A 115,343-nucleotide genomic window follows, 5' to 3' on the forward strand; every position below is an offset into this window, starting at 1 on the left:
CGCTGGCTTCGGTGTAGTCGTCGGAGTTATCGGGGAATTCTTGCTGGTCGCTCATGGGGCACCTGCGCAATTGGGTATGGGTGTTAGATGGGGCAGGGCTTGAGTGGTTTCAATGGGGGTGGGTGTTTCTGGTTGTGTTCAGGGTTTTGACAGGGGTCACGCTTTGGACTTGGCGGCCTTTGGGCCGACCATGTTCTTGGGGTTTTGGGGGTATATCCGTTTTTGCGGTGCCGCTGCTGGCGGTTTCGCTTTTACAGCGAGTCACTTTTGCAGACGCCCAAAAGTAACCAAAACGCTGGGCCCCGGCGTTCGGCCCGCTCGCTGGGGCTCGGGGTTCCTTCGCTCCGGAATTGATCCGGGGGCATCGCTTCCGGTTTGCTTCGCTGCACCTCCTTTCGATGTATTCGACTTCGTCGAACGGCGCTACGCGCCCACCCCCCGGATCAATCCCTCCACTCAGCCTGCCGAAGGGGCCAGGTAGATCAAGAGCTGCAGCCGAGCTAACGCTCATCCTGTTGAGTGGTGAGGGGCGTGCGGTTGGCTTTTGTTTTGTGGTGGTTTTTCCCCTCGCCGGAACGCCGCACCAGCCCTCTCCCGAGGGAGAGGGAGCCGTTTTTTGGGCTTTTCAGGATTTGAGTTCGACTCGGTATTTTACGTCGGTGTAATGCTTTCAGGCCGCTCGGTCAGTTCCCTCTCCGGGGGGAGAAGGAGCCGTTTTTTGGGCTTTTCAGACTTTGAGTTCAGCTCGGTATTTCACGTCGGCGTATCTCGCCCAGACACCTCGGTCAGTCCCCTCTCCCTCTGGGAGAGGGTTAGGGTGAGGCTGCTTCAGAGGCTGTTTGAGTTTGAAGAGCAACCCTCAACTTTTTTTCCATCAAACTCAGCTGTGTGGCGCCGGTTGTGGGATTTCGAGGTTATCCAGCACCCGATTCACCGCCAATTCGGCCAGCATGATGATTTGCTGGATCGCCAGGATCGTGCGCCGCTGGGGCAGGTCGATGTAGGCGGCGATGTCGCTGCTCATGAGGCTGGCTTGTGCCAGGGATTCGCAGGCGTGAACCAGCAGGCTTTCGCTGTCCTGGTCTGGCGCGACCTGGAACATGGTGCTGGGTTTGTGGAAGCGCAAGGTGAGTGCGTTGGGTTTGAGGTAGTGGTCGAGCGCGCGTTCGGCGGCTTCGTGGAATTTCTTCGAATCGGGGGATTGGTAGGGCGAGGTGTCGTTGGTTTCTGGTGGGTTGGGTGTGGGCTTTTTCATGGTGAATACTCAGTTGGTGAAAGTGGAGCTGCCTTCGATTGCCGCGACGCAATCTGAGGTGGCAGCTGTACGCGGGTTCGCGGACCGATAACTGAGAAATCGGCATACCTCCAAGGACGGTATCCCGCGCACAGCCGCCATGACACAAACAACGGGCACCGAGGTGCCGTCAGGTTGGCGATTATGCATCAGTTATCGGGCCGCGACGCCCCATCGCTGAATTTGCAGCGACCCACCGAGCCTATCCAGCCGGTTTCCGACGCACAACCGACGCGACTTGTCGGAAAACTCCGCGCAATCTCCAGCATCTGTAGGACAAGCACAATTCCTACAACCCCACACATTCCAACCTGTAGGAGCTGCCGAAGGCTGCGATCTTTTGACGTTGATTGTCAGAAACAAGATCAAAAGATCGCAGCCTTCGGCAGCTCCTACAGGGGGAATTGTTGGTAACAAAAAAGGCGATGCCCCTTTCGGGACATCGCCTTCATTACTACCGGTTAAATCTTATTCCGGCAGTTTGTACGCAATCACATAGTCACCCATCTTGGTGCCCAGCGAGCCGTGGCCGCCGACAACAAGCAGGACGTATTGCTTGCCGTCCTTGCCGGTGTAGGTCATCGGGGTCGCTTGACCACCTGCTGGCAGACGCGCTTTCCACAACTCTTTACCGGAGTTGACGTCGTAGGCGCGCAGGTACTGGTCGAGGGTGCCGCTGAGGAAGCCAACGCCACCGGCCGTCACGATCGAGCCGCCCATGCTAGGCACGCCCAGGTTGAAGCCGATCGGGATTGGCGAGCTGTCGCGGCTGGTGCCGTTTTTGCGTTTCCACACGACTTTGCCGGTGGTCAGGTCGATACCGGCCACGTAGCCCCAGGCCGGGGCCTGGCACGGTACGCCGAAGGGCGACATGAACGGGTGCATGATCACCGCGTAAGGCGCGCCCGTGTTTGGTTGCACGCCAGAGGTTTCGCTTTCGCGTTTGCTGCCGGCGGCGACTTGCTCGCGTGGCACCATTTTCGAAACGAAGGCCATGTAGTTCGGGCTGGTGAACAGCATCTGGCGAACCGGATCGACCGACACGCCGCCCCAGTTGAACACGCCGACGTTGCCCGGGTAGATCAGGCTGCCCTGTTCCGAAGGAGGGGTGTACTGGCCTTCATAACGCAGTTCCTTGAACTGGATGCGGCACAGCATCTGGTCGAACGGGCTCGCGCCCCACATGGCTTTTTCGGTCAGTTCCGGGGCCAGCAGGTTGAGGTCCGAACGGGCCTGGGTCGGTGCGGTGAAGTCGCCTTTGACGGCGCCTTGCGGTACCGGGATTTCCTTGATCGGGATGATCGGCGTGCCGTCGCGACGGTCGAGGACGTACAGGCTGCCCTGTTTGGTCGGGGCGATCAGCGCAGGTTTCACGCCATCGGCGGTTTTCATGTCGAGCAGGGTTGGCTGGCTGCCAACGTCCATGTCCCACAGGTCGTGGTGGGTGAACTGGTAGTTCCAGCGCACTTTACCGGTGGCCAGGTCCAGAGCGACGATGCCGGCGCTGAATTTCTCGGCGCCCGGGGTGCGGTCGGCGCCCCATTGGTCAGGCGTCTGGTTGCCCAGTGGCAGGTAGACCATGCCGAGTTTTTCGTCGACGCTGGCCAGCGACCACATGTTGGCCGAGTTACGGCTGTAGGTTTCGCCCGGTGCCAATGGTTCGGTGGCGTCCGGCTTGTCGCTGTCCCAGTTCCAGACCAGGTGGCCGTCGTGCACGTCGAAGGCGCGGATCACGCCCGATGGCTCGTTGGTCGACTCGTTGTCGGTGACGTGACCGCCCATGATCACCAGATCACGGGTAATCGCGGCAGGCGAGGTGGAGTAGTAGCCACCAGCCGTGAACGGGCCGATGCCTTGGGTCAGGTCAACCACGCCCTGGTTGCCGAAGCCTTCGCAGATCTTGCCGGTGTCGGCATTCAGTGCGATCAGGCGAGCATCAGCGGTTGGCAGGTACAGACGACGCGGGCAGGCCTGAGCTACGGCTTTGCCAGCTTCGGAGATGACTGCAGAGGCAGCGTTTTCAGACTTGGCGTAATTGGCTTCGTCGTAGTACGACACGCCACGGCAGGTCATGTGGGCGAAGCCTTTGAAGCCGACAGGGCTCTTGATCTGCGGGTCGAAGCGCCACAGTTCTTTACCCGTGTCCGGGTCCAGTGCCAGCACTTTGCTGTGCGCGGTGCAGGCGTAGAGCATGCCGTTGGCTTTGAGCGGGGTGTTTTCGTTGGTCAGCTCAACCGGGTCATCAGCGCTCGGCAGGTCGCCGGTCTGGATGCGCCAGGCTTCTTGCAGCTTGCCGACGTTGGCCGGGGTGATCTGCTTGAGCGGCGAGTAACGGTCACCGAACTCGCTGCGGCCATAGGCCTGCCAGTCGCCATCAGGCATGGCTGGTGCGGTGTTGGTCATGTCCGCGGTGTCGCGGCCCAGTTCGCCGAACGTTTCGCCCGGGTGGGTGAACAGGCTGGCCACAGCGGTAACGCCGGCCAAAACCACGGCCACGGTCAAACCGCCAGTCCCCATGCGGGCAGGGCCGTTGATCAGCAGTGGACGACGGAACCACGGCAGCAGCATCACGAAACCGAGGGCAAACCACAGTGCCAGACGCGGCACCAGTTGCCACCAGTCCAGACCGACTTCCCACAGCGCCCAAACGGTGCTGGCAAACAGCACGATGGCGTACAGGCTCAGCGCCGCGCGACGACGCAGCAGCAACAGAATACCGGTCAGCGCGATGCCGATACCGGCCAGCAGGTAGTACAGCGAGCCGCCGAGCATGCTCAGCTTGACGCCTCCGGCCAACATGGCCAGGCCCATCAGTAGAAGCAGAATGCCGAGCAGGCTTGGTAGCAGACGGCCCCGACTCGAAGCACTTTCGGTGCTCATAGTGTGATTCTCCGTGACGTTTATGTAGTCCCGCGCTGTAGTCACTTTAGATGACGATTTGGCGTGGGCATGGTTCAGATAAAAACTTGTCTAGCTAACGAATTTTTCCCGATCCCTGTGGGAGCTGGCTTGCCAGCGATGGCGGTCTATCTGCCGGCACATCTGCGGTCTGACCCACCGCTATCGCTGGCAAGCCAGCTCCCACAGGTTTTTTCGGTGTTGGTTAGAACGAGGACTGGATCTTGATTCCGCCGATCAGTGCGTCATCAACCTTGTCCACACCGCCCGGATGGCGGATGTATTGCAGGTTCGGGCGCACGGTCAGCCAGTTCGTTACATGCACGCCGTAATACAGTTCGGCGCTGTATTCGGTGTCTTGCGGCGGCAGGAACGATGGATCGTCGTAGTCGTAGACAGCGCGCGCCTGATTGCTCTTCTCGGCGTTTTTGCGATAGGCCGGGTTGACGTGGACGCGGGCCATGGCGAAACCGATGTCGTCTTTGGCGCGACTGGCGAGCAGGCCTTTGTAGACGAGGCCGGCCTGCACATAGTTGTCGATGGCGTTGGTTTTCTTGTCGTGCATCGTGCCGTTGGCGAACACGCTCAGGCCCCGCGAGTTGTCGCTGGCCATGCTGGTGATTTGCTGCTGCACGCCGAGCCACACACCGTGTTTGCTGGAGGCGCTGCGGTAGGCTTCGCCGCTCAGGGCGGCGGGTTGACCGTTGTTGTCCTTATAGACATCGCTGGCCTTGGCGTTGCTGTAGTAATAACCAGCGCGGTACTCGCCCGGCAGGCCGTTGAATTTCGGCGTCCACACCAGTTCAACCGGCAGGATCGCGCCTTGGGTGCCGCTGCCGCTCAACTTGAAGCCGTTGCCGCGATCGAGGTTCGACGGGTTTTGCTCGTAAGCGCCGACCTGCGCGTACAACTCAGGCGTCAGGTGATATTTGACGCGCATCGCCCACTGGCTGACGGGCCAGTTGTACCAGATGCCGCCCACCCAGTTGCCGACCTGCGAGCCGCAGAACGCCAGATTCTGGAAGTCGCACGGGAAGCTGTTGAAGTCTTCGCCTTCACCGAAACGGCCGACCTTGATGTCGAGTTTCTGATCGAAGAATTTTTGCTGGTACCACATCTGTGTCAGACGCGTGGTCTGGCCACGGCCCCAGACTTCCTGGGCCGACGTGAAGCCACCGACGCGCGGATCGTTGATGCGGTCGTTGCTGATGTTGTTGCCGCTGCGCTTGGTGATGGTCAGTTGAAACTCGGCGTCGTCCCAGCCAAGGATCTTCTGCAGGTCCAGGTGCGTGCCGAGGCCGAACTGGTCGCTGTAGCGCGCCGTGCGATTGTGGTCGTAACCGCCGTGCAGGTTGCTGCCCATTTCGCCGGTGTAGTCGAGCTTGAAGTCGTAGCCTTTTTCCGAGAGTTCTGTACGCGTGCCGTTCCAGTCACCGAGCATGTACGGCGATTCACTGTCGAACGCGGGAGCGGCTTGGGCGCAGGTGGCGAGGCCGACGGCGGTGCAGCCGCCAATCAGGCGTAGGGTTGAGATAGCGCTATCTCGAAACAACGGAAAATCGGGCATAAATGGGTCTTTCTGGGTCTTTTTCTGGGGATAAGCTGGCCGCTACGATTTGTCGCAGGCAGTGAAGCGATTCAGCGGAAGGGCGGCAGGATAATGATCTGTAACAAAAAGACAAAGTGCTTTTGTCGACATGCAGCGTTTCGTATTCGGTAACAGTGCGGCAAACGGGCGCATTGTCGGGCGTCTGCGAGGCTGCGATCTTCGCGGGTTGACCTACATTTGAAGGAAGCACTTCCACCCGGTCTGCCCCTCGGCTAAGGTGCGCGGCTTCTGCATTTTCACTTCGCCCAAAGGCCAGGCATGAACGAACAAACCCCCGATCCGCTGCACGGCGTAACCCTCGAACAGATCCTCACCGCGCTGGTGGCCCACTACGAATGGTCGGGGCTGGCGGAGCGTATCGACATTCGTTGCTTCAAGAGCGATCCGAGCATCAAGTCGAGCCTGACGTTCTTGCGTAAAACCCCGTGGGCGCGGGAGAAAGTCGAGCGTCTGTACGTGAAGTTGATGCGCACCAAGCGACCGCTCTGAGATGGACGCCGTGTGGCGCCATCGCTTGATCACCCTCGCAGCCACCCTTGGCTGGGCCGGGTTGGGCATTCAGCTGTACCTGATTTTTATCGCGCGTTTGAGCGTCGAGGCCAGTCTGCTGGGCGGGTTGGTGAGTTTCTTCAGCTATTTCACGGTGTTGACCAATACCTTGGTGGCCACCGTGCTGACCTGCGCCGTGACCCCACGCGAATCCGCCGCACGGCGCTGGTTTTTGCAACCATGGGTCAGTAGCGGTGTGACAGTGAGCATCGTTGTGGTCGGCCTCGCCTACAGTCTTTTGCTGCGGCATTTGTGGCATCCCGAGGGTTGGCAATTCATCGCCGACGAATTGCTTCACGACGTGATGCCGCTGGTGTTTCTGGGCTACTGGTGGTTTTGCGTACCGAAAGGCACGTTGCGCCTGTGGCATCTGCCGGTGTGGCTGATTTATCCGCTGGTGTATTTCGCTTACGCATTGCTGCGCGGGAATTTGCTCGGGGCGTATGCGTATCCGTTCATTGATGTGGCGGTGTTGGGTTATCCACAGGTGTTCATCAATGCTGGCGGGATATTGGCGGGGTTTGTGGGGATTGGCCTGGCGATGATTGGCCTTGACCATTGGCGCTCCCGCACGAAGTTAAAGTACCTGTAGGAGTTGCTGCAGGCTGCGATCTTTTGACTTTGGCTTAAAAAAACAAGATCAAAAGATCGCCGCCTGCGGCAGCTCCTACAGGGGGTATCACTCTTCCTCAGAGCCCTCGGCACGCCAGTAGCCGACGGCTTTGACCAACTTGTCATCCAGCCCGTGCTCATCCAGCAGCACCCGGCGAATCTGCCGCGAGACTTTGGTTTCGGTCGCCACCCACGCATACAGATTGCCCTTGGGCACCTGCAGTTGCTTGACGGTGGTCAGCAGGTTTTCCGTGCCGCCCTCGCGCAGTACCCAGATCACATTGACCTGCGCGGCGCTTTCCAGCGTTTGCTGCTCGGCACCGTTTTCCACTTCGATCACCACCAGCGCCTTGCGATTGGCCGCCATACCTTCGAGGCGGCGGGCGATGGCGGGCAGGGCGGTTTCGTCGCCGATCAGCAGATAGCTGTCGAATATATCCGGCACGATCATCGAACCGCGCGGCCCGCCGATGTGCAGGAATTGGCCGGGTGTGGCCTGTTCGGCCCAGGTCGAGGCAGGGCCGTCGCCGTGCAGGACGAAATCGATGTCCAGCTTAAGCGTGTCGAGGTCATAGCGACGCGGGGTGTAGTCGCGCATCTCGGGCATCGGGCCTTCGTTTTTGCCGCCGAGCACCATTGTCTCGAGTGCGGCAGTTTGTTCGGCGTTCTGCGGGAACAGCAGTTTGACGTGATCGTCAGTGCCCAAGCTGATAAAACCGGCCAATTCGGGCCCGCCCAGGGTGATGCGGCGCATACGCGGGGTCAGGTCGACCACACGCAGCACTTGCAGGCGACGGCGTTTGATTTCGTGCATCACGCGGTGAATGGTTTGGGTATCGACTGCAGTCATTCGGCTTTCTCCGGGGCAGGTTGAACGGCGGGGCCGTCGACAATCGCTTTGGCGGTGTTATTGAGCAGATCCCGTACGCGCAGGATTTCTTCCGGGCTCCAGCGCCCGTGGTGCAACTGCAAAGCGTGGCGCAGGTTGTGCACCGCTTCATGGATTTCCGGCGGCCGGTCATGGCCGCGCAGCGAGCGCTTGCTGACGTCGATGCGCATGCGCACACCATCGAGGGCCACTATTTGCTCGCTCAGGGACAGGCGCCCGGCGTCGGTCACGCTGTAGCGTTTCTTGCCACCCTCGGCGTCACCGCTGATCAGTTCGCTTTCTTCCAGAAAGGTCAGGGTCGGGTAGATCACGCCGGGGCTCGGGCTGTAGGCGCCGTCGAACATGCCTTCGATCTGGCGGATCAGGTCGTACCCGTGGCAGGGCTGTTCGGCGACCAGTGCCAGCAGCAGCAATTTCAGGTCGCCCGGGGCAAACACTCGCGGGCCGCGCCCACCGCGTTCACGGCCGGGGCGTTTCTCGAAGCCGTCGCGGCCGTCACCGTGCTCGCGGTGGGGGGAATGATGGTCTCTCATTTCTGTCTTCTCTCGTCGTGTTTAGATACAACTTAAGATATATCTTATGGCCGGCGCAAGACATTCGGATCAGTGGTCGACGCGACGCTTCAACGAAAATGACGCCGTCGTCGATGCGGGATAAGTTTTGTATTTTTTTAGAGTAATTGTGCTAATTACAGCACTGTGAAATCGAATGTCAGTTTCGTTATTAGTGCGTAAGCCCGCAATAACAAGTGTTCTGGATAGTTTTAGATCTGTATGTTTTTTTGCTGAAAACTGTATGTAGTATAGTTCTGAGAGTCACTGTTATGTTAATTGCTGAAAGCGGTTTTTTTCCTCTTTTACATGGGTATCGGTAACTACGGGTAGTGGTGAAATTTCCTACTTACTTTGTGGTTGAATTACTTGATCATGCCTCCGCGTTGAAAGTTAAGTCGGCAACCGACAACAGTTTTCACGCGCCAATCCTTATCAAAAGCAGGTACTGATCATGTTCAAGAAGTTTGCAATTTCCGCCCCGATGGCCATCTTGGCACTGAGTTCTTCCGTGGCGTTTGCCGCAGACCCGATTAGCCAGACGATCAATATCAAGGCATTCGTGCCAACTTCGCTGTTCAATGTGGCCCCTCAGACGCCGGGCTTCGGTGTTGATGAAACCATGAACCAGCTGGGCAGCGGTGAACTGAGCCCCATCACTGAAATCTTCAACATGAAGCACACCGATAACAAGGGCGCGATCAATGCCGTGCTCGACGGCACTGCTGCGCTGTACAACGGCCGCGACAGCATCCCGCTAACCGTCAAGGTCGGTGGCGTGGAACTGACCAGCGTCTCCACCGAAATCGTTAACGAAACTGATTCCGTACCTGGCGTGCAGCGGGAAATGGTCATCAAGGCTGCCACGCCAACGGCTACTCAATCGGGTAACTACTCGGGTAGCTTCGCTGTGGTATTCGAGCCTGTGTTGAAGCCGTGAAACAACTTTTTGAATAACAAAATGCTTATTCAATAGTCTTGGCCCACTGGTCATCTTTGATGATCAGTGGACGCCAGCTCATCAAGTAACTCGAGTATTAAAGACCATGTTCCCGATGACGCCCATCGCGGCAGCGCTCGCACTTTTTTTATGTGCCAGTGCCTTGGCCGCGCCCACTAATAACGCTAACACGCCGCGCAGTCTGCTCGCTCAGGCCAAAGGGTTGCCGGCGGAATTCGAAGAACACTTCTTCGATGTGCCATTAGCTGTTCGGGTTGAGCGTGATCAACAATTTCTCGGTGAGGCGATGGTCGTGTTAAGCAAGGATGATCGTGTCACTCTGCTGGAATTTACCGACACCGGCGACAGCCAGATCCCTGCCAGTGAACGGGATGTATTGGGTAGTTTTTTGAAGCAGGGGGTAAGCCTGGGCGCCTGTCAGGGCAGCTGCCCCGACCAGGTACTGGCGGTGCATTACAACCTGCAGAATTCGCTGGTTTCGATCGCTACCGAAAATGCTGAGCGCGGCAGTGACGCTCTACGCTATTACGCTCTCCCCGAAAAGGGCAGCACCGGGTTGATCCTGCGTAATCAACTGAACCTCAACGGCGGTCAGGAGCAAGACCTCGGCGGTCGCTATGGCCTCGAGGCGAGCAGCAGCCTCGGCAACTGGACGCAACGCGTCAACCTGCAAGTGGCGCGCCTGGGCGGACCTGACGACAAGCTCTATCACGCGATGCACGAGCTGTACGGCCAGCGTGAGTTGCAGGGCAATTTTCTGCGCCTGGGTTATTTCACCCCCAGCTCCGAAGGCCTGACGCGGCAGTTGCGTTCATTTGGCGCCAGCCCCGATACGGCGGCGGGCGTGATGTTTGGCAGCTCCGACAGTCTGGCGGTGAACAATCCTACGCCCAGCGTTTACCCGATTTACGTCACGGCCAACCGCCAGGCATCGGTGGAAATCTATCGCAATGGTCTGTTGATCAACACCCAAGCGGTCAGTGCCGGCCTGCAAACCCTCGACACCCGGACGCTGCCTGGGGGCATTTACGAAGTCGAAGTGCGGCTGATCGAAGACGGCCAGATCACCTCAACCACGCAGGATCTGGTGTACAAACCCAGCAACTGGCGCAATCACGATGAGCGTTGGCGCTACAGCGTGTTCGCCGGCCAGGAAAGCAAATTGTTGAGTAACTGGGACGAACAGTCTCGTGGGGACATGACGGCCGGTGCAGCGCTGAATTATCTGCTGCACCCGCGGGTGATCGTCGGCCTCTCGGCGCGGCAACTGCAAGGCAAGCAGCAAGTGGCTTCGTCGATTGACTGGACGTTGGCCAATAACACCAGCCTGTATGCCAACGTTTACCAGACCGAAGACCACGGCACCGGGATGGATCTGCAAGGCATCTACAACTATGGCTCGGGCAACCTGTTCGCCACGCACAACCGCAGCTGGCTGGACACGACCAATCTTTATGAGACCTTGCCGGACGGTACGCGGGTTCGCCAACGCAACGTGTATATCGGCCAGACCGCCAACACGTCGCTGGCGATCAACCATCGACTCAACAGCAAGCAATCGCTCAATGGCCGGGTTTCCCATAGCGAGGGCAATGTCGAAGGCGTCGGTATCGATCTGGGCTGGACGCAACGCAGCCTGTTGTTTGGCAGCGATGCCAGTTGGCGTTTCTCGGTGTTCGATCGCCCCGCCAGTTTCAGCAGCGGGCAGGCGCGCAATCGCGGAGTCGATTTGAGCGTCAGCCTGGCCCTCGGCGCAAAGGGCGAACAGTGGTCGGGCAGCATTGGTACGCGCACGGCTCGGGAGGGTGGCCGCGACAACAACGCGTCGCTGACCTACAACAAGACTCTGGAAAACCACGTACTGCAAAACGTCTCGGTCACGGCGCTCGCTGACACCTATGGCGTCGGCGTGTCGGGCCTCGGCAGTTTTAGCACCGAGGCATTCAATGGCGATGCGTTCATTCAGCGCTCTTCCTATAACGGCAATTACACCGGCGGTCTCAACCTCGACAGCACCGTGGCCGTGGGCGCAGACAAGATCGTCATGACCAGCCAGCACGCCAGTGGCGGTGCCGGGATGATCATCGACGTCGAAACCGATCTCGACGACATCGCCCTGCGCGCCGACGACCTCAGTGGCGGCAGCACAACCCTGCGTCCGGGGCGCAATTACGTGTCACTGACCGCCTATAAAAACAGCTCGGTGAGCTTCGATTTCGAAGGCAACCACGTGCCGTCCGCCAGCATTCAACCGCAGCGCGCCCGCTATCACATGAACAAAGGCGGGGTGGGGTATCGCAAGATCACCGTGAGCAGAACCCTGACCGTGCTCGGGCGTTTGCTCGATCCGCAAGGCAAGCCGCTCAAGGGCCACCACATCATCAACCACGCCAGTCGCGGTGTCAGCGAGGTGGACGGCTTCTTCTCGATGGAAATGAACGCCGGTTCACCGACCCTCGAAGTGCGCTCCGGTGAACAGTTGCTGTGCCAGTTCCGCCTCGACACGGCCAATGCGCGCAGTGAAAACGATGTGCTGATGATCGGGGATCTGCGTTGCACGCCGGATACGTTGGCAGACACCACGCCTGCCCCGACGACGGCAGGTTGAACCCTTTCAGGAAGCGACTGATGCACATGAAAAATCAATCGAGCAGAGTGATGGGCGGGCTCTTTTCAGCCGCCGTATCGCTATGGCTTGTCGCACTACCCGCTGCTGCGGCTACGCAGGAAATCACGGCCGTGTTCAAGCCTGATCCGAATAATCCGCTGGTGAACAAATTTGTTAATACCACCCCGCAAAGCGGCGTCTGTCCGGGGCATATGCCGGCGCGCTGCGAAGCGCTGGGAATTTTCAGCATTCGAACGTGGGATATCAACTTTCGCTCAAATGGCCCTATGCCGGTGCTGCCGGTCCCGGATATACGCAAAGGCGCGATGTTCAAAGTGCCTTCGCAGTGGCGAAGCTTTGAGGTGATTTCAGACAAGGGCGAGCCCGCAACCGTCGAAATGCGCATTTCAGGGATCGGTAACCGCTTTGATATTCCCGATCCCCCAAGTGTTAATGCGTGGGGCCCCAGTGCGCCTAACTGGACGTTTCCACCTGCGCCTTGCGTGCACACCGGAATGTATGCGGCGGGTTCAACGCTTCGCCTGTGGTTCTGGATCGTGCCTGAAGGGGCGGGGGTCTGCGCCTTGACCGCACCGGTTGAGATCCCCAGCCTTTACTATGCGAACTTCGAGTACGCCTATGAACTGAGAACCCCCAACCCCTTGCGCATGGCTACAGGGCAATACACCGGATCGCTCAGCTACACGTTAGGGCCGGGTCAGGACTTCGACTTTGGCGACATCATGATTCCCAACGATAACCTGTTGACCTTTAACTTCAATCTGGATGTGCAACACGCCCTTAAAGTCGAAGTTCCGCCAGGTGGCAATCGTGTGGAACTGTTGCCGCAGGGCGGCTGGCAGGCCTGGCTGCAGCGCAATCGCCGCCCTGAACGTCTGTTCCGCGACCAGACATTCAGTATCTCGAGTTCCAGCCGTTTCAAGATGCAGCTCGAATGCCAGTACGGCGACGGGAGCAATACGTGCCTGATCCGCGAACCGGTTTCCGGAGATGCCGTGCCGCTGAACATTGCCGTCACCCTGCCGGCCGGAATGATCGATGTCGGCGGGCAGCCAGTCAATCGACGTCCATTATTGCGCGACGGTACGGGCACCGAGCTTTTTGAGCCGGCCTATTACGTTGATCGCAAACCGGCAACGCTGCATTTCGAAGTCGGCCGTGAAGCGGTCGAGCAAATGCTTACCGGTGAGGGGAAAACCTACACCGGCGATGTCACCGTGATCTGGGATTCGCAAGTCTGAGCACCCTGTGTGCGTGTTTCGTCCACCGCTCCACATCCAGAGGCTGAAACCATGAATTATCGACTGGCGCTGCTACTCGCGGGCTGGCTACCGCTTATCTCCCACGCCGGGCCCGCGATCAATGTCGGCGTGGTCTACGACTACCTCGACGGTGATAAGAGCACCTACCTGAAGCGGGTTTTCAACAGCGGCGACGCCACGGCGTTCGTCAAGATCAACATCCTCGAAATTGTTTACGACGCCGACGGCACCGCGCGGGAAATTCCGCTGGTCAATCAGACCGAAGCCAATGCCCGTGATGGCTTGATGGCCAGCCCCGCGCGACTGATCGTCCCCGCCAATGGCATGCAGGGCAGTCGTCTGGTGTTCATGGGCGAACGGGAACAGGAACGTTATTTCCGCGTGCGATTCGTTCCGGTGGTGCCGGAAAAAGAAGATGAATTTGCGGTGGCTGAAGAGGAGCGCGATGAATACAAAAAAGGCCTGTCGGCAGGCGTCAACGTGTTGGCCGGCTACGGCACGGTGTTCTTCGTGAGGCCCAGGGAGACTCGGTTCAACAGCGTGATCAGCAACGAAGCGACCCGTTATGAAGTGCACAACAGTGGCAACAGTACGGTGGTGGTCGACGAGTTCAGAAACTGTTCGGCCAAAAATGAACGCGACTGCCAACCGACCACGAAACATCACGTATTGCCAGGCCGGTCCTTCAAGTTTGATAAACAAAGCGGCCGTGAATACAACTTCATGTTGATCGAGGGCAAGTCGAGCAAACCGATCGAGGTCAAGGGCTGATGCCCGGACGTAAAAGGTGATGAAGATGTCAAACCCCACACGCGCAGCCCTTTCACTGGGGCTGCTGTTACCCATGAGCGGCATTGTGAATGCAATCACCGAACGTGAAACGTTCGAAGTCTCGGTGAGTATCCCCAGCGCGGAGTTTTATGTAATCCCCTCCGAGCCCGACTGGATTCATCAGGAGCAGGCGCTGCCGTTCAATCCGGTATCGGGGAAGTTCACCCCGCTGCGCAAGAACTTCGATGTGAAAAACGTCAATGGCGGCATTACGGCGCGCATGAGTACCGAGCCCTATCTGAGTAATGGCAGGGACACGGACAACATCCCGTTGACCGTCACGTTCAACCGCAAACGCCTGAGCCTCGTTGCCGAGCCCGTAATCACTGAACTCGATGGCCAGGCAGGCCAGCGGGTGGGTCTGGAAATAGCCGCGGCGTTACCGGTGGATGCTTACCGGCCAGGCAGTTACTACGGCAGCGTGCACATGATTTTTGAAGCGCTGGCGCCTTGAACGTTCAACCGGGAAGGCATCACTGCGCTGGCCGAAATCCGGGCCGTTGGTTGGGTAATTGTCAGCTGTGCGGGCGTCGTTCGGCTCAGGTCTCGCCACAAGGATCGTCAAAATGAAAAGCAGTCGCCGATTCAACGATGCTCTAAAGCGTCTGGTTGCGGGCATTACGTTATCTGCGTCACTGAGCCTGCCGGCACAGGCGCTTACGCAAAATATCGACGCGTCGTTTCGACCCGATGCGGCAAACCCGCAAATGAACAAGTTTCGCAACGACACACCCATATCCGGGGTGTGCGAGGGACATATTCCGGCGCAATGCAAGGCGCTTAACATCTTCACGATTCGTGATACGGCTTTTCGCGCTACATCGATCGGGCCCATTCTGCCCGGCGCCGATCTGAGAAACGCTGCGATGTTCAAGGTTCCGTCTCAATGGCGGCCGTTAGCTGTTACCCACCAAATAACCGGCGAGGTGGAAACCGTCGAGGTGCGTATTGCCGGCATTGGCCACCGGTGGGATTTGCCCCGTCCGCCGGGGGTTTCTGCGTGGACCTTGCCAGGACCTCCACAAATTGCCTGGAATCGGCGGTGGCTTGACGGCGTTGCTCCTTGTGTTGGGACCAGGTACATCGCCGCGAGCAGTTCTATGGTCCTGTTCTTCTGGCTCGTTCCTGAAAATGCCGGCGCGTGTGGGTTGGCACCTGGCACTGAGATTCCCAAATTTTGGTATAGCCACCTGGAATACGCATACGAGCTCAGAACGCCCAATCCGTTAACCATGTCCACCGGCAACTACACCGGCTCCATCACCTATACCATGGGTCCGGGACAAGATTTCGACTTCGGTGATGTCATGATTCCTGCCGACAACCTGTACACCTTCAACTTCAATTTGTCGGTGCAACACACCCTCAAGGTTGAAGTCCCGCCCGGCGGGCAACGGGTCGAGTTGCTGCCCCAGGGTGGCTGGCAGGCCTGGCTGAATCAGGGGCGCAAACCCACGCGATTGTTCCGCGATCAAACCTTCAACCTGTCGGCTTCTTCGCGCTTCAAGATGAACCTGGAATGCCAGTATCCCAGCGGTAACAACTGCGCACTCTGGGAGCCAAATGCCGGTCATGTCGTGCCGCTCGAAGTCAGCGTCACGCTGCCGAGCGGATTGACCGACGCGTCGAACCAGCCGGTCAATCGTCGTCCATTGCTTCGCGATGGTGTCGGTACCGAGCTGTTCCAGCCCGGTATTTACGTAGACCGCAAACCGGGCACGCTGCATTTCGAAGTGCCGCGTGATCACGTTGAGGAGATGATCAAGCAGGGGACCGCGCGCCACTACTCAGGCAATGTCACCGTCATCTGGGATTCACAAGTCTGAGCCTTGCCGTGGGGCGAGCCGCGAGTATGACGACAATCGTCGCCATACCCGAAGAGCGGCTGCGATGCTGTTTCAGATCCCGGCGTTGGCCATCGCTGTGCGGGTCAATCGTCTGCCCAGCTCCTGCTCCTCATTGCCGATGTCGGTGTACAGCCGTTCGTACACCGCGTCGGTCATGGCTTCACCGGTAAACACCGTAGAGTCGGGCACCGATAGCTGTCGGGCCAGATTTCGCAATGCTTCCCTCAGCGCTGCTTGTTGCGCTTCGGGCAAATCTTCGCCATCGGCCCAGGCTTGTTGCGCTGAACGCAACGCGTCCAGTTGCTCGGCTTTGCTTTCGTAGATCCGTGCGTTGTTTGCGAATTGGCCCGGGTAAGTGTCGCGCAAGTATTCCATCCAGAAAATCTGCTCGAGCATGTTGTTCACCAGACCGTCGCCCTCTTCCAGCGCAACAACCGTGTCATACGCTTGATCAATGGCCTTCTGATCGACGCCGGCGACCTCTGACCAACGCCTGCCCTGAGACTGCCAAGGCAGCTCCAGGCGCTCGGCCAGGCCGGTTTCATAGGCTAAATGCACCTCCACTTCATCCGGTCGGCCTGCGCGGCTGGCCATGTCGGCACGGGCGACTTCGTTGACTTGCTCAAGGCGCGCCGCGCCTCTTGCCAGTGTCACCAGCTTGCCTTCCAGTTCTGCCTGAGATGTCGAATACGAATACGCCTCTGAGGCCAGTACCTTGATCCCCATGTTGTTGAACATCTGCGCGCCGGCATTGGCGCAGGTCGTCGGCGCCGTAGATTCGGTGAACAGTTCATTGCGTGTTTTGGGATCCAGATAAGCGGCGTCGATCATGCGCCAGACGCGATCGGTAAGTTGCGTGCGAGCGTCACCACCGTTTCGGTAGTCGGCAGAATCCAGCTGTTTTTCGATGACCTGAAAGAACCCCAGGGAATCGGGCTCTGTCGCCAGGTCGTGCCAGGCTTCGAGCCTGAAGGTCCCGCGCCCGGACTCGCTCGTGCCCCAGAATGTCATGCCAGACAGACGCCAGAGCGCCAGATCCTGCTCGGCCAGATTGCTGTAGTAGTGCTGGGGATCGATGCCGACCGATCTTCGATACTCGTGATAAGCCAGCCGATTGGCTTCAGACAGATCCTCGGCATCAAGGCGTGTACGGGCAATGAGCAGCGCGTGATCGGAACCTGCGGTCACCTCCGGGATTCGACTGATGGGGTTTCTCTGCATGTCCAGAAAGAAACCTCTGGGCCGGCGCTTTTTGAAAATCCCCTCCGGCCAGCCATCGATGCCGGTGTTGTTCAGGCTCAATACTTTCAAGCGTGGCATGCGCTCGACATTTACCGCGCGACCCAACGGATTACCGTCGAGCCGCAAGCTTTCCAGGCGCGTCAGGTTGCGCAGACGCTCGACGTCGGCGACGGTCAGTTCAATCAGGTTGTCACTCAGGCGCAGTGTCTCGAGCATATGCATATCGCCAATTCCCTCTGGCAATCGAGTCAACTGACATTTTCTGGCACTCAGATGGCGCAACTGCTTAAAGTCTTTCAGCAGGCCTTGGGTGTCGACGTTGAAGCGGGAGTTATCAATATTCAGCGCGGTGATCTGTTCAAGGTACTTGCCCAGTTCGGGCAGTTTTTTCCACCACCGTACAAGATCGCTCGGGAACAAGTCGGTCGCCAGGTCCAGCGTATATCCCTCGTCCAGGTGGGCACTGCGCTTGTCGAGGAACTTTGCTTTGCGTTTGAAACAATCGATCAGTTGGTCAGCGATATGTTGCCCGCCACCGCCGACGAAATTGCGTGGGTCTGATATCGGGTAATCCGGTTGGTCCCATTGCCACCTGCGAAGGAGTACACGCAGGTCGTCGAGCTCTGTTTCCAACTGTATGAGTGTGGCAATCGGGTCGCCCCGGGTACTCAGCGACTGGACAAACTGCCTGACCTCTCGCTGGTTGAAATGGGGATACAGATCCTCTACTCGCGAAGTGAGGTTCGTGTCATTTTTGGACTGTTTGGGCCCTCGGAGCAACAGTAAGTCCTCCCGTGGGCATTCAGGCACGCGCCCTCGATCATCAAGGATGACCCGCCGTTCGGCTGGCGTTGTGGTCTGCGTGATGACCCAATGTTTGAACAGGTTCCCTTCGCTGCGGCGCAACCCCAGCGTTTTCAATTGCTCGTCAGGCAGCGCCTGCAAAACGCTTTGATACAGATCAGTCGGCCCATACAACGGCGTGCCTTGGGCGTCGTGAACTTCATAAAGGCCGTTGCTGCCCTTGACCAGAATCCGCACGGTGGCGGCATCCTCCGGGCCCACCTGGCAAGTCAGCTCGCCATCGAAACGGGCGTTACGCAGCTCGATGCGCACGCCTTCCAGTGTATTGCTGTAAAGGCGCAGCGCATTGAGCGTCAGGCGTTCGGTATCGACGCTGGTCAGCGATTTTCTGTAAAAACCTTCATACGCCCGTGCGGTTCGCGTTTCCAGTTGCAGCTCGCGGGCGATGCGTTTGAGGCGCAGGGGGAGGCGACTCTCGGCGACCATGATCGCCCGTTCGGCGCGGGTGGCGGTGGCCAGGAGATTGTCGATGCCTTGGGCCGGAATGTCGGGAAATGCAGCGCGGATCAGTGGCGCCAGTTCTTTATTCTCGAATACTTCACGACTGGCGTAATCCTCGTTGAACAATTTACCGCGGCCGTTCTCAGTCACGGCGACGATGCGTTTGCGCAAAGCGCGAACGCGCGCGTCCAGCGATGCCGGAAGGATATCTGCCGGGACATCGAGAATGATCGACGTACCGTTTTCATCCAGTGTCTGCATCACGATCTTCAACAGTTCGCCATTGAACAATTGCCGGTCCTGGAGTTGAACAATCAGCTTTTGACCTGCCGAAGCCTCTTTGCCTGTGTGCTCCCAGATCGTTTTGTGGGTAACGTCAATAATCCGCATCGAGGCTTTTTCGGGCCACATGCCATGAGCGGTGAGTATCTGAAGTTGCGTCACGGGGTCCGCTTTTCCATAAACCAGCGGGTCGTCGCTGCGCAGGTAGTCGATGAACGACCGGATGTCCGAATCAATATCAAGGCGCTTTATCGTATCGGTCAGCAGCGTGGGAGGGCGCAGGTTCTCGACATACATGCCGCGCAATTCAGCGGGGTCGGTGCCGCTGATCCTGCGCGCGGTTTCGAGCTGGGCATCGCTCAGATCCGCCACGGCAGGGCCAATGCGACGCAATAACGTGGCGTCGTCCCAGGTTCGCGGTTGCTCGCCTTCGAGCACGTAGGCACCGGCGCCATTGAGCGTGACTTGCGGTTGATAGGCTTCAGTGCGATCAGGGTGTTTCAAGCGAATCGTGCCGCTTTGTGCGTCGCGCGCGAGTTCGTAGTGTTTGTCCTGAGTGCGCAGAATCTCCCTGCCTTCGTACGCGTGCACGCCTGTTGCGTCGGGCTTGGCGTCCTTCGGCAGATCGATTGTTCGCTGTTCATAGGGGGCGTGGTCCGGGTGCCAGAGGGTGTCACGGCCATCGGGTAGCTTTACGGGCTTCATGCCCTCGATCAGTGGCGATAGCTTGAACTTGAACGCGCCCGCAATCTCGGCCCCGGCTGCAAATGCCACCAGTTGAATGACATCCGTCACCACGCTGACTACGTGCTCGGCCGCCTCAAGGCCCAGGCCTTCAGCAAGATCGACAATGCCTTCGATCACGTCATAGGTCAGTTGATAAACCGTGTAAGCCATCATCAATTCGCCCAGGCCCGGCACGAAGGGTGTCGCTATCAGCAAGGCTACGTTGAAAATGTCCGATACGATTTTCTTGAAGTTGTCCCACCAGGCCCAGCGCGCCCTGGTGTCCGTGTCGGCGGTGGACACAGCGATGACCTTGGCGTCGTTGAGAATCTTGTTGAGTTTTTGCTGATAGGCATGTGTCCAGTAATCGCGGGGCAGTGGCAGGTGCTCGAACCTCAGGTGCGCATTGGGCTCGTCTTCTGTACGCCATACCGGGTGCGAGTCTGTCGGATCAACCTTTTCGTGCCAGACCACGTGGCTGAGGCGTTGTTCGAGGTCGGCGAAGAAGTGCCCGCGCTGTTGATGGTCTACAAACTGGCTGAAGAACTGGCGATAACTGAGCTGCGAGGCAGCGCCGGTTTTGTTTTCACGCAGTTGCCGCGTCAGCTCAGTCATGAAGGCATTGGGTGATGTGTACTCCTTCAGCGGATGCTCCGGATCATGGGGGACATAGCCAATAAGCTGGCGGATGCCTCGGCTGTCTCTCACGGCAGGAATCAGCAGCAGAACACCGGTCAGGCGTGTCTCCATTATGGAAAGATCACGGCACTGCATGCGCTGGCCATTGAGCAGCGGCAGAGGGGCGCCTTTTGCCAGCGCGTTGATCAGCCTGTAGGCGTCGAGCTGGATGTCGCCGGTGGTCAATGCCAATTCGGCGGCGGCGCTTAATGCATCCTTCAGACTTTGCGTCACCTTGTACTTCATGGCGCCGACGGCCACCGGTTCGCTGGGCAGCAGGTAGCTTTGCAGGTGTTGGTTGTAGAGTTTGCCGATGTCCAGTTCCCTGCACAGCGTCTGGAACTGGCTGATGGTCATCTTTGCCTTGATCGGCAATATATCGAAGTGCCCGCGCTCGTCGGGCTGGCTGATGTATTGCGAATCGGCAAGCACCGTTTCGTTGGCGGCGAAGTTGTGCAACGCGGCGTCCAGCAGGGATACGATTCGAGTCGTGACACCGCCCAGGGTATCGATCGTGTACCAAGGTCCTTCCTTGGGGATGTACAGGTGCAGGAAGGTTGTCCTGACGTCGTGGGTGACTGCGTATTGTTCCTGGAGCTTCGCCTGAAGCAGAGGCGCCGCGAATGTCCGCACGTCCTGAAGTTTTTCGAACAGCTGGTCGACCTTGTTCTGAGAGCCCCAGGCCTTGAGGTTGGCGGTTTTCAATTGGGCGTGTCGGGCGGTGGGCGCGGTGTTGTACCAGGGCTCGATTTTCAGTGCAGTGCTCGCCAGTGCCTTGCCCCGGCCGAGGCTCGCGGTTTTGATATTTTCGTGCAGGGTAGAGCGTATGAAATCGTAGTGCCGACCTTTGTTCTGGTCAGGTTTGGAAGTATCAGGCATGGCAATCATCCTTGATTGTTTGAGGATGACCAGCCTATCCGTTGGAGGGCAAAACAATAGTCTAAAAGTTGCCGCTTCAGCGGCTGTTTTACCCGTTTATCCGTTGAGTATTTGAATCTGAAAAATAACTGGCTACCACCTGCCAGCGCGCCAATTAGTGTTGCTCCAGGCGTGCAACGCTTGAACTTTCAACCGGGCGACACTGAGAGTCGCTGCCCGGTTGCAGATACGCCGTGAGAATCGGCGCCATGCCCTTGAGCACTTGCGTCGGCAAGGCCGAGGTGAATTTGAAGTTCTCCGCCGAACGCCCCGGAACGAATGCGGTGAGGGTGCCGAAATGGTGATCGCCGATGTAGAACACGAAGGTCGCGGTGCGGTTGATCGACTTCGAACTGAGGATGCGTCCACCCGAGCCGATGGCTTCGATACGGTTGTCACCGGTGCCGGTCTTGCCACCCATGGCCAGTGGGGTGCCGTCCGCGAGTTTGAAACTGCCGGAAACACGTTTGGCTGTACCGGCGTCGACCACTTGCGAAAGTGCTTCGCGCATCGCTGTGGCGACTTGTGATGGCATCACGCGTTTGCCAACGTGCGGATCGTTGACCAGTCGCGTTTCGTAAGGGGTGCCGGCGGCAAAATGCAGGCTGTCGATCCGCAGGGTCGGCATGCGCACGCCGTCATTGAGGATGGTGCCGATCAGTTCGGCCAGCGCTGCCGGACGGTCGCCAGAGCTGCCGATGGCGGTGGCCAGCGACGGCACCAGGTGATCGAACGGGTAGCCGACTTGTTGCCAGCGTTGATGAATCTCAAGAAACGCCTCGATCTCGAGCATGGTGCGGATGCGGCTGTCGCGCGCGCCCTTGTGCTTGCTCTTGAACAGCCAGCTGTAAACTTCCTGACGTTCAAATTGACTGGCCTTGACGATCTGGGTGAAGGTCGCGTCCGGATGATTCAGCAGATAGCCGATCAGCCACAGATCAAGCGGATGGACCTTGGCGATGAAGCCTTGATCGGGCAAATCGTAGCTGCCCGGGCCGTAGGCGTCATAGAGGCGGATGAGGCGGTCGTCGGTCAGTTTCTCGTTGAGCTTGGCGCCTTTGAGGTGTGAGCGCACGAACGTGTTGAAGTCTTCCTGGCTGGCGTTCGGCAACAGATAACGGTGCACGGCGGCCATGCGAATCGGGGTCGGGCGCATGCTGTCGAGGAAGGTTTCGAGCCGCGCCTGGGTGTCTTTGTTACGGTATTTCTTCCAGAACTTGAGCAGGAACGAAGTGCCTTCGCGATCGGCGAAACTCGCCAGGTATTCCTGGCGCCGTGGGTCACTATCATTCTTGAGCAACTCGGCGCTGCTGTTGGGACCGGAATAGGTGGTGTAACGCACGATATCGCGCATCAGCCGAATGAACGGCAGGTTGATCGACTCGCGCAGGGAATCGCGCAGGGTCGGCAGGCGACCGTTATCCTCTTTGCGAAAGTTGTTAAACGTGTGCAGACCTCCGCCGGTAAAAAACGCCTCACCGGGACTGGCCGAGTATTTGCGATCCAGTGCTGCACTGAGCAGCTTCGACAGATCGTGATCCTTGTTCTGGATCAGGTAATCGACAACCCAGCGGCTCAGGCGATCCTGCTCCGGCACCTCGACCTTTTTCAGTTCCGGCACGCCCATGGCGCCGTACTTGTCGTGCAACTCGGCGATGATTTGCAGGTAGGTGGTAAGGACGCGCATCTTCGCCGTCGAGCCCAATTCGAGTTTGCTGCCTTCGTTGATGTCGAACGGCTGGTCGGTGCTGTCGGTCTGCACCCGTACGCGTGAACCGTCCGGGGTCAGCTCGAACAGGGTGAAGCTGTAGCGCACCTGAGTGGTGCTGGTCGGCGTCAGCAAGCGTTCGCCGAGCAAACCGACTTCGGCAGCGTAGGCCGGGTCGGCGAGTTTCTTCAGGTAGGCGGTGGCCTGGGCTTGCAGCTCGCCTTGCAAGGTGCTGGTGGCCGACAGGTCGAGGCGGTCGAGGTCGTACAGGGGCCGGTTGAGCATGCTTGCCAGACGACTGCGGGCAGCGCTGATGCCTTTGTTGGTTTCGATTGGCTGAATCGTCGGTTGGGTCTGCCAGTCGCGATAGCTGACGGTGCTGGCCAGTGCAGCATCGGCCAACGCGCTGTCGATCACGCCGCTCTGCTTGAGCAGGCGCAAATGGCTGTCGGTGAGGTTGGCGAGGTCTTCACGGCCCCTGGTCAGATAATACGAAGGGCGACGCTGGGCGATCATCAACGAGAGCATTTCGCGCAGGGCCAGGCCTTTGTCGGCCATGGTTTTCGGATCGGTCTGCGGGCTGTTGAGCTGCTCGTTGGCCTTGGCGAAATCAGTGCCGTACCAGACCCGCAGACCTTCAGCCATGCCGTGCACTTCACCGTGGCCCGGTACGGCGGACAACGGCACGCTATTCAGATAATCGCGAATGATGTTTTGCCGTGCACCCAGGGTTTGCGGACCGTCCTGATACGCACGCACGCTGGCGGAAATCATCTGACGGATCTTCTCGGCGCCGGACGCCGTCAGGCCTTCAGGAGAGTGCCGATATTTTTCCAGTTGCGTCGCCAGCGTACTGCCACCCGCCGATTGCCCGGGCAGGTGAAGCACCTTGGCCACTTGCGACCAGGCGGCCATGCCGAAGCGTGGCCAATCCACTGCCGGGTTGGCCAACGGTTGTTTGGGGTCGAGCAGAAAGCGGTTTTCGATAAACAGCAGGCTGCTGACCACTACCGGCGGAATCGCTGCAAAATTCGAATACAGTTGTTGCGGATAGTTGTACTTGTACAGCGGCGCGGCGCGGCAATCGGTGATCGACAACCCGGCCTGGATCTTCTCGGAAAAAGGCACAAACAGGCCTTTGTCGGTGTAGCTGAGCAGGGCGGGTGAAAAACGTGTCTGTTCGGTGATCACGTAATTGCGCTTGATCAGGCGCGGCAGGAATTCATCCAGTGAGCTGTAACCCAGGCGCAAATCGAACGGGCCATTGCCCGGATAGCGAATCGCTTCACTGGGGCCAGGTTCCAGTTTGTAGGTCAGCGAGGCGGCATATTGGCTGAGTTCACGGGATTGAAAGCGCGAGGTGCGCATCTCTTTGGACGCACCCAGCCCTACCACCACCGCAATAATCAGCAGCAACAACCAGAAAGCCTTCCACCCGTGCCGGCTACGGCGGGGTTTTTCAGGGACAGGCGCTTGATCATCCACACGTTCAGTCGGAACCACGGCTTTACTCGAATCGGTTTGCCACAAAGCGCCCATAGTCGATTGATCCATTCACGCAGATTGATCGGACTTGTCTGAAGCTTAGACGGTGGTTGGCGCTGGTGAAAAAATTGTGAGGTTCACAACAGTCGCGAACGAGCCTCAGTCTCATCGCCGACAGTGACGCGCCTGTGATGATCCGATACGCAGGTGTCGAAAGTTATTGCAGGTGTAACTTTTTAAGTTGTTTCTTGTTTTTTGGTTGGTTCTGGTTACATACGCGTGCTATGTGATTGGAAAGTTTCGTTGTTCACTCGCTACTCAATTCGATGAACAAGGAAAGTTGTATGTTTGTAACTCGCTATTCTCCGGTATCGGCTGTTGGTGTTACCAAAAGTGGTCACGTATCTGCGCTCGCTGAAAACTATGAAGTTGTTAGTTCGGTCACGCCTTTATCGATACAGCAAATGTCGAAAGATAATCTGCGCATGTTGAAAAAGGTCCCGGTAGAACCGCCTGACTGGTTAGCCAGCCTGACGGCCAGACAGCGCACTGATGCGCAACAGCTCATCGACAATGCTGTTATCGCGCATACCGCATTCAACGAGCGCATGGACGCCGTCAACGCGGCGCATGAGTTTGCTGCGCCTCTGCTGAGGAAGGCTATCAGGGACAAAGTGGGGCTGGACGTCGATGTAAATAAAGTTCGAGTAAATCTGTCTGTCAGCCAACTGGGGGATAACAGAAACCTGTCGAGTGTCACACTGTTGGAAGCGGCGTTACATAATTTTCCGAAAGCCGATATGTGGGTGCATTTCCTTTTTCCCAACTGCTTTACCGTCGACTTAGACGGCAAGGTAATGGATATTAAACTGGATGTTAATGTATTCGTTGGTATATGCCGTCAGCTCGATTTGGGTAAAAAATACCAGGCACATATAAGGGCGGCATTGAAATGGGATGAGCCCCATGGGCGAGAAAGCCTGAATGATCGGTTCGTGGTTTATCAGAAATCGGCTTTGAAGGCCGCGAGTTACGTTGCTCTGTGCAAAAAGGATATCGAGCAGAAGCACCATGACGCGCTGGTGGCGATCGTCGAAGGTGACAAAAACGTAAGGATCGATGGAAAACCTGTCTGGTATCGGAGCCTTGATTTCACGGGCATGCCTGTCCACAGCTGCATCATGTTCGAAATCGCCGACCCTGATGACGAAGGGGTCTGGGACGCTTTGTTACCAACGGTAGACGGCTATGCCAAAAACGATTTCATTGCCTACATCCCTGATGATCCCGATCATCCGGTCAAGCATTACAAAACGCTAACGCAGCTCAAGACCCGGTTGATCGAGCAGTTTTTACGACGCGCCGAAAGTGATCCCGCCAAGGCGCCGTCGGCTTATCAGCAATTCTTCAGTCGGTTCATGCGCCATAAGGATCGAGCGAAGTTTTACTACAGTTTTACCGAAGATGTTCCAACTCCGAGTGGCGCCGTGCCGCTTTACGGTCACCGTACTCGCCAGCAAAAAAAGGAGGTCGACTTCCTGTTGCAGTTCAGGGTACTGGACCCTTCCGGAGATGAATGGGCGCAACACTACGACCTGTGGACAACACTGCGCAGGGAGTTCGACAAGCGGATTTTTCAGGATGCCGCCGACGCGATCGTGTCCACTGAAGATGCCGATGGGCGCGATGCTCACTCGCTGCTCGAAACACTTCTGGACGTTGGCCTGGTCGCACTGAATTTGTTGTCCTTCGCCGTACCGCCGCTGGGTGTGGTGATGTTGAGTATCTCGGCCGTTCAATTGATGTACGAATTGCTCGAGGGTTTCGAGGCGTTGAGCAAGGGCGATAAGGAGGCAGGGTGGGAGCACATCACCGACCTGCTGGAAAACATCGGAGTCAGCGTGGCGACGCTGCCTTTGTTTGTCGGCCTGCATACGGAGTTCACGGCGATTGAAGCCGCCGCGGGGCAAAAGCGGTTGTGGAAGCCAGACCTTGCACCTTACCGCAGCCATGTGTCGCTGGAAGGTTTGCAGCCTGATGCGCTGGGGCAATATCGGGTTGATGGCAGGCATTACATTCGGCTGGATGATGCTGTTTTCGAGAAAGTCGTCGAGCCGCTCAGCGGGCAGTCACGGATCGCTCATCCGAGCAATCCAGAGGCCTACCAGCCGTTCCTTGAGCAGGATGAGGCGGGTCAATGGCACCATTCGCTTACCCGCTCGCCGAAACCGGACGCAGCGAAGTCCATGGGCTTTGCCAATGACGAATTTCGTCGGTATGCCATCAAACCGTCCGACATTGGCGATCTGACCCCGAGCGCCAAAGGCATCAGTAGAAGTGCCGACGGGCGCTTTTTCATTCGCAATGTCGACGTCAGAGGCAAGGTGGCTGTGTACGGGGTCAGGTCCGACTTCCTGATCAACAGCGACATCGTCGACGTAGTGATCGTCGATCCCCATACCAATCGGGCTCAGGGAGCGCGGCTCATACAAGTCGCTGCGGACCAATGGCAGCCACTGTCTCTGCGCGGCGGCAGTCACCCGGAGGCTGACGTTGAGGGCGAGGTAATCGGCGACACCGTGAGCGGGGATTTTGTCGATGAGATTGTTGACGAAATACTGGCGACGGCCAGCCCGTCATTGAACCGTGAACGACTGCCGAACGGTCTTTGGGAGCCGGTTATCGCGACCGGTGTACAGCGTGGCGCGGAAGGTATCCCACTTGATTGGGGTCCCCGTCATGACGTGCCATTCATTGCCGAACGTACTCAGATCAACAGTGCGTTGTCGGTCTCGGAGTTTTCACGATTACCGATCAATACGGATTTGTTTTCTCCTGTAAGAGTTCGCTACTCGAGCAACGTCGGCGCTCAGTTGGCAAATCGGCAGGGAGGCGCCAGCTTTGTCTTCGAGATGCAGCGTGTCAAATACTCCGCAGCGGTGAAAGGCGAGTTCAACGCGATCAAAATTGTCGACATCGGTGCCGGTGAAATACCTGACCAATCCAATGCGGTGTCAGGTTTCTGGGCACCTCAGGGAGGGTATGTCGACATACCGGCCAATCCAGGGTGGGGTGAACCCGATCACGTATTTACCCCAGGCTTCGGGGGTTGCTCACTGGTGGTTGATCAACTTGAGGAAAATCTGCTGCGCGTCAGGCATGTTGAAGGCGGCAAGGAAGATGCGCAGTACAACAAGCTTGCGGCCCGCGAGCATGGCTGGGGCCAAAGTGCAGCCATGGAGTATCGGGATTACGGGATCGTTGCGGATCAAAACAGTAACCTCGACACCCTGTTGGGTGGTTTTGCCTTTATGAAATATGACCGCAAGAGCGGCGTATGGAATATCCACTATCAGGCCATTTTGGGCACGCCGACTATCTCCCGCTACTCCACTGCCAGGCCGGGCCTGTTCGGGCAGTCGGCATCCCGCGCCACGGTGTTCGAGCGAGTAATGGTCCGAAAATCCATGACCAAACAAGTGGTCACGGCGCTGTCTCCTGGACGCCTCACTTCCACAAAAGCGTAACCGTCTCGCCGTTGTTTCATGACGGGTGTGGCAATGACGCTGCACCATTGTTGTGCAATACTCGCCGCCGTTTTGGCGGCGAGCTTTCCATCAGGTCTCAGGTGATGTTTGTCATCATCTGCTGTTAATGCGAGACCTTGCGCTGAATCTTGTGATTTATAGAGTGAAAAGCCCTGCCATAAGCTTTTTATACTGCACGCCCCGCTGATCTCGCAGGTTGTCCTGCGAGACGCGTCCGCCCACGAAGCCGGCGCGGTTTCATTCAAGCCAAGGCCTATCGGCCGAGGCTTCGACTCTCGGTGGTCATATCCAATAACAAGACGAGGTTGTATCCCTATGCCAGTTGGCAATCACCTGCCTCACGGCGAAACCGCTAACGGCGGTCCGCTCAAACGCGAACTCGGCGAACGGCATATTCGCCTGATGGCGCTCGGTGCCTGTATCGGCGTCGGTCTGTTCCTCGGTTCGGCCAAAGCCATCGAAATGGCCGGCCCTGCGATCATGATTTCCTACATTCTTGGCGGTCTGGCGATCCTGGTCATCATGCGCGCCCTCGGCGAGATGGCCGTGCACAACCCGGTGGCCGGGTCGTTCAGTCGCTATGCGCAAGATTATCTCGGCCCGTTGGCGGGTTTTCTCACTGGCTGGAACTACTGGTTCCTGTGGCTGGTGACCTGCGTCGCGGAAATCACCGCCGTCGCGGTGTACATGGGCATCTGGTTCCCCGATGTCCCGCGCTGGATCTGGGCCCTCGCGGCGCTGGTCAGCATGGGCTCGATCAACCTGATCGCGGTGAAGGCTTTCGGTGAATTCGAATTCTGGTTCGCCCTGATCAAGATCGTCACGATCATTGCCATGGTGATCGGCGGCATCGGCATCATCGCTTTCGGTTTCGGCAATGACGGCGTGGCACTGGGGATTTCCAACCTGTGGGCCCACGGCGGCTTCATGCCCAACGGCGTGACCGGTGTGCTGATGTCCCTGCAAATGGTCATGTTCGCCTACCTTGGCGTCGAAATGATCGGCCTGACCGCCGGTGAAGCGAAGAACCCACAGAAGACCATCCCCAGCGCCATCGGCTCGGTGTTCTGGCGGATTCTGTTGTTCTACGTCGGCGCCTTGTTCGTGATTCTGTCGATCTATCCGTGGAACGAGATCGGCACCCAGGGCAGTCCGTTCGTGATGACTTTCGAGCGTCTTGGCATCAAGACTGCCGCCGGCATCATCAACTTCGTGGTGATTACCGCTGCGCTGTCGTCGTGCAACGGCGGCATCTTCAGCACCGGGCGCATGCTCTACAGCCTGGCGCAGAATGGCCAGGCGCCGGCCGGTTTCGCCAAAACCGCAAGCAATGGCGTGCCGCGTCGTGCACTGTTGCTGTCGATCGGTGCATTGTTGCTGGGCGTGCTGCTCAACTATCTGGTGCCGGAAAAAGTCTTCGTCTGGGTAACCTCGATTGCGACATTCGGCGCGATCTGGACCTGGGTGATGATCCTGCTGGCGCAGCTGAAATTCCGCAAAGGCCTGAGCGCCAGCGAACGCGCCGCACTTAAATACAAAATGTGGCTGTACCCGATCAGTTCGTACTTTGCGCTGGCCTTCCTGGTGCTGGTGGTCGGTCTGATGGCGTACTTCCCGGACACACGAGTAGCGCTGTATGTGGGCCCGGCGTTTTTGTTGCTACTGACCGTGTTGTTCTACGTGTTCAAGCTACAACCGACCAATGTGTCGCAAGGTGCGGTGCGTTCGGCTTCGTAAGTTGTAAGCGCTGAAACACAAAAGCCCCGGTCGAGAGATCGGGGCTTTTTTGTGGATCAAACAATTGGGACAAATGCGCCGGCCGGTGCGTCAGGCTGGCGCTTTCTGTATTCAGGCCACTGCCACTTCCTGCGGCTCAAAACTATCCGCCCGTGCCATCTGCCACATCCGCGAATAGAACTCGCCGTTCACTTCCCCGCTGAGCAATTCCCCCGGTTTCAGGAATACATGCAACTGCGAGAACAGCTTGATCTCGGTCGCCGACATGCGTCGTACCAGGTGCTTGGCCGACAGTTGCGAGGGGTGATCGAGGCCGGCGGCGGCGAGCATTTCTGCTAGCGCCTTGAGCGTGTTGCGATGGAAGTTGTAGACCCGCTGCGCCTTGTCGGGCACGACCAGCGCACGTTGGCGCAGAGCGTCCTGGGTGGCGACGCCAGTCGGGCATTTGTTGGTGTGGCAACTCTGCGACTGGATGCAGCCGATGGCGAACATGAAGCCGCGCGCCGAGTTGGCCCAATCGGCGCCGATGGCCAGCACGCTGGCGATGTCAAAGGCGCTGACGATTTTGCCGCTGGCGCCGAGTTTGATCTTGTCGCGCAGATTTAAACCGACCAGCGTGTTGTGGACGAACAGCAGCCCTTCGCGCATTGGCACGCCGATGTGGTCGGTGAATTCCACCGGTGCGGCGCCGGTGCCGCCTTCCTTGCCGTCGACGACGATGAAGTCGGGAAGGATGCCGGTTTCCAGCATGGCTTTGGCGATGCCCATGAACTCCCACGGATGGCCGAGGCAGAATTTGAAACCCACCGGTTTGCCGCCGGACAGTTCACGCAGTTGCTGGATGAAATGCATCATCTCCAGCGGCGTGGAAAACGCGCTGTGGCGTGACGGCGACACACAGTCTTCGCCCATCATGATGCCGCGGGTTTCAGCAATTTCCTTGGTCACTTTGTGCTTGGGCAGAATGCCGCCGTGGCCCGGTTTGGCGCCCTGGCTCATCTTGATTTCGATCATGCGTACTTGTGGGTTCTGCGCCTGGGTGGCGAAGCGCTCCGGGTCGAATCGACCGTCGCTGGTGCGGCAACCGAAATAGCCGCTGCCCAGCTCCCAAGTCAGGTCGCCGCCGTGTTCACGATGATACGGGCTGATGCTGCCTTCGCCGGTGTCGTGGGCAAAGTTGCCAAGCTTCGCTCCCTGGTTCAACGCGCGGATGGCGTTGGCGCTGAGTGAGCCGAAGCTCATCGCCGAGATGTTGAACACCGACGCCGAATAAGGCTGCGTGCACTGCGGACCACCGACGGTGACGCGGAAACTGCTCGGGTCGCTCAACGGCGCCGGACGCATCGAATGGCCGATGAATTCGAAACCGGATTGGTACACATCGATCAGCGTGCCGAATGGTTTGTCGGCGCTTTCATTTTTTGCCCGCGAGTAGACCAGTGAACGCTGGGCGCGGGAGAAGGGCAGGGCGTCGCTGTCGGACTCCAGCAAATACTGGCGAATCTCCGGGCGGATGCCTTCGACCAGATAACGGATGTTGCCCAAAATCGGGTAGTTGCGGCGTACCGCGTGTGGGCTTTGCAATAGATCGAACAGACCGAGCAGGCTTAGCACGCCAGTGACGGCGGTGATCGGCCACAGCCAGTCATGTTCGAGAAAAGGCAGGCTGGCGAGGGTGAAAATCACGCAGACGGCAAAGAAGGCGTAGCGGCTCAGAAGGGACAGGCTCATACGGTTTCCTTGGTTCGGACTTTGTAGGGCAGGCAGGGATTCTGCGCCAACGTAGAAACCGTGAACAGGGAGACTTTCTGACTATTTCGGCGTCAGGCAACAGACTGACGCAGCGGCAACAGCACACGGAACGTAGTGCCAGCCCCGAGTTCGCTGCGTACCGAAATATCCCCGCCGTGTTTTTTCACGATGCCATAGGACAGGGACAAACCCAGTCCTGTCCCTTGGCCCACCGGTTTGGTAGTGAAGAACGGGTCGAAGATTTTCTGCAAGGTTTCGGGCGCAATGCCTGACCCGGTATCGGCCACTTCGATCCACGCGGCTTCCCCTTGCAGCCCCGTGCGCAGAGTGATGACGCCGCGTTCAGGTCCCATGGCCTGCGCCGCATTGACCACCAGATTCATGATGACCTGATTGATCTGTGACGGCAGGCATTCGATGTCCGGCAGTTTCTGATATTCCCTGACCACATCGGCCTTGTATTTGAGTTCGCTGGCGACAATGTTCAGGGTCGATTCGATGCCTTGTTGCAGATTGGCCCACTGCCATTGCTGCTGGGTGTCGACCCGGGAGAAATCCTTCAGGTCCTTGACGATCTGGCTGACGCGACCGATGCCCTCCTTGGATTCTCGGATCAGTACGGGAATATCCTCAAGCAGGAAATCCAGTTCGAGGTCTTCGCGCATTTTTTGCAGTTGCGCGGCGGACTCGGGTGGCAGCGTTTGTCCGGCGGCCTGATAGGCGTCGAGCATGCTCAGCAACTGCTGGAAGTAACCGTCCAGCGAACCGAGGTTGGAGGAAATGAAGCCGATCGGGTTGTTGATTTCATGGGCAACCCCGGCCGCCAGTTGTCCGAGCGAGGCGAGCTTTTCTGACTGCACCAACTGACCTTCCAGTTGTTTGCGCTCGTCGATTTCGCGCTGCAAGGCTACGCTGGCCTTCTTGAACTGGGCGGTGCGCTGATCCACCAGATGCTCCAGATGATGCATTTGCAATGATGCGCGTTCGGTCATCTGCCACTTGGTCAACAGAGTGTTGGCCATTTGCTGGACTTCAATGTTGTCGAAGGGTTTTTTCAGAATCAGCAGACGGTCGTGAGCCTTCAGGCGATCGAGCAACTCGTCCCAGGAATAGTCGGAATACGCCGTGCAGACGACCACCTGCAATTGCGGGTCCTGCTGCCAAAGGTGTTCGATGGTTTTCGCGCCGTCCCAGCCGTCGGGCATGCGCATGTCGACAAACGCCACGGCATAGGGACATTGCTCCTGCAGGGCGAGGTTGAGTTTGGCCAGTCCTTCCTCGCCACCATAAGCGGAGTCGAGCACGAAATTCGGTCGTTGCGGGCGGACTTGAGCACCGAACAGCACTGTTTCCATTTCATCCAGTTCTGCCGAGTGCGCCAGGGGCGGGGTGAGAATCTTGCGAAAGTCTTCGTGAATCGACGGCATGTCGTCGATCAGCAAAATGCGACGGTTCGACAGTTCGCTCATGCGTTCTCCGTTACGGTGATCAGCGGAAGCTGCAAGATGAATAAGGCACCCAGCCCAGGCCCGTCGCTGTGCGCAGTGAGGTGGCCGTTCATTTCGATCGCCGCCAGCGCGCAACTGTGCAGGCCAAAACCGTGGCCTTCTTTGCGCGTGGTAAAACCGTGAGCAAAGATCCGTGTCATGTTTTCCGGGGCGATGCCTTCACCATCGTCCCGGACGCTGATTTGCAGAAAGGTCTCGTCAACGATTTCCACCCCAAGCGTCATTGTCCGAGTGCGGTTGCTGAGGTCGGTCATGGCGTATTTGGCGTTGCTGATGAGGTTGATCAGAATCAGCAGCAGGCGGTGTTTGTCACCCATCACCTGAGGCACTTCACTGTATTGCCTGACCACGGTGACGTGATGGCGAGTCAGCGCGCCGGCATTCATGCGCAGGGCGTCTTCCAGCAGTTCGTCGATGTACAGCGGTTCGGTCATGCTGTTGGCCCCGGCATAGGATTGCTGGGTGGCGACGATGTCCTTGATGTGGTCGACGCTCTTGTTCATCTGGCCCAGCTCATCGGCCATTTCCTGCTGTTCCTTGGCAATTGCGCTGACCAGTTGGTTGAGATAGTCGGGCAGCAATTTGCCCTTGTCGTCTTCACTGAGGAAATGCCCGAGGTCGTTGGGGTGTGCGTTGATCAACTGCATGGCCTTGCCAAGCCCAATTGCCTTGCTGCTGCGCAGTTTTCGCCCGATCAGCTCGCAGGAGATATTCACGCTGTTGAGTACGTTGCCGACGTTGTGCAACACGTTGGTCGCGATTTCAGCCATGCCCGCCTGCCGCGCAGCATCCAGCAGTTCGCTCTGGGCGTTGTTGAGCTCCCGGGTGCGTTCTTCGACCCGTTGCTCCAGCGCATCGTTGGCGTTTTGCAGGGCGTTGTTGACCCGATGGATCTCGGCGAAGCTGCGGATCAACCGGACGGCCAGCCACAGCAGTGACAGCATCAGCAGTACAGAGAACAGCAGCATGTAGAAGTGGTACTCGCGATCGATTTTTTCGACCCGTTGCTGATCCAGGTTGAGCATGTGGGTAATGTCGTCCAGACGTTCGGCCACGGGAACGACTGCGATGTTTTCCAGCAGTTCGTTGACGACTGGCTGCTCGCGCAAGATCAGCGCGACGTGACTGCTGAGAACTTTCACCGGGGCATGAAACTCTTGCGGCAAGCGTTGCGCGTTAACCGCCAGTTTGTTCAGGCCCACTTCGATGTCCGCGGCCTTGTCGGCAGAGGTGACCTGGGCGAATTCCAGGGCACTGAGCAGCAAGTCGTAGGTGTCGGTGGCGATGTTTTGTACCTGCAGCTTGTCGAGGTCGGACAAGTCCGCCAATTGCGCCTGGATATCATCTTCGGCAGTCGGCAGGAAGGCCAGGGAGTTACGCAACAAGGCGTTGTGTGACTTGAACTGCTCCACCAGGCGAGTCTTTTCCTGCATCGCTTTTAAAAAGCCTTCGTGAGCATCGTTCCATTGCCTGGAGTCCTTGCGCCCATGCCCCGATTCCATTGTGGTGAAACGCTCCCACAGCTGATGCATCTCGATCACCGGAGACACGAGCGGGTCGTAGTTGTGGGAAATCGCCACGCGGGCCTTGAGTATTTCGTTCTCCCACAGGGCGTCCTGTTGGGTGATCTGGCGGATCAGGTCGCGCGATTCGGTGTACGTGACGGTCTGTTCGGAACTGGACTTGAGATAGAGAAACAACAGCGTCGAGGCCAGCAGAATGGCTAGCAGCGTGACCAACAGCAGACTGGTTCTGCGTGACATCTTCTTCATCGCTTGCCCTCCCATTGCCCGGACAGGGTCTTGAGAAACAGGATGATCAGCGCTTTGTCTTCTGCGCTCGGCATGCGCCCCAGCTGATACTGGAACATGACGTCCACGGCCCGTTCGAGGTCGGGGGCCGAACCGTCGTGGAAGTACGGCGCGGTCAGGGCGACATTGCGCAGACTCGGCACCTTGAAGACCGCGCGATCAGCTTCGTCGCCGGTGACATTGAATCGTCCCAGGTCAGCTACCGTCGGGTTGCCACGATCGGCGATGTAATCACCGAATACGCCGAACTTCTGAAACATGTTGCCGCCGATGTTCACGCCCTGATGGCAGGCGATGCAGCCATAGTCCTTGAAGCGTTGATAACCGTACTTTTCTTCAAGGGTGAGGATGTCGGTATTGCCCAAGAGGTATTGATCGAAACGCGACCCGGGAGATAGCAGGGTTCGTTCGTAGGAGGCGAGTGCATTCTGGATATTGGCTTGGGTCACGGCATCCGGATAGGCGCCGTCGAAGGCCTTGCGGTAGTCGGGATCGTCGGTGATGCGTTGCACGACGGTTTTCCAGTCACCGCCCATTTCGTGGGGGCTGGTGATGACATTGTCGGCTTGCTCCTCCAGAGTCCCGACCCGTCCGTCCCAGAATTGCCGGAAATTGAGGCTGGCGTTGAGCACGGTGGGCGTGTTGAACGCCACCGGTTTTCCATCGAACCCCAGAGACCGGGCACGGGTGTCGGCTCCCCCCTTGTCCAGTTGGTGGCAACTGGCGCAGGACAGCGTGTTGTTCGCCGATAGCCGCGGATCATTGAACAATTGGCGACCCAGCGCGACGCGTTCGCGATTGACGGGAGCCATCTCGGGCAAGGGCTTGAGTGGCTGGTTCAACGGCTCGCTGGCAGCGTTGACACAAACCCCGCTAAACATGAAGACCAGCGCATAACGGAAAAGAGTCACTGGAGATTGTCCCCCGTGCTGCTCGCCGGACTGTCGCTGGAGCTCGATGGATCGGCCCAGGGCGCCGCAAGCCCTGCGCTCAAAAGCCGGGCAAACGCCGGCGCCGGCAAGGCTTCGCTGAAGTAGAAACCTTGAGCTTCTTCGCAATGGTGATCCTTGAGATATTTCAGTTGCGCTGCCGTTTCCACGCCTTCGGCGATGACGTTCAGGCTCAGGCTTTTACCAAGGCTGATGATCGCGCCGACCAGCGCGGCATCGCTGCTGTCAGTGCACAGACCACGAATGAATGACTGATCGATTTTCAGTACATCGATGGGAAAGCGACGCAGGTAGCTGAGGCTTGAATACCCGGTGCCGAAGTCATCGATGGCCAGCTTGATCCCCAGTGCTTTCAACCGTTGCAACGAGCTCATGGTCGCGTCGACGTTTTGCATCAGCACACTCTCGGTGATTTCCAGCTCCAGCAGGCACGGGGCCAGCCCTGTGTCTGCAAGGACCTGTTCGACGCTCTCGACAAAGTGGCGCTGGCGAAAGTCGATGGCCGAGGTGTTGACCGACATGCGGATCGGCGGCAATCCTGCGGCTTGCCATTGCCGCGCCTGGCGGCAGGCTTCGGCCAACACCCACTTGCTCAGCGGGACAATTAGCCCGCTGTCTTCGGCCACTGGAATAAAGTCTGACGGGTAGACCCAGCCATGCCCCGGTTTTTGCCAGCGAACCAGCGCTTCCGCACCGACAATCCGACCACTCTGCAGGGCGATTTTTGGCTGGTAGTGCAAGACAAACTCGTTTCGCTGCAACGCCTGGCGAATACCTGATTCGATACTCTGCTGTTCCCGTGCGCGCGCATTCATCGCCTCGATGAAAAAACCGAAATTGTCCGGACTGCTGTCCTTGACGTTACGCATGGCCGTTTCAGCTTTTTTGATCAGGTCGATGGCCTCGATCCCGTCGTCCGGGTAAACGCTCAAACCCATGCTGGCGGTGACGCTGACGTCATGCCCCGCGATCATCTGTGGAGTGCGAATGACGCCCAGCAGTTTTTCGGCGATGCTGCGGGTCTGCTGAGGGTGGTTGATATCGGTGAGGATCACCACGAACTCGTCAGAACCGTAGCGAAAAACCGAGTCCGATCCGCGCACGTTTTTGAGCAACTGCTGACCCACCCGTTTGAGCATTTCGTCGCCGGCCGGATGCCCCAGCGCATTGTTGATGCGTTTGAAGCGATCCAGACCGAGGAACAGCACCACCAGTTTTTTGTCATGGCGTCGGCAGGCAGCAAGGTGCTGAGTCAGGCGGTCACCGAGCAGGGTGCTGTTGGGCAGACCTGTGAGGCTGTCGTAATGCAACAGATGCGACACCTTGAGTAATTCGTGGACCCGGGCCTCGATCGTCTGTTCGAGGTTGAACATTTTCAGTGCGGCGTCCTGAGCCAGTTGCCATTTCCAGGTCAGGGCGTTGGCCATCTGACGAATTTCCAGGGCATCGAAGGGTTTTTTCAGGATCAATAACTGATCGCCGAACTCCAGCCGTTCGGCCATGGCCTCCCAGCTGTAGTCGGTGTAGGCGGTGCATAACGCGATTTGCAGGTTCGGATCGGCTTGCCACAGTCTTTCGATGGTCTCCAGGCCATCCCAACCGGGCGGCATGCGCATGTCAATGAAAGCGAGCGCGTAAGGCTTTCCTTGTTCCAGTGCCAGTTGAACCAGTTTCAGCGCTTCCTGCCCCTGATAGGCGGAGTCGAGCTGGAAGGTCAGGTGCGATGCCTGTCGGCTGCCGAACAGCGTCTGTTCCAGGCTGTTCAGATCGGCTTCGCCGCTCGTGTCGGGGGTGAGTATCTTGCGAAAGTCAGCATGAATCGCCGCGGTATCGTCGACGATGAGTATGCGGCGGTTGATCGGCCCGGCTTGCGCACTCACGGCGCTACGCCAGATCCAGACTCGCTCTTGCTCGGGAGCATCCTTTTTCCCTCCTCGCATGCCCGTACGCAGGCCGTTTGTGTCGATCGACCTCTTGAGCATAGTTGGCCGCCGGGCACTTCGCTTGCAGGTGTGTAACCGATGTATTGCGTGAGCCCCGCGAAAATCATCTAGCCTTGCCCTCAAGCGCAGGCAAGTCAGGATGTCTGTCGGCGCGCCTGTCAGGTTCACTGTTTCGCTTGAGGCCACCCCATGGACGAACAATCTGCGCCGATTTCACCGTACCGGCCGAAGGTGTTGCTGGTCGATGACGAGGAGTCGATCCTCAACAGCCTGCGGCGCCTGCTGCGCAGTCAGCCTTACGACGTGCTGCTGGCCACCAGCGGTGCACAGGCGCTCGAAATACTGACCCAACAGCCCGTCGATCTGGTGATGAGCGACGCCCGCATGCCCAATATGGACGGCGCTACATTGCTGGCTCACGTCCATGAACTCTATCCGGCGACCACGCGGATCATGCTTACCGGCTATGCCGATCCTGCGGCGATCATCAAAGCCATCAACGAAGGGCGGATCAATCGCTACATCAGCAAACCCTGGAACGACGATGAAATGCTCGTGACCTTGCGTCAGGCGCTGGAGCATCAGCATTCCGAGCGTGAACGTCAGCGTCTGGAGCAGTTGGCCCAGGTGCAGAACGATCAGCTCAAATTGCTCAACAGCACCCTGGAAAAACACGTCGCCGCGCGTACTGCCGAGTTGCAGCAGACCGCCGACATGCTTGATCTGGCCTACGAGGAACTCAAACACAGTTACGTGACTGGCACCGAAGTGTTCTCGTTGCTGGCCAACCTGCGTTTGCCGCCGGCCAAGCAGACCAATCGGCAGATCATCGAACTGGTGCGCGTCTACTGCAAAATGCACGGGATCGATGAAGCCAGCAGTCGTGACCTGACCATGGCCGCTGCGTTGTACAACATTGGCAAACTGAGCTGGACCGACAACATGATGGTCACCCCCTCGGATTTGCTTCGCCATACCGAGCGCGATCGTTATCGCGGATATCCGAAACAGAGCGAATCGCTGCTGATGACCCTCGACCCGATGAAGGATGCGGCCCGGTTGATCCTGCATCATCAGGAACGCTGGGACGGCAGCGGCTTTCCGGATCGGCTCAAGGGCGAGTCGATCCCGTTGGGTTCGCGACTGCTGAAGCTGGCGGTGGATTTCGTCGAATTGCAGCGCGGGCTGATTCTCGAGCGGCAAATGAACAGCGACGAAGCATTGTTATACCTGCGTCAGTACGCCGGCAAACTCTACGATCCCGAGCTGGTCGAGGACTTCATCCAGGTGTGCGCGGCGTTCCTCAGCGATGTGGTGCTGGCCGACCCGGACGTCAAGGTGCTGGGCACACGGGAGCTGGCGGCGGGAATGATTCTGGCGCGCAATCTGAATGCCGACAACGGCATGTTGCTGCTCAATGCCGGCAAGGTTTTGAGCGAACTGCTGGTGGACAAGCTGATCAGCTTCGAGGCCATGGAGGGGGCCAAATACAAAGTGTTCGTGAAGGTGCCGGAGGAAGTAGAAGGGGCGCTCCAGGAACAAGGGTGATGGCATGTGAGGTGACGTTGGCGGGGCAGGCATGGGATCCTTGCGGTTTTTCTCCAGGACCGTGGCTGACCCATGACGTGTGCATCCGCCGTTTCACCTCGCATCATCCACATCGCCGCCGCGCTGTTACTCAACGCCGACGGCCAGACCTTGCTGGTGCGCAAACGCGCCACCACGGCATTCATGCAACCGGGCGGCAAGATCGAAGCCGATGAGTTGCCGGTGCAGGCACTGGCCCGTGAGCTGGAAGAAGAGTTGGGATTAGTCATCGATCCCACGCAGGCAACGTTCCTTGGCCAGTTTTCAGCTCCCGCCGCCAATGAACCGGGATTTGTCGTACAGGCAGAAATCTTTCAACTGACCATCGATGCCGAAGTTTCCCCGGCGGCTGAAATCGAAGAGGTCATCTGGGTCGATCCGGCTATTGATCCGGTGCTCGAACTGGCGCCATTGACACGCGACCTGATCCTGCCGTTTTATCGAGCCTCGCTGACCAGAATCGCCTGATCATTAACGCAAGGGACGCCCACCATGATCCCGCTTCAAGACCTGCTGATTTTCTCTGCTGCCGCGTTGCTGATGGTCCTCACGCCGGGGCCGAACATGATCTATCTGATCTCGCGTTCGATCTGTCAGGGGCGCAAGGCGGGCGTCACGTCGTTGCTGGGTGTGGTCGCGGGTTTCTTTGTGCATATGTTTGCCGCTGCTGCCGGTCTTACCGCTGTGTTTCTCGCAGTGCCAATGGCTTATGAAGTGTTGAAGTGGGCCGGTGCGCTGTACCTGCTGTGGCTGGCCTGGCAGGCGCTGAAACCCGGCGCGCGTTCGCCGTTCGAAGCCCGGCAGTTGCCGCCGGATTCGTCGCGCAAACTGATCACCATGGGCTTTCTCACCAGTGCCCTGAACCCGAAAATTGCGGTGTTCTATCTCTCGGTGTTTCCGCAATTCATCAGCCCTGAACACGGCTCGGTGTTCGTCCAAAGCCTCATCCTCGGCCTGACCCAGATCAGCGTCAGTTTCTGCGTCAATCTGCTGATTGCGCTGTTCGCGGCGGGCATTGCTTCGTGGTTCGTGCGCAACCCGACGTGGCTCGCGGTGCAGCGTTATTTCATGGGCCTGGTGCTGGGCGGTCTGGCCATTCGCTTGATGCTTGAGCAACGGCGAGCCGCCTGAGATGTGGATCGAAAAGCTGGACGCCAGCCATGCCCTGGCCTATCGGGAACTGATGCTCGAAGCCTACGACCGTCATCCGCAGGCATTCACCTCAAGCGTGCGTGAACGCGCGGTGATGCCGTTGAGCTGGTGGGAAGCGCGCCTGACCAGCAAGCTCGATGTGGTGCTCGGCGCATTCGAGGGTGGCACGCTGGCTGGCATTGTCGGTTTGGCATTCGAGCCACGCGAGAAGGCCCGACACAAGGCCACGCTGTTCGGCATGTATGTGTCGGCGGATTTTCGTCAGCACGGTTTGGGGTTTGAGCTGGTGCAAGCGGCACTGGCCGAGGCGCACAATCATCCCGAGCTGAAGCTTGTCCAGCTCACGGTGACTGCTGGCAACGACGCAGCGTTCACGTTGTATCAGCGCTGCGGCTTTATCCAGTTTGGACTTGAGCCGCTGGCGGTGCGGGTAGGCGAAGACTACTTCGACAAGATCCACATGTGGTGTGAGCTCTCCAGAAAATAAGATCTTTTGATTCAGCGTTTCAGCGCACGGCGCTGACCCCATCCAGTGTCGAGAACGACGTGTCCTTGGCCGTCAGCAAAAAGTCGCGCATGTACGGCGCATCGAGCATGTCGGCGCGTATCCCTGCGTACAGCGTGGCAAACAGGCCTTTCTCGCCCAGCCGCTTGCCTTTCACGTAACCGCGCGAGCTGTACTCATGCAGCGCCCAGTGCGGCATGCCGCAGACGCCACGGCCGCTGGCGACCAGTTGCATCATCATCACCGTCAGTTCCGAGGTGCGCACTTGCGCCGGTTCGATGTCGGCCGGTTCGAGGAAGCGGGTGAAGATATCCAGTCGGTCGCGTTCTACCGGGTAGGTGATCAGCGTTTCAGTCAGCAAGTCTTCGGGCACGATGTACGGTTTGCTCGCCAGCGCATGCTGATTGGCCACCGCGAGCATGGCTTCGTAGGTGAACAGCGGCACATAGGTAATGCCGGCGATTTCCTGCGGGTCGGAGGTCACCACCAGATCCAGATCACCACGCGCCAGGGCCGGCAGCGGCGCGAAGGAGAAGCCCGATGCGAGGTCGAGTTCTACTTCCGGCCAGGCATCGCGGAACTGGTCGATGGTCGGCATCAGCCACTGGAAGCAACTGTGGCATTCGATCGCCATGTGCAAACGCCCGGCCGTGCCACCGGCCAAGCGGCTGATGTCACGCTCGGCGGCGCGCAGCAGAGGCAGAGTTGCGTCGGCCAGTTGCAGCAGGCGCAAGCCGGCGCTGGTGAAGCGTACCGGTTTGGTCTTGCGCACGAACAACTGCATGCCCAGCCGTTCTTCAAGCTCCTTGAACTGGTGCGAGAGTGCCGATTGGGTCAGGTGCAGACGGTCGGCGGCATCGACCAGGCTGTCGGCTTCGCGCAGGGCGTGCAGGGTTTTCAGGTGACGGATTTCAAGCACCGGCTGGCTCCATGAGGAAAACTTGTGATCAACACGAAAAGGTTGAGTTTGTCTCATGTTGGTTTGACTGTCGACAATGGCGCCATCTTTTATGCAATGGAGCACACTCGACATGGCCGTGGCCCACACCCTTGGTTTCCCGCGCATCGGCGCCGACCGTGAACTGAAAAAAGCCCTCGAAGCCTATTGGCAGGGTGATCTCGATCAGACCGCCCTGAATCAGGTCGGTCGTGAACTGCGCGCCCGCCACTGGCAATTGCAGAAAGACGCCGGCATCGATCTGCTGCCGGTCGGCGACTTCGCCTGGTACGACCAGGTGCTGACCCATTCGCTGATGTTTGGCGTGATCCCCGAGCGTTTCGACAACGCGCGCGACGAGCGCGGCCTGCCAACCCTCGACACTTTGTTCGCCATGGCCCGTGGTGCGATCAGCCATTGCTGCGGCGCTGACAGCAAGACTCAATACGCGCAAGAACTGACCAAGTGGTTCGACACCAACTACCACTACCTCGTCCCGGAATTCAGCGCTGATCAAGCCTTCAAGCTGAACTGGAACCAGTTGTTCGATGAAGTCGAAGAAGCCAAAGCGCTGGGCCACAACGTCAAACCGGTGATCATCGGCCCGCTGACCTACCTGTGGCTGGGCAAGGCGAAAGGTGACGAGTTCGACAAGCTCGAGCTGCTCGAGCGCCTGCTGCCGGTGTACAACCAAATCCTCGTGCGCCTCGCCGAGCAAGGCGTGGAATGGGTGCAAATCGACGAACCGATCCTCACCCTCGACCTGCCGCAAGCCTGGAAAAGCGCCTTCGAACGCGCTTATCACATCCTCCAGTATTCACCGCTGAAGAAACTGGTGGCGACGTATTTCAGTGGCCTTGAAGACAACCTGGGTCTGGCCGTGGGTCTGCCGGTGCAGGGGCTGCACATCGACGCGGTGCGCGCGCCGGAGCAACTTGGCCAGGTGCTCGATCGCCTGCCGACCTACAAGATTCTCTCGGTGGGGCTGGTCAACGGTCGCAACGTCTGGCGCTGCGAACTGGAGCAGGCGCTGGCGCAATTGCAACCGGCGCAGGAGCGTTTCGGTGACAACCTGTGGGTCAGCAGCTCCTGCTCGTTGCTGCACAGTCCGGTGGACGTCGAGCGGGAAGACAAACTCGATCCGGAACTCAAAAGCTGGCTGGCGTTTGCCGTGCAGAAGTGCAGCGAAATCTCCGTGTTGCGTGATGCGCTGAACGATCCGCAGGCGCCCAAGGTGCAAACTGCGCTGGCCGAGAGCCGGGCTGTTCACGCCAGCCGTGCGCAGTCGCCACGCATTCATAAGGCTGATGTGCAGGCGCGGATCAAGGCGATCAATGCCGGCGACAGTCAGCGTCATTCGCCGTTTGCCAAACGCATCGCCAAGCAACAGGCGCGTCTGCAGCTGCCGACGTTCCCGACGACCACCATCGGCTCGTTCCCGCAAACTGGTGCGATCCGTCTGGCGCGTCAGGCGTTCAAGCAGGGCAAGCTGTCGCCCAACGATTACCACGACGCCATGCGCAGTGAAATCCGCCACGCCGTGTTGATTCAGGAACGCCTCGGGCTGGACGTGCTGGTACACGGTGAAGCCGAGCGCAACGACATGGTCGAGTACTTCGCCGAGCAACTCGACGGTTACCTGTTCACGCGGTTCGGCTGGGTCCAGAGCTACGGTTCGCGCTGTGTGAAACCGGCAGTGATTTACGGTGACCTGAGCCGGCCGCACGCCATGATGGTCGACTGGATTACTTACGCACAAGGCCTGACCGACAAGGTCATGAAAGGCATGTTGACCGGCCCCGTGACGATGCTGATGTGGTCGTTCCCGCGTGAGGACGTGTCGCGCAAAATTCAGGCGCAGCAACTGGCGCTGGCCCTGCGCGATGAAGTGGTCGATCTGGAAAACGCCGGCATCAAGATCGTGCAGATCGACGAAGCGGCGTTTCGCGAAGGCCTGCCGTTGCGGCGTGCGCAATGGCAGGAATATCTGGACTGGGCGGTCGAGGCGTTCCGTCTGACGGCGTCTGGTGTGAAGGACGAAACGCAGATTCACACGCACATGTGCTACAGCGAATTCAACGACGTGATCAAGGCCATCGCCGACATGGACGCCGACGTCATCACCATCGAAACCTCGCGTTCGGACATGGAGTTGCTCGAGGCCTTTGAAGCGTTCGACTACCCGAACGACATCGGCCCGGGCGTCTATGACATCCACTCGCCACGGGTGCCGGACACTGCCGAGATGGTCAAGTTGATGAGCAACGCGGTGCAGCGCATTCCCGCCGAACGTCTGTGGGTCAACCCTGATTGCGGTCTGAAAACCCGCGCCTGGCCGGAGACGGAAGCGGCACTGGTGAACATGGTGGCGGCGGCGCGGCAGTTGCGCAGTCAACTGGCCTGACACTCGCCCACAGGATCGATTAGAGGTCGGAGGCTGCGTCCGACCCGGATGACCGCTCGGCACTCTTCATCAAACTGTCACGTAACTGTGGCAGCGCGCTTGTACAAACTTCATCAGACTCGCGCTCTACTGGGGTTCTGTGTTTCGGTGTTTTTGATGATGAAGGGATGGTTTTCGATCGCGGCTGTTCTGGCCGCGATTTTTTTCGGCGTGCCGGCCTCTGCGGCGTCGCGATGCGATGTGAATGTGCCCACCGAGCGTGTCGATCTGGCGCAGGTCAGCCTGGCGTACCAGAGCATTGGCCGTGCTTCGGATCCGGCATTGTTGTTGGTGATGGGGCTGGGCGGGCAATTGATCCACTGGCCGGACGAAGTGGTCGAGGCGCTGTGTCAGCAGGGTTTTCGAGTGATTCGCTATGACAACCGTGATGTGGGTCTGTCGACCTGGCGTCAGGCACCGGCGGAGGCCAATCTGACCTTTGAAGTGCTGCGATACAAGCTCGGTCTGCCGGTGGCGGCACCGTACAGCCTGACCGACATGGCCGACGATGCGCTGGGGCTGATGACGGCTCTGCATGTCGAGCAATTCCATGTGCTGGGCGCCAGCATGGGCGGGATGATTGCTCAGCACATGGCGGCCATGGCGCCGCAGCGGGTTGAGAGCCTGACGCTGATCATGACCAGTTCCGGCGCTGAAGGTTTGCCGGCGCCCAGCGCGGCGCTGGTGCAGTTGCTGGCACGACGCGGTGCGCCGAACCGAGAAATGGCGCTGGAGCAGCAGGCGGATTTACTCGCGGCACTCGGCAGCCCGGCGATCAGCGATGATCGCCAGGCATTGCTGCAGCAAGCGGCGGCTTCTTACGATCGCGCGTTCAATCCGGAAGGCGTCAAGCGCCAGATCATGGCGATACTGGCCGAGCCGAGTCGGGTGGCGCTGCTCAATCAGTTGCGCGTGCCGACGCTGGTGGTGCACGGCACGGCCGATCCGCTGCTGCCGGTCATGCATGGCGTGCATTTGGCCGCGCACATTCGCGGCAGTCAGTTGAGGTTGATTCCGGGGCTGGCCCACCGGTTTCAGGAAGCGTTCAAGGAACCGTTGCTGGCGGCGGTATTGCCGTATTTGCAGGCGCATCGTGAAGACAATTCGCATTGGGCGCAGATTGAGCCGGTGGTGGGGCGGAATCTGCTGTAGCCGCGTTACCTTCGTGAGCAGGCTCTCTCCCACACAGGGGGTAGACGTTAGCCATGTACGCGCACCCAAACCGAAACCAACACCGTAGCCGCCATCAACCAGGCCACCGCCGCCACGGCCAGCGAAGCCTCCAGCCGCATCCGGTCGACCATCACATACAACGTCGCCAGATACACAAAGTACGGAATGATCGACCACATCCCGAACACGATGGTGGTCTTCAGATCATCAACTGAGCGCCCCTTGCCGACGATGTAATGAGCAATCAGCGCAAACGTCGGGAACAGTGGCACCAACCCCGCGATGTAATAGTTTTTCGTCTTGGCCAGCGCCGCGAGAATCAACACAACCGCGGCACCGAGTGCCGCTTTCAGCAACAGATCCATCAGTGGCTCAACCCGTATTTTTTCACTTTGTCGAACAGCGTGGTCTTGGCCATGCCCAGTTCCAGGCTGGCCTGGGTCAGGTTGCCGCCGCTGCGTTGCAGCGCGTCGCTGAGCAGGTTGCGTTCAAAGGCTTCCACCGCTTCGGCAAATGCCAAACCCTGGCCCGCGCTGCCGGCACCGGTTTTCTTGAAGGCCGGCAAACCGAGGGCAAAACGCTCGGCGACGTTGCGCAGTTCACGCACGTTGCCCGGCCAGTCGTGGCTCATCAGGTGCGACAGGGTCTGGTTATCCATTTCCGGTAGTGCGCGGTCGAAGCGCAGGGCCGATTGCTGGGTGAAGTGTTCGAACAGTTGCAGGATGTCTTCGCGGCGTTCGCGTAATGGCGGCAATTCCAGCGTCACCACGTTGAGGCGGTAGTACAAGTCACTGCGGAATTCGCCGGCCTTGCTCGATTCGTCGAGGTCGGATTTGGTCGCCGCAATCACCCGGCAGTCCACCGCCACGCTCTGGTTGGAACCGAGGCGTTCGAGGGTGCGTTCCTGCAACACGCGTAGCAATTTGATTTGCAGCGGCAGCGGCATGCTTTCCACTTCATCGAGGAACAGCGTGCCGCCGTCGGCGTGTTCGATCTTGCCGATGCGGCGCTTGCCAGCGCCGGTAAACGCGTTGGCCTCGTGACCGAAGATCTCGCTTTCGAAAAGGTTCTCCGGCAAACCGCCGCAGTTCAGTGCAACGAACTGCTTGCTGTGTCGCCGACTGAAGTCGTGCAGGCAGCGAGCGACCAGTTCTTTACCGGTGCCGGTTTCGCCTTCAATCAGGACGTTGGCCGAGGTGTCGGCGACGTTGGCGATCAATTCGCGCAGGTTCTGCATGGCCGGCGAGCGCCCGATGATCCGGCCTTCAAGCGAATCCCGCTCGGCCAGTTGCCTGCGCAGCGACGAGACCTCACGGGCGAGGCTGCGTTGCTCCAGCGCACGGCGTGCAACATCGACCAGGCGCTCCGGCGAGAACGGTTTCTCCATGAAGTCGTAGGCGCCTTTCTGCATTGCGCCAACTGCCATGGAGATGTCGCCGTGCCCGGTGATCAGCACCACCGGCAAGCTGCGGTCGCGTTGCTTGAGCCGGGTCAGCAGTTCGAGGCCATCGATGCCGGGCAGGCGAATGTCGCTGATGACGATACCGGCAAAGTTGTCGCCGACGCGCTCCAGCGCTTCTTCTGCACTGCCGACGCCGATGCTGGGAATGTCTTCCAGCGTCAGCGCTTGCTGGCAGCCGAGCAACACATGGGGGTCGTCTTCGACGATCAATACACTGAGGTCTTGGTTCATATTGGCTCGGCAGGAGTAGGGCTTACCAACGGTAAACTGAGAACGAAAGTGGTACCGCCGCCACCAGGGTGTTCGACACCCAAATGTCCGCCGGTGGCGGCGGCAAGGCTGGCGGAAAGCGTCAGGCCCAGGCCCAGGCCTTGTTCACCGGGCTTGGTGGTAAAGAACGGTTCGAACAGATGCTTGCGCGCTTCGACGTCGACACCGTGGCCATTGTCGCGCACCCGCAGGCGATATTTGCCATTGAACTCTTCACCTTCCAGCCACAGTTGCGGCAGCGGTTGCGCCTGCATGGCGTCGAGGGCGTTGCCGATCAGGTTGACCAGAATCTGTTCGAGGCGGGTCTGGTCGATGTGCAACTGCACATCAATGAATTGCCGGCGCAGTTGCAGTGCCGGATTTTCCAGGCGCGCTCCGAGCAATTGCAGCGCCGCGTCCACGGCTTTGCCGAGGCTGGCCTGGCCCTGATTGTCACCACGTCGGGCAAACGATCGCAGGCTGGCGGTGATCCGGCCCATGCGGTCGATCAGGTCGTTGATGGTTTTCAGATTGGTGCTGGCGACATCGAGCTGGCCGCGCTCGAGAAAACGCACGGTATTGCCTGAGAGAGTGCGCATGGCCGCCAGCGGCTGGTTCAATTCGTGGGCGATGCTCGTGGACATCTGGCCGATGGCGGCGAGTTTGCCGGCCTGCACCAGTTCATCCTGGGCCCGGCGCAGCGTCTCTTCAGCTTGCCGGCGTTCGCGGATCTGACTCTTGAGTCGGTCGTTGCTGGCACGCAGGTCGGCGGTGCGTTCGGTAATCCGACGCTCCAGTTGATTGTTGGCTTCCTGCAAGGCTTCGCGGGCGGCGAGGCGGGTGGCGATGACCTTGCGCCGCTCATTCCAGGCAATCAGCAGGAACGCCACCAGGGCAAATGCGACGGCGACCAGAATGCCTTGGTTGATCGCTTCGCGGCGCAAATCCTGAAGCGGCGTCAGCAGGGTGAAATTCCACGGTGTATCGCTAAGGGGCCGGGTCTGCGCCAGATAGCGGATGTCGTCTTCGTCGGAGTCGATTTCACTGTTGGACGGGAAGGTGAGTTTCTCCACGCCTTCGGACAAGGTTTCCCGGGCCAGCGGTTGCAGTTCGGTGAGCGGGAACCAGTAGTACTGCAAGCTGCGGGCGAGTTTCTCTTTGACTTCGTCGCTCAGCGGGATAACCGATTTGAGGCGTCTGGCCGGATCGCTGGACAGAATGATGATGCCGTTTTCATCGCTGACAAACGCTTCGAGGCGCGCCCGTTGCCAGCGTTCTTCCATGGCTTCGAGGCGCACTTTGACCACGGCGACGCCGATGATCTTGCCGTGTTCTTCCAGGCCATGGGCCAGGTAGTAGCCGGGTTCGCCGTTGGTGCTGCCGATCCCGTAGAAACGGCCCGGTTCACCGCGTATGGCTTTTTGAAAATAGGCACGGAAGGACAGGTCTTCGCCCAGATAACTGTCGACATCGCGCCAGTTGCTGGTGGCCATCACGCGGCCGGTGGTGTCCATCACGTAGATGGCCCGACTGCGGCTGCGCCGGTTCAGGCCTTCAAGGTAATCGTTGACCGTTTTCCGGTGCTCCGGAGTCGGGTCGGCCAGCAATTGCGGAACACTGGTTTCCAGTTCCAGCAGGCTGGGGAGGTAGGTGTATTTGCTGATTTCGCTCTCGACGGCGCGGGCGTGCAGTTCCAGCTGACGCTGGCCGTTCTCGCCAAGGCTACGGATACCGAAATGTTCACTGGTCCAGAAGCCGATAAAACCCAGTCCGACCATCAGGGCGATGATCAGCGGCGGCAAGAACAAGTGACGAATCAGACGGGGCTTCACGGCAAGTGATGGCGTTGCTGCGCGATAAAGATTGGGGTCGCATTTCATCACAGATGCCTTGGGTCAACCAGCACACTTGCAGCAAGTACGCTGTTCCTGTGGGAGCTGGCTTGCCAGCGATAGCGGTCTATCAGTCGACATCATCTTCAACTGACAAGGCCCCATCGCGGGCAAGCCCGCTCCCACAGGTACTGCAGTGTTTTTTAGTGCTGCAAGATTTTCTCGAGGAAGTGCTGCGCGCGTTCGGAGCGGGCGCTGATATCGCCGAAGAACTCTTCTTTCGGGCAGTCTTCGATGATTTTGCCGGCGTCCATGAAGATCACGCGGTCAGCCACTTTGCGCGCGAAGCCCATTTCGTGGGTCACGCACATCATGGTCATGCCTTCCTGGGCCAGTTGCACCATCACGTCGAGCACTTCGTTGACCATTTCCGGGTCGAGCGCCGAGGTCGGTTCGTCGAACAGCATGACGATCGGGTCCATCGCCAGCGCACGGGCAATCGCCACGCGCTGTTGCTGACCGCCGGACAATTGGCCCGGATGCTTGTGGGCGTGAGCCGACAGGCCGACGCGCTCCAGCAGTTGCAGACCTTTTTTGGTCGCCTCTTCCTTGCTGCGGCCCAACACCTTGATCTGCGCGATGGTCAGGTTTTCGGTGATGGTCAGGTGCGGGAACAGTTCGAAATGCTGGAACACCATGCCCACGCGCGAGCGCAGTTTCGGCAGGTTGGTCTTCGGGTCGGCAATCGAAGTGCCGTCGACCACGATGTCGCCTTTCTGGAACGGTTCCAGCGCGTTGACGCATTTGATCAGGGTCGACTTGCCGGAACCCGACGGGCCGCAAACCACGATCACTTCGCCTTTTTTGACCTCGGTGCTGCAATCAGTCAGCACCTGGAAGTCCCCATACCACTTGTTGATGTTCTTGATAGAGATCATACGGCGAACCTTTTTTGCAGACGCTTGACCAGCAGCGAGGCGGCAAAGCTGATTGTGAAGTACACGAGACCTGCGAAGATCAGGAACTCATTGGAGCGGCCAATGATGTCGCCACTGGCGCGCGAGGCATTGAGGAAGTCCACCAGGCCCACGGTGTAAACCAGTGAGGTGTCCTGGAACAGAATGATGCTCTGTTGCAGCAACAGCGGGGTCATCTTGCGAAACGCTTGCGGCAGGATGATCAGACGCATCATCTGTCCGTAGCTCATGCCCAGCGCTTGCGCCGCGCCCATCTGACCTTTGGGAATCGACTGCACACCGGCACGGACGATTTCGCAGAAGTAAGCCGCTTCAAACATCATGAACGCGACGATGCATGAGGTGAACGCGCCGATCGGGGTGTCTTCGCCGGTGATCCAGCGCAGCACGAACGGCACCGCCAGATAGAACCAGGTGATCACCAGCAGCAGCGGGATCGAACGGAAATAGTTGACGTAGGCGCCGGCAACCCGCGACAGCAGTTTGCTCGAGGACAAACGCATCAGCGCCAGGATGGTGCCGAGAATGATCCCGCCCACCACGCCCATCGCCATCAGCTTGAGGGTCATCACCATGCCGTTCCACAAACCGGGAATGGCCGGGACGATGCCACTGAAATCAAATTCCATTATTTACCCCCCACGGAGATCAGGCCGGGCACGGCAACTTTCTTCTCGACCACGCGCATCAGCAGCATGAGGCTCATGTTCAGGGTGAAATAAATCAGGGTAGCGAGGGTGAACGCTTCAAACAGGTTGGCCGAGAACTCGGCAGTCTGTTTGGTCTGCGCGAGCAGCTCCATCAGCCCGATCAGCGAGGCCACGGAGGAGTTCTTGAAGACGTTCAAAAATTCCGAGGTAAGCGGCGGAATGATGATCCGGTAGGCCTGGGGCAGCAGCACGTTCCAGTAGATTTGCGGCAGCTTGAAGCCCATGGCGCGAGCGGCCGATTCCTGGCCACGCGGCAGCGCCTGGATGCCGGTACGCACTTGTTCGCAAACACGCGCGGCGGTGAACAGACCCAGGCACACGACCACGCTCAGGTAAGCCGAGGTGGTTGGGTTGAGGTCCTGTTTGTACCACTCTTGCAGATCGGCGGGCAGCAGGTCGGGCACCAGGAAGTACCAGATGAACAGCTGCACCAGCAGCGGCACGTTACGGAACAGCTCGACATAGCAGGTCGCAATGCCCGACACGATGCGGTTCGGCACGGTGCGCATGACGCCCAGTATCGAGCCCAGCAGCAGAGCGATGATCCAGGCCACGATGGCGATGGCGATGGTCCAGCCCAGACCGGAAATGAACCAGTCGAGATAGGTCTCGCTGCCCACGCCGGTGGACTTGAAGAACACGCTCCAGTCCCAGTTGTAATTCATTAGGGTCTCCCCTCGATTCGATCGATATACAAGTGCCCGCCTGGGAAACTCCGTTCCCTCTGATCGTGAAGATCAGGCACACGCGATCGGCTCGACAGCCACCGGTTCGAGTGTTTCCAGAATGTGCCAGCAGGGAGTGACAAACTCCTGAAAGGGCCGAGCCCCTTCAGGAGATAAGGTTAGTCAGAAATCAGGATTTCTTGTCGTCAGCCGCTTTATCGGTCGGATTGGCGATCAGAGCCTTGAGCTCGTCGCTCATCGGGAAGTTCAGGTTCAGGCCTTTTGGTGGAATCGGCGCCATGAACCACTTGTCGTAGATCTTGGTGATCGCGCCCGATGCGTAGGTCGCCTTGATGGCGTCATCCACAGCCTTTTTGAACGGCTCGTCGCCTTTGCGCATCATGCAGCCGTAGATTTCGTAGGACTGTGGAGTGCCGGTCACGGCCCAGTCGGTGGCTTTCTTGGCCTTGGCCGCTTCGCCGGCCAGCAGTGCGTCGTCCATCATGAACGCAACGGCACGACCCGATTCCAGCATCTGGAAGGATTCACCGTGGTCTTTGGCGGAGATGACGTTCATGCCCATCTGCTTGTCGGCATTCATCGCCTTGAGGATGCGCTCGGACGTGGTGCCGGCGGTGGTCACGACGTTCTTGCCTTTGAGGTCGTCGAAATCCTTGTACTTGGAGTCAACCTTGGACAGCAGACGGGTACCGATTTCGAAGATGCCGACGGAGAAGTCAACCTGCTGCTGACGCTCGACGTTGTTGGTGGTGGAGCCGCACTCGACGTCCACGGTGCCGTTCTGCACCAGCGGGATACGGGTTTGCGAGGTCACCAGGTTGTATTTGACCTGCAGGTTTGGAAGGTCGAGGTCTTTCTTGATCGCTTCGACGATAGCCAGCTGGATATCGTGGGAGTAGCCGACCGGTTTGCCGGAGGCATCAGCGATGTAGGAAAACGGGATGGAGGCATCGCGGTGGCCCAGGGTGATGACACCGGACTCTTTGATCTTCTTCAGGGTGCCGGTGAGTTCGGCAGCGAAAACTGGCGTGCTGATCAGAGCGGCAGCAATGGCTGCGCCCAGGATATGGGGAACGATGCGCATCAAATTTTCCTCGACATTGTTTTTTTTATGGAGCCAGTTTGTCGGCCCTTTTGTGCTTCGAATGCCTGACGGCTCCTGCAGTGTTGGCACAGCAGGCATTCGTCGAGAGAGTGTAGAGCATGAGTCGTGCCATACCAGTCGGTAACACCTAAGGCTCTGATTTATAACGCTATTAAAATTTTATGGCAGTTTTTTGTGGTGTATCTGATCCGGTTAACCGAATCGACCGCAAAGTCGCGTTCGGAAAACCGAATGGTTGGAGGCCTCTTACCCTGGCCCTTCCGAAACGTTGGACCGCGCAGAGGGGAGAGGGCCGGGGTGAGGCAACTGAACCCACATAAAAAAGCCCCTGAATCTCACAATTCAGGGGCTTTCATTTAAGCGATGGTTATATCAAGCCGCTTCAATCTTGCGATTCTGCTCGACCTTGCCCAGATACGCCGCCAGTTTCTCCTGCTCGGCAGGTGTGGTGAACAGCCCCAGCTTGCTGCGACGCCACAGAATATCGTGCGCGGTCGTTGCCCACTCTTCGCTGCACAGGTAGTCGACCTCACGGGTGTAGAGCCCGCCACCAATGTGTTCACCCATGTCCGCGAGGGTTTCCACGCCTTCGAGCATGCGCCAGGTGCGGCTGCCGTAGGTGGTGGACCAGCGGCGGGCGATCTCGGTTGGCACGAAGTCGAACTTGTCGCGGATCAACGCGCTCAAGGCCTGCGGGGTGGTCATGTCTTCGCCGCCTGGCAGGGTCGCCGAAGCCGTCCAGCTCGGGCGCATCTGGGTGAAGTGCGGCATCAACTGCGCCATCGCCGACTCGGCGAGTTTGCGGTAGGTGGTCAGCTTGCCGCCGAATACCGACAGCAGCGGTGCTTCCTCACCGCCACCCGACAATGCCAAGGTGTAATCGCGAGTCACGGCCGACGGGTTATCGGACTCGTCGTTGCACAGCGGACGCACACCCGAGTAGCTGTGCTGGATGTCGTCGCGGCTGACTTGTTTCTTGAAGTGTGCGTTGACCACTTTCAGCAGGTAATCGGTTTCGCCGTCGGTGATCGCCACTTTGGCTGGATCGCCGGTGTACTCGCGGTCGGTGGTGCCGATCAAGGTGAAGTGGTTCAGGTACGGAATAGTGAAAACGATGCGCTGATCTTCGTTTTGCAGAATGTGCGCATGTTCACCTTCGTACAGCTTCGGCACGATGACGTGGCTGCCCTGAATCAGACGGATGCCGTATGGCGATTCCATCTTCAGGTCGTCGCGAATGAACTTGGCAACCCATGGACCCGCGGCGTTGACCAGTGCTTTGGCAGTGATCGAGAACAGGCTGCCGTCGGCGCGCTCAAGATTCAGATGCCACAAACCTTTGGCGCGGCGGGCGCTGACGCAACGGGTCTGGGTGTGCACATGGGCGCCTTTTTCCCGCGCAGCCATGGCGTTCAGCACCACGAGGCGGGCGTCGTCGACCCAGCAATCGGAGTATTCGAAGCCTTTGGTGATTTCGCTTTTCAGTGCGCTGTCGGCGCCGAACTTAAGACTGCGCGAGCCTGCAAGTTTTTCGCGCTTGCCGAGGTTGTCGTACAGGAACAGACCGGCACGAATCATCCACGCCGGACGCAGGTGCGGACGGTGCGGCAGCACGAAGCGCATCGGCTTGACGATGTGCGGCGCCTTGGCCAGCAACACTTCGCGCTCAGCCAGCGCTTCACGCACCAAGCGGAACTCGTAATGTTCGAGATAGCGCAGACCACCGTGGATCAGCTTGCTGCTGGCCGACGAGGTGTGGCTGGCCAAATCATCTTTTTCGCAAAGAAACACCGAGAGACCGCGACCGGCGGCATCCGCTGCGATCCCCACCCCATTGATCCCGCCACCGATGACGGCGATATCGTAGATCTCGGAGATAGGGGGCGTACGCAAGGTAGATGTAGACATCGGCTGGCCTCGGGCTCTTGTGATTTTCTGTATTTGAATTCGAACATTAATGTTCATTTGCGAAAATGGTAGCCCATAAACACGCGCACAGCCAGCCGCATTCGATTGAAAAAACTCATCGAAGGGCCGTTAAAGGAAAATTTCCGAACATTAAATGCGCGAAGGGGCGCTAGATGTGTGCTGTTTACTCGATTGCCTTCGCGAGCAGGCTCGCTCCCACAGTTTGAAATGCATTCCAATGTGGGAGCGAGCCTGCTCGCGAAGGCGTCGGCGCAGCAAATGAAGATTAGGGGGGCTAAACGACTTCCAGGCGAATCTTGTGCTGGCTCAACAACTGCGCCAATGCCGGCACCGGTTGCTGGTCGGTCACCAGGCAATCAATCAGGCTGATCGGCCCGAGCCGGATCATCGCGTTACGCCCGAACTTGCTCGAGTCCGCCGCCAGAATCACCTGGCGTGCATTGGCAATGATCGCCTGCGAAACCCGGACTTCCTGATAATCGAAGTCGAGCAGACTGCCGTCCTCGTCGATACCACTGATACCGACCAGGGCAAAATCAACCTTGAACTGATTGATGAAATCCACACTCGCCTGACCCACAACACCGCCATCGCGACGGACATTGCCACCGGTCAGCAGCACATCGAAATCATCCTTGGCACTGAGCATCGACGCCACGTGCAGGTTATTGGTGATGATTTTCAGGTGGTTGTGGTTGAGCAGGGCGCGGGCAATCGACTCGGTGGTGGTGCCGATGTTGATAAACAGCGAGGCATGATCGGGAATCTGTGCGGCGATGGCTTCACCAATGCGTTGTTTTTCATCGCGCATCTGATCGGCGCGCATCGCATAGGCAGTGTTTTCGACGCTGGAATCATAGGCAGCGCCGCCGTGGTAACGACGCAGCAGATTGGCTTCCGCGAGCTGATTGATGTCGCGGCGGATGGTTTGCGGGGTAACAACGAACAGCGTAGCCATTTCCTCGATGCTCACATAGCCGCGTTCGCGGACCAGCTCGAGGATTTGCTGCTGACGGGGAGGCAGATTCATGGGGCTTCCTTTGGGCTGCCGTGCAAAATTTGCCCATGATGCCGCAGGAATCTCCTCCCGACCAGTTTCCAGCTTTAGTCAGTCCTCAGACTGGCTTATTCGGCGTCCTCACGCGCCCAGTCACGGGTGCGGCTGACGGCTTTTTTCCAGCCTTTGTACAGCTTCTCTTTCTCGACTTCGTCCAGGCTCGGTTCGAACTCACGCTCGATCACCGCTTTGCCACGCAGTTCATCCAGGCTGCCCCAGAAGCCGCATGCCAGACCGGCCAGATACGCCGCGCCCAGTGCCGTGGTTTCGCGCATTTGTGGGCGCTCGACCTGGGTGCCGAGGATGTCGGCCTGGAACTGCATGAGGAAGTTGTTCGCCACCGCGCCGCCGTCTACGCGCAGGGCCTTGAGGCGTTCGCCGGAGTCCTGTTGCATGGCGTCGAGGACGTCGCGGGTCTGGTAGGCGATCGATTCCAGCGCGGCGCGGATGATGTGATCCACGCGTACGCCGCGAGTCAGGCCGAACAGCGCGCCACGGGCATACGGGTCCCAGTAGGGAGCGCCGAGACCGGTAAAGGCCGGTACCAGGTACACGCCGTTGCTGTCCTTGACCTTGTTGGCGAAGTATTCGGTGTCGTGGGCGTCGTTGATGATTTTTAGCTCATCGCGCAGCCACTGCACAGTCGAGCCGCCGTTGAATACCGCACCTTCCAGCGCATAAGCGACTTCGCCGCGCGGGCCGCAAGCGATGGTGGTGAGCATGCCGTGCTTGGATTTCACTGCCTTGTCGCCGGTGTTCATCAGCAGGAAGCAGCCGGTGCCATAGGTGTTTTTCGCTTGGCCCGGCTCAACGCACATCTGGCCGAACAACGCCGCTTGCTGGTCACCGGCGATACCGCCGATGGCAATGCCGCTTTTGGTGCGGCCATAGATCTCGGACGAGGCTTTCACTTCCGGGAGCATTTCGCGCGGGATGTCGAGGATCTCCAGCATCTTCGCGTCCCACTCAAGCGAATGAATGTTGAAGAGCATGGTGCGCGAGGCGTTGGTGTAGTCGGTGACGTGCACCTTGCCGCCGGTGAATTTCCAGATCAGCCAGCTATCGATGGTACCGAACAGCAATTCGCCGTTGCGCGCACGCTCGCGGCTGCCTTCGACGTTGTCGAGGATCCACTTCAATTTGGTGCCGGAGAAGTACGGGTCGGTGACCAGGCCCGTGGTGTCACGGATGTACTCTTCGTGGCCATCGCGCTTGAGCTGCTGGCAGATCTCGGTGCTGCGGCGGCACTGCCAGACGATGGCGTTGTAGACCGGACGGCCGGTGGTCTTGTCCCAGACTACGGTGGTTTCACGCTGGTTGGTGATGCCGATGGCGGCGACCTGATCGTGATGCAGACCGGCCTGGGCCAGCGCTTCGACCATCACTGCGCTCTGGGTGGCGAAGATTTCCATCGGGTCGTGTTCGACCCAGCCGGCTTGCGGGTAATGCTGGGCGAATTCGCGCTGCGCGGTGCAAACCACGTTCGCATCGCGGTCGAAAATGATCGCGCGGGAGCTGGTTGTACCCTGATCGAGGGCAATGATGTAGTTCTTATTCTGAATGTCGGTCATGTCGATTGCCTTGGACGAAATAAGGGAGAGTGGGCCGTGGCGCAGGTTCTAAAGGGCAGGAACCCGCGCCGACTGTTTCAAGAAGTTCTTGGTTTGCCGTCAATGGCCGGTTCTGCATCCTTTGTAGCAGGTGTGGCGCCGGTCAGGTGGCGGGCGATGAGCCCGCGATACCCGGCAGCGCCGAGGCAGGCACCGACAATCGGTGCAAAAATCGGAATCAGGAAATACGGAATATCACGGCCGCCAGTGAAGGAAATTTCACCCCAGCCCGCAAAGAAAGTCATCAGTTTCGGACCAAAATCACGCGCAGGGTTCATCGCAAAACCGGTCAGCGGGCCCATCGAACTGCCGATCACTGCGATCAGCAAACCGATCAGTAGCGGTGCCATCGGGCCTTTCGGCAAGCCATTGTTGTCATCGGTCAGGGCCATGATCACGCCCATCAGGATCGCGGTAATGATCATCTCGACCAGGAACGCCTGGGCGGTCGACAGCACCGGGTTCGGGAATGTCGAGAACACCGACGCCAACTCAAGGCTGGCGGCCGAGCCACGAACCATTTGATGGGTTTGTTCGAAATCGAAGAAAAGGTTGCTGTAAAGCGTGTAAACCAACAGTGCACCGCAGAAGGCGCCGGCAATTTGCGAGAGGATGTAGAACGGCAGTTTGCGCTTTTCGAAGTCGGCGAAGATTGTCAGGGCGATGCTCACGGCAGGGTTCAGGTGCGCGCCGGAAACACCGGCAGTGAGGTAGATCGCCATGCTCACGCCGACGCCCCAGATGATGCTGATTTCCCACAGGCCGAAGCTGGCACCCGCGACTTTGAGCGCGGCGACACAACCGGTACCGAAGAAGATCAGGAGTGCAGTACCCAGGAACTCGGCCATGCATTGGCCCGAGAGCGATGGTTGCTGTAAAGCAGTTGTCATTGAAAACCTCGATTTTTGTTGTTGTCTGGCGCGTTGCCAACAGGGCAAGGCGCGATCTTCTCCGAGGCAGGATCCCCATCCTGTTCCCGGTTTACTGCTGGGTGCTGTAATAACCGTAATTTTTACATTATTCAGATTCGAAAAAATATAGACAAGAAACAAAGCTGTCAAAGGTCGAAAGTGAACTGTCGGTCACAATGTAACTATTCGTGGTGTGAATGATTGCGTGCCGTCGGCGCAGTGATGCGTGCTCGGAATGCCGGCAGGCCGCGGGAAACGTGGCCTGGAATAGAGCCTTTTGTGATGTGATGGCCTAGAATCCGGCGCAGGAATTTCCTGCCACTGCCGAGCCTGGAGTTGCCATGACCCCTGCGTTGGACCTGTTGAAAAAAGTTCGTGCCGAACATCGCGTGCACAGTTACGAACATGATCCGAAGGCCGCGTCTTATGGGCTGGAGGCCGCAGAGAAGCTTGGTCTCGAGCCTGCGCAGGTGTTCAAGACGCTGCTGGCGGCCAGTGAAAAAGGCGAACTGCTGGTGGCGGTGGTGCCGGTCGTCGGAAGCCTCGACCTCAAGGGCTTGGCCCATGCCGCTGGCGTGAAAAAAGCCGAGATGGCAGACCCGGCGGCGGCTCAGCGCTCCACTGGGTATTTGTTGGGTGGTATCAGCCCTTTGGGGCAGAAAAAGCGCCTGCGCACCTTTATTGATAATTCAGCCCAGGGTTTTGCTTCTATTTATGTCAGCGCCGGTCGGCGAGGGCTGGAGGTCGAGTTGGCGCCGACAATTCTCGCCGAACATACCCAGGCGAAATTTGCCGATATTGGTCGAGCGTGACAGTCACCTGCGCTGTATGAAGAAATTTCGCCGGATCTGTCACTGGCGCTGATTTCATCGTGGTTGCATGCTCTGCCGACTGACTCAGGGAGAAGGTTATGCAGCTCGAATTTCATCAGGTCGACGCGTTCAGTGATCGGCCGTTCAGTGGCAATCCGGCGATGGTCTATCGGCTCGATGCGTGGCTCGCCGATGAGTTGATGCAGAAAATCGCCGCCGAACACAATCTGGCGGAAACCGCGTTTATGGTGCGTGAAGGCCAGGCTTGGCATATTCGCTGGTTTACCCCGACCACCGAAGTGCCGTTGTGCGGTCACGCGACGCTGGCCAGCGCTTATGTTCTGTTCGAAATCTACAAGGAAAGTGCTGAACGTATCGACTTCACCTGCAAGTCCGGGCCGCTGAGCGTAAGCCGTGAGGAGGGCCGCCTGTGGCTGGATTTTCCCTCGATTGTGCCGTCGGAGATTGGTGTGACGCTGGATGTCGAGCGTGCGCTGGGTGTCGAGGCGGTGGATGTGCTGGGCTCCAACGAACTGTTCGTGGTGCTTGAATCGGAGCAGGCGGTGCTCGAGTGCACGCCGGACATGGTCGCATTGGCCAAACTGCCGTGGCTGGGCGCTATCGTCACTGCGCGCGGCAATCAGCACGATTTCGTCTCGCGTTATTTCGCTCCGGCGATTGGCATCAATGAAGACCCGGTGACCGGTTCGACTCATTGCAGCCTGATCCCTTACTGGTCGAAGCGTCTGGGCAAGTCGAGCCTGACCGCGTGTCAGCGTTCGGCACGAGGCGGAGAGTTGTTCTGTCGGTTCGAGGGGGAGCGGGTGAAGATTGGCGGGAATGCGACGCTGGTTGCGAGCGGCACATTAGTGTTGGGTTGAGAAACGAAAAGATCGCAGCCTGCGGCAGCTCCTACAGGGATCACTGTAGGCGCTGCCCAAAGCTGCGATCTTTTGGTCGTCAGAGAGCGGTGCTGTAGCGCCTAACGCCGTTTTCCACCGCGGGAATCTGCGCCGCCGTGCTACCCGAGGCCTGGAACAACACCAGATGTTCGGCCGCAACGCGAATACCGACCTCAGCACCGACCTGATGATCGGCGTGGCTCGGGAAAATAGATTCAAGTTGTGCACCGGTCGGCAGTTGCAGGCGATACAGCGTCGATGCGCCCTGGAACGTCTTGCCGACAATGTGCGCCTTCAGCGGGCTATCCGGCGCATACACGATGTCATCCGGACGCAGCAACACATCCACCGCGCCGCCAATTGGCCAGGTATAAGCCCGATTGCCGCGCAATTCGCCGAGTTCGGTCTGCACCGATTCCGGGCTGGCGAGCTGGCCGCGAATGAAGTAGCCCTGACCGATAAAACTGGCCACGAACTGGGTTGCCGGTTCGTGATACAGGTTGTACGGCGTATCCCATTGCTCCAGTCGACCTTCCTTGAAAACGCCGACGTGATCGCTCACGGCGAAGGCTTCTTCCTGGTCGTGGGTTACCAGAATCGCGCTGGTGCCACGAGCCTTGAGGATGTCGCGCACTTCGTGGCTGAGCTTGCGTCGCAGTTCGCCATCGAGGTTGGAGAATGGTTCATCAAGCAGCAGTAATTGCGGCTCTGGCGCCAAGGCGCGGGCGAGGGCTACGCGCTGTTGCTGGCCACCGGAGAGCTCGTGCGGGAAGCGCTTGCCGAGGTTTTTCAGGTTGACCAGTTCCAGCAGCTCTTCGGTGACGCGCGTTTTGTTCGGGTGCTTGCGAATGCCAAAGGCAATGTTGTCCGCAACACACAGGTGCGGAAACAGCGCGTAGTCCTGAAACACCATGCCAATCCGGCGTTTCTCGGGCGCCAGGGTGAAACCGGCGCTGGAAATGGTCTCGCCGCCCAGGGTGATTTCGCCCTCGTGCACCGGTTCGAAACCGGCAATCGCGCGCAGGGTGGTGGTCTTGCCGCAGCCGGACGAGCCGAGCAGGCAACCGATGTCACCGGCGTTGAGGTGCAGATTAAGGTTCTGCACCACACGTTGGTCCTGATAGCCGCAAGCGAGGTTGCGCAGGTTCAGCAGTAATTCATGGCTCATGCGTGGTGATATGCCGGTTCGACGAGGAACTCGAGCAAGGCCTTCTGTGCGTGGAGACGGTTTTCTGCCTGATCCCAAGCGACGGAGCGCGGGTCATCCAGCAGGTCGAGACTGATTTCTTCGCCACGGTGCGCGGGCAGGCAATGCAGGAACAGCACGTCCTCGGCCGCGAGGTCGAGCAGGGCACGATTGACCTGGAACGGTGCGAACAACTTGAGGCGCTTGGCGGTTTCCTCTTCCTGGCCCATGGAGGTCCAGACGTCGGTGCTCACCAGGTGTGCACCGCGCACGGCATCCTTTGGATCGCGGACGATGGTCACACGATCGCCGGCATTGGCGACAAACTCCGGGTTGGGCTCGTAGCCTTCCGGGCAGGCGATGCGCAACTGGAAGTCGAACTGGATCGCCGCTTCTATATAGCTGTTGCACATGTTGTTGCCGTCGCCGATCCAGGCAACGGTTTTGCCCTGGATCGAGCCACGATGCTCAAGAAAAGTCTGCATGTCGGCCAGCAACTGGCACGGGTGCAGGTCATCGGACAGGCCGTTGATCACCGGCACGCGCGAGTTGGCGGCAAATTCGGTGAGAGTGCTGTGCGCGAACGTACGGATCATCACCGCATCAAGCATGCTCGACATGACGATGGCGCAGTCGCCGATCGGCTCGCCACGGCCCAGTTGCGTGTCGCGCGGCGAAAGAAAGATCGCCTGACCGCCGAGCTGGATCATGCCGGCCTCGAATGAGATCCGGGTGCGGGTCGAGGATTTCTCGAAGATCATCCCCAGCACGCGGTTTTTCAGAGGCTCGAACAGTACGCCGCGGTTACGCAGGTCCTTGAGCTCAACGCCTCGACGGATCACGCTGACCAGCTCTTCGGGCGTGCAATCCATCAGGGAGAGAAAGTGCCTTGCGCTCATCATTGACTACCTTTTGCTACAAACCGCAGATGCTCAAAGCCTTGTTTAACGGAACAACGGGCGAGACCTGCGGCGTAAGCCGCACAGGGGCGACGAAATAGGGGAAGGCGCGATATTGACACTAAATGTCGCGTTTTTCCAATAGGCTACGGTTTTTGCGGGATTCGGAGGGCGGACGGCAAGTTGCAGTCGCGCATTTGAAGCCGGGTTCAGGACAGCAGCGAGCCTCTTTGTACACTGGCCTTACCGGGCTTGGCAATCAGGCGTGGCGGGTATGGCGCCACGCAGGTCGGTTTGATACCGGGTGATCGGGTAATCGCTTGGTCGGATGTTCGCGTTGAAACATTTGCTAAAGCAAAGTGCTGAGTTATAAATAGCCTTCGAGCGACGCAGGAAGCCTCCGCATGGAATCGAAAGAACAACTGTTAATGGATTTGCTGGGCCATACGGCTCGCTCCTTGACCCATCTCACCGCTTCAATGACCTCGATGTCCTTCGAACTGCTGCGCAGCGAGGACGAAGTGGTCAAGGCTGCCAGCCGTCAAATGATCGATCGCATGGCGACCATCAGTACCGGGCTCGACGAGCATTGGCGCCTGATCGGCGAACTCACCGGTGTGCACATCGCCCACGAGCAGATCGAAACCATTCAGGAAATCCAGTTGGCGCCGCCACCCACTCTGCCGATCAATTGATCGCGTCGGGCTATCGGCTCGCCTGATGGCCGCCGATTCACAAGACGAACGTCGCTGGCGCCGTTTCGGCACACGGGCCATAGTTTTGTTCCCGCAGGCGTTGTTGCCTGCCCAGAACAAAACAGAGACTGGCCATGACCAAGACTCTTCATCACCGTGCCTGCCACCTGTGTGAAGCCATTTGCGGCTTGACCATCGAGACCACCGAAACCGATGGCGCTGTTGCGATCACATCGATCAAGGGTGATGCCCTCGACACCTTCAGTCGTGGGCACATCTGCCCCAAGGCTGTGGCCCTGCAAGACATTCAGAACGATCCGGATCGCCTGCGCCAGCCGATGCGGCGGGTTGGCAGCGAATGGCTGCCGATCGAGTGGGACGAGGCGTTTGCGCTGGTGGCCGAGCGTCTGGCGGCGATCCAGGAGCGGCATGGGCAGAATTCGGTGGCCGTGTATCAGGGCAACCCGAGCGTGCACAACTATGGGCTGATGACCCACAGCAATTACTTCCTCGGTCTGTTGAAAACCCGTAACCGGTATTCCGCGACATCGGTCGATCAACTGCCCCATCACCTCAGCAGTTACCTGATGTACGGCCACGGCTTGCTGCTGCCGATCCCCGACATCGATCACACCGATTTCATGCTGATCCTGGGCGGTAATCCTCTCGCCTCGAACGGCAGCATCATGACGGTGCCCGACGTCGAAAAACGCCTTAAGGCGATTCAGGCACGCGGCGGCAAAGTGGTGGTGGTCGATCCGCGACGCAGTGAAACGGCGGCCATCGCCGATCAGCATTTGTTCGTGCGTCCCGGGGGCGATGCGGCGTTGTTGTTTGGGTTACTCAACACGTTGTTTAGCGAGGGATTGACCCGCGACAGCCATTTGCCGGTGGATGGCCTAGACGAAGTGCGCGCGGCCGTTTCGACGTTTACCGCCGAAGCCATGAGCCCGCTGTGCGCGGTGCCCGCCGAGCAAATCCGCCAATTGGCCCGCGACTTCGCCGCCGCGCCGAGTGCGGTGTGTTATGGACGGATGGGCGTTTCCACCCAGGCGTTCGGCACGTTGTGCCACTGGGTGGTGCAGTTGATCAATCTGGTCACCGGCAATCTGGATCGCGTTGGCGGGGCCCTGTGCACAGAGCCCGCAGTGGATCTGGTGGCGTCGACCTCGGGCGGGCATTTCAACAAATGGCAAAGTCGTGTTTCCGGGCGCCCTGAATATGGCGGCGAATTGCCGGTGTCGGCGCTGGCTGAAGAAATGCTCACCGCAGGCGAAGGGCAGATTCGTGCGCTGATCACCGTGGCCGGCAATCCGGTGCTGTCGACGCCCAATGGACGGCAGCTCGAACAAGCGCTGGACGGTCTGGAGTTCATGGTCAGCATTGACCTGTACATCAACGAAACCACGCGCTATGCCGACCTGATTCTGCCGTCGACTTCGGCGCTGGAGAACGATCACTACGACACCACGTTCAACCTGTTCGCGGTGCGCAACGTCACCCGTTTCAATCGGGCGATCCTCGGCAAACCCGAGGGCGCATTGCATGACTGGGAAATCTTTGTCGGTCTGGCCAAGGCCTTCGCCGAGAAAACCGGCAAGGAACTGAAGCCGACCATGCCGCCGGCGAAGATGATCGACATGGGTCTGCGCATGGGGATGTACGGTGACGCCTCAGAGCAAAAGCTGTCCCTGGCCACTCTTTTCGATCATCCCCACGGAATAGATCTGGGCGCGTTGAAGCCTAATCTGGCCGCGCGCCTCAAAACGCCGAGTCAACGCGTACAGGCTGCGCCACCAGAGATCCTCGCTGACCTGGCGCGGTTCGCCGCCTTGCAGGCACCGGCCGCCGATGAACTGTTGATGATTGGCCGCCGGCACGTGCGCAGCAACAATTCGTGGATGCACAACTATCACCGTCTGGTGAAGGGCAAACCGCGTCACCAGTTACTGATGCACCCGGATGACCTGGCCAGTCGCGGGCTCAATGATGGGCAGCTTGTGCGGGTGAGTTCGCGGGTCGGGCAGATTGAAGTGGAAGTGCTCGGCAGTCTCGACATGATGAAAGGCGTGGTCAGCCTGCCGCACGGTTGGGGGCATGCGCGTCCGGGTGTGCAGATGGCGATCGCCAGCAGTCAACCGGGATCGAGCGCCAATGACCTGACCGATGAATGTCAGCTCGACGAGTTGTCCGGGAACGCGGCGCTCAATGGTGTGCCGGTGACCGTGGCGGCGGCTTGAGCATGTCTGTCGGGGAGACCGAGCATGGCGCTCGGGATTCCGTTACAATGCGCCACCGTGCCGACCCGTGAGTCGGAAAGTTCAGCCGAGGTGCTCCATGGATATCATCGAAACGATTAAAGAGCAGATTGCCAACAACACCATTCTGCTTTACATGAAAGGCTCGCCGAATGCCCCACAATGTGGCTTTTCCGCGAAAGCTGCACAGGCTGTGATGGCGTGTGGTGAAAAGTTTGCGTACGTGGACATCCTGCAGAACCCGGAAATCCGCGCCAACCTGCCAAAGTACGCCAACTGGCCGACTTTCCCGCAACTGTGGGTCGGCGGTGAACTGGTCGGCGGTAGCGATATCATGACCGAGATGTCGGCAGACGGTTCCCTGCAAAGCACCATCAAGGCTGCTGTCGAAGCCGCTGCTGCGAACAAGTCCGAAGCCTGATGGCTTGTAGGGAAGCAAGCTTCTTTGCTTCCCCGCCGGTTCATTCGACACACGCTCCCCCTGTAGGGGCTGTCGAGTGAAAGGAGGCTGCGATCTTTTGATCTTCAGCCAATAAAAAGCCCCGCACCTCGAAAGAGGGCGGGGCTTTTTAATGTCTTGAATTTGGCGAGTGTTAAATCACTCTTCACCCATCTGCGATTGCAGATAGTTCTCAAGACCGACTTTGCCGATCAGGCCCAGTTGGGTTTCCAGCCAGTCGATATGTTCTTCTTCGGATTCGAGGATATCTTCGAGCAGCTCACGGCTGCCAAAGTCGCCAACGGTTTCGCAATGGGCAATTGCGGCTTTCAGGTCAGCGTGGCCGGTCTTCTCGATACGCAGGTCGCACTCCAGCATTTCCTGGGTGTGCTCGCCGATGTGCAGCTTGCCCAGGTCCTGCACGTTTGGAAGACCTTCGAGGAACAGGATGCGCTTGATCAGCTTGTCCGCGTGCTTCATCTCGTCGATGGATTCTTTGTACTCGTGCTTGCCCAGCTTGTTCAGGCCCCAATCTTCATACATGCGCGCATGCAGGAAGTACTGATTGATCGCGACCAGCTCATTGGCAAGGATCTTGTTGAGATGCTGGATGACTGTAATGTCGCCTTTCATGATCGGAGTCCTGCCCTGTAATAGCTGTATATAAGGCGGAGTTTGAGCTTCGTACTTATAAGTGTCAAACCTAAGTTATTGAATAATATATGAAAATTAATCGGAATAAGAATGTTTGTGTTCCGCGTCTGGAGCCTAAGCGCTTGATTTACAGGCATAAAAAAACCGGACATAAGTCCGGTTCTTTGAAATAGGGGTAGTTACGCAGCAGTAAATTCTACTGGATAAGGAATCGCGGCCTGGGCGGTTTGCAGCTTGGTCAGGGTTTCGCGAACCACTTCCTTGGCAAGGCAGGCACATTTGCCGCACTGGCTGGCGACGCCGGTGGCCTGGCGGACTTCTTTATAGCTGCAGCAACCTTCATAGATCGCTTCGCGGATCTGTCCGTCGGTGACGCCAGTGCAGAGACAAACATACATAAGTGAGAACCGTCGCTGGTTGTGACTCAATTGCGATGGATCTTAATAATAACGAGAATGATTGTCAAAGTGCTTTGCGAGGCCTTTTCACCGAATTGGCCCATGACTGACGAACGGTGATTACTGGCGATCTGTCTGGCCCCGTAAATGCAGCCCTGTGATCGGCAACTGCGAAAAACCGTTAAGGACAGGCGAAAAACGCAGTGTATGATGGTCGGCCCTTGCGAAGGGGGTTCGTGTCACAGGGCTGTCGCCTGAGGGTGGCAGGCTGGCCCGGACCCTGAACTTCAAGTTTCTACACCAGGAGATATCAATGAGCGTACTCGTAGGCAAACAAGCCCCAGACTTCACCGTCCCGGCCGTACTCGGCAATGGCGAGATCGTTGACAGCTTCACCCTGTCCTCGGCCATCAAAGGCAAATACGGCCTGGTGTTCTTCTACCCACTGGACTTCACCTTCGTCTGCCCGTCCGAGTTGATCGCTCTGGACAACCGCATGGCTGACTTCAAGGCACGCAACGTTGAAGTGATCGCTGTGTCGATCGACTCGCACTTCACCCACAACGCATGGCGCAACACCCCAGTGAACAATGGCGGCATCGGCCAGGTGAAATACACCATGGCTGCCGACATGAAGCACGACATCGCCAAGGCTTACGACGTTGAATCCGAAGGCGGCGTGGCTTTCCGTGGCGCCTTCCTGATCGACGACAAAGGCGTTGTCCGCTCGCAGATCATCAACGACCTGCCACTGGGCCGTAACATGGAAGAGCTGATCCGTCTGGTCGACGCTCTGCAATTCCACGAAGAGCACGGCGAAGTCTGCCCTGCCAACTGGAAAAAAGGCGACAAAGGCATGAACGCTTCGCCAGAAGGCGTTGCGGCTTACCTGACCGAGAACGCTGCTGCCCTGTAAGGCGCAACGTTGCGGTACAAAAAAACCGGCCCATGTGGCCGGTTTTTTTTGCGCGGGAGAAATCCGACCAGGATCAGTCGTTGAAGTCTTCCCAGCCGCCCATCTGTTTCCAGCGATTGACGATGCCGCAGAACAGCTCGGCGGTTTTCTCGGTGTCGTAACGCGCGGAGTGCGCCTCACGACCGTCGAAATCGATGTCGGCCGCCTGACAGGCTTTCGCCAGTACGGTTTGGCCGTAAGCCAGACCGGCCAGCGTCGCAGTGTCAAAACTGGAGAACGGGTGGAACGGATTGCGCTTCATGTCCAGTCGCGCAACGGCGGCATTGAGGAAGCCAAGGTCGAAGCTGCTGTTGTGGCCGACCAGAATCGCGCGCTTGCAGCCGTTGGCCTTCAGCGCCTTGCGGATGCCACGGAAGATGTCGGTCAGTGCCGTCTCTTCGCTGACAGCCATGCGCAGGGGGTGGTCCAGCTTGATGCCGGTGAACTCCAGTGCTGCTGCTTCAATGTTGGCGCCTTCGAACGGCTCGACACGGAAGAAGTAGGTGTGATCCGGATAAACGAAACCCTTTTCATCCATGGCGATAGTGGTCGCGGCAATCTCCAGCAACGCATCGGTGGCCGAATTGAAGCCGCCGGTTTCTACGTCGACAACAACCGGCAGGTAGCCGCGAAAGCGTGCTGCCATTGGGTGACGGGAACCGCCGCCGCCACTTTGACCGTCCAGTTCGTCGTCGAAATGGTCTTCACTCACGCGTGTTCCTCCAGCAGGCGCCAGCGCAGTTTTTCACCGGCGCGCAGCGGGATAACGGTCAGCTCGCCAAAGGGCAGGCTGGTTGGGGCGGTCCATTCGTCACGAACCAGGGTGATGCGATCGGTGTTCACCGGCAGGCCATAGAAGCGCGGGCCGTTGAGGCTGGCGAACGCTTCGAGCTTGTCCAGCGCATTGCGTTGCTCAAACGCTTCGGCATACATCTCGATGGCGGCGTACGCGGTGTAGCAGCCAGCACAGCCGCAAGCGGCTTCCTTGGCGTGCTGGGCGTGCGGCGCCGAGTCGGTGCCGAGGAAGAACTTCGCGCTGCCGCTGGTGGCGGCATCGAGGAGGGCTTCCTGGTGGGTGTTGCGCTTGAGGATCGGCAGGCAGTAGAAGTGCGGCCGAATCCCGCCCACCAGCATGTGGTTGCGGTTGTACAGCAGGTGATGCGCGGTGATGGTCGCGCCAACGTTGGCCGGGGCCTCGTTGACGAACTGCACGGCATCGGCGGTGGTGATGTGTTCGAAAACAACCTTGAGCGTCGGGAAACGCTCGACCACGCGACGCATGTGCTCATCGATGAAGATCTTTTCGCGGTCGAACACGTCGACATCGCCACGGGTGACTTCGCCGTGAATCAACAACGGCATCCCGACTTCGGCCATGGCCTCGATTGCCGGGAAGATCTTGTCGATGCTGGTGACGCCAGAATCCGAATTGGTGGTGGCGCCGGCCGGGTACAGCTTGGCGGCGTGCACGAAACCGCTGGCCTTGGCCTCGCGAATTTCTTCGGGCTGGGTGCGGTCGGTAAGGTACAGCACCATCAACGGCTCAAAGCGACTGCCGGCCGGGCGGGCAGCGAGAATCCGCTGGCGATAGCCGTCGGCTTCAGCGGCGTTGCGCACCGGTGGTACCAGGTTGGGCATGATGATGGCGCGACCAAACGTGCGCGCAACATCGGCAACGGTATTGGTCAACACGGCACCATCGCGAAGATGAATATGCCAGTCGTCGGGACGCAGCAGGGTCAGGCGGTCGGACATGAGGGGATTCCAGGCGGGTCAAACTGAGGCGAATGCTACCGGAAAAGACTCTTGCAGGCACTCGCTATCAAGTTTTGCGGGAACCTTCCGATATCCCGTAGGTATGCCGTAAACGTAGTGTGAATCGGTCTTTGTGTTTCAGAAGCCAATGGAGCCTCCCGTGCGCCAGCGATATTTAGCCTTGCTCAGTGTGTTTGCCAGTTTTCCTGCGATGGCGCTTACGTACCAGACTCGCCTGGAGAACATTGAGTGGACGGTCGCCGGCGACAAGTTCGAGTGCCGCCTGACACAACCGATCACGGATTTCGGCTCGGGTGAGTTCGTGCGCAAGGCCGGCGAACAGGCGATCTTCCGTCTGAATGCCTACAACGCCATGCTCGGCGGCGGTTCGGCGACGTTGCTCGCCGCCGCGGCACCGTGGCAGCCGGGCCGCGGCGACATCAACCTGGGCACCGTAAGACTGGGCAGCGGCAACGTCCTGTTCAACAGCTCGCAGTCTCAGGCCGGCGGCTTGATCAGTGGTCTGATGGATGGGCGCAGCCCTGTTGTCCGTCGCGCCTCGGGCGATGGTCGGGTCTCGGAAGTGCGTTTGTTGCCGGTCAGGTTCAACAAGGCCTTCAACGATTACCAGGGCTGTGTGGCGAAATTGCTGCCGCAGAATTTCGAACAGGTTAAACAATCGCAGATCGGCTTCCCCGGCGAAGGTATCGAGCTCGATGCCGCTGCCAAGGCCAAGCTGCAAGTAATGCTCGAGTACATGAAGGCTGATCCGACGGTTAATCACATCGAACTCGATGGCCACTCGGACAACAGCGGCAATCGTCTGACCAATCGCGAACTGTCCCGTCGTCGGGCCTTGGCCGTGGTTGATTTCTTCAAGGCGAACGGCATTCAGGAATCGCAGATCACCGTACGTTTCCATGGTGAGCGCTACCCATTGGTTCCTAACACCAATGCGAGCAACCGCGCGAAGAACCGTCGGGTCAACGTGCACCTTGCGCGAGTAGCCCCGACGACCGCACCTGCACCCACTGCCAGCACGCCAGCGAACGCTGCGGCAACTTCCTGACCCGCCGGTCATCGTCGCGCCCTCGACAGATTCTGTCGCTTTGTCGTCTTAAGCTGTCGCGCCTCTGTAAATTATCGCGTTTGGGCGGTAGACTCCTCGGCTTTCCGTAGAACCCCGTGGAGTGATGGCATGGCGGACGTAAACAAGGTCGTTCTGGCGTATTCCGGCGGCCTGGACACTTCGGTGATCCTCAAGTGGCTGCAGGATACTTATAACTGTGAAGTGGTGACCTTCACCGCTGATCTCGGTCAAGGCGAAGAGGTCGAGCCGGCCCGCGCCAAGGCTCAGGCCATGGGCGTCAAAGAAATCTACATCGACGATCTGCGCGAAGAATTCGTGCGTGACTTCGTGTTCCCGATGTTCCGCGCCAACACCGTTTACGAGGGCGAGTACCTGCTGGGTACTTCCATCGCACGTCCACTGATCGCCAAGCGCCTGATCGAAATCGCCAACGAAACCGGCGCTGACGCCATTTCCCATGGCGCCACCGGCAAGGGCAACGATCAGGTGCGTTTCGAACTGGGTGCGTACGCGCTCAAGCCAGGCGTGAAAGTGATCGCGCCGTGGCGTGAGTGGGACCTGCTGTCCCGCGAGAAACTGATGGACTACGCCGAGAAGCACGCGATCCCGATCGAGCGCCACGGCAAAAAGAAATCCCCGTACTCGATGGACGCCAACCTGCTGCACATCTCCTATGAAGGCGGCGTGCTGGAAGACACCTGGACCGAGCACGAAGAGGACATGTGGCGTTGGACCGTCTCCCCGGAGAAGGCTCCCGACACCCCGCAGTACCTGGAACTGACCTACCGTAACGGCGACATCGTTGCGCTGGACGGCGTCGAAATGACCCCGGCCACCGTGCTGGCGACGCTGAACAAGATCGGTGGTGCGCACGGTATCGGCCGTCTCGACATCGTCGAAAACCGTTATGTCGGCATGAAGTCCCGCGGTTGCTACGAGACTCCGGGCGGTACGATCATGCTGCGTGCTCACCGCGCCATTGAATCGATCACCCTGGACCGCGAAGTCGCTCACCTGAAAGACGAGCTGATGCCAAAGTACGCCAGCCTGATTTACACCGGTTACTGGTGGAGCCCTGAGCGTCTGATGCTGCAACAGATGATCGACGCTTCCCAGACCAGCGTGAATGGTGTGGTTCGCCTGAAGTTGTACAAAGGCAACGTGATCGTGACGGGCCGCAAGTCCGACGATTCGCTGTTCGATGCCAACATCGCGACCTTCGAAGAGGATGGCGGTGCTTACAACCAGGCTGACGCGGCGGGCTTCATCAAGCTCAACGCGCTGCGCATGCGCATTGCTGCCAACAAGGGCCGCAAGTTGTTCTGATTTTTCAGACTGACGCGCAATAAAAGGGCGGCCCCGTCTTCGAGACGGGCCGCCCTTTTTTTACAGAGTTCTTTTGTCCAACACTTCGTTGCAATGTTCCTTGTCCATTTGCATGCGGTGCAATGCCGCAATCTTCAAGCTCTTCCCAACAGTGTGACCGTCTGTGAACACAGATTGTAAATAATACAGAGTGTTGTGCCTGAGCCTTTCTTAGCATGCCTGATCCGCAGTAGCGCTCTTTTCGTCAGTGAAACGTCCGACACATGGTTGGAAAGAAATATGATGACCCGCACCGTTTTCCTGTCGGCTCGTCGGATTCTCTCCAGAATTGTGGCGAGTTCTCTCGACGCATCAATATCTCGTGCATCAATGATGTGCAGGTTGCTGAAAGGTGCGGACAGCTGAAGGCTGTATTGAACCTTCAGGGTCGGCTTCGCGCTGATGCCAGACGGCGGGTCGGATGCATTATGGACTTTGCACGAGTCCCTGCGCCCTGCAGTAGAGGCTTCGCTGGGGACGATATGACTTGATATCCCGAAAGTCGCCTGTGTATCGGGCTCATGCGGCGGCGGGTTCCGTTTGCTGTCGCGGTCATCATTGTCGATGACTTTTAAAAAGCTTTTGTCCTTGCCGAAATCTGAGGGTGAATAAAGCGTGCGGTGATTGAAGTTCAAAGTGATGAAGAAAAGAAATAACAAGTAAAATGGGAAACTAATAAGAAACCAGACGTAAATCTCTCGATCTTCGTTGTCAAGAAATGGCAAAGATACCGCGGCGGAGCCTTCCGAAATTGCGGCAAATATGGCGATAACCGTCATCGGATTAGTAATTCTCTTTCTGATTTTTAACATGCTCTTGCTCTCCTGTTGAAGGTGGTGCGTCATGAGTGGGTTGTATGTTTTAGTTTGTGGGTAAGTTGGGGTTTGGTGTTTTCTATGTATAGCAAAAGTATTTGTTTGAATATAAATATCTTGTTTCAAGTGTTTATGGTTTTCTGACTTGTACAAGAGGTTTGTAGGAGATTGCCGTCATTGCTTGATGTTTCTGAATTGCGCAATATTTCAGATGTTATGCAGGCATTTCGCACCGTGCTACCGATTGGCTGTCATGAAAACGGCTTTCGAGGCTGCTCTTCGGCAAATATTGGTCGCGCACTGTTACAAGTGAAAATCGAAAGTTTTGCAGACTGATGAAAGAGTTTTTTTGTCGGATGTTTATAGTGATACGGGTTTTTTGTAGGAATATTCCTCGATGGCTGTAGGGGACGTCTCTCGATGCAAGTGCATGAGAGACCTGACATGCCATAGAGCAAATGGCTGGGCTATTGTGCGTGTTCTAAAAATTCGAACAGCGAAACTGGACTTGCCCATGAATAAAGTGCTGATCGTGGATGACCACCCCGTCATTCGTCTTGCGGTACGTATGCTGATGGAACGTCATGGCTACGAAGTCATTGCAGAAACGGATAACGGCGTGGATGCATTACAACTGGCTCGCGAACAAATGCCGGATATTGTCATTCTGGATATTGGAATACCGAAACTTGATGGTCTGGAAGTAATTGCACGACTGACGTCGGTCGCAATGCCTATTAAAGTCCTGGTATTGACTTCCCAGGCGCCGGGTCATTTTTCAATGCGGTGCATGCAGTCGGGGGCGGCGGGTTATGTATGCAAACAGCAGGATTTGACCGAATTGCTAAGTGCGATCAAAGCTGTTTTATCTGGCTACAGTTATTTTCCCAATCAGGCGTTGCACACGGTACGTACCAGCCTGGGCAATGCCAGTGAAGCAGACATGGTGGATCGCCTTTCCGGGCGCGAGATGATGGTTCTGCAACAGTTGGCGCGGGGTAAGACCAACAAGGAAATCGCCGATGGAATGTTTTTGAGTAACAAGACAGTGAGTACCTACAAGACTCGCTTGTTGCTGAAACTCAATGCGCGTTCACTGGTTGATCTGATCGAGCTGGCCCAGCGCAACGGGCTTGTCTGAATACTTCAGTCGCTGACGGGGTCATGGGCCGATCGAATTCAGCTAGCCATCAAAAGCGAAAAAGCCTCCGTTTCGGGAGGCTTTCAAATATCAGAAATCAAAGTCGTAATCGGCCAACTTCTTTTGTAGTCGGCGCTCCTCCAGCAGGTTGTCGATCGTGCGGCGTTTGCTCAGGTTGGTCTTGGCGACTTCAACCACGGGTTCGGCGTCGTCCGCGGGGTCATCATCCACTTCCAGTTCCAGTTCCTCTTTATCAGTACTCATCAGATTAACTCCCACCCTAAGACTGCCGTTGGCGCCCCTTATATCGACATTCCGGCGGCGGGTAAAAAAGATTTTTTCAATCGATCACTCATTTATTTCTATAACGATCAATCGTCCGATGTTTTTTGTTTGTATTCGCACAAGTCTTCGATTCGGCAACTGCCGCACCGCGGCTTGCGGGCCAGACACACGTAGCGTCCGTGAAGAATCAGCCAGTGATGGGAATCGAGCAGGAATTGCTTTGGTACAAACTTCATAAGCTTGTTTTCCACCTCGACCACATTTTTTCCGGGAGCGATGCCCGTGCGGTTGCTGACTCGGAAGATGTGCGTGTCGACGGCCATGGTCAACTGACGGAAAGCCGTGTTGAGCACCACGTTGGCGGTCTTTCGGCCGACACCGGGCAAAGCTTCGAGCTCCTCACGTGTTTGCGGCACTTCACCGTTGTGGCGTTCGACCAGCAAGCGGCACGTCTCGATGACATTTTTGGCCTTGCTGTTGTAGAGGCCGATGGTCTTGATGTATTCGGACAGCCCCTCGACGCCCAGCGCGTAGATCGCTGCCGGGGTGTTGGCGACCGGGTACAGCTTGGCCGTCGCCTTGTTTACGCCAACGTCGGTCGACTGCGCCGAAAGAATCACCGCAATCAGCAATTCGAAGGGCGAGGAGTAGGCCAGTTCGGTTTTCGGCTCGGGATTGTCTTCGTGCAGTCGGCGGAAAATCTCAAGACGTTTTGCGGCATTCATGGGCGATGCGTTTCCTTGGGGATAGAGTTCGAGCGAGTCCAGGCCTGACGGGCCGCTAGCAGCAGCCCCAACATAATCAGCGCGCCGGGAACCAGGGTTGCCAGAGGCAGGCCCTCGCTGAATAAAACCAGACCTTGCCACTGTTCGAGCAGTCCTCGGCCCAAGCGACCCTGGCCTGCGAGTTCACGCACAACGGCGAGTATCACCATCAAGGCGCTGAACATACCGCTTAGCTTGAGGCGCTCGCTCGGTGTCTGGCGGAAAAATCCGTTGTGTTCGAGTACCAGGCACTGCAAAGCAATCAACCCCGCATACAGACCAAAAGCCTGATGCCACGGAAGAAACCAACGCTGCGCGAAAACCTCGGCACAACTGGTCAGCGTCGCGGCGAGCAGCAGCGCTGCTGACCAGGTGGCCGCAGGCGTCAGGCGCGAGCGTAAAAAAGACATGCACAAGCCATAGGCGCCCACTACCACCGCGAACATCAAGATCGCGCCCAGCGCGCCAGCCAACGAACTCGTCGTCCCGAGCAAAAGCATGAGCATCAATGAATTCGCCACGTGCGCCGTGCGGTTCATGGTGGGCTCCCCAGCAATGCCACACGATGTTGGTCAAAGTAACGCAGAGCGTCATGGACAGCGTTCACCACTGCACGGGAGGTGATGGTCGCACCGGCCATCTGATCGAATTGCCCCTGATCCTTTTTCAGCGCCCAACCGGCATCTGTCGGCTCATCACTCGATTTCCCGACAAATAACGAAAGCCATGCATTCGGCCATTCGCCCAGATGTCCGCCGAGCGCGGGCGTTTCATTTTGCTTGAGGGTTTTTACCCCCAGCAATTTTCCATGGTCATCAATGGCAATCAGCAGTTCGATGCTGCCTGCATAACCCTTGCTGCGGCTGCGCAGCAACACCGCGACCGGTCGCCCGGCTTTGCTCGCGCGATAGCCACCGGTGAGTGTGCTGTGGCTCAAGGCAACGTCCGCCAGGGCGAGCGGCTGTTCGAGTGGTTGATTGTCGTAGCTGTCCGGTGCGAGCACGTCGAGCAGTTTGCGACTGTCGAGCAGACGCTGTTCGGCGGCAATCTGCGGCGCATTGCTGCGTTGCACAAGATACGTCGCCGTGATGCCGACGAAAGCCAACAGCAGCAGCGTAAGTGCGCTCTTTGTGCGGTTCATGGGCGCACCGGTGTCTGTCGGCTCACGGCAAAACGCTCGAGTGCCGGAACGCAGAGATTCATTAACAGCACCGCGAACGCGACGCCGTCCGGGTAACCACCCCAAGTGCGGATCAGGTAAGTCAGCAGCCCGACGCCGGCGCCGAACAGCACGCGCGCCAGTGCATTTTTTGCCCCGGATACCGGTTCGGTGATGATGAAAAACGCGCCGAGCATGGTGGCACCGCTCAGCAGATGAAACAGCGGCGAACCATGGGAGTCCGAGCCCGAGCCGTTCCAGCACAGCAGGCTGACTAAAAACAGGCTGGCGAGCATACCGACGGGCGCGTGCCAGCCGAATACTCGCCGTTGCAGCAGAAACAGCCCGCCGGCGAGAAACGCCAGATTGACCCATTCCATGCCTCGCCCGCCGAAGCGCCCGAAGGCCGGGTTGGCTGCGAACAATTCATCGATGGTCAGGCTTTTATTGATGCGCAGGCTGTCCAGGGCCGTGGCCTGAACCCAGGCGTCCGGGACCTGCGCCGGATTGAATACCTGCTGCAAGGCGTCGAGCAGCGCCATGCCATGGGCCGGCCACTGGGTCATTGGCTGCGGGAACATCACGATGACCAAGGCAAAACCGAGCATGGCCGGATTGAACGGGTTTTTGCCCACGCCGCCGTACAGATGTTTGCCAAACAGCAGACCTGCGGCGGTCGCCGTGATAGTCAGCCACCAAGGGCAATAGGGCGGCAGGGCGACGGCCAGCAAAGTCGCGCTGACCAGTGCGCTGCCGTCACCGAGCAGAGGCTGCAACGCTTGGCCGCGCAGGCGTGCCACGCCTGCCTCGACCGCCAGTGCGCAGGTGACGCAAAGGATCAGATTGATCAATACGCCCCATCCGTAAAACCACAACAAGCTCAGCAGTCCCGGCAGCATGGCAAGCAGCACCAGTCTCATCGCCTGTTGCAGGCGATCGTCGGGTGTCTCAAGGGGCGACATGATCTTGCACCTGGCGCTCGGCGTCCTGCAGGCGGGCGCGGGCCTTGTCGAGGGTTTCGGCCGGAGTATCGGCGTGTCGTTCGAGTTTGTTCAGGTCCGCGCGGGCGTAGGCCAATTCGGTTTTCAACTGACGAAGTTGGCTGTCGATCGGGCGTTTTTCCACGCGCACCAGGTCAGGCACAGGCTGATCGCTGGCCGCTTCGGCGGCGTGAAGGGCTTGCTCGGCGTCACGTAACGCCTGTTCCAGCGTGGCAATCTGCTCGGTCGGCGCTTCGGCGGTCTGGGCCTTTTTCAGTTCGGCGCGGCGCATGGCCAATTGAATTTTTGCCCGTTTCAGGTCTGCGTCTTTCGCCGGCGCTGGAGCTGCCGGAGTGGCGGGTCCGCTGCTTTCGAGTTTGGCCAAAGCCTGTTCAGCCACTTCGAATTGCTGCTGCAATACGATCAATTGCGACTGCTGTTCAAAGGTCGGCGGATGGCCGAAGGCTTTCAGCGATTTATGCAGTTGCGCACGGCTCATCGCGACATCGATCTTGGCTTTTTTCAGTTCGGCGTCGGCGCCTGCGGATTTTTGTCCGCGCACGCGTTCCAGTGCAGCTTGCACCGGGTCGAGCGTTGTCACTTCAGATTGAGCGGCGCGTTTGGCTCGCGCCTCGCGCTCAGCCTGTTTGTGTTGTTCTTCGCGTTGCAGACGGGCATTGCGTCGTTCAAAGCGCTGGCGGGCGTGATCACGTTTGGCGGCGCGCGCGCGCTGTTCTTCAAGACTGAACGCGAGGCCACCGACCACCGGCAGTGTGCTCGGTGGCAGGGGATGCATTTCGATGCAGTCCACCGGGCAGGGCGCCACGCACAGATCGCAACCGGTGCATTCGTCGATCAGAACGGTGTGCATCAATTTCGCCGCGCCGACGATGGCATCAATCGGGCAGGCCTGAATGCACTTGGTGCAGCCGATGCATTCTGCTTCGCGGATGTAAGCCACTTGCGCTGGCGCCGAACCGCGACTGATGTCCAGTTCCAGCACCGGCACTTTCAACAGTTCGGCCAGCGCCGCGATGGTTTCATCACCACCCGGCGGGCATTTGTTGATCGGCTCGCCGTCGACGATGCCCTGTGCGTAAGGTTTGCATCCTGGATGACCGCACTTGCCGCACTGAGTCTGCGGCAGAAGGGCGTCGATGCGTTGAATCAGACTCATGTTTTGATCAGTCCACTGAATCCGAGAAAAATCACTGCGATCAGTCCGGCGCCGATCAGGTCGATCGGCAGGCCGCGAAAGGGCAGGGGAATATCGTTGTCGGTTGTACGCTCACGCAAATCGCTGAACAGACTCAGCACCAGCCAGAAACCCAGCCCGGCACCGAGGCTCATTGCTGTCGCGTGCAGCAGGCCTTGATCGCTCTGCGCATTGATCAGCGCCAGCCCAAGCACGCCGGCGTTGCCCAGCAACAGCGGCCACAAACCCTCGAACGGCAGGTTTGGCAACCCGCGCGCCAACAGTTTCAGCAACGGCGCGATCAGCAACACGCTCAATGGCAAAAACACGAACAGGCGCAGCGCTTGCAGTTGCAGGGGTACCAGCAACCAGTGCCAGACTGTGTAGCCAACCACGCCGACGATGACCATCAGGCACAACGTCGCCAGCCCCAGCGCATGCACCTGCCGACGACTGCCCGCCAACAGCGGATCGACGCCCAGCGGCCAGTGCAACACGAAGTTGTTGAGCAGAGCGGCACTGATAAGCGTAAGCACGAGTTCGGTCATGGGGCTGCCGGCAAAACGGGCGGATGTCTCATAAGGTTAGGCATTATCCGGCAGCGACGGTGAGTGGGCCAGATATGAAAAATCCCACAGGCATGCGCGCACGCCTGTGGGATCGATTTGCCGCAGAGTCTTACTTGATGCGCTGACCTGGCTTGGCGCCGCTGTCCGGGCTCAGCAGGTAGATTTCCTCACCTCCAGGGCCTGCTGCCATCACCATGCCTTCGGAAATACCGAACTTCATTTTCCGCGGCTTGAGGTTGGCGATCATCATGGTCAGGCGACCGTCGAGCTTGGATGGGTCCGGATAAGCGCTCTTGATCCCGGAGAACACGTTGCGTTGCTCGTCACCGATATCCAGGGTCAGGCGCAGCAGCTTATCGGCGCCTTCCACGGCTTCTGCCTTGATGATCAGCGCAACGCGCAGGTCGACCGCAGCGAATGCGTCGAAGTCGATTTCCGGCGACAGCGGATCCTTGGCCAGCTCGCCGTTACCCGCAGGGGCGGCTACGCCGGTATCGGTCTGGCTGGCGGTCAGGTCTTCTTTGGAGGCGTCGCTCATGGCTTGTACTTTTACCGGGTCGATGCGGGTCATCAACGGCTTGAATTCGTTGAGCTGATGATTGGCCAGCAGGGTGGTGTGGTCGTTCCAGGTCAACGGGGCGACGTTGAGGAACGCCTCGGCATCGGCGGCCAGCAGCGGCAACACCGGCTTGAGGAAGATCACCAGTTGGCGGAACAGGTTGATGCCGGTGGCGCAGATCGCCTGGACTTCATCCTGTTTGCCTTCCTGCTTGTTCAGCGACCACGGTGCCTTGTCGGCGATCCAGGCGTTGGCGCGGTCGGCCAGAGCCATGGTTTCACGCATGGCACGGGCGAAGTCGCGGGCTTCATAAGCGTCGGCGATGCTTGGCGCGGCGGCGAGGAAAGCCTCGGTCAGCTCCGGCGCGGCATTGTTGTCGACCAGCAGGCCGGCATTGCCCTTTTGAATGAAGCCGGCGCAACGGCTGGCGATGTTGACGACTTTACCGACCAGGTCGGAGTTGACCTTCTGCACGAAGTCTTCGAGGTTCAGGTCGAGGTCGTCGACGCCACGGCCCAGTTTGGCCGCGTAGTAGTAGCGCAGGTATTCCGGCGACAGGTGATCCAGGTACGTGCGGGCCTTGATAAAGGTGCCGCGCGACTTGGACATCTTCTGGCCGTTGACGGTCAGGTAGCCGTGTACGTTGATCGCGGTCGGTTTGCGGTAACCGGCGCCTTCGAGCATGGCTGGCCAGAACAGGGCGTGGAAGTTGACGATGTCCTTGCCGATGAAGTGGTACAGCTCGGCAGTGGAATCCTTGGCCCAGAACGCGTCGAAGTCCAGATCCGGCGTGCGGTCGCACAGATTCTTGAAGCTGGCCATGTAGCCGATTGGCGCATCCAGCCATACGTAGAAATACTTGCCCGGCTCGCCCGGGATCTCGAAACCGAAGTACGGCGCATCGCGGGAGATATCCCACTGCTGCAGGCCGGCGTCCAGCCATTCGGCGATCTTGTTGGCCACGGCGTCCTGCAAGGTGCCGCTGCGGGTCCAGCCTTGCAGCATTTCCTGGAAGTCCGGCAGTTTGAAGAAGAAGTGCTGGGAATCCTTGAGCACCGGGGTGGCGCCAGAGATTGCCGACTTCGGATCCTTCAGATCAGTCGGTGCGTAGGTCGCACCGCATTTTTCGCAGTTGTCGCCGTACTGGTCTTCAGTGCCGCATTTCGGGCAGGTGCCCTTGATGAAGCGGTCGGCCAGGAACATTTTCTTTTCCGGGTCGAAATACTGCGTGATCGAACGTTGGGCGATGTGCCCGGCGTCACGCAGCTTGAGGTAGATCTGGCTCGACAGCTCACGGTTTTCTTCGGCGTGAGTGGAGTGGAAGTTGTCGAAATCAACCAGGAACTCGGCAAAGTCGGCGCTGTGTTCAGCCTGCACGTTGCCGATCAGTTGTTCCGGGGTGATGCCTTCCTTTTCTGCGCGCAGCATGATCGCCGAACCGTGGGCGTCGTCGGCGCAGACGTAGATGCATTGATTGCCGCGATGCTTCTGGAAGCGCACCCACATATCGGTCTGGATGTATTCCAGCATGTGGCCAAGGTGGATCGAACCGTTGGCGTAGGGCAGGGCGCTGGTGACGAGGATCTTGCGTGGCTCGGACATGTGGGGCTTCGCTACTTGATGAAACGGAGGTCGGCCACTATAAAGCGCTGGCGCATATTTTTCACCCTGTGCACCTGTTTCATTCAGGTACGATACTCGCCATCTTTTCCCAGTCTTGTTATCGGAGTTGCCCATGAGTGCCGTCACTCGCGCAGCGGTGGAAGCCGTCCTCAGCCAATACACCGACCCTTACCTGAACCAGGACCCGGTCAGCGCCGGTTGCGTGAAAAACATCGAGATCGTCGGTGACCGCGTCAATGTGCAGCTGGAAATCGGTTACGCCGCCGGCCTGTTCAAAAGCGGCTGGGCGCAATTGCTGCAACTGGCCATCGAAAACCTCGACGGCGTAGTGATTGCCAGAGTCGAGGTCAACACGGTGATCGCCGCGCACAAGGCTCAAGCGCAGATCCCGGGGCTGGCCAACGTCAAGAACGTGGTGGCCGTGGCGTCGGGCAAGGGCGGTGTCGGCAAGTCGACCACCGCTGCCAATCTCGCGCTGGCGTTGGCGCGTGAAGGCGCCAAGGTCGGGATTCTCGATGCCGATATCTATGGCCCGAGTCAGGGCATCATGTTCGGCATTCCCGAGCGCACTCGCCCTGAAATCAAGGATCAGAAGTGGTTCGTGCCGCTCAAGGCCCACGGCGTCGAAGTCATGTCGATGGCGTTCCTGACGGACGACAACACGCCAATGGTCTGGCGTGGGCCGATGGTCTCCGGCGCATTGCTGCAACTGGTTACGCAAACCGCGTGGGGCGATCTCGATTATCTGGTGATCGACATGCCGCCAGGCACCGGCGACATTCAGTTGACCCTGGCGCAGAAAGTCCCTGTGGCAGGCGCTGTGATCGTCACCACACCGCAGGATCTGGCCTTGCTCGACGCGCGCAAAGGCGTGGAAATGTTCCGCAAGGTCAACATTCCGGTGTTGGGCGTGGTGGAAAACATGGCCGTGCACATCTGCTCCAATTGCGGCCATGCCGAGCATCTGTTCGGTGAAGGTGGTGGTGAGAAGCTTGCGACGCAGTACGGCGTCGAGCTATTGGCCTCGCTGCCGTTGTCGATGCTGATCCGTGAACAGGCCGATGGCGGCAAGCCAACGGTGATCGCCGAGCCGGACAGCCAGATTGCCATGGTCTATCAGGAACTGGCCCGTCACGTTGGCGCGCGGATTGTGTTGCAGGAAGCGGCAACACCCGCGATGCCGAACATCACCATCAGCGACGATTGATAGTTCAGCAACGCTGAGAAACCTGTGGGATTGAGCCTGCTCGCGAAGAGGAAGTGTCAGTCAACGAAGAAGTTGTCTGACACTGCGCTTTCGCGAGCAGGCTCGCTCCCACATTGGTTTTGTAGTGTCAGTCAGATACGCAACCCGCCATCCATCTCCAGAATCCGACCGGTGTAATAGTCGTTCTCGAAGATGTACGCCGCCGAATGGGCGATCTCTTCCGGTTTGCCCATGCGCTTGAGCGGAATTCCCGCGGTCATCTTCTCCAGCGCTTCCGGCTTCATGCCCAGGGTCATCTCGGTTTCGATGAAGCCCGGCGCAATGCCCGCTACGCGAATGCCATAACGCGCCAGTTCCTTGGCCCACGTCACGGTCGCCGCCGCCACACCGGCCTTGGCCGCGGAATAGTTGGTCTGGCCAACGTTGCCTGCGCGGGATATCGACGAGATGTTGATGATTGCGCCGCCGGTCTTCAGCTCGACCATTTTTGCTGCGACTTCGCGCGTGCAGAGGAATACGCCGGTCAGGTTGACGTCGATCACCGCCTGCCATTGGGCCAGGCTCATCTTGGTCATTTCGCCGTCCTTGACCTTCAGTAGCAGGCCGTCGCGCAGAATCCCGGCGTTGTTGATCAAACCATGGATCGCGCCGAAATCGGCGGCAACCTGCGCGACCATGTGCTCCACCTGTTCTTCATTGGCGACGTTGCACAGGTAGCTGCGGGCCTCGACCCCTTTGGCTTTGCAGGCGGCGACTGCGTCGTCGAGCTTTTCCTGGTTCAGATCGACCAGCGCCAGCTTCGCGCCTTTGCCGGCGAAATACTCGGCCATCGAACGGCCCAAACCCTGGCAACCGCCAGTGATAATGATTACTTTGTCGTTGAGTTGCATTCGCATGCCCCGATAGCAGGTCAGAGTGGATTTCCTTTAGAGAGCCTCTCGATCTGCGCCCGATGTGGCCTGGCTGCACATGAGAATTGCCCGATGGTGAGCGGAACATATCCCGCGCACCTGTCCGTTTTTTCGACGGATTCTATTTAAGGAGTCATAAATTGAGCGTTGAAGTGGCGAAGAATGCCCGAGAATTGCTTCTCAAGGAATACCGTGGAGTGCTCTCGACCCACTCTAAATCCATGCCCGGTTTTCCCTTTGGCTCCGTCGTGCCGTATTGCCTGGACGAGCAGGGCCGGCCGTTGATCCTGATCAGCCGCATCGCCCAGCACACGCACAATCTGCAAAAAGACCCGAAATGCTCGATGCTGGTGGGTGAGCGCGAGGCAGATGACGTGCAGGCCGTTGGTCGCCTGACCTATCTGGCCGAAGCGCAAAAGCTTGAAGACACCGCCAGCATTGAAGCGGCGGCCGAGCGTTATTACCGCTACTTCCCCGACTCGCAGAACTACCACAAGGCTCACGATTTCGATTTCTGGGTGCTGAATCCGGTGCGCCATCGCTACATCGGTGGTTTCGGCGCCATTCACTGGGTCGATCAACTGACCTTGGCCAACCCGTTCGCCGGCAAAGCCGAGATCAGCATGGTCGAACACATGAACAGCGACCACGCCAAAGCCATCGCGCACTACGTCGATCTGGCCGGGCTGCCGAAAACCGCGCCGGCGCAACTGGCCGGGATCGACACCGAAGGCATGCACCTGCGCATCGGTCAGGCGCTGTACTGGTTGCCGTTTCAAGCACCATGTCATACGCCGATACAAGTGCGCGAAGCCTTGGTTTCTCTGGCTCACGCCGAGCATTGGCCAAAAAATGCAGTGGCCGACGCTTGAATTCACGAAAGGGCGACGTCATCTAAGGCTTACTGCAAGGCATTTCTTGCGTAGAGGAAAGTTAGATGCGCCCTTTTTTGTTGCTCTTTCTGCTGTTTCCGGTGCTGGAGCTGTTCGTATTCGTCAAAGTGGCAGGGGCAATCGGGTTCTTCCCGGCCCTGCTGCTGATCATTCTCGGCTCGATGTTCGGGGTGTTCGTGCTGCGCGTCGCCGGTCTGGCCACTGCACTGCGTGCCCGTGAAAGCCTGAACCGCGGCGAACTGCCTGCGCAAACCATGCTTGAAGGTCTGATGCTGGCACTGGCCGGTGGTTTGTTGATTCTGCCGGGCTTCATCAGCGACGTGGTCGGTCTGGTGATGCTGCTGCCGTTCACGCGTCGACTGCTGGCCAATAAAATGCGCCAGCGCGCCGAAGATCAGGCGATGCGCCAACGTGCGTTCGCTGACGATCTGCAACCACGCGGCGGGCCTGCCCCACGCGATACGGTGGGCCGTGAGCCCAACGTGATCGAAGGCGAGTTCGAACACCGCGACACCAAGTGACACCTGGATCGACACGGCACCCTCGGGTGCCGGGTTTTTATGTGGGCTGCATCCGGGCGCTGCGATGAAAAATTTTCTGCGTTCGCCCTTGTAATAAGCTTATGCGCCCTTATGTAACGGTCACCGAAAGGTTTCTGGCATTTGCGCCAGTCAGACTTCCGCGTCTCGCTCGACGAGGCGCACCCGGCGAAGGCCGGATTTGTTAAACCCGCCGGGAATACACCGGCCGATGAAAACCACAATTAGGAGAGATCGACAATGAAGCTTCGTCCTCTGCATGACCGCGTCGTAATCCGTCGCAGCGAAGAAGAAAAGAAAACCGCTGGCGGTATCGTCCTGCCAGGTTCGGCTGCTGAAAAAGCCAACCACGGTGTGATTCTCGCTGTAGGCCCGGGCAAAGCTCTGGAAAACGGCGAAGTGCGCGCACTGTCCGTTAAGGAAGGCGACAAGGTTGTGTTCGGTCCTTACTCCGGCAGCAACACTGTGAAAGTCGACGGCGAAGACCTGCTGGTAATGAGCGAGAACGAAATTCTCGCCGTTATCGAAGGCTGATTACCCCGTCCATTTTCCCGCTACTACAAAGTATTTAAGGAATATCGATCATGGCTGCTAAAGAAGTTCTGTTTGGCGATTCCGCCCGTAAGAAAATGCTCAAGGGCGTCAACGTCCTGGCTGACGCGGTAAAAGCGACCCTGGGCCCGAAAGGCCGTAACGTGATCATCGAGAAGAGCTTCGGCGCTCCGACCATCACCAAGGACGGCGTTTCCGTCGCCAAAGAAATCGAACTCGAAGACCGTTTCGAAAACATGGGCGCGCAGCTGGTCAAAGACGTTGCCTCCCGTGCCAACGATGACGCAGGCGACGGTACTACCACCGCTACCGTTCTGGCTCAGTCGATCGTCAACGAAGGCCTGAAAGCCGTCGCTGCCGGCATGAACCCGATGGACCTCAAGCGCGGTATCGACAAAGCGACCATCGCTATCGTCAAAGAGCTGAAGAACCTGTCCAAGCCATGCGCTGACACCAAGGCAATCGCTCAGGTCGGTACTATCTCGGCCAACTCCGACAGCTCCATCGGCGAAATCATTGCCGAAGCCATGGAAAAAGTCGGTAAAGAAGGTGTGATCACCGTTGAAGAAGGCACTGGCCTGGAAAACGAACTGTCGGTTGTAGAAGGCATGCAGTTCGACCGTGGCTACCTGTCCCCGTACTTCGTCAACAAGCCTGAGACCATGGTTGCCGAACTGGAGAGCCCGCTGGTTCTGCTGGTCGACAAAAAGATCTCGAACATCCGCGAAATGCTGCCAGTACTGGAAGCCGTTGCCAAAGCCGGCCGTCCACTGCTGATCGTATCGGAAGACGTTGAAGGCGAAGCCCTGGCGACTCTGGTTGTGAACAACATGCGTGGCATCGTCAAAGTTGCAGCCGTCAAGGCTCCAGGCTTCGGCGACCGTCGCAAGGCCATGCTGCAGGACATCGCTGTTCTGACCGGCGGTACCGTTATCTCCGAAGAGATCGGCCTGAGCCTGGAAGCAGCCACCCTGGAAAACCTGGGTAGCGCCAAGCGCGTGACCATCTCCAAGGAAAACACCATCATCGTTGACGGTGCTGGCGTTGCAGGCGACATCGAATCGCGTATCGCTCAGATCCGTGCTCAGGTTGCCGAAACTTCCTCGGACTACGACCGTGAAAAACTGCAAGAGCGTCTGGCCAAACTGTCCGGCGGCGTTGCAGTGATCAAGGTTGGCGCTGGTTCCGAAGTAGAAATGAAAGAGAAGAAAGCCCGCGTTGAAGACGCCCTGCACGCAACCCGCGCAGCCGTTGAAGAAGGCGTGGTACCTGGCGGTGGCGTTGCGCTGATCCGTGCACTGGAAGCCCTGACCGAACTGACCGGCGACAACGCTGACCAGAACGTCGGTATTGCTGTGCTGCGTCGCGCTGTTGAAGCGCCGATGCGTCAGATCGCTGCCAACAGCGGCGACGAGCCAAGCGTAGTCGTCAACGAAGTCAAAAACGGCAAAGGTAACTTCGGTTACAACGCTGCGACTGGCGAATACGGCGACATGATCGAAATGGGCATCCTGGATCCAACCAAGGTTACCCGTTCGGCTCTGCAAGCTGCAGCCTCGATCGGCGGTCTGATCCTGACTACCGAAGCTGCAATTGCCGATGCACCGAAGAAAGACGGCGGCGCTGGCGGCGGTATGCCAGACATGGGCGGCATGGGTGGCATGGGCGGCATGATGTAACCCAGCCTTACCCCGTAACGCAAAAACCCCGCCTGCGATAAGCAGGCGGGGTTTTTTATTGCCGCTGATTTGAGGTTCACCTGAAACCTGGGCGCGGCCATCGCTGGCAAGCCAGACTCCCACAGTGATCACTGCTGCTCATGGCATCTCTGAACACTGGAGATCCCTGTGGGAGCTGGCTTGCCAGCGATGGCGTCAGTTCAGACGCTGACCGGTCGTGTGTTGACCACCGATTCAGCCTTCACCGCCGGGCGATACAGCACCCAGTAATACGATCCCAGACAAATCAGCCAGCAGAAAATCGCCGTCCACACGTTGTGCGAAAAGAAGTGCGCGCCCTGCATCATCCGGCTGATCGAGAACACCGAGCCCAGGGCAAAGGCAAAGACAAATGCCTGTCGCGCCAGACGCGGTCGCCGGTCACGCAACACGAAGAACAGCGCAAACAACGTGAACCCCGTGGCCGCATGACCGCCGGGCCAGCAACGGCCGGGCTTGTCGGTCGGCGGGCGATGATCCATCAGTTTGCTGTAGGTTTCATGGCCGCCGAATTGCTCCAGGCTCCAGGGGCATTGCACGGCCGTCACCGCTTTGACCGGCGTCACGAACGAAGTCGCCAGCCCAAGAGACAGCACCAGGCAGCCCAACTCGCGCTTGAACGGCTTGAGCCTGTTGATGAAGAACGCGCCGATGAAACCGAAAATGGCGAACACCGAAAATGCGATCACTACCTGCTTGGCGCGGTCGTGCAGGATGTCTTCGAGGAAGAAGCTGTGCCGGCCGATGAAGTCCCCCGCAACCGGATCGTAGAACAGCCTGGCCAGATCCATGTCCAGATCGGTCAGTTCGAGCAGCATCAGCACCAGTGCAGCCAAGGCAGGAATGCCCAAGCACAACCAGAAATTCAGAGGCCTTGAAACGGGACGGGCAGAGGTCGACACCATGGCAATTCCTTGGTCGGCAAGTGTTTTGAGGGGCGTAATCGCGCGCAGTCTGCGCCCGCGTGCGTGGGTGATTTGTTAACCGAAGGTGAAAAAATCGTTGGCCGGCACAAACAAACGGTTTATCGATAAACATCCCGCTACATGCCTAGCCCTGAGCCACCGTTGGCCGTAAGCTGCGCGAGCCATGACGGCGGTAACCGTGTACGCAAGAGGTGCCCATGCGAATTCTATTGGTTGAAGACAACCGCGACATCCTGGCCAATCTGGCCGATTACCTGGGGCTCAAGGGCTATACCGTCGATTGCGCCCAGGACGGTCTGTCGGGTCTGCATCTGGCGGCCACTGAGCACTACGACCTGATCGTGCTCGACATCATGCTGCCCGGTATCGACGGCTACACCTTGTGCAAACGCCTGCGCGAGGACGCCCGCCGTGACACCCCGGTGATCATGCTCACCGCTCGCGATCAACTGGACGACCGTTTGCAGGGCTTCAAGTCCGGCGCCGACGATTACCTGATCAAGCCCTTCGCCTTGTCAGAACTGGCTGCGCGGATCGAAGCGGTCATGCGCCGTGCGCAGGGCGGCGGCCGGCGTGCCTTGCAGGTCGCCGATCTGAGCTACGACCTCGACACCCTGGAAGTGACCCGCGAAGGCAAGCTGCTCAAGCTCAACCCGGTCGGCCTCAAACTGCTGGCGGTATTGATGCAGAAGAGCCCGCACGTGCTGCGTCGGGAAATTCTCGAGGAGGCGCTGTGGGGTGATGACTGCCCGGACAGCGACAGCCTGCGCAGCCACGTCCACCAATTGCGTCAGGTGATCGATAAACCGTTTGCCAAACCCTTGCTGCACACCGTGCACGGCGTCGGTTATCGCTTGGCCGAGGGGCGTGATGGAGTTTAAGCAAAGCCTTTCTCAACGGATCATCATCGCCTTTGCGCTGATGAGCGCACTGGTTGCCGGCGCTTTCGCCATGGGCATTGTCGCGACGGTGCATCTGGTCGAGGAAAAACTGATTTCGGCAGGGCTGGGCGGCGATCTGCAACGTCTGTTGCTGATGGACAATGTCTCCGACTGGAGCCATCGCCCGGAGCCGGATCAACTGTTCTACTTCAGTGGTGGCCCCGGCGACTTCGACTTGCCCAAGGATCTGCGTCATCTGGATGCGGGTTTCCATGAAGTGTTCCGCGAGCAGCTGTCATATCACGCCATGGTCGAAGTCGTTGATGGCCGGCGGTATGTGCTGCTGCAGGATCAAAGCGATTTCGAAGAACGTGAGCGCGTGCTGTTTGCCGTGGTGCTGGTGGGCTTTGTGCTCAGCCTCGCATTAGCGGTATTCCTCGGCTGGGTCCTTGCGCGCAAGGTCATGGCGCCCGTGGTGCGCCTCGCACGCCAGGTTCGCCATCGGGATCAATTGCTGGGTCTGGCGCCGCCGCTGGCGCCGGACTACGCGGCGGATGAAGTCGGTGAACTGGCGGTGGCGTTCGATGCCACGCTGGGGCGTTTGCGCCAAGCTCTGACCCGCGAACGGCTGTTCACCAGTGACGTCAGTCACGAGTTGCGCACGCCGTTGATGGTGCTGGCGAGCTCTTGCGAACTGCTGTTGGAAAACCCGGGGATCGACCAGCGCGGCCGTTCTCAGGTCGAGCGTATTGCCCGCGCCAGCGAGGAAATGCGCGAGTTGGTGCAGACCTTCCTGATGCTCGCCCGCGCACAGAATGAAGAGGCCGGGGCGGCACCACAGCAAAACCTGACGCAAGTGGCAGAAAGTCTGGTGTGCCTGTGGCGCGAGCCGATCGAGCGCAAGGGACTGACCCTCACCCTTGATCCCGGTAACCCAGCGGATACCCGCTATAACGCAACCCTGCTGAATGCCGTGATGGGAAATTTGCTGCGCAATGCATTGCATTACACCGAGCACGGTTTCATTCGCCTGACGCTCACCGCCAACGGATTCGTCGTCGAAGACTCCGGCGTCGGCATTCCTGAAGAGAAACGTGAGGCCATGTTCGAGCCTTTCGTGCGTGGCAGCGAGAAGCGCGGGGACGGTCTGGGGCTGGGCTTGTCACTGGTACAACGCATCTGCGAAAACCAGGGCTGGACTGTCAGCCTGAGCACGATGGAACCTAATGGTTGCCGCTTCGAGGTAGATCTTGGCCATTTCGGACGCAAATAGTGGCTCTAGGCTACTCCCGTCAACCTGTCTAAATCCTGTATAACGTTGTAATAATTTGTCGGTTTACCTGACATTTTTTTCACATTTGGACGACCTGCTGCTGACACGCCGCTCCCTAAGGTGGTGCCATCAGTAATTCAGGAGTCCTGGTGATGACCGGCCCGATCAAGCTCGATTTTTCCGAAAAGTACGACGATCAACACGCTAAGAAATATCTGCGCAAGCATAAAGAAGGCCTCGGACGTCGTCTTTCCCATCTGCGTGACGAGCAACTGGCGCGCAAGGCTCTGACACTGGCTGGCGAACCCGGTCTGGTGCTTGATTTGCCTTGCGGTGCCGGACGCTTCTGGCCGTTGCTGGCGGAAAAGCCCAATCGGGTGATTATCGGTGCGGACAACTCCGAGTCGATGATCAAGATCGCATTGGAAGGACAACCGGCGGATGTGGTGAAGCGGGTTAAACCCTTGCACACCTCCGCTTTCGATATTGCTCTGCCAGATAACGCCGTCGACAGCATTTTCTGCATGCGCTTGCTCCACCACATCGGAGAAGCCGAGCACCGGATGGCGATTCTGCGTGAGTTCGAGCGCGTGACCCGTGACAGCGTGATCGTCTCGTTGTGGGTCGACGGCAATTTCAAGGCCTGGAAACGCAAGCGCGCGGAGAAGGATCGTCCCAACCGTGATTACCAGAATCGCTTTTTGATTCCGGCGGCTACGATCGAAAAAGAATTTGAAGCAGCGGGCTTCCGCATTCAGGAACAACTCGACTTTATTCCGCTCTATGCGATGTGGCGAGTTTACGTATTACGCAAGAGGTAAAGGATGGCAGTGCAAATGGCAGCAGAAGCGCAAGTGACTCCTCAGGATAGTTTCGACTACTACTGGAGTCAGCGCGGTGAGTGGGTCGAAGAACCCAATGTGCGCCGTGGCGGCGAAAGTGGCGTGCAACGGATTGTCGGTCGCGATGGCCAGTTGCTGTATGCCAAACGCCAGACCGGTCACATTTATCGGAGTTGGCTGCATCCGTTCGGACGCCCGACTGTACTGCGCGAGCTGGATGCCCTGACCGGTGTCAGCAAGCTCGGCGTGCGCGTGCCGCAAATCGTTTTCTGCGGTGCCCAGCCTGATCCGCAGCACAAGTGGCGCGCTCTGCTGGTGACCAAGTCTCTGGACGGTTTCCAGGAACTGGAACACTGGCTGGCGTCTGCCGGTGGTCGCGATCAGTGCGGCGACGCGATCTATGAGCGTGTGCTCAAGGATCTGGCCGAAAACCTGGCGCGTATGCACAAGGGCCGCTGGCAGCACAGCTGCATCTACATCAAACACGTTTTTGTACGGGTGACGGGCGAAGGCGAGTCGGCCACCGCTGAAGTGGCGTTGATCGATCTTGAGAAATGCCGCCAGCGTCTGACCGCTTATCGCGCCGCCTCCCATGACATGAAGCAATTGCGTCGCCACTCGTCGTTCCGCGACGCGGACTGGAAAAAACTCGTCTACTTTTACGAGACGGCGTTTGGCAGCGCTATCAAAGGTTTATAGCGATGAAACTCGAAATTGCACGAGGTTTGTTTTTGGTAGGAGCCTTGGCAGTTGCTTCACTGGCGGTGGCTGCCTGGGAGCAGCCGCGCATGCAGGTTCTCGGCGCGTCCACGACGGATGCGCACTGTGCAGTACCACGGGTGGCGAAAGCCTCCGTGGCAACTCAACCCGATCATGATTTGTTGTTGTTCATGTTCGGACTGACGCAAGGCATGAGGCCACAGAGTTGAACCGATTGAAGCCCAAATAAAAGGCCTCGCAGATGCGAGGCCTTTTTTATTGTGCTTTATCAGGGTTCACCCCAGCCCCTGTGGGAGCGAGCCTGCTCGCGAAGAGGGCGTGTCAGTCAACATCTATGTAATTTGACACACCTTATTCGCGAGCAGGCTCGCTCCCACATGGTTATTGGGTTTGTTTGGGATCGGGTTTCGCCAGCAGGGTGTAGATGCAGGGCAAAACGAACAGCGTAAACAGCGTCCCGATCGACATCCCCGTCGCAATCACCATCCCGATATCAAACCGGCTGACGGCCCCCGCGCCGGTCGCCAGAATCAGCGGCACCATGCCGAACACCATCGCTGCCGTGGTCATCAACACCGGGCGTAGCCGAATCGCGGCGGCCTCTTCGACCGCTTCACGCGCCGACAGGCCCCTGTCCTTGCGTAACTGGTTGGCGAACTCGACGATCAGGATCCCGTGCTTGCTGATCAGCCCGATCAACGTCACCAAGCCGACCTGGGTATAGATGTTCATGCTCGACCAGCCGAGGAACAGCGGGATCAGCGCACCGCAGATCGACAGCGGCACCGTCACCAGAATCACCAAGGGATCACGGAAACTTTCGAACTGCGCCGCCAGCACCAGGAAAATGATCGCCAGCGCCAGCGCGAACGTCACCCACAAGGCACTGCCTTCCTGCACGAATTGTCGCGATGCGCCGCCATAGTCGAACGCGAACCCGGCCGGCGCCTCTTCCCGGGCGATCTGCAATACGGTGTCGATCGCCTCGCCCATGCTCACCAACGGAAAACCAGAGATCTTCGCCGCGTTGAGCTGTTGGAACTGGTTGAGTTGACGCGGTCGTGCGCGGTCGCTGACCTTGATCAGCGTCGACAGCGGCAGCAACTCGCCCTGCGCGTTTTTCACGTAGTAGTTGTTCAGCCAGTCCGGGTTGTCACGGAAGGGGCGTTCGACCTGGGCGATGACCTTGTAGCTGCGCCCTTCGATGGTGAAACGGTTGATTTCCGCCTCACCGAGCAATGTCGCCAGCGTGCCGCCCAGAGCCTGCATCGACACGCCCATCTGCGCCGCTTTGGCGCGGTCGATGTCGACCACCACTTCCGGTTTGTCGAACGCCAGATCGAGGTCGACGAAGGCAAACTTGCCTGACTCCATGGCGCGTTTCTTGATCCGGTCGGCCACTTGCAGCAGCAGTTCGTAGTCGTTGGCAGTGTTGATCACGAACTCGAATGGCAAGCCTTCACCCGTGCCGGGCAGGGAGGGCAGGTTGAAGCCGAAAATCTGCAAGCCCGGAATGCTCTGCAGTTTGCCTTGCACCTCGGGCAGGATTTCCATCTGGGTACGGCTGCGCTCGTTCCAGGGCTTGAGCAGGAACCCGCCAATGCCCGCCTGTACGCCGTTGTAGCCGTTGATCTGGAACGAGGAGTAGTACTCCGGAAACTCCTTGAAGATCTTGATGAATTCGTCGGTGTAGGTGCTCAGGTAATCGAGGTTGGTCGGCTGCGGGGCGGTGGCAATCATGAAAATGATGCCCTGGTCTTCGTCCGGCGCCAGTTCCGATTTGGTGAACTTGAGGAACACCGGGATCAGGCACAGCACAATCAAGGCGAACACCAGCACCACCGGGCGGGTGTTCAACGTGCCATGCAGGGTGCTCTGGTAGCGGCGCTTGAGGCTGTCGAAGATGCGGTCGAGTCGATGCGCCAGGCCTGTGGGGTTTTCCTCGTGGCGCAGCAAAAACGCACACATCATCGGTGACAGGGTCAGGGCGACGACGCCGGAAATCACCACGGCACCGGCCAGGGTCAGCGCGAACTCTTTGAACAGCGCTCCGGTCAGCCCGGTGAGAAAACCGATTGGTGCATAAACCGCCGCCAGAGTGATGGTCATCGACACCACCGGCATGGCGATTTCACGCGCGCCCTCAAGCGCTGCGTCAAACGGGGTTTTTCCTTCCTCGATATGTCGGTGGATGTTCTCCACCACGACAATCGCATCGTCGACCACCAGGCCGATGGCCAGCACCATCGCCAACAGGGTCAGCAGGTTGATCGAGTAGCCCATCATCTGCATGAAGAACATCACGCCGATCATCGACAGTGGAATGGTCACCACCGGAATCACCACCGAACGCAGCGCGCCGAGGAACAGGAACACCACGACGATGACGATCAGCACCGCCTCGAACAGGGTTTTCACTACTTCATCGATGGAGGCCTGAATGAACAGCGTGGCGTCGTAGGCGATCTCGCTTTTGAGGTTCGGCGGCAGCTGCGCCTCCAGCTCCGGCATGATCTTGCGCACTTCCTTGATCACATCCAGCGGGTTGGCCCCCGGCGTGGCCTTGATGCCGATATACACCGAAGGCGTGCCGCCGAACGAGCTGATCGAGTCGTAGTTTTCCGCGCCCATTTCGACCCGCGCGACATCGCTGAGCAACACGCGGCTGTCGCCACTGACCTTCAGCGGAATCGCCGCGAAGGCTTCGGCGGACTTTAATTCAGTGTTGGCGTTGATGCTGGTGACCACGTACTCGCCTTTCACTTCGCCGGCGGCGGAGAGGAAGTTGTACTGGCGCACGGCGTTGGTCACGTCGCTGGCGCTGAGGCCGAAACCGGCGAGCTTCACCGGATCAAGCCACAGGCGCATGGCGAATACCTGATTGCCGAGGATCTCCGCTTCGGCCATGCCTGGCAGGGTTGCCAGTTTTGGCTGGATCACCCGTGACAGGTAGTCGGTGATCTGCGGGTTGCTCAGGTCCTTGCTGAAGAAGCTGATGTACATCAGCGCCGAGGCGTCGGCGGACTCCTTGCTCAGCACCGGGTCTTCGGCGTCTTGCGGCAGTTTGTTTTTGACTTCGTTGGCCTTGGACAGCAACTCGGTAAACAGGCGGTCGGTATTGGAGCCGATGCGCGCGTAAATCGAAATCACCGAGAAGTTCTGGCGACTGACCGAGGTCATGTAGTCGATGCCCTCGGCGCTGGCCAGACTCTGCTGCATCGGCTGGGTGATATAGCCCTGAATGGTTTCGGCGTTGGCCCCGGGGTAGGCGGTGGTCACCGTGATCAGGGCGTTTTCCATTTGCGGGTATTGGCGCAGCGGCAGCTTGCTCCAGGCCTGGAAGCCCAGTAGCACAATCAGCAGGCTGACCACGGTGGCGAGCACCGGGCGGCGGATGAACGGGTCGGTAAAAGCCATGGGGATTCCTTGATCAGTCGGCGCGGGGCGGACTGTTCTGCTCGCCGAGGGTCTTGTCGTCGCTGATGGCAATGTGTGCGCCGTTGTCCAGTTTGATCTGGCCGGCCGTCACCACGTGTTCGCCGCTCTGCACGCCCTTGTTGATCATCACCAGCCCATCGCGGCGCTCACCGGTTTCGATGAAGCGCCGCTCGGCAATCAGCACTGGTTGGCCCTTGTCGTCTTTTTCGAGGCTGCCGTCCTCGGCTTTCTTCTGCCCGACCACGTAAATCGAGTTGCCGTAGAGGGTGTAGGTGATCGCGCTTTCCGGCACCACGATGTATTTCTGCGGATCGGGCAGCAGCACTTCGAGGCTGGCGAACATGCCCGGCAACAGTTTGCCGTCGGGGTTCGCCAGGGTGGCGCGGACCAGCACGTTACGCGTGGAGCTTTCTACGAGCGGGTTGATCGCGCTGATCTTCCCTGAAAAAACCTGCCCGGGGTAAGCGGCGGCGGAGATATTCACTGGTTGGCCGATAGCGAGTTTCGGCACCGATTGTTCGGGCACATAGAAGTCGGCGTAGAGGCTGCTCAGATCCTGCAAAGTGGCAATTTTGGTGCCGCTGGCGAGGTAGTCGCCGATGTCGACCTGACGGATGCCGATGGTGCCGCTGAACGGTGCGAGGATACGTTTTTTCGCCAGCGCTGCGTTGAGCTGATTGACCGTGGCCCGCTCTTTTTGCAGAACCGCCGAGAGTCGGTCGTATTCACCTTTGGAAATGGCGCGACTGTCGATCAGTTGGCTGCCACGCCCGAAGTCCAGTTGCGCCAGACCCAGGTCGGCTTTGGCGGTCTCCAGCAGAGCGGCTTCAACGGCGCTGTCGAGTTGCAGCAGCGGTTGCCCGGCCTTGACCTTCTGTCCTGATTCGAATTTGAGCTCGGTGACGGTGCCGGAGGATTCCAGGCTCAGGTCGACGCCTTGCAGGGCCTTGAGGCTGCCGACGGTGGGCAAACGCATCTGCCACGGGCGCTCGCTGGCAGTGGCCACGGCAACGCTGATCGGCGGTTTCGGCTTGGAGAAGCCTTGAACCATGGTGTAAATCGAAAAGGCTTTGTAACCGCCCAGCACCAGGACAATCAGCAAAACAACACCCAACATGATCAGCATGCGGCGACGCAGCATATTTCCAGTTCCTTGGATAAATCAGGTGAGACAGGCGGGCAACATTACTCCGAGTTCAGGGGGGATTCCAACTGGCAGTTTTTACGGGGAATGGAAAAAGATCGCCGCCGTCTGCCGCGCTCCAGGAGACCGTGATCCCCTGTAGGCGCTGCCGAAGGCGGCGATCTTTTAAAGGCGTGTCACGCCATCAGATGAAGATGGTTGTCCCAGAGCCCTGCCGGTAATTCCAGCGGCTTGGCCAGCAGTTCATTCTGACGGCAATCGTAGTAGCGGCAACGCCCCTGACCCGAGGTCACGACAAAGCCGTCCTGCACCGCACCGACGCCGGCGCAATCGGGCAGCGGTGCGTCGAGGCGGACTGCGCCGCTGTCCAGATCCCAGATGAAAAAGCGGTTACCACGCGGGGCGGTCAGCGCCACCAGTCGCAGGTCGCTGTGCACCGCGACGCTGGCGGTGTAGTGACCCATCGACTGCAACTGATGCTCCGGCACCGGGAACGCCACGAACGGTTGCCCCGGACGTTTGATCGCCAGCAGCTCCGAGCGCTCGTGTGACGCGCCCATGAATTGCTGACCGGCGACGATGGTGCCGTCGCTGGCGATCCCCAGGTGGCGCACGCTGTTCATCTGCTGGGCGAGGGTTTCCTTGCTCAGCAGGGTGCCGTCGCGTTGCATCAGGACCAGGCTCGGCTCCATGGCGCTGAGGTTCATGTCGACGCGGCTTTCCGCCTCGGTCCGAATCCCGCCGTTGGCCACCACCAGCGTCTCGCCGTCGGGCATCCACGACACCTGGTGCGGGCCGAGGCCATGGGTGGAAATCTCGCCGCTGTGCACCAGCCGCTCGCCTTCGAACTTGTACACCCCGAGCAGGCCACGACCCGGATCGGTGGTGTCGTTCTCGGTGGCGTACAGGTATTCGCCGTCCTTGTGCACCACGGCGTGGCCGTAGAAATGCCGGTTCGGCTGCGACGTCACGGTTTGCAGCAACGTGCCGTCACGCAGGTCGATCAGGTAGCTTTCGGTACCCGGCCGGCGGGCGACGAACAGCGCAATCGCCAGCGTAGGATGATTGATGATGTCGTGGCAGCGCTGACCCACCTCGGTGGCGAATACGCGCGTGCCATCCAGCCGATAGCCGACGGCGTAGTGTTTGCCGTCGGTATCGTCGCGAGCCGACAGCAGCAGCGGGCTCTGATCCTTGCGTTTGAACAGCGTCCAGCCGCCCAGCGTCACTGCTCCCAGCAGCAAACTACCTAAAGTCAGAGCCTGGCGTCGCAGCATGGCACTTGCCCTCATCAGTCACCGTCGTTGGCGTTGAAGCCCAGTTGAATGCCCAGCGCCTTGGCCAGTTCGCCTTCGTGCAGGCGATGGACGACGTTGAGGCTGTCGTAGATATCGTTGAGTTGCTGACGCCCCGCGTCGTCTTCAAGCATTTCGCCGAGCGAGCGCTGAGTGCTGTCGAACAGTTTCAGCGACGCGCCGTAGGCAGCATCGATCTTGTCCGCCAGTGGCTTTTGCTCAGCCGGCAACAGACCGCGCAGGCCTTTGTTGTCGACGCCTTCCCAAACGGTTTTGGCGGCGGCGAGGCTGGCTTCCAGCGCGGTCATTGACGACTGGCTGCGCCACGCATCAGCCTGGAATGGCTGCGGCACACCTTTGCTCTGACGGCCCATCGGCGTGCCGAGTTTTTTCTTCAGGGTGTCGAGTGCGGTGACTTGCACACGCAGCAGATCGGCGATCGCTTCGTGGGAGTCGGCGTAGCGCTGGTTGGGGAACTTGCTCATCTGCGCGAGCATGCCGTCGGTGTTGTTCCAGCCTTGCAGAATCTCTTCGGCCAATTGCTTCTGGCGTTCGCCGATGGCGATCAGCAGTGGGCAGTATTTGGCTTTCTGCTCGGCGTTGGCGACGTCTGGCTTGGCGTCGAACAGGATGTATTCATACGCCGACAGGCCTTGCACGACTACGCTCGATTTGGCCAGTGCGGCGGCGTCGATCTGCGGTTGCGCGAGGACCAGTTGCTCGACCTGACGGCCGACCAGGTTCTTCTTGTCGGGCCAGAACTGCACCTGCCAGGAACGGTTGCCCTCGGCCAGTGGCCCGATCAGCAACGGTTGCAGCTCGGCCCAGGCTTTCTGTGCGTGGAGGAAGTCGGCGCGGGCGGTTTCCAGCGTCTCTTTGCCCTGGCAGTAGGCGAGGGCGCTGACGGCCAGTTGCTTGTCGGCCTCTGCCCAGCGCGTGTAGGTCGGCAGGATCACCGATTTGGCGATGGCAGCCGAGGTAACCGCTTGCGGATCCTGCGGCGAACAGGCGCCGAGGGCGATGGCGGCAAGGCTGGTGAACAACAGCTTGGGACGGAACATGTCGGGCTCCCGGATCTTTATCTGTATTTAAAGTGAGTTCAAAAACGCCAGCAGCGCGGCACGCTGCTCGGCATTGAAAGCTAAAACCTGTTGCTGCGCAGCTTGTGCTTCGCCGCCGTGCCAGAGCACCGCTTCGAGCAAATTACGTGCGCGACCATCATGCAAAAACTGGGTGTGGCCACTGACCGCTTGCGTCAGGCCGATCCCCCACAACGGCGGCGTGCGCCAGTCGCGGCCGGAGGCCTGGAATTCCGTGCGGTTGTCGGCCAGACCGTCGCCCATGTCATGCAGCAGCAGATCGCTGTACGGGCGAATCACTTGACTGGCCAGTTCAGGTTCGGCCGCGTTGGCGGCGGTGGTGTATTTCGGTGTGTGACACGACTGGCAACCGGCCTGGAAGAACAGGTTTTTGCCGGCCAGCACTTGCTCGTCGTTAATGCCTCGGCGCGCGGGCACGGCCAGGTTGCGGCTGTAAAACAGCACCAGTCGCAGGATGTTATCGCTGACCTCCGGCTCGCCATTCGGGCCATTGCCGTTCGGTGCCTGTTTGCAGGCGGTTTGCGTGTCGGTGCAGTCATCGAACGGTCTCAGGCTGGTGGTGAGGCCCATATCACCTGAAAACGCGTGAACATTCTGTTGATTGAGGTTGGGTTGCCCGGCTTTCCAGCCAAATCGACCGATGACGGTTTTTTGCAGTTCGTCGTCCCAAACGCGGTTCGGCCGGCCATTGATGCCGTTTTTGTCTTTGGCCTGCGCGGCGGCGATGGCGAGGATCGCGTCTTCGGGGATCGCTTCGAGCAGGCCGAGGCCGATCATCGGCGGGGCGACACGCGCCGAGAAACGCGTGTCGGGGTGCATGGGGCCGTAGCCGAGTTGAGTGATCTGCAACACCGGTTTGCGCAGTTCGACTTCGGTGCCGTCCTTGAAACGCACCGGAACCGGCGTGTACTCGACCCGCACCTTGCCTTCCGGCACCACGCCCGGCACGGCCATGTCCTGGAACTGCCCGCCGTACACTGGCTCCGGCACCACGCCGAGCTGCTCGATGACTTTGGCGTATTGCGGCGCGTCGGGGATCGACAGGCGCACCAGCATGGACACCGAGTTGGCCGCGTTCGGCAGTGGCGGATGACCGCGACCGTCCTTGATGTGGCAGTTCTGGCAGGCGTTGGTGTTGAACAGCGGGCCAAGGCCGTCGCGGGCGGTGGTGGTCGACGGCGCGGTCACCCATGGGCTGCGAAAGAAACTGTTGCCGACGCTGAAATCCACCCGCCGCGACGGCGGCAGGTTGGCCGAGGGCAGGGAGAATGCGTTCTGATCGGTCTTGCGCACGGTCGCCGCACCGCCCGAGCGTGCTTCACCGGGCTCAGCCTTGGTGAAACGCGGGGCGTCATCGCAGGCACTCAGGCCCAGGGCCAGAAACAGTGCGGACAAGCGAAGAGGCAGCGAGGGCATCAGACATCCTGCGAACGGGCGAAAACAAAGGCGCAAAGTCTAACAGGGCGAGGGAGTTTGAATAAGAGGAATTATCGTTTACTTGATGTGGCGCAGCTATTCGCTGGGTACCGAGGTGCAGCCATCGCTGGCTTGCCAGCGATGGGGCCATCAGCATCACCACAGAAAGCAGGCATGAAAAAGGCGACCCGAAGGTCGCCTTTTTTAACTCAAACGCGGTTGATCAGAACTCGTGATCAGCGTTGTCCGGGTTCAGGTCGCTGATGCCCAGTTTGCCGGCAGCGGCTTCGATCGAACCGGTCTGCTTGACTAGGGAGGCGATGGCGTCACGCACGACCTGATTGCCGGCAGTGTTGCCCGCCGCGATCAGTTGGTCGTAGTGCTCACCCTTGTTGGCGTGATCAACCATGACCTGGATCTTGGCTTCGGTAGCGGCCAGATCGGCTTTCAGCGCAGTGTCGGCAGCCGGATCGGCCTTGGCCACCAGCGACGAGAGGCTGGCGCCGGTCATCTTGGTGCCGTCAACACGGGTGTACTCGCCCAGGTAAACGTTACGAATGCCTTTGGCATCGTAGAAGTGCGAGTAGTGAGTGTTGTCGCTGAAGCAGTCCTGTTCGTCTTCCGGAGAGTTGGCTTCCAGAGAAACCTTCATGCGCTCGCCCGCCAGTTCGCCCAGGGACAGACTGCCCATGCCGAAGAGCATTTTGCGCAGACCGGTTTCGCCCGACTCGGCTTCCAGCGTGGCGCGGTAGTTGTCAGCCACGTTCGGCTTCCAGTTACCCACCATTTCTTGCAGGTCGTTGACCAGCAATTGGGTCACGGACTTCAGGTAGGCGCGGCGACGATCGTTGTGACCGCCAGTGGCACCGGCGCCTTCCAGGTAGTCGGAAGCAGGACGGTTGCCAGCGCCAGGGCCGGTACCGTTGAGGTCCTGGCCCCACAGCAGGAATTCAATGGCGTGGTAGCCAGTGGCGACGTTGGCCTCGGAACCGCCCAGTTCATTCAGGCTGGCGAGTTTTTCCGGGGTGATGTCTTTGACGTCGACCTTGTCTTCGCCGACCTGTACTTCGGTGTTGGCGATGATGTTGGCAGCGGCACCCGGGTTACCCAGTGCGTGCTCGTAGGATTTGTCGACGTAGTCGATCAGACCCTCGTCCAGTGGCCAGGCGTTAACCTGACCTTCCCAATCGTCGATGATGGTGTTGCCGAAGCGGAACACTTCACTCTGCAGGTATGGAACGCGAGCGGCGACCCAGGCAGCCTTGGCGGCTTTCAGGGTGTCGGCATTCGGTTTGGCAAGGAAGGCGTCGATCGCAGTTTGCAGGGTTTTCGCGGTGGATTCGGCATCGCTGTAAACGGCAAAGACCATGTCGGCGTAGTGCGCGACCACAGCTTTGGCGGCGGCATCGTCAACTTTACCGGCAGCAGGAGCAGGCGCAGCGGCAGGGGCTGGAGCAGCGCTGCTGGAAGCCGGCGTCATTTCGGAGGCTTTTTCTTTGTCTTTGCCTTCGCCGCAACCGGCGAGAGAAATAGCGATGGCCAGCAAACTGGCGGTAGCCAGAGGCATACGAATCATGGCGAACATCCTGCTTCGGTAGTTGAGTGGACTCGCGCTGGAAGCGCAAAACTGCGACATAATGCAAATCTTTCGCATTATGTGTAAAGGGTAGTGCTTGGAAATATTTCTTATTCGCGCATCAGGATCAAAAGATCGTCCGATCGCGGCCCGAGCCTGCGGCAGCTCCTGCAGGAGAACGCATTTCAAATGTAGGAGCTGTCGAGTGGAACGAGGCCGCGATCTTTTGATCTTCTAGAGGATTGCCGCGTTGCTGCGCTGCGCCTGCTTGAGATAAACGCTCAGCTCCCGCGCGGGCAGCGGTTTGCTGTAGTGATAGCCCTGACCTTCGTGGCAGCCTTCGGAGATGATGTAGCTCTCCTGCTCGGCGGTCTCCACGCCCTCGGCGATCACCTGCATGCCGAGGCTTTTGCCCAGCTGGATGATCGCGCGAACGATGGTCGCATCGTCGTCGTCGTCCAGCAGATCCTGCACGAAGCTCTTGTCGATCTTGATCTTGTCCAGCGGCAGGCTTTTCAGATAACTCAGCGACGAATAGCCGGTGCCGAAGTCGTCGATGGCGATCAACGCCCCCGAGCGACGCAGGCTCAGCAAGTGCTGGGCAGCGGTGCTGATGTCTTCCATCAGGCCGGTTTCGGTGACTTCCAGTTCCAGACTGCGCGGCGGCAGGCGGTACATCTGCATCAGGTTGTTGACCACCCGTGGCAGCTCGGCGTGGTGCAATTGCACGGTGGACAGATTGACCGCCATGCGCAGATCGGCGAAGCCCTGATCGTGCCATTCGCGCAATTGCTTGCAGGCCTGATCGAGTACCCATTCACCGATGGCGATGATCGTGCCGTTCTGTTCGGCCAGCGGGATGAACAGGTCTGGCGGCACCAGGCCGTGTTCCGGGTGCTGCCAGCGAATCAGCGCCTCGACACCGACCACGCGGTGATCGCGATAGCTGATCTGCGGCTGATAGACGAGGTAGAACTGGTCACGCAGCAACGCATCGCGCAGGTCTTTTTCCAGTTCACGCCGGCGGCGCATCTCGCTGTCGACACTGGCGATGTAGAACTGATAACGGTTGCGCGAGCGGGTCTTGGCCAGCGTCATGGTCTGTTCGGCCTTCTGCAACAGCTTCTCGGTGCTGTCGCCGTCCTCCGGGAACAGGGTGATGCCGATGGTCGCGCGCAGGCGGATTTCCTGATGATCAAGGGCGAACGCCGCTTCCAGGTCATCGAGAATGCTTTGCGCCAGTTCCGCCGCTTCGTAGGGTTGTTCAATATCGGCTTGCACCAGGGCGAACTGATCGCCGCCCAAACGGGCGAGGGCGCCGAGGCGACCGCTGTGGGCGCGCAGTCGATCGGCCAACGCCAACAGCAATTGGTCACCGGTCTGATAGCTGAACTGCTCGTTGATGCCCTTGAAGTCGTCCAGCCCCACGCATAACACCGCGACCCGGCGTTGCAGTTTGCCGGCGTCGACCAGAATCTTGTCCAGTTGCTGCTGCAATTGCTGACGGTTAGGCAGACCGGTGAGGAAGTCGTACTGGGCCATGCGCAGCAGGCTGTTTTCCGCCTCGTGACGCAGATGCGTATTACGCTCGATCGATTCGAGCAACTGGTTGGCGGTGTTGATCCAGATGCCCAGCTCGTTTTTCTCGTGGCCCTTGAGCTGCGGGATCTTGTGCTCGCTGGGACGGTCCGGATTGATCTCGGTAAGGTGCTCGATGATCCGCGACAGCGGTTTGGTCAGCAGCCAGTGATAAACCAGATACAGCACCAGGCCCATGGCCAATGCACGCAGAACGCCAGAGATGAAGATGATCACGGAGCTGACGATAAAACCTTCGCCATAGGTGGCGGTGTCGAGGGTGATGCTCAGGTCGCCGTAATATTCGCTGTAGGGGCCGCGTCCCACCAGTTGCGTGGTGAACGTGCGCTCCTGACCCAGGATCAGGTCGGTCAACCAGCGGCTGCTGGAATGCTGCAATTCGCGGGATTTTTGCGCGAGCATGGCTTCGTTGGGATGGCCGATGGACGCCTGGCGCACGGCCTCATCCTGGAACAGGCCTTCGATTACCTGCATGCCCATTTCCCGATCAAGGCTGTAAACGGCCTGAGTCGACGGATCGCGGAACATGTCGAGGATCCGTTCGGCGTCACCAGCCACCGCCTGACGGGTCTTGTAGGCGTCGAAAACAATCTGCGCGCAGCTCAAGACAACGCCGACGATCAATGCTGACAGGAGCACGACCCGGAGCAACTTCACCGACAAGCTGTTCTTGAGTTCCAGCTTCAAAGGGTTATTCCTTGTTCCGTGCGGGTAGCGTCAATTTGCCATGAGTATTGGCAATCCCGTGTTGGCAGTCAAAGGGACAATCGGGCACAGGATAATTTGCCTGAAGGCTTGGCCTGCACCCTGCCATCTGGAGTATTAGCCCTATTTGCACTATGTCGGTAGTTTTAGCCCTCAACTTGAGCGATGCGGGGCAAATTTTCTTCTGTTGGATGTTAGTCCTCTGTGACACGGGGGCAAGCGGCCGGTGGCGGCATTGCTCGTGAGAACAACGCTATTCTCCTGCAGGCGCTGCTGAAGGCCGCCCGAACCTGCGGTAGCTCCTATATAAATCGCAGGCATAAAAAAACCCGGCCATGGCCGGGTTTTTTATCTGGCGCGCAGCTTAAGCAGTGAAGGTTTTGCCTTCGAACTGCTCAGCAACAAACTTCCAGTTGACCAGGTTCCAGAACGCTTCGACATACTTTGGACGAACGTTGCGGTAGTCGATGTAGTAAGCGTGTTCCCAGACATCGCAGGTCAGCAGCGGGGTGTCACCGCTGGTCAGCGGGTTGCCGGCGCCGATGGTGCTGGCCAGAGCCAGGGAACCGTCAGCCTTTTTCACCAGCCAGCCCCAGCCGGAACCGAAGGTGCCGATCGAGGTTTTGCTGAATTCTTCCTTGAACTTGTCGAACGAACCGAAGGCTGCGTTGATGGCTTCAGCCAGTGCGCCGGTTGGTTGACCGCCAGCGTTTGGCGCCAGGCAGTTCCAGTAGAAAGTGTGGTTCCAGACCTGAGCGGCGTTGTTGAAGATGCCGCCCGAGGAAGTCTTGACGATTTCTTCCAGGGTCTTGCCTTCGAACTCGGTGCCTGGCACCAGGTTGTTCAGGTTCACGACGTAGGTGTTGTGGTGCTTGTCGTGGTGAAATTCCAGGGTTTCCTTGGAAATGTGCGGCTGCAAGGCATCGTGTGCGTAAGGCAGCGGCGGCAATTCGAAAGCCATGATGATTCTCCTAATCAGGTCTGTTGCGGTGAGCGCAAGGCCGATCACGGGCGGCCAGAAATGCACCGTCGAGTTTTTACTCTTTGCGGCGCAGGGTTCGGATCATAGCACCGGGGTTGCGGCTTAACCACGCAACAACTGTGTGGGATAGAGGTTCCAGAGCGGTTTGGAATATTCAGGAGGCAAGTATCAACTGTCCCGCCACCGTGAACATCATCACCGCCACCAACAGATCGAGAATCCGCCACGTGCCTGGTCGAGCCAGCCAGGGCGCCAACCACGCAGCCCCTATCGCCAAAGTGAAAAACCACAGCAGTGACGCACTCGCCGCGCCCACCACGTAAGCGCCAGGCACCGACTGCTGAGCACCGAGCGAGCCGATCAGCAACACCGTATCCAGATAAACATGCGGGTTGAGCAACGTCACCGCCAGCGCACTGAGCATCACCGCCCGCAGCGAACGCACGGTCTGGTTCCCGCCCTGATCCAGGCTTTGCTTCGAGAACGCCCGGCGCAGTGCCTGGCTGCCGTACCAGATCAGGAAGGTCGCGCCACCCCACCGGGCGATCGCCAGCAGCGTCGGACTTTGCGCCAGAATCGTCGCCAGACCGAAAACTCCGGCCGCCACCAGCAGCGCATCGCACACCACGCATAGCGCCGCCACCGGGAGGTGGTGTTCACGTCGCAGGCTTTGCGCCAGGACAAAAGCGTTTTGCGTGCCGATTGCCATGATCAGCCCCAACGCCACCAGCAAACCGTTCACATAGCTTTGCCACATAAGATTTACTCCGCGTTGGCTGCGAGATCGCGCAGCACTTGCATGGCGCGTTCGGCGTCGGCCTGGCCGACAAACAAATGATCGTGGTAGTAACCGGCGATCACGTTGCAACTGATACCGGCCTCGCCCAGTGCGGTGGCGAACGCGGCGGTGAGACCGACGGCTTCCAGCGCTGAATGCACGTTGAGGGTGATCCATGCGGCCACGTAGTCGAAGCTGAAACCGGCCTGCTCGGCGTGGGAACGTTCGAGAATCACGGTCAGCCCTTCCTGTTCACGAAAGCTGCCGACAATCTCCAGACCGCTCGGCAACTGGCTGTCGCGCAGGGTGCAGAACACGTATTCGCCGGCATTGAGTTGCGGACTCATGCTGCGCAGCAAGGTCGTGAGGGAAGTTTCGCCAGCCATTGGGGTAGTCCTTGATATAGAGAGTGCTTGCTGGCTATTGTCCGGTCGAAAGCTGTATAAGAAAAACCAATAATGCTGATCGCTCATTAGGAAAACTGATGTTCGACTATAAATTGCTTTCCGCTCTGGCCGCCGTGGTCGAGCAGGCTGGATTCGAACGCGCAGCGCAGGTGCTGGGTTTGTCGCAATCGGCGATCTCGCAGCGCATCAAACTGCTGGAAGCGCGGGTCGGCCAACCGGTGCTGGTGCGCGGCACACCGCCGGCGCCCACCGAGATAGGCCGGCGTCTGCTCAACCATGTGCAGCAGGTGCGCTTGCTTGAGCGCGACTTGCAGACCCTCGTGCCTGCATTGGATGAAGAAGGGCTGCCGGAACGCCTGCGTATTGCCCTCAACGCTGACAGCCTCGCCACGTGGTGGGCGTCAGCGGTGGGGGATTTCTGCGCCGAACAACATCTGTTGCTCGACCTGATCGTCGAAGACCAGACCGTCGGCCTCAAACGCATGCGCGCCGGTGAAGTGGCCGCTTGCCTATGCGCCAGCGAACGTCCGGTAGCAGGCGCGCGCAGTGTCTTGCTCGGCGCCATGCGCTATCGCGCACTGGCCAGCCCGGCGTTTATCGAGCGGCATTTCCCCGATGGCGTGCGTGCTGAACAACTGCCGCGCACCCCGGCGCTGGTGTTTGGCCCGGACGATTTCCTTCAACATCGCTATCTGGCATCGCTGGGTGTGGATGGTGGCTTCGAGCACCATTTGTGCCCGTCCTCAGAAGGTTTTATCCGGCTGACGGAGGCCGGTCTGGGCTGGGGCTTGGTGCCGGAACTGCAAGTGCGCGAGCAATTGCAACGCGGCGTATTGCGCGAACTGTTGCCAGATAAACCGATCGATGTGCCGTTGTACTGGCATCATTGGCGCAATGGCGGTCAACTGCTGGGCTTGCTGACCGAGCAATTGGTACGTTGTTCAGCGCAATGGCTGGTGCCCTTGAAGCAGCTGTAAGCGTCAAGCTGCAAGCGACAAGTGAAGCTTGCGCACTGTTTTTATCTTGCAGCTCGAAGCTTGAAGCTCGCAGCTGGTTTTGTTGGAGCTCTACATGAAAATTCTGGTCACCGGCGCAAGCGGCTTCATTGGCGGACGCTTTGCGCGTTTCGCCCTGGAGCAGGGCCTGGATGTGCGGGTCAACGGGCGCCGGGCCGAAAGCGTCGAGCATCTGGTGCGTCGTGGCGCCGAGTTCGTCCCGGGTGATTTGACGGATCCGCAACTGGTGCGCGACCTCTGCGCCGACGTCGAGGCCGTGGTGCATTGTGCTGGCGCCGTCGGATTGTGGGGCCGTTATCAAGACTTCCATCAGGGCAATGTGCAGGTCACCGAAAACGTTGTCGAAGCGTGCTTGAAACAACGGGTGCGCCGTCTCGTGCACTTGTCCTCGCCATCGATTTATTTCGATGGTCGCGATCACCTGGGGCTGACTGAAGAACAGGTGCCCAAACGCTTCAAGCATCCCTATGCCGCGACCAAGTACCTGGCCGAGCAAAAGGTCTTCGGCGCACAGGAATTCGGCCTGGAAACCATCGCCCTGCGCCCGCGCTTCGTGACTGGCGCCGGCGACATGAGCATTTTTCCGCGCCTGCTGAACATGCAGCGCAAGGGCCGTCTGGCGATCATCGGCAACGGCCTGAACAAGGTCGATTTCACCAGCGTGCACAACCTCAACGAAGCGCTGCTCAGCAGTCTGCTGGCGGCCGGCTCCGCGCTGGGCAAGGCCTACAACATCAGCAACGGCGCGCCAGTGCCGTTGTGGGATGTGGTCAATTACGTGATGCGCAAAATGGACGTTCCACAGGTCACCAGATACCGGTCCTACGCTCTGGCCTACAGCGCTGCAGCGTTGAATGAAGGTGCCTGTAAACTCTGGCCGGGGCGTCCCGAGCCGACGCTGTCGCGCTTGGGTATGCAGGTCATGAAGAAAAACTTCACCCTCGACATCAGCCGCGCACGGCATTATCTGGACTACGATCCGAAAGTCAGCCTGTGGACGGCCCTCGACGAGTTCTGCGGTTGGTGGAAAGCCCAGGACATTCGCTGAAACGCGTGGATACCAATCGGCCGGCCGGCAATGAACCGCATCGCCGCTTGAGGGTCAATCCCAGCGGCTGCGCGGTTATACTTCGCAGCATTTAGCCATCACCGCGATTCACAAAGGTTGCCTCAATGTCCATGCGTAATGATGCCCACGACGATTTCGATGATGTACCGAGCCTGCGTGCCGATACCTTCGACGACGATGACATTCCGACCACTTCCCGCACCACCGTGCACTCGCGTACACCGCCGGTGGTCAAGGTCAAGGCCGCCAGCACTGGGCCGCTGTGGGCGTTGGTTGGCGCACTGTTCTTCGCGTTCATCGGCTTGGCATGGTGGAGTTTTCAGCAGATCTCGCTGATGGAGCAGCAACTGGTGGCCACCCAGGAGAGTTTCGCGCGGATCAGCGAGGAAGCGGCGGGGCGCTTGCAGGATATTTCCGGCAAGGTCGTCGCCAGCCAGACCAACGTCAGCACCGACAGCGAAGCCTTGAAGCTGCAGATCAAACAGCTGGAAGGCAAGCTGCTCGATCAAAGCAAACAGCAGCAGGGTGTGGCGGGGCAGGCTAGTGATCTGGACAAGCGTCTGGCGCAGATGACTGCCCAGACCACCGAGCAGCAGGCTGCCAATACTCAACTGCAAGCGCAGGTAAAAGCCCTGGGCGCAGAGCTGGCAACCATTAAAAGCACGCCGGCCGACACCAGTAAGGTCGACGCTCAGCTCAAGGCTTTCGATGCCCAGTTCAAGAGCCTTGGCGCGGATATCGCGGCGTTGAAGAAGCAGGGCAACCCGAGCGCCGAGATTGATCGTCTGGCGCAGGAAATCGTCGTCCTCAAAAGCATGCAGGACAACCGTCCGGCCACGCCACAGGGTGGCGGCAACACGGCCGAGTTCGATGCGTTTCGTGGCCAGATGACCCGCAACCTCAACACGCTGTCGGCGCAGATCCAGAACCTGCAGCAGCAGATCAATGCGCGGCCGTAACGCTTGATCAAATGCCGCGAAGCGCCCTTGCGGTGATGGAGTTGATTCCCCTCACCGCACTGGGCTCTGCAATCCCCTGCATCATTCTGAATATCCATACATAACCCCAACCCGTCTACGCTCTTGGAACACCAACAAGAACGAGGGATGCGTCATGGGGTTTTTGCATAAAGTGGCCTGGCTCGGCGTGATGCTGTTAGTGGGGTTGGGACAAGCCAGCGCCGCAACGACGGAAAAGGATGACAGCAAGGCCGCTATTGCCCTGCTGGAGAAAGCACTGGCCTATTACCACGACAACGGTGACAAGGCGTTCGCCGCGTTCAGTCGCCAGGGTGAGTTTGTCGACAAGGACCGCTACGTGTTTGTGCTCGACACCCAAGGCGTGATGCTTGCCAGTGGCGGCCCGTCATCGGCGTTGATCGGCCGCAATGTCAGTGAAGTGCTCGGTCCTGATCTGCAAAAAGCCTTCAAGGAAGCGTTGCAGGTACCGGAAGGCAACGGCATTCAGCAGGCCGAATACCGTTGGCAGAACTGGTCCGACGGCAAGGTCGAACGCAAGCACGTGTTTTATCAGCGCATCGGCCAGCGCATCCTCGCGGTCGGTTACTACCTGCCCCGTGCGTCGGCAGAACAAGCCAAGGCGTTGCTCGACAAAGCCGCCACCGATCTGGGCAAAGACGAAAAAGGCACGCTGACGGCGATCAATTCGCTCAAGGGCGGCTATCTGCAGGATGACCTGTATGTGTTCGTGGTCGATCTGAATACCCAGCGCTATGTCGCCCACGGCACCAATTTGCGCCTGATCAATACCGACTTCGGCAAGATCAAGGACCCGGAGGGCAAGCCGGTGGGCGAGCCGATTCTGGCGCTGATTGGCAAGCAGGATGACGGCGAATACGAATACCGCTGGAAGAACCCGGTGACCGGCAAGATCGAAGACAAGCATGCGTACCTGAAGAAGGTCGGGCATTTTCTGGTGGCGGTGGGGTATTACAGTCCCTGATCACCCAGATCCTGTGGGAGCGGGCTTGCCCGCGATAGCGTCAGATCAGACAAAGCCACGTTGACTGACACGACGCCATCGCGGGCAAGCCCGCTCCCACAGGTTTTTGTCATGCGCGTGCTATTTCGCGCCGTGCTCACGCCCGCGCAGCAGGTTGTTCGGCATCGCAATCGCCGCTGCCAGCCCCAGCAGCGACACCGCCGCGCTGACCCACAGCAAATGCCGGAAGGTCACCGCAAGCTCCGCGCGCAAGGCATTCTGTGCATCACCCGGTGCCGCGTTCAAACCGTCCAGCAGCACGTTGCCGGAATGTCCCTCGTTGATCAGCGAACTGCTCGCCAAATGGGCGAAATTCGAATCCTGCAGCAACGCCAGCAACAGCGCCGACATCAACGCCACGCCCACCGCGCCGCCCAGCGAACGGAACAGGTTGGTGGTGCTGGTGGCGACGCCAATGTCGCGTTGCTCCACCGAGTTCTGCGTTCCGACCAATGAGGTCGGGAACTGCATGCCGCCGGCAATACCGCTGAGTACCATGAACAACCCGCTCATCAGCGTCGCCTCGGGCGGACTGAACGCCATGCCGACAATCGAGATCGGCATCAGGATCGCACCCGTCAGAATTTGCGGTTTGTAGCGCCCGGTGATGGACGTGCGCCGGCCGGCAAAAAACGCCCCGATCGGCAGCCCCATGGCCAGCGGCAGCAAGTGCAGCGCGGCGCTGTCGGCGCCGGCACCGGTGACGGTTTGAAAGCGCAGCGGCATCAACACGATCAGCGAAATCGCCTGGAAACTGGTAAAGAAAATCGTGCACCAGCACAGCAACGCATTACGGTTGGCGAACAGATGCATCGGCAACAGCGGCTCCCGTGCGCGACGCTCGTGCCAGACGAAAATCGCCAACACCACGACCGCACAAGCGAACAACCCCAGCACTTCGCTGCTGCGCCACGAATGGCCCTGACCGACCTGCGTGATGCCGAGCAACAACGCTGTCAGGCCAATGATCATCAGTACTGTGCCGAGGTAATCGATGATCGGTTTGCGCTGCGGAATCGGCAGCCCGCGCAGATTGCGATTGGCCACCCACCAGGCCCCGAGGCCCAGCGGCAGGTTGATCAGAAACACCCAGCGCCACGACAGGTACTCGGTCATGTAGCCGCCCAGAACCGGACCGGCGACGCTTGCGACGGCGTACATACTGCTGAAGTAACCCTGATAGCGGCCGCGTTCGCGCGGCGGCACGATGTCGCCGATGATCGCCTGGCTGACCGAGATCATCCCGCCCGCACCGATCCCCTGAAGGATCCGCGCCAGCACCAGTTGTTCCATGCTCTGGGCCATGCCGCAAAACAGCGAAGCCAACGTAAACAGGCCCATGCCGAACAGCATCAGTTTGCGCCGCCCGTACAAATCACCGAGTTTGCCGTAGATCGGCACCGCAACGGTCATCGCCACCATGTACCCGGAAATCACCCAGGCCAGCAGGCTGACATCCTTGAACTGTGCGGAGATGGCCGGCATCGACACGGCAACGATGGTCTGATCCAGCGCACCCAGAAAAATCGCCATCATCAGCGCGACCAGCACGCTGCGAATGGCCGGTTTGGGCGTTTCGGGGGGATTGAGATGGGTCACGGGCAAAACCTGCGGGCAGTAGAAGTCCCGCAGATCGTCAGGCGAGCGGGGATGCGCGCCAGTGTAAGTCGGTAGCAGGCTATTCGATAGCCTCGTACGGAAGTCCGACGTAATTTTCTGCAATGGTTTTTCGGCCGGCTTCTGAACTGACGAAGTAGTCCAGTTCCGAGGCGCTGATGCGTTGGCTGAAAGCATCGTGATCGTCGAAGCGATGCAGCATCGAGGTCATCCACCAGGAAAAACGCTCGGCCTTCCACACCCGGCGCAGACAGATCTCGGAGTATTTCTCCAGTAGCTCCGTGCGACCGTCGCGATAGACCTTCAGCAGAATGTTGAACAGTGTGCTGACGTCGCTGGCCGCCAGATTCAAACCCTTGGCACCCGTGGGAGGGACGATGTGCGCGGCATCACCCACCAGAAACATTCTCCCGTACTGCATCGGCTCGACGACAAAACTGCGCAGTGGCGCGATGCTTTTTTCAATCGACGGACCGGTGACCAGTTTCTCTGCAAGCTCTGCGGGCAAGCGACGTTTCAGTTCATCCCAGAAGCGCTGATCGGACCAGTCGTCGACGTTTTCGTCTGCGGGCACTTGCAGGTAGTACCGGGTGCGAGTCGCCGAGCGCATGCTGCACAGGGCAAAACCCCGCTCGTGGCGGGCGTAGACCAGCTCGTCATGCACGGGCGGGGTGTCGGCGAGAATCCCCAGCCAGCCGAATGGATACACCCGCTCGAACACCTTCAGGCAATCAGCCGGAATCGACTGGCGGGCGACACCGTGGAAACCGTCGCAACCGGCGATGTAATCGCAATCGACACGCCAGGTTTCGCCATCCTTTTCGAAGGTGACAAAAGCTTCGTCGCTTTTCATGCCGTGAGGAACGACATCGCTCGCTGCGTAAATCGTCGTCGCCCCCGCCTCCCGACGAGCGGCCATCAGGTCGCGGGTGACTTCGGTCTGGCCGTAGATCATCACGTTCTGGCCACCGGTCAAAGCATGCAGATCGATGTGCACCTGGCGCCCGTTCAAAGCCAGATCGAACCCTCCGTGCACCAACCCTTCGGCATCCATTCGCTGACCGACGCCCGCCTCACGCAACAGCTCTACCATGCCTTGTTCAAGCACACCGGCGCGGATCCGCCCGAGCACATAGTCAGGTGTCTGACGCTCGATGATGAGGGTGTCGATGCCGGCGTTATGCAGCAGCTGGCCGAGGAGCAATCCGGACGGACCGGCGCCGATGATGGCTACTTGGGTTTTTAGCGTTTTCATTGTTTTTATGACTCGCAAGCTTCACGCGACATTCGCCGGTGAATGATTTTTATGGATCGAGTGCTTGCATTTTTCCCTTGCGGGTCTGTCAATTGAAGGTGAAAACTGAGCCGATACCTGTACATTCTGCCAATCGGGGCGATTATCGCCCGCAACACAAGAGGCCTGGATTGAAGTGATGAACAAGCCCGAGCTGCCTTCGATTCCAGTGTTCAAGCTCTACGGTGAAAGCCTGGACTGGCCGACCCCTGACTTGCTGCACTGTGAAACCATTTCCTCACGCAGTCGCGAACATCAATGGGAAATCAAACCCCACCGTCACGCCGATTTGTGTCAGTTGCTCTTCGTATTCAAAGGTCAGGCAGAGCTTGAAATCGAAGGCCAGCGCACCCAGCTCGAAACACCCGCGATTCAAGTCCTGCCGCCGCTGTCGGTGCATGGCTTTCGCTTTTCCGAGGACGTTGAAGGGTTCATCGTTACTCTCGCAACGCCGCTCATCCATCACTTGCAGGCGCAACTGGGCGACGCGGTGCACGCGCTGGCGCAGGCGCATGCCTATTCGGCGGGCAACGACGGCGAATATCTGTACAGCCTGTTTTCAGCGTTGCAGGCTGAGTACAACGGCCATCAACCGGCGCGGGAAATGCTCATGCATGCGCTGGTCAGCGTGATCATGGTTTGGGTCAGTCGTCAGGCAATTGTTCGCCACAAGGCCAGCCAGCGGCCACAGCGCCAGCGTGAATACCTCAATGGCTTTATCCAACTGGTGGAAGAGACTTATCGCCAGCATGTGAAGGTTGAGGATCTGGCGCATCGGCTAGGCATTTCGGTGTCGCACCTCAACGGCACATGCCGTGAGCTGGCGGGGCAACCGGCGTTGCAGATCATGCACGAGCGTCAGTTACTGGAAGCCAAGCGCTTGCTGACTTACACCAGCATGACGATTTATGAGATGTCGGAATTGTTGGGGTTTTCCGATCCGACCAACTTCACGCGTTTGTTCAGGCGTCGGGTGGGGATATCGCCAAAGGCGTTTCGCGACCGGTTAAAAGCCGAGCAGTAGCCTCATAAACGCTGCAAAAACCTGTGGGAGCTGGCTTGCCAGCGATGGCGGTGCCTCAGTCGACATCAATGTTGAATGTGAGTCCGCAATCGCTGGCAAGCCAGCTCCCACAGGATCGCATTCCAGTCAGATGAATCAGCGCAGCGCGTTCAGCGTGGCATTGTGCGGAATGCAGCGCTCGAAGTTGCAACTCGCGTATTCACGGGGCAGTTGTCGCTGCTGCTCGACCCGCCAGGCCGCAGTGCCATACAGCGCGAGCGTGGCGGCGCAGGTGATGAAAATCGCGCAGTACCTTCTTGTTTTGATGTTCATGGTGTTCGACCTCTGAACGAATACTCTGCGGTATTACATTCAGCATAGGTCAGTGCGAAGGACTTGCCAGCTAGCGCGATGGCACATGTAACGCGACATTCAGAACAGTGATGGATCCCTGTGGGAAAAGGGTTTAGAGACCCACATCCCATTCAGGATTCTCGGGAAACCTCACCACCAGAAAATCCAGCAGACTGCGCAACGCCGTCGGCATGTGCTTGCGTGAGGCGTAGACCGCGTAGATGTTCATCTGTCGCGGCTCGGCATGAGGCAGCAGCCGAATCAATTCACCCGCATGAATATGCCCCCCAGCCTGATACGTCGGCAGCATCGCCACCCCGGCGCCGGCCAGGGTCGCACGTAACAGCGTGCTGGCCTCGTTGGCGCTGATGTTGCCCTGCACCGGCACGGACACCTGCTCGCCGTCCTCCTCGAAGTGCCACAGACTCTTGCCGAAATACGAGTGGGTCAGGCAGTTGTGCCGGCTGAGGTCTTCGACGCGCTGTGGCGGCGGATTTTCGCGCAGATACGCCGGGGTCGCGCAGACCACCGAGCGGCACACCGTCAGGCGCCGGGCAATCAGGTTGGGGTCCAGATCATTGCTGGTGCGAATCGCCAGGTCGATCCGCTCATCCACCAGATTCACCGTGCGATCGAGCATCTGCAGGTCAATGCTCACGCCCGGATAGCGCTTGACGTAAGCCGCCATCGCATCGGCCAGTTGCGCCTGGCCGAACGAGGTGCTGACGCTGATCCGCAGCAACCCGCGCGGCGCATCGTCGGGTTCGCTGACGGCGGCTTGCATGTCGCTGGACAGTTCGATCATCTGCCGGCAACGCGGCAGGATTTCACTGCCGGCAGCGGTCAGGCTCAATTTGCGCGTGGTGCGGTGCATCAGGCGTGCACCGACCCAGTCTTCCAGTTCTGCCAGATAACGCGAAACCACCGGGCGTGACAGGTCCAGATGATCGGCGGCGGCCGACTGGCTGCCCAGGTCCACCACCGTGACGAATACACGCATTGCTTGGAGACGATCCATGATTTGCCCGCTTTCAGAAACAAACTATGTTCAAGCATCGCATTTTTTGCACTGACTCAGGCAACTAAGCTCTGTCCCATCGCCAGACACGGCATTTCGGACACTGGAGCAACAGATGATCGGCTTCACCACAATCAAACGTGTTTTACTCGCAACGGCCTCCCTCGGCTTCGCCGCCCACGCGGCCGCTGCCAACCTGACCCTTGATGTCTATAACCCGGGCACCCAGGCAATCTTCCCGGTGACCTCGGTGCTGGTCAGCGGTGAAAAAGACGCCATTCTGGTCGACGCGCAGTTCGGCAAATCCCAGGCTGAACAGGTGGTGGAAAAGATCCGCGCCAGCGGCAAGCACCTGACTACCATTTACATCAGCCACGGTGATCCGGATTACTACTTCGGCCTCGATACCCTGACCAAAGCCTTCCCTGACGCCAAGGTGCTGGCCTCGCAGCCGACCGTGGATCACATCAACAAAACCGTCGAAGGAAAACTCGCGTTCTGGGGCCCGAAAATGGGCGCCGACGTTCCTGCAAAAACCATTGTGCCGGGCGTCCTCAAAGGCGACAGCCTGATGCTCGAAGGGCAGAAGTTGCAGGTGATCGGGCTGGACGGCAAACAACCGGATCGCAGCTTCGTGTGGATTCCGTCGCTCAAGGCCGTGGTCGGTGGCGTGGTCGTCGCCGATAACATCCACGTCTGGATGGCCGACACCCAGACCGCG

The 115,343-nt window shown here is 58.9% G+C and carries 98 protein-coding genes (2 of these 98 only partly in view); 42 read left to right on the forward strand and 56 right to left on the reverse strand.

What is annotated here, in order from left to right:
• The 4 genes from lon to AB4P92_RS22090 all read right to left on the reverse strand — a co-directional run.
• Nucleotides 1-55, reverse strand: partial view of an endopeptidase La gene (gene lon / locus AB4P92_RS22075; protein ID WP_234451852.1) — the 5' portion only. It extends 2,369 nt beyond the left edge of the window; only the first 55 of its 2,424 coding nucleotides appear in the window; it begins with the start codon at nt 53-55; the stop codon falls past the left edge of the window.
• 825 nt (nt 56-880) lie between these two features.
• Nucleotides 881-1,255 carry a DUF6124 family protein gene (locus AB4P92_RS22080; protein WP_150616258.1) on the reverse strand — a complete coding sequence of 125 codons (375 nt, stop codon included), beginning with the start codon at nt 1,253-1,255 and terminating at the stop codon, nt 881-883.
• 507 nt (nt 1,256-1,762) lie between these two features.
• On the reverse strand, nt 1,763-4,174 hold the full coding sequence (locus AB4P92_RS22085; protein WP_395598152.1) for a glucose/quinate/shikimate family membrane-bound PQQ-dependent dehydrogenase: 2,412 nt from the start codon (nt 4,172-4,174) through the stop codon (nt 1,763-1,765).
• A gap of 223 nt (nt 4,175-4,397) precedes the next feature.
• Nucleotides 4,398-5,759 carry a carbohydrate porin gene (locus tag AB4P92_RS22090; RefSeq protein ID WP_395598153.1) on the reverse strand — a complete coding sequence of 454 codons (1,362 nt, stop codon included), beginning with the start codon at nt 5,757-5,759 and terminating at the stop codon, nt 4,398-4,400.
• Nucleotides 5,760-6,059: 300 nt separating this feature from the next.
• On the opposite strand from AB4P92_RS22090, the gene AB4P92_RS22095 reads away from it, so the two are divergent.
• Both AB4P92_RS22095 and AB4P92_RS22100 read left to right on the forward strand, forming a co-directional pair.
• Entirely contained in the window at nt 6,060-6,290 is a 231-nt protein-coding gene (locus AB4P92_RS22095; protein WP_042560787.1) for a VF530 family DNA-binding protein, read from the forward strand.
• 1 nt (nt 6,291) lies between these two features.
• On the forward strand, nt 6,292-6,942 hold the full coding sequence (locus AB4P92_RS22100; RefSeq protein ID WP_042560786.1) for a Pr6Pr family membrane protein: 651 nt from the start codon (nt 6,292-6,294) through the stop codon (nt 6,940-6,942).
• An 87-nt stretch (nt 6,943-7,029) separates the two neighbouring features.
• On the opposite strand, the gene AB4P92_RS22105 is transcribed toward AB4P92_RS22100, so the two are convergent.
• Nucleotides 7,030-7,812: a siderophore-interacting protein gene (locus AB4P92_RS22105; protein ID WP_395598154.1), complete on the reverse strand. Its 783-nt coding sequence runs from the start codon at nt 7,810-7,812 to the stop codon at nt 7,030-7,032.
• The gene (locus tag AB4P92_RS22110; protein WP_395598155.1) at nt 7,809-8,384 is read right to left on the reverse strand and encodes a PadR family transcriptional regulator; all 576 of its coding nucleotides are present in this window, start codon (nt 8,382-8,384) and stop codon (nt 7,809-7,811) included. The genes AB4P92_RS22105 and AB4P92_RS22110 overlap by 4 nt, the downstream gene beginning before the upstream one ends.
• A 472-nt stretch (nt 8,385-8,856) precedes the next feature.
• Here AB4P92_RS22110 and AB4P92_RS22115 point away from each other — a divergent pair, with 472 nt between their 5' ends.
• The 6 genes from AB4P92_RS22115 (at nt 8,857) to AB4P92_RS22140 (ending at nt 15,911) form a co-directional block, all read left to right on the forward strand.
• Nucleotides 8,857-9,342: a CS1 type fimbrial major subunit gene (locus AB4P92_RS22115; protein ID WP_042560783.1), complete on the forward strand. Its 486-nt coding sequence runs from the start codon at nt 8,857-8,859 to the stop codon at nt 9,340-9,342.
• Nucleotides 9,343-9,448: 106 nt separating this feature from the next.
• Nucleotides 9,449-11,971, forward strand: a complete 2,523-nt coding sequence (locus tag AB4P92_RS22120) for a TcfC E-set like domain-containing protein (RefSeq protein ID WP_395598156.1) — start codon at nt 9,449-9,451, stop codon at nt 11,969-11,971.
• A gap of 20 nt (nt 11,972-11,991) precedes the next feature.
• Nucleotides 11,992-13,233, forward strand: coding sequence for a hypothetical protein (locus AB4P92_RS22125; protein WP_052491569.1), 1,242 nt, complete (start codon nt 11,992-11,994; stop codon nt 13,231-13,233).
• Nucleotides 13,234-13,284: 51 nt separating this feature from the next.
• The gene (locus tag AB4P92_RS22130) at nt 13,285-14,025 is read left to right on the forward strand and encodes a molecular chaperone (RefSeq protein WP_200612497.1); all 741 of its coding nucleotides are present in this window, start codon (nt 13,285-13,287) and stop codon (nt 14,023-14,025) included.
• 25 nt (nt 14,026-14,050) lie between these two features.
• The gene (locus tag AB4P92_RS22135; protein WP_052491568.1) at nt 14,051-14,539 is read left to right on the forward strand and encodes a CS1 type fimbrial major subunit; all 489 of its coding nucleotides are present in this window, start codon (nt 14,051-14,053) and stop codon (nt 14,537-14,539) included.
• Between the two features lie 112 nt (nt 14,540-14,651).
• The gene (locus tag AB4P92_RS22140) at nt 14,652-15,911 is read left to right on the forward strand and encodes a hypothetical protein (protein WP_395598157.1); all 1,260 of its coding nucleotides are present in this window, start codon (nt 14,652-14,654) and stop codon (nt 15,909-15,911) included.
• Between the two features lie 72 nt (nt 15,912-15,983).
• Here the strand turns inward: AB4P92_RS22140 and AB4P92_RS22145 are convergent, their stop codons facing one another.
• Nucleotides 15,984-21,044: an NEL-type E3 ubiquitin ligase domain-containing protein gene (locus AB4P92_RS22145; RefSeq protein ID WP_395598158.1), complete on the reverse strand. Its 5,061-nt coding sequence runs from the start codon at nt 21,042-21,044 to the stop codon at nt 15,984-15,986.
• Nucleotides 21,045-21,198: 154 nt separating this feature from the next.
• Entirely contained in the window at nt 21,199-24,330 is a 3,132-nt protein-coding gene (locus AB4P92_RS22150) for a transglycosylase domain-containing protein (RefSeq protein ID WP_261735953.1), read from the reverse strand.
• A gap of 290 nt (nt 24,331-24,620) precedes the next feature.
• Between AB4P92_RS22150 and AB4P92_RS22155 the strand changes: the two genes are divergently transcribed.
• Entirely contained in the window at nt 24,621-27,803 is a 3,183-nt protein-coding gene (locus AB4P92_RS22155) for a dermonecrotic toxin domain-containing protein (RefSeq protein ID WP_395598159.1), read from the forward strand.
• 336 nt (nt 27,804-28,139) lie between these two features.
• Entirely contained in the window at nt 28,140-29,561 is a 1,422-nt protein-coding gene (locus AB4P92_RS22160) for an amino acid permease (protein ID WP_047302939.1), read from the forward strand.
• Between the two features lie 111 nt (nt 29,562-29,672).
• Here AB4P92_RS22160 and AB4P92_RS22165 read toward each other — a convergent pair whose 3' ends face one another.
• The 5 genes from AB4P92_RS22165 to AB4P92_RS22185 form a co-directional block, all read right to left on the reverse strand.
• Nucleotides 29,673-31,292, reverse strand: a complete 1,620-nt coding sequence (locus AB4P92_RS22165) for an FMN-binding glutamate synthase family protein (protein WP_042560769.1) — start codon at nt 31,290-31,292, stop codon at nt 29,673-29,675.
• Nucleotides 31,293-31,384: 92 nt separating this feature from the next.
• On the reverse strand, nt 31,385-32,782 hold the full coding sequence (locus tag AB4P92_RS22170) for an ATP-binding protein (RefSeq protein ID WP_395598160.1): 1,398 nt from the start codon (nt 32,780-32,782) through the stop codon (nt 31,385-31,387).
• Nucleotides 32,779-34,593 (reverse strand): DAHL domain-containing protein, encoded by a 1,815-nt coding sequence (locus AB4P92_RS22175; RefSeq protein WP_273877585.1) that lies wholly within the window; start codon nt 34,591-34,593, stop codon nt 32,779-32,781. The genes AB4P92_RS22170 and AB4P92_RS22175 overlap by 4 nt, the downstream gene beginning before the upstream one ends.
• Nucleotides 34,590-35,513, reverse strand: coding sequence for a cytochrome-c peroxidase (locus AB4P92_RS22180; RefSeq protein WP_115147801.1), 924 nt, complete (start codon nt 35,511-35,513; stop codon nt 34,590-34,592). Before AB4P92_RS22180 ends, AB4P92_RS22175 begins: the two co-directional genes overlap by 4 nt.
• Nucleotides 35,514-35,539: 26 nt before the next feature.
• Nucleotides 35,540-37,564, reverse strand: a complete 2,025-nt coding sequence (locus tag AB4P92_RS22185; protein WP_395598161.1) for a putative bifunctional diguanylate cyclase/phosphodiesterase — start codon at nt 37,562-37,564, stop codon at nt 35,540-35,542.
• Between the two features lie 150 nt (nt 37,565-37,714).
• On the opposite strand from AB4P92_RS22185, the gene AB4P92_RS22190 reads away from it, so the two are divergent.
• From AB4P92_RS22190 to AB4P92_RS22205, 4 genes are all read left to right on the forward strand, one after another.
• Nucleotides 37,715-39,073: an HD domain-containing phosphohydrolase gene (locus AB4P92_RS22190; RefSeq protein ID WP_395598162.1), complete on the forward strand. Its 1,359-nt coding sequence runs from the start codon at nt 37,715-37,717 to the stop codon at nt 39,071-39,073.
• Nucleotides 39,074-39,145: 72 nt separating this feature from the next.
• A complete protein-coding gene (locus AB4P92_RS22195) occupies nt 39,146-39,580 on the forward strand; it encodes an NUDIX domain-containing protein (protein ID WP_261735946.1) in 435 nt (144 codons plus the stop codon).
• A gap of 24 nt (nt 39,581-39,604) precedes the next feature.
• Nucleotides 39,605-40,243 carry a LysE family translocator gene (locus AB4P92_RS22200; RefSeq protein ID WP_395598163.1) on the forward strand — a complete coding sequence of 213 codons (639 nt, stop codon included), beginning with the start codon at nt 39,605-39,607 and terminating at the stop codon, nt 40,241-40,243.
• 1 nt (nt 40,244) lies between these two features.
• Nucleotides 40,245-40,751 (forward strand): GNAT family N-acetyltransferase, encoded by a 507-nt coding sequence (locus AB4P92_RS22205; protein WP_047302918.1) that lies wholly within the window; start codon nt 40,245-40,247, stop codon nt 40,749-40,751.
• Between the two features lie 19 nt (nt 40,752-40,770).
• Here the strand turns inward: AB4P92_RS22205 and metR are convergent, their stop codons facing one another.
• Entirely contained in the window at nt 40,771-41,688 is a 918-nt protein-coding gene (gene metR, locus AB4P92_RS22210) for a transcriptional regulator MetR (protein ID WP_042560760.1), read from the reverse strand.
• Between the two features lie 112 nt (nt 41,689-41,800).
• Here metR and metE point away from each other — a divergent pair, with 112 nt between their 5' ends.
• Entirely contained in the window at nt 41,801-44,110 is a 2,310-nt protein-coding gene (gene metE, locus AB4P92_RS22215; RefSeq protein WP_395599690.1) for a 5-methyltetrahydropteroyltriglutamate--homocysteine S-methyltransferase, read from the forward strand.
• 156 nt (nt 44,111-44,266) lie between these two features.
• Entirely contained in the window at nt 44,267-45,301 is a 1,035-nt protein-coding gene (locus tag AB4P92_RS22220) for an alpha/beta fold hydrolase (protein ID WP_395598164.1), read from the forward strand.
• A 47-nt stretch (nt 45,302-45,348) separates the two neighbouring features.
• Here AB4P92_RS22220 and AB4P92_RS22225 read toward each other — a convergent pair whose 3' ends face one another.
• From AB4P92_RS22225 to AB4P92_RS22275, 11 genes are all read right to left on the reverse strand, one after another.
• The gene (locus AB4P92_RS22225; RefSeq protein ID WP_181818525.1) at nt 45,349-45,678 is read right to left on the reverse strand and encodes a GlpM family protein; all 330 of its coding nucleotides are present in this window, start codon (nt 45,676-45,678) and stop codon (nt 45,349-45,351) included.
• Between the two features lie 8 nt (nt 45,679-45,686).
• Nucleotides 45,687-47,015, reverse strand: coding sequence for a sigma-54 dependent transcriptional regulator (locus AB4P92_RS22230; RefSeq protein ID WP_042560756.1), 1,329 nt, complete (start codon nt 47,013-47,015; stop codon nt 45,687-45,689).
• Nucleotides 47,012-48,913, reverse strand: a complete 1,902-nt coding sequence (locus AB4P92_RS22235; RefSeq protein ID WP_395598165.1) for an ATP-binding protein — start codon at nt 48,911-48,913, stop codon at nt 47,012-47,014. The genes AB4P92_RS22230 and AB4P92_RS22235 overlap by 4 nt, the downstream gene beginning before the upstream one ends.
• A 155-nt stretch (nt 48,914-49,068) precedes the next feature.
• The gene (locus AB4P92_RS22240; protein WP_042560754.1) at nt 49,069-49,803 is read right to left on the reverse strand and encodes an amino acid ABC transporter ATP-binding protein; all 735 of its coding nucleotides are present in this window, start codon (nt 49,801-49,803) and stop codon (nt 49,069-49,071) included.
• Entirely contained in the window at nt 49,800-50,471 is a 672-nt protein-coding gene (locus tag AB4P92_RS22245) for an amino acid ABC transporter permease (RefSeq protein WP_042560753.1), read from the reverse strand. The genes AB4P92_RS22240 and AB4P92_RS22245 overlap by 4 nt, the downstream gene beginning before the upstream one ends.
• Nucleotides 50,471-51,217: an amino acid ABC transporter permease gene (locus tag AB4P92_RS22250; protein WP_042560752.1), complete on the reverse strand. Its 747-nt coding sequence runs from the start codon at nt 51,215-51,217 to the stop codon at nt 50,471-50,473. Before AB4P92_RS22250 ends, AB4P92_RS22245 begins: the two co-directional genes overlap by 1 nt.
• Before the next feature lie 190 nt (nt 51,218-51,407).
• A complete protein-coding gene (locus AB4P92_RS22255; RefSeq protein WP_042560751.1) occupies nt 51,408-52,322 on the reverse strand; it encodes a glutamate/aspartate ABC transporter substrate-binding protein in 915 nt (304 codons plus the stop codon).
• A gap of 393 nt (nt 52,323-52,715) precedes the next feature.
• Nucleotides 52,716-54,251 carry a glycerol-3-phosphate dehydrogenase gene (glpD, locus tag AB4P92_RS22260; RefSeq protein ID WP_042560750.1) on the reverse strand — a complete coding sequence of 512 codons (1,536 nt, stop codon included), beginning with the start codon at nt 54,249-54,251 and terminating at the stop codon, nt 52,716-52,718.
• 295 nt (nt 54,252-54,546) lie between these two features.
• Nucleotides 54,547-55,302: a DeoR/GlpR family transcriptional regulator gene (locus tag AB4P92_RS22265; RefSeq protein WP_007916700.1), complete on the reverse strand. Its 756-nt coding sequence runs from the start codon at nt 55,300-55,302 to the stop codon at nt 54,547-54,549.
• Nucleotides 55,303-55,397: 95 nt separating this feature from the next.
• A complete protein-coding gene (gene glpK, locus AB4P92_RS22270; RefSeq protein WP_042560749.1) occupies nt 55,398-56,900 on the reverse strand; it encodes a glycerol kinase GlpK in 1,503 nt (500 codons plus the stop codon).
• Between the two features lie 77 nt (nt 56,901-56,977).
• On the reverse strand, nt 56,978-57,829 hold the full coding sequence (locus AB4P92_RS22275; RefSeq protein WP_042560748.1) for an MIP/aquaporin family protein: 852 nt from the start codon (nt 57,827-57,829) through the stop codon (nt 56,978-56,980).
• Nucleotides 57,830-58,191: 362 nt separating this feature from the next.
• Here AB4P92_RS22275 and ybaK point away from each other — a divergent pair, with 362 nt between their 5' ends.
• Nucleotides 58,192-58,662: a Cys-tRNA(Pro) deacylase gene (gene ybaK / locus AB4P92_RS22280; protein WP_042560747.1), complete on the forward strand. Its 471-nt coding sequence runs from the start codon at nt 58,192-58,194 to the stop codon at nt 58,660-58,662.
• A 98-nt stretch (nt 58,663-58,760) separates the two neighbouring features.
• The gene (locus tag AB4P92_RS22285) at nt 58,761-59,543 is read left to right on the forward strand and encodes a PhzF family phenazine biosynthesis protein (protein ID WP_047302905.1); all 783 of its coding nucleotides are present in this window, start codon (nt 58,761-58,763) and stop codon (nt 59,541-59,543) included.
• A 79-nt stretch (nt 59,544-59,622) separates the two neighbouring features.
• On the opposite strand, the gene AB4P92_RS22290 is transcribed toward AB4P92_RS22285, so the two are convergent.
• Both AB4P92_RS22290 and argF read right to left on the reverse strand, forming a co-directional pair.
• Nucleotides 59,623-60,732, reverse strand: coding sequence for an ABC transporter ATP-binding protein (locus AB4P92_RS22290; RefSeq protein ID WP_395598166.1), 1,110 nt, complete (start codon nt 60,730-60,732; stop codon nt 59,623-59,625).
• Complete coding sequence (gene argF, locus AB4P92_RS22295) at nt 60,729-61,649, reverse strand: ornithine carbamoyltransferase (protein ID WP_042560744.1); 921 nt, start codon at nt 61,647-61,649, stop codon at nt 60,729-60,731. Before argF ends, AB4P92_RS22290 begins: the two co-directional genes overlap by 4 nt.
• A 404-nt stretch (nt 61,650-62,053) precedes the next feature.
• Here argF and AB4P92_RS22300 point away from each other — a divergent pair, with 404 nt between their 5' ends.
• The 3 genes from AB4P92_RS22300 (at nt 62,054) to grxD (ending at nt 65,023) form a co-directional block, all read left to right on the forward strand.
• Nucleotides 62,054-62,344 (forward strand): hypothetical protein, encoded by a 291-nt coding sequence (locus AB4P92_RS22300; protein ID WP_042560743.1) that lies wholly within the window; start codon nt 62,054-62,056, stop codon nt 62,342-62,344.
• Between the two features lie 134 nt (nt 62,345-62,478).
• Complete coding sequence (locus tag AB4P92_RS22305) at nt 62,479-64,584, forward strand: molybdopterin oxidoreductase family protein (RefSeq protein ID WP_115147781.1); 2,106 nt, start codon at nt 62,479-62,481, stop codon at nt 64,582-64,584.
• A gap of 97 nt (nt 64,585-64,681) precedes the next feature.
• Complete coding sequence (grxD, locus tag AB4P92_RS22310) at nt 64,682-65,023, forward strand: Grx4 family monothiol glutaredoxin (RefSeq protein WP_042560740.1); 342 nt, start codon at nt 64,682-64,684, stop codon at nt 65,021-65,023.
• Between the two features lie 177 nt (nt 65,024-65,200).
• On the opposite strand, the gene bfr is transcribed toward grxD, so the two are convergent.
• Together bfr and AB4P92_RS22320 are read right to left on the reverse strand one after the other, a co-directional pair.
• Nucleotides 65,201-65,674 carry a bacterioferritin gene (gene bfr / locus AB4P92_RS22315; protein ID WP_042560739.1) on the reverse strand — a complete coding sequence of 158 codons (474 nt, stop codon included), beginning with the start codon at nt 65,672-65,674 and terminating at the stop codon, nt 65,201-65,203.
• 200 nt (nt 65,675-65,874) lie between these two features.
• Complete coding sequence (locus AB4P92_RS22320; RefSeq protein WP_003227725.1) at nt 65,875-66,093, reverse strand: bacterioferritin-associated ferredoxin; 219 nt, start codon at nt 66,091-66,093, stop codon at nt 65,875-65,877.
• Nucleotides 66,094-66,406: 313 nt separating this feature from the next.
• On the opposite strand from AB4P92_RS22320, the gene AB4P92_RS22325 reads away from it, so the two are divergent.
• Nucleotides 66,407-67,009: a peroxiredoxin gene (locus AB4P92_RS22325; protein WP_003227723.1), complete on the forward strand. Its 603-nt coding sequence runs from the start codon at nt 66,407-66,409 to the stop codon at nt 67,007-67,009.
• A 73-nt stretch (nt 67,010-67,082) separates the two neighbouring features.
• On the opposite strand, the gene rnt is transcribed toward AB4P92_RS22325, so the two are convergent.
• Entirely contained in the window at nt 67,083-67,760 is a 678-nt protein-coding gene (gene rnt / locus AB4P92_RS22330) for a ribonuclease T (RefSeq protein WP_042560738.1), read from the reverse strand.
• Nucleotides 67,757-68,803: a dihydroorotase gene (gene pyrC / locus AB4P92_RS22335; RefSeq protein ID WP_042560737.1), complete on the reverse strand. Its 1,047-nt coding sequence runs from the start codon at nt 68,801-68,803 to the stop codon at nt 67,757-67,759. Before pyrC ends, rnt begins: the two co-directional genes overlap by 4 nt.
• A 160-nt stretch (nt 68,804-68,963) precedes the next feature.
• Between pyrC and AB4P92_RS22340 the strand changes: the two genes are divergently transcribed.
• Nucleotides 68,964-69,872, forward strand: coding sequence for an OmpA family protein (locus AB4P92_RS22340; RefSeq protein ID WP_042560736.1), 909 nt, complete (start codon nt 68,964-68,966; stop codon nt 69,870-69,872).
• Nucleotides 69,873-70,001: 129 nt separating this feature from the next.
• On the forward strand, nt 70,002-71,219 hold the full coding sequence (locus tag AB4P92_RS22345; RefSeq protein WP_042560735.1) for an argininosuccinate synthase: 1,218 nt from the start codon (nt 70,002-70,004) through the stop codon (nt 71,217-71,219).
• A 134-nt stretch (nt 71,220-71,353) separates the two neighbouring features.
• Here AB4P92_RS22345 and AB4P92_RS22350 read toward each other — a convergent pair whose 3' ends face one another.
• Entirely contained in the window at nt 71,354-72,070 is a 717-nt protein-coding gene (locus tag AB4P92_RS22350) for a hypothetical protein (protein WP_042560734.1), read from the reverse strand.
• 180 nt (nt 72,071-72,250) lie between these two features.
• On the opposite strand from AB4P92_RS22350, the gene AB4P92_RS22355 reads away from it, so the two are divergent.
• Both AB4P92_RS22355 and AB4P92_RS22360 read left to right on the forward strand, forming a co-directional pair.
• Nucleotides 72,251-72,409 (forward strand): hypothetical protein, encoded by a 159-nt coding sequence (locus AB4P92_RS22355; RefSeq protein ID WP_261735939.1) that lies wholly within the window; start codon nt 72,251-72,253, stop codon nt 72,407-72,409.
• Between the two features lie 178 nt (nt 72,410-72,587).
• The gene (locus AB4P92_RS22360) at nt 72,588-73,214 is read left to right on the forward strand and encodes a response regulator transcription factor (RefSeq protein ID WP_042560733.1); all 627 of its coding nucleotides are present in this window, start codon (nt 72,588-72,590) and stop codon (nt 73,212-73,214) included.
• Between the two features lie 90 nt (nt 73,215-73,304).
• Here AB4P92_RS22360 and AB4P92_RS22365 read toward each other — a convergent pair whose 3' ends face one another.
• The 8 genes from AB4P92_RS22365 to metG form a co-directional block, all read right to left on the reverse strand.
• Nucleotides 73,305-73,478 (reverse strand): PA3496 family putative envelope integrity protein, encoded by a 174-nt coding sequence (locus AB4P92_RS22365; protein ID WP_042560732.1) that lies wholly within the window; start codon nt 73,476-73,478, stop codon nt 73,305-73,307.
• 107 nt (nt 73,479-73,585) lie between these two features.
• Entirely contained in the window at nt 73,586-74,224 is a 639-nt protein-coding gene (nth, locus tag AB4P92_RS22370) for an endonuclease III (RefSeq protein ID WP_047302889.1), read from the reverse strand.
• Nucleotides 74,221-74,802, reverse strand: a complete 582-nt coding sequence (locus tag AB4P92_RS22375) for an Rnf-Nqr domain containing protein (RefSeq protein ID WP_395598167.1) — start codon at nt 74,800-74,802, stop codon at nt 74,221-74,223. Before AB4P92_RS22375 ends, nth begins: the two co-directional genes overlap by 4 nt.
• The gene (locus tag AB4P92_RS22380; RefSeq protein ID WP_047302885.1) at nt 74,799-75,404 is read right to left on the reverse strand and encodes an RnfABCDGE type electron transport complex subunit G; all 606 of its coding nucleotides are present in this window, start codon (nt 75,402-75,404) and stop codon (nt 74,799-74,801) included. The genes AB4P92_RS22375 and AB4P92_RS22380 overlap by 4 nt, the downstream gene beginning before the upstream one ends.
• On the reverse strand, nt 75,401-76,384 hold the full coding sequence (locus tag AB4P92_RS22385) for an RnfABCDGE type electron transport complex subunit D (protein ID WP_395598168.1): 984 nt from the start codon (nt 76,382-76,384) through the stop codon (nt 75,401-75,403). Before AB4P92_RS22385 ends, AB4P92_RS22380 begins: the two co-directional genes overlap by 4 nt.
• On the reverse strand, nt 76,371-77,579 hold the full coding sequence (gene rsxB, locus AB4P92_RS22390; RefSeq protein ID WP_395598169.1) for an electron transport complex subunit RsxB: 1,209 nt from the start codon (nt 77,577-77,579) through the stop codon (nt 76,371-76,373). Before rsxB ends, AB4P92_RS22385 begins: the two co-directional genes overlap by 14 nt.
• Nucleotides 77,576-78,145, reverse strand: a complete 570-nt coding sequence (locus AB4P92_RS22395) for an electron transport complex protein RnfA (RefSeq protein ID WP_047302879.1) — start codon at nt 78,143-78,145, stop codon at nt 77,576-77,578. Before AB4P92_RS22395 ends, rsxB begins: the two co-directional genes overlap by 4 nt.
• A 130-nt stretch (nt 78,146-78,275) precedes the next feature.
• Nucleotides 78,276-80,327, reverse strand: a complete 2,052-nt coding sequence (gene metG / locus AB4P92_RS22400; RefSeq protein WP_261735933.1) for a methionine--tRNA ligase — start codon at nt 80,325-80,327, stop codon at nt 78,276-78,278.
• Nucleotides 80,328-80,460: 133 nt separating this feature from the next.
• On the opposite strand from metG, the gene apbC reads away from it, so the two are divergent.
• Complete coding sequence (gene apbC, locus AB4P92_RS22405; protein WP_042560723.1) at nt 80,461-81,555, forward strand: iron-sulfur cluster carrier protein ApbC; 1,095 nt, start codon at nt 80,461-80,463, stop codon at nt 81,553-81,555.
• A gap of 131 nt (nt 81,556-81,686) precedes the next feature.
• Here the strand turns inward: apbC and AB4P92_RS22410 are convergent, their stop codons facing one another.
• Nucleotides 81,687-82,445, reverse strand: coding sequence for an SDR family oxidoreductase (locus AB4P92_RS22410; protein ID WP_042560722.1), 759 nt, complete (start codon nt 82,443-82,445; stop codon nt 81,687-81,689).
• Nucleotides 82,446-82,606: 161 nt separating this feature from the next.
• Here AB4P92_RS22410 and AB4P92_RS22415 point away from each other — a divergent pair, with 161 nt between their 5' ends.
• From AB4P92_RS22415 to groL, 4 genes are all read left to right on the forward strand, one after another.
• Nucleotides 82,607-83,338 carry a HugZ family protein gene (locus tag AB4P92_RS22415; protein WP_395598170.1) on the forward strand — a complete coding sequence of 244 codons (732 nt, stop codon included), beginning with the start codon at nt 82,607-82,609 and terminating at the stop codon, nt 83,336-83,338.
• A 65-nt stretch (nt 83,339-83,403) separates the two neighbouring features.
• Nucleotides 83,404-83,880, forward strand: a complete 477-nt coding sequence (locus AB4P92_RS22420; protein WP_042560720.1) for an FxsA family protein — start codon at nt 83,404-83,406, stop codon at nt 83,878-83,880.
• Nucleotides 83,881-84,138: 258 nt separating this feature from the next.
• Nucleotides 84,139-84,432 (forward strand): co-chaperone GroES, encoded by a 294-nt coding sequence (locus AB4P92_RS22425; RefSeq protein ID WP_007916610.1) that lies wholly within the window; start codon nt 84,139-84,141, stop codon nt 84,430-84,432.
• Between the two features lie 50 nt (nt 84,433-84,482).
• Nucleotides 84,483-86,129: a chaperonin GroEL gene (gene groL / locus AB4P92_RS22430; RefSeq protein WP_210622651.1), complete on the forward strand. Its 1,647-nt coding sequence runs from the start codon at nt 84,483-84,485 to the stop codon at nt 86,127-86,129.
• Nucleotides 86,130-86,329: 200 nt separating this feature from the next.
• Here groL and AB4P92_RS22435 read toward each other — a convergent pair whose 3' ends face one another.
• Nucleotides 86,330-87,073 (reverse strand): phosphatase PAP2 family protein, encoded by a 744-nt coding sequence (locus tag AB4P92_RS22435; RefSeq protein ID WP_395598171.1) that lies wholly within the window; start codon nt 87,071-87,073, stop codon nt 86,330-86,332.
• A 218-nt stretch (nt 87,074-87,291) separates the two neighbouring features.
• Here AB4P92_RS22435 and colR point away from each other — a divergent pair, with 218 nt between their 5' ends.
• From colR to AB4P92_RS22460, 5 genes are all read left to right on the forward strand, one after another.
• A complete protein-coding gene (gene colR / locus AB4P92_RS22440) occupies nt 87,292-87,975 on the forward strand; it encodes a two-component system response regulator ColR (protein WP_042560717.1) in 684 nt (227 codons plus the stop codon).
• Nucleotides 87,965-89,248 (forward strand): sensor histidine kinase, encoded by a 1,284-nt coding sequence (locus AB4P92_RS22445; RefSeq protein ID WP_395598172.1) that lies wholly within the window; start codon nt 87,965-87,967, stop codon nt 89,246-89,248. Before colR ends, AB4P92_RS22445 begins: the two co-directional genes overlap by 11 nt.
• Nucleotides 89,249-89,400: 152 nt before the next feature.
• Nucleotides 89,401-90,069 (forward strand): class I SAM-dependent methyltransferase, encoded by a 669-nt coding sequence (locus tag AB4P92_RS22450; protein ID WP_395598173.1) that lies wholly within the window; start codon nt 89,401-89,403, stop codon nt 90,067-90,069.
• Nucleotides 90,070-90,072: 3 nt separating this feature from the next.
• Nucleotides 90,073-90,789 (forward strand): lipopolysaccharide kinase InaA family protein, encoded by a 717-nt coding sequence (locus AB4P92_RS22455; RefSeq protein ID WP_395598174.1) that lies wholly within the window; start codon nt 90,073-90,075, stop codon nt 90,787-90,789.
• Between the two features lie 2 nt (nt 90,790-90,791).
• Complete coding sequence (locus AB4P92_RS22460; RefSeq protein ID WP_042560713.1) at nt 90,792-91,019, forward strand: hypothetical protein; 228 nt, start codon at nt 90,792-90,794, stop codon at nt 91,017-91,019.
• 172 nt (nt 91,020-91,191) lie between these two features.
• Here the strand turns inward: AB4P92_RS22460 and AB4P92_RS22465 are convergent, their stop codons facing one another.
• From AB4P92_RS22465 to AB4P92_RS22510, 10 genes are all read right to left on the reverse strand, one after another.
• The gene (locus AB4P92_RS22465) at nt 91,192-94,227 is read right to left on the reverse strand and encodes a multidrug efflux RND transporter permease subunit (RefSeq protein WP_395598175.1); all 3,036 of its coding nucleotides are present in this window, start codon (nt 94,225-94,227) and stop codon (nt 91,192-91,194) included.
• Nucleotides 94,228-94,240: 13 nt separating this feature from the next.
• Nucleotides 94,241-95,389, reverse strand: coding sequence for an efflux RND transporter periplasmic adaptor subunit (locus tag AB4P92_RS22470; RefSeq protein ID WP_395598176.1), 1,149 nt, complete (start codon nt 95,387-95,389; stop codon nt 94,241-94,243).
• A gap of 179 nt (nt 95,390-95,568) precedes the next feature.
• Entirely contained in the window at nt 95,569-96,669 is a 1,101-nt protein-coding gene (locus AB4P92_RS22475; RefSeq protein WP_261735928.1) for a DUF1513 domain-containing protein, read from the reverse strand.
• Nucleotides 96,670-96,683: 14 nt separating this feature from the next.
• Nucleotides 96,684-97,748 carry an imelysin family protein gene (locus AB4P92_RS22480; RefSeq protein ID WP_395598177.1) on the reverse strand — a complete coding sequence of 355 codons (1,065 nt, stop codon included), beginning with the start codon at nt 97,746-97,748 and terminating at the stop codon, nt 96,684-96,686.
• A gap of 27 nt (nt 97,749-97,775) precedes the next feature.
• Nucleotides 97,776-99,203: a di-heme oxidoredictase family protein gene (locus AB4P92_RS22485; protein WP_395598178.1), complete on the reverse strand. Its 1,428-nt coding sequence runs from the start codon at nt 99,201-99,203 to the stop codon at nt 97,776-97,778.
• A 223-nt stretch (nt 99,204-99,426) separates the two neighbouring features.
• Nucleotides 99,427-100,779 carry an imelysin family protein gene (locus AB4P92_RS22490; protein WP_047302845.1) on the reverse strand — a complete coding sequence of 451 codons (1,353 nt, stop codon included), beginning with the start codon at nt 100,777-100,779 and terminating at the stop codon, nt 99,427-99,429.
• Between the two features lie 234 nt (nt 100,780-101,013).
• Nucleotides 101,014-103,065 carry a bifunctional diguanylate cyclase/phosphodiesterase gene (locus tag AB4P92_RS22495; RefSeq protein WP_042560705.1) on the reverse strand — a complete coding sequence of 684 codons (2,052 nt, stop codon included), beginning with the start codon at nt 103,063-103,065 and terminating at the stop codon, nt 101,014-101,016.
• A gap of 382 nt (nt 103,066-103,447) precedes the next feature.
• Nucleotides 103,448-104,044, reverse strand: a complete 597-nt coding sequence (locus AB4P92_RS22500; protein ID WP_042560704.1) for a superoxide dismutase — start codon at nt 104,042-104,044, stop codon at nt 103,448-103,450.
• Nucleotides 104,045-104,219: 175 nt separating this feature from the next.
• Nucleotides 104,220-104,822, reverse strand: coding sequence for a LysE/ArgO family amino acid transporter (locus AB4P92_RS22505; protein ID WP_042560703.1), 603 nt, complete (start codon nt 104,820-104,822; stop codon nt 104,220-104,222).
• 5 nt (nt 104,823-104,827) lie between these two features.
• Nucleotides 104,828-105,229: an ACT domain-containing protein gene (locus AB4P92_RS22510; protein WP_042560702.1), complete on the reverse strand. Its 402-nt coding sequence runs from the start codon at nt 105,227-105,229 to the stop codon at nt 104,828-104,830.
• 98 nt (nt 105,230-105,327) lie between these two features.
• Between AB4P92_RS22510 and AB4P92_RS22515 the strand changes: the two genes are divergently transcribed.
• From AB4P92_RS22515 to AB4P92_RS22530, 4 genes are all read left to right on the forward strand, one after another.
• Nucleotides 105,328-106,227, forward strand: coding sequence for a LysR family transcriptional regulator ArgP (locus AB4P92_RS22515; RefSeq protein ID WP_042560701.1), 900 nt, complete (start codon nt 105,328-105,330; stop codon nt 106,225-106,227).
• A 94-nt stretch (nt 106,228-106,321) separates the two neighbouring features.
• Nucleotides 106,322-107,314 (forward strand): NAD(P)-dependent oxidoreductase, encoded by a 993-nt coding sequence (locus AB4P92_RS22520; RefSeq protein WP_042560700.1) that lies wholly within the window; start codon nt 106,322-106,324, stop codon nt 107,312-107,314.
• A 125-nt stretch (nt 107,315-107,439) separates the two neighbouring features.
• Nucleotides 107,440-108,294: an ATPase gene (locus AB4P92_RS22525; protein ID WP_047302837.1), complete on the forward strand. Its 855-nt coding sequence runs from the start codon at nt 107,440-107,442 to the stop codon at nt 108,292-108,294.
• A 154-nt stretch (nt 108,295-108,448) separates the two neighbouring features.
• Complete coding sequence (locus AB4P92_RS22530; protein ID WP_261735926.1) at nt 108,449-109,297, forward strand: cache domain-containing protein; 849 nt, start codon at nt 108,449-108,451, stop codon at nt 109,295-109,297.
• A 120-nt stretch (nt 109,298-109,417) separates the two neighbouring features.
• Here AB4P92_RS22530 and AB4P92_RS22535 read toward each other — a convergent pair whose 3' ends face one another.
• Together AB4P92_RS22535 and pobA are read right to left on the reverse strand one after the other, a co-directional pair.
• Nucleotides 109,418-110,935: an MDR family MFS transporter gene (locus tag AB4P92_RS22535; protein WP_115146104.1), complete on the reverse strand. Its 1,518-nt coding sequence runs from the start codon at nt 110,933-110,935 to the stop codon at nt 109,418-109,420.
• Nucleotides 110,936-111,014: 79 nt separating this feature from the next.
• Nucleotides 111,015-112,208, reverse strand: a complete 1,194-nt coding sequence (pobA, locus tag AB4P92_RS22540; protein WP_273877563.1) for a 4-hydroxybenzoate 3-monooxygenase — start codon at nt 112,206-112,208, stop codon at nt 111,015-111,017.
• 178 nt (nt 112,209-112,386) lie between these two features.
• Between pobA and AB4P92_RS22545 the strand changes: the two genes are divergently transcribed.
• Nucleotides 112,387-113,271 (forward strand): helix-turn-helix domain-containing protein, encoded by an 885-nt coding sequence (locus AB4P92_RS22545; protein WP_395598179.1) that lies wholly within the window; start codon nt 112,387-112,389, stop codon nt 113,269-113,271.
• A gap of 135 nt (nt 113,272-113,406) precedes the next feature.
• On the opposite strand, the gene AB4P92_RS22550 is transcribed toward AB4P92_RS22545, so the two are convergent.
• Both AB4P92_RS22550 and AB4P92_RS22555 read right to left on the reverse strand, forming a co-directional pair.
• Nucleotides 113,407-113,583 (reverse strand): hypothetical protein, encoded by a 177-nt coding sequence (locus AB4P92_RS22550; protein ID WP_164488116.1) that lies wholly within the window; start codon nt 113,581-113,583, stop codon nt 113,407-113,409.
• Nucleotides 113,584-113,716: 133 nt separating this feature from the next.
• Nucleotides 113,717-114,622 (reverse strand): LysR family transcriptional regulator, encoded by a 906-nt coding sequence (locus tag AB4P92_RS22555; RefSeq protein WP_220182553.1) that lies wholly within the window; start codon nt 114,620-114,622, stop codon nt 113,717-113,719.
• A 115-nt stretch (nt 114,623-114,737) separates the two neighbouring features.
• Here AB4P92_RS22555 and AB4P92_RS22560 point away from each other — a divergent pair, with 115 nt between their 5' ends.
• Nucleotides 114,738-115,343 carry the 5' portion of an MBL fold metallo-hydrolase gene (locus AB4P92_RS22560; RefSeq protein WP_261735923.1) on the forward strand. Its footprint extends 273 nt past the window's final position, so 606 of the gene's 879 nt are visible here — the first part of the coding sequence; it begins with the start codon at nt 114,738-114,740; its stop codon lies beyond the right edge, outside the window.

The sequence above is a fragment of the Pseudomonas sp. A0308 genome, from assembly GCF_044218815.1.
Classification (GTDB): domain Bacteria; phylum Pseudomonadota; class Gammaproteobacteria; order Pseudomonadales; family Pseudomonadaceae; genus Aquipseudomonas; species Aquipseudomonas iridis.

Bases quoted from the DNA above. Each gene is read 5' to 3' on its own strand.
- AB4P92_RS22475 (WP_261735928.1), bottom strand. From the start codon at position 96,669: ATGCTGCGACGCCAGGCTCTGACTTTAGGTAGTTTGCTGCTGGGAGCA.
- AB4P92_RS22500 (WP_042560704.1), bottom strand. From the start codon at position 104,044: ATGGCTTTCGAATTGCCGCCGCTGCCTTACGCACACGATGCCTTGCAG.
- AB4P92_RS22300 (WP_042560743.1), top strand. From the start codon at position 62,054: ATGGAATCGAAAGAACAACTGTTAATGGATTTGCTGGGCCATACGGCT.
- AB4P92_RS22200 (WP_395598163.1), top strand. From the start codon at position 39,605: ATGATCCCGCTTCAAGACCTGCTGATTTTCTCTGCTGCCGCGTTGCTG.
- AB4P92_RS22105 (WP_395598154.1), bottom strand. From the start codon at position 7,812: ATGACTGCAGTCGATACCCAAACCATTCACCGCGTGATGCACGAAATC.
- AB4P92_RS22345 (WP_042560735.1), top strand. From the start codon at position 70,002: ATGGCGGACGTAAACAAGGTCGTTCTGGCGTATTCCGGCGGCCTGGAC.
- AB4P92_RS22395 (WP_047302879.1), bottom strand. From the start codon at position 78,145: ATGACCGAACTCGTGCTTACGCTTATCAGTGCCGCTCTGCTCAACAAC.
- AB4P92_RS22175 (WP_273877585.1), bottom strand. From the start codon at position 34,593: ATGAAGAAGATGTCACGCAGAACCAGTCTGCTGTTGGTCACGCTGCTA.
- ybaK (WP_042560747.1), top strand. From the start codon at position 58,192: ATGACCCCTGCGTTGGACCTGTTGAAAAAAGTTCGTGCCGAACATCGC.
- AB4P92_RS22160 (WP_047302939.1), top strand. From the start codon at position 28,140: ATGCCAGTTGGCAATCACCTGCCTCACGGCGAAACCGCTAACGGCGGT.
- AB4P92_RS22145 (WP_395598158.1), bottom strand. From the start codon at position 21,044: ATGCCTGATACTTCCAAACCTGACCAGAACAAAGGTCGGCACTACGAT.
- AB4P92_RS22245 (WP_042560753.1), bottom strand. From the start codon at position 50,471: ATGGAATTTGATTTCAGTGGCATCGTCCCGGCCATTCCCGGTTTGTGG.
- AB4P92_RS22100 (WP_042560786.1), top strand. From the start codon at position 6,292: ATGGACGCCGTGTGGCGCCATCGCTTGATCACCCTCGCAGCCACCCTT.
- AB4P92_RS22290 (WP_395598166.1), bottom strand. From the start codon at position 60,732: ATGAGCCATGAATTACTGCTGAACCTGCGCAACCTCGCTTGCGGCTAT.
- pyrC (WP_042560737.1), bottom strand. From the start codon at position 68,803: ATGTCCGACCGCCTGACCCTGCTGCGTCCCGACGACTGGCATATTCAT.
- AB4P92_RS22195 (WP_261735946.1), top strand. From the start codon at position 39,146: ATGACGTGTGCATCCGCCGTTTCACCTCGCATCATCCACATCGCCGCC.
- AB4P92_RS22505 (WP_042560703.1), bottom strand. From the start codon at position 104,822: ATGTGGCAAAGCTATGTGAACGGTTTGCTGGTGGCGTTGGGGCTGATC.
- grxD (WP_042560740.1), top strand. From the start codon at position 64,682: ATGGATATCATCGAAACGATTAAAGAGCAGATTGCCAACAACACCATT.
- AB4P92_RS22250 (WP_042560752.1), bottom strand. From the start codon at position 51,217: ATGAATTACAACTGGGACTGGAGCGTGTTCTTCAAGTCCACCGGCGTG.
- AB4P92_RS22155 (WP_395598159.1), top strand. From the start codon at position 24,621: ATGTTTGTAACTCGCTATTCTCCGGTATCGGCTGTTGGTGTTACCAAA.
- AB4P92_RS22255 (WP_042560751.1), bottom strand. From the start codon at position 52,322: ATGCGCATCGTTCCCCATATCCTGGGCGCAGCCATTGCTGCCGCTCTG.
- AB4P92_RS22165 (WP_042560769.1), bottom strand. From the start codon at position 31,292: ATGAGCCTGTCCCTTCTGAGCCGCTACGCCTTCTTTGCCGTCTGCGTG.
- AB4P92_RS22480 (WP_395598177.1), bottom strand. From the start codon at position 97,748: ATGTTCCGTCCCAAGCTGTTGTTCACCAGCCTTGCCGCCATCGCCCTC.
- AB4P92_RS22385 (WP_395598168.1), bottom strand. From the start codon at position 76,384: ATGTCGCCCCTTGAGACACCCGACGATCGCCTGCAACAGGCGATGAGA.
- AB4P92_RS22095 (WP_042560787.1), top strand. From the start codon at position 6,060: ATGAACGAACAAACCCCCGATCCGCTGCACGGCGTAACCCTCGAACAG.
- AB4P92_RS22120 (WP_395598156.1), top strand. From the start codon at position 9,449: ATGTTCCCGATGACGCCCATCGCGGCAGCGCTCGCACTTTTTTTATGT.
- AB4P92_RS22375 (WP_395598167.1), bottom strand. From the start codon at position 74,802: ATGAACCGCACGGCGCACGTGGCGAATTCATTGATGCTCATGCTTTTG.
- argF (WP_042560744.1), bottom strand. From the start codon at position 61,649: ATGAGCGCAAGGCACTTTCTCTCCCTGATGGATTGCACGCCCGAAGAG.
- AB4P92_RS22305 (WP_115147781.1), top strand. From the start codon at position 62,479: ATGACCAAGACTCTTCATCACCGTGCCTGCCACCTGTGTGAAGCCATT.
- AB4P92_RS22520 (WP_042560700.1), top strand. From the start codon at position 106,322: ATGAAAATTCTGGTCACCGGCGCAAGCGGCTTCATTGGCGGACGCTTT.
- AB4P92_RS22455 (WP_395598174.1), top strand. From the start codon at position 90,073: ATGGCAGTGCAAATGGCAGCAGAAGCGCAAGTGACTCCTCAGGATAGT.
- AB4P92_RS22465 (WP_395598175.1), bottom strand. From the start codon at position 94,227: ATGGCTTTTACCGACCCGTTCATCCGCCGCCCGGTGCTCGCCACCGTG.
- AB4P92_RS22555 (WP_220182553.1), bottom strand. From the start codon at position 114,622: ATGGATCGTCTCCAAGCAATGCGTGTATTCGTCACGGTGGTGGACCTG.
- AB4P92_RS22285 (WP_047302905.1), top strand. From the start codon at position 58,761: ATGCAGCTCGAATTTCATCAGGTCGACGCGTTCAGTGATCGGCCGTTC.
- AB4P92_RS22085 (WP_395598152.1), bottom strand. From the start codon at position 4,174: ATGAGCACCGAAAGTGCTTCGAGTCGGGGCCGTCTGCTACCAAGCCTG.
- AB4P92_RS22090 (WP_395598153.1), bottom strand. From the start codon at position 5,759: ATGCCCGATTTTCCGTTGTTTCGAGATAGCGCTATCTCAACCCTACGC.
- apbC (WP_042560723.1), top strand. From the start codon at position 80,461: ATGAGTGCCGTCACTCGCGCAGCGGTGGAAGCCGTCCTCAGCCAATAC.
- AB4P92_RS22125 (WP_052491569.1), top strand. From the start codon at position 11,992: ATGCACATGAAAAATCAATCGAGCAGAGTGATGGGCGGGCTCTTTTCA.
- AB4P92_RS22320 (WP_003227725.1), bottom strand. From the start codon at position 66,093: ATGTATGTTTGTCTCTGCACTGGCGTCACCGACGGACAGATCCGCGAA.
- AB4P92_RS22350 (WP_042560734.1), bottom strand. From the start codon at position 72,070: ATGTTAAAAATCAGAAAGAGAATTACTAATCCGATGACGGTTATCGCC.
- AB4P92_RS22265 (WP_007916700.1), bottom strand. From the start codon at position 55,302: ATGAATCTGCCTCCCCGTCAGCAGCAAATCCTCGAGCTGGTCCGCGAA.
- AB4P92_RS22230 (WP_042560756.1), bottom strand. From the start codon at position 47,015: ATGAACCAAGACCTCAGTGTATTGATCGTCGAAGACGACCCCCATGTG.
- AB4P92_RS22170 (WP_395598160.1), bottom strand. From the start codon at position 32,782: ATGAGCGAACTGTCGAACCGTCGCATTTTGCTGATCGACGACATGCCG.
- AB4P92_RS22325 (WP_003227723.1), top strand. From the start codon at position 66,407: ATGAGCGTACTCGTAGGCAAACAAGCCCCAGACTTCACCGTCCCGGCC.
- AB4P92_RS22135 (WP_052491568.1), top strand. From the start codon at position 14,051: ATGTCAAACCCCACACGCGCAGCCCTTTCACTGGGGCTGCTGTTACCC.
- AB4P92_RS22445 (WP_395598172.1), top strand. From the start codon at position 87,965: ATGGAGTTTAAGCAAAGCCTTTCTCAACGGATCATCATCGCCTTTGCG.
- AB4P92_RS22550 (WP_164488116.1), bottom strand. From the start codon at position 113,583: ATGAACATCAAAACAAGAAGGTACTGCGCGATTTTCATCACCTGCGCC.
- AB4P92_RS22140 (WP_395598157.1), top strand. From the start codon at position 14,652: ATGAAAAGCAGTCGCCGATTCAACGATGCTCTAAAGCGTCTGGTTGCG.
- colR (WP_042560717.1), top strand. From the start codon at position 87,292: ATGCGAATTCTATTGGTTGAAGACAACCGCGACATCCTGGCCAATCTG.
- pobA (WP_273877563.1), bottom strand. From the start codon at position 112,208: ATGAAAACGCTAAAAACCCAAGTAGCCATCATCGGCGCCGGTCCGTCC.
- AB4P92_RS22275 (WP_042560748.1), bottom strand. From the start codon at position 57,829: ATGACAACTGCTTTACAGCAACCATCGCTCTCGGGCCAATGCATGGCC.
- AB4P92_RS22425 (WP_007916610.1), top strand. From the start codon at position 84,139: ATGAAGCTTCGTCCTCTGCATGACCGCGTCGTAATCCGTCGCAGCGAA.
- AB4P92_RS22485 (WP_395598178.1), bottom strand. From the start codon at position 99,203: ATGCCCTCGCTGCCTCTTCGCTTGTCCGCACTGTTTCTGGCCCTGGGC.
- AB4P92_RS22235 (WP_395598165.1), bottom strand. From the start codon at position 48,913: ATGAAATGCGACCCCAATCTTTATCGCGCAGCAACGCCATCACTTGCC.
- AB4P92_RS22150 (WP_261735953.1), bottom strand. From the start codon at position 24,330: ATGGGCGCTTTGTGGCAAACCGATTCGAGTAAAGCCGTGGTTCCGACT.
- AB4P92_RS22110 (WP_395598155.1), bottom strand. From the start codon at position 8,384: ATGAGAGACCATCATTCCCCCCACCGCGAGCACGGTGACGGCCGCGAC.
- glpK (WP_042560749.1), bottom strand. From the start codon at position 56,900: ATGACCGACATTCAGAATAAGAACTACATCATTGCCCTCGATCAGGGT.
- AB4P92_RS22460 (WP_042560713.1), top strand. From the start codon at position 90,792: ATGAAACTCGAAATTGCACGAGGTTTGTTTTTGGTAGGAGCCTTGGCA.
- AB4P92_RS22435 (WP_395598171.1), bottom strand. From the start codon at position 87,073: ATGGTGTCGACCTCTGCCCGTCCCGTTTCAAGGCCTCTGAATTTCTGG.
- AB4P92_RS22190 (WP_395598162.1), top strand. From the start codon at position 37,715: ATGGACGAACAATCTGCGCCGATTTCACCGTACCGGCCGAAGGTGTTG.
- metE (WP_395599690.1), top strand. From the start codon at position 41,801: ATGGCCGTGGCCCACACCCTTGGTTTCCCGCGCATCGGCGCCGACCGT.
- AB4P92_RS22420 (WP_042560720.1), top strand. From the start codon at position 83,404: ATGCGCCCTTTTTTGTTGCTCTTTCTGCTGTTTCCGGTGCTGGAGCTG.
- AB4P92_RS22470 (WP_395598176.1), bottom strand. From the start codon at position 95,389: ATGCTGCGTCGCCGCATGCTGATCATGTTGGGTGTTGTTTTGCTGATT.
- AB4P92_RS22365 (WP_042560732.1), bottom strand. From the start codon at position 73,478: ATGAGTACTGATAAAGAGGAACTGGAACTGGAAGTGGATGATGACCCC.
- nth (WP_047302889.1), bottom strand. From the start codon at position 74,224: ATGAATGCCGCAAAACGTCTTGAGATTTTCCGCCGACTGCACGAAGAC.
- AB4P92_RS22490 (WP_047302845.1), bottom strand. From the start codon at position 100,779: ATGATTCGTATGCCTCTGGCTACCGCCAGTTTGCTGGCCATCGCTATT.
- AB4P92_RS22115 (WP_042560783.1), top strand. From the start codon at position 8,857: ATGTTCAAGAAGTTTGCAATTTCCGCCCCGATGGCCATCTTGGCACTG.
- AB4P92_RS22240 (WP_042560754.1), bottom strand. From the start codon at position 49,803: ATGATCTCTATCAAGAACATCAACAAGTGGTATGGGGACTTCCAGGTG.
- AB4P92_RS22360 (WP_042560733.1), top strand. From the start codon at position 72,588: ATGAATAAAGTGCTGATCGTGGATGACCACCCCGTCATTCGTCTTGCG.
- AB4P92_RS22410 (WP_042560722.1), bottom strand. From the start codon at position 82,445: ATGCAACTCAACGACAAAGTAATCATTATCACTGGCGGTTGCCAGGGT.
- AB4P92_RS22180 (WP_115147801.1), bottom strand. From the start codon at position 35,513: ATGTTTAGCGGGGTTTGTGTCAACGCTGCCAGCGAGCCGTTGAACCAG.
- AB4P92_RS22545 (WP_395598179.1), top strand. From the start codon at position 112,387: ATGAACAAGCCCGAGCTGCCTTCGATTCCAGTGTTCAAGCTCTACGGT.
- AB4P92_RS22185 (WP_395598161.1), bottom strand. From the start codon at position 37,564: ATGCTCAAGAGGTCGATCGACACAAACGGCCTGCGTACGGGCATGCGA.
- AB4P92_RS22205 (WP_047302918.1), top strand. From the start codon at position 40,245: ATGTGGATCGAAAAGCTGGACGCCAGCCATGCCCTGGCCTATCGGGAA.
- AB4P92_RS22380 (WP_047302885.1), bottom strand. From the start codon at position 75,404: ATGAACCGCACAAAGAGCGCACTTACGCTGCTGCTGTTGGCTTTCGTC.
- metG (WP_261735933.1), bottom strand. From the start codon at position 80,327: ATGTCCGAGCCACGCAAGATCCTCGTCACCAGCGCCCTGCCCTACGCC.
- groL (WP_210622651.1), top strand. From the start codon at position 84,483: ATGGCTGCTAAAGAAGTTCTGTTTGGCGATTCCGCCCGTAAGAAAATG.
- AB4P92_RS22510 (WP_042560702.1), bottom strand. From the start codon at position 105,229: ATGGCTGGCGAAACTTCCCTCACGACCTTGCTGCGCAGCATGAGTCCG.
- AB4P92_RS22220 (WP_395598164.1), top strand. From the start codon at position 44,267: ATGATGAAGGGATGGTTTTCGATCGCGGCTGTTCTGGCCGCGATTTTT.
- AB4P92_RS22525 (WP_047302837.1), top strand. From the start codon at position 107,440: ATGTCCATGCGTAATGATGCCCACGACGATTTCGATGATGTACCGAGC.
- AB4P92_RS22450 (WP_395598173.1), top strand. From the start codon at position 89,401: ATGACCGGCCCGATCAAGCTCGATTTTTCCGAAAAGTACGACGATCAA.
- bfr (WP_042560739.1), bottom strand. From the start codon at position 65,674: ATGAAAGGCGACATTACAGTCATCCAGCATCTCAACAAGATCCTTGCC.
- AB4P92_RS22515 (WP_042560701.1), top strand. From the start codon at position 105,328: ATGTTCGACTATAAATTGCTTTCCGCTCTGGCCGCCGTGGTCGAGCAG.
- AB4P92_RS22080 (WP_150616258.1), bottom strand. From the start codon at position 1,255: ATGAAAAAGCCCACACCCAACCCACCAGAAACCAACGACACCTCGCCC.
- rsxB (WP_395598169.1), bottom strand. From the start codon at position 77,579: ATGAGTCTGATTCAACGCATCGACGCCCTTCTGCCGCAGACTCAGTGC.
- glpD (WP_042560750.1), bottom strand. From the start codon at position 54,251: ATGTCTACATCTACCTTGCGTACGCCCCCTATCTCCGAGATCTACGAT.
- AB4P92_RS22530 (WP_261735926.1), top strand. From the start codon at position 108,449: ATGGGGTTTTTGCATAAAGTGGCCTGGCTCGGCGTGATGCTGTTAGTG.
- AB4P92_RS22130 (WP_200612497.1), top strand. From the start codon at position 13,285: ATGAATTATCGACTGGCGCTGCTACTCGCGGGCTGGCTACCGCTTATC.